116 protein-coding genes, 4 pseudogenes and 1 other annotated feature (1 of these 121 running past the window's edge) are annotated in these 115,343 nt (G+C 29.6%); of the genes and pseudogenes, 83 read left to right on the forward strand and 37 right to left on the reverse strand.

Going from position 1 to position 115,343, the window contains the following annotated elements:
- A pseudogene (locus JOD41_RS00005) lies at positions 1–603 on the forward strand (recombinase family protein); the annotation flags it as partial.
- 199 nt (positions 604–802) lie between these two features.
- Here JOD41_RS00005 and JOD41_RS00010 read toward each other — a convergent pair.
- The 5 genes and pseudogenes from JOD41_RS00010 to JOD41_RS09245 form a co-directional block, all read right to left on the reverse strand.
- Entirely contained in the window at positions 803–2,953 is a 2,151-nt protein-coding gene (locus JOD41_RS00010) for a heavy metal translocating P-type ATPase (protein WP_205051045.1), read from the reverse strand.
- 13 nt (positions 2,954–2,966) lie between these two features.
- A complete protein-coding gene (locus JOD41_RS00015; RefSeq protein ID WP_205051046.1) occupies positions 2,967–3,422 on the reverse strand; it encodes a CopY/TcrY family copper transport repressor in 456 nt (151 codons plus the stop codon).
- Positions 3,423–3,536: 114 nt separating this feature from the next.
- Positions 3,537–3,632: pseudogene (locus JOD41_RS00020) on the reverse strand (relaxase); the annotation flags it as partial.
- 47 nt (positions 3,633–3,679) lie between these two features.
- A pseudogene (locus JOD41_RS09115) lies at positions 3,680–4,479 on the reverse strand (IS256 family transposase).
- A gap of 92 nt (positions 4,480–4,571) precedes the next feature.
- Positions 4,572–4,700, reverse strand: coding sequence for an LDCC motif putative metal-binding protein (locus JOD41_RS09245; RefSeq protein ID WP_275587922.1), 129 nt, complete (start codon positions 4,698–4,700; stop codon positions 4,572–4,574).
- Positions 4,701–5,159: 459 nt separating this feature from the next.
- Between JOD41_RS09245 and JOD41_RS00030 the strand changes: the two genes are divergently transcribed.
- The 17 genes from JOD41_RS00030 (at position 5,160) to JOD41_RS00105 (ending at position 16,515) form a co-directional block, all read left to right on the forward strand.
- Positions 5,160–5,471: an ArsR/SmtB family transcription factor gene (locus tag JOD41_RS00030; protein WP_205051047.1), complete on the forward strand. Its 312-nt coding sequence runs from the start codon at positions 5,160–5,162 to the stop codon at positions 5,469–5,471.
- Positions 5,472–5,565: 94 nt separating this feature from the next.
- The gene (gene arsB / locus JOD41_RS00035; RefSeq protein WP_205051048.1) at positions 5,566–6,639 is read left to right on the forward strand and encodes an ACR3 family arsenite efflux transporter; all 1,074 of its coding nucleotides are present in this window, start codon (positions 5,566–5,568) and stop codon (positions 6,637–6,639) included.
- A 2-nt stretch (positions 6,640–6,641) separates the two neighbouring features.
- Complete coding sequence (locus JOD41_RS00040) at positions 6,642–7,637, forward strand: permease (protein ID WP_205051049.1); 996 nt, start codon at positions 6,642–6,644, stop codon at positions 7,635–7,637.
- Between the two features lie 85 nt (positions 7,638–7,722).
- Positions 7,723–8,124 carry a thioredoxin family protein gene (locus JOD41_RS00045; protein WP_205051050.1) on the forward strand — a complete coding sequence of 134 codons (402 nt, stop codon included), beginning with the start codon at positions 7,723–7,725 and terminating at the stop codon, positions 8,122–8,124.
- A 1-nt stretch (position 8,125) separates the two neighbouring features.
- Positions 8,126–8,548 carry an arsenate reductase ArsC gene (locus tag JOD41_RS00050; RefSeq protein ID WP_205051051.1) on the forward strand — a complete coding sequence of 141 codons (423 nt, stop codon included), beginning with the start codon at positions 8,126–8,128 and terminating at the stop codon, positions 8,546–8,548.
- Positions 8,549–9,044: 496 nt separating this feature from the next.
- Positions 9,045–9,551 carry a GNAT family N-acetyltransferase gene (locus JOD41_RS00055; protein ID WP_205051052.1) on the forward strand — a complete coding sequence of 169 codons (507 nt, stop codon included), beginning with the start codon at positions 9,045–9,047 and terminating at the stop codon, positions 9,549–9,551.
- A 145-nt stretch (positions 9,552–9,696) separates the two neighbouring features.
- Positions 9,697–9,828 (forward strand): hypothetical protein, encoded by a 132-nt coding sequence (locus JOD41_RS09250; protein WP_275587923.1) that lies wholly within the window; start codon positions 9,697–9,699, stop codon positions 9,826–9,828.
- Positions 9,829–9,953: 125 nt separating this feature from the next.
- Positions 9,954–10,202, forward strand: a complete 249-nt coding sequence (locus tag JOD41_RS00060) for a hypothetical protein (RefSeq protein ID WP_205051053.1) — start codon at positions 9,954–9,956, stop codon at positions 10,200–10,202.
- A gap of 21 nt (positions 10,203–10,223) precedes the next feature.
- Entirely contained in the window at positions 10,224–10,880 is a 657-nt protein-coding gene (locus JOD41_RS00065; protein WP_239540821.1) for an SIMPL domain-containing protein, read from the forward strand.
- Between the two features lie 238 nt (positions 10,881–11,118).
- On the forward strand, positions 11,119–11,793 hold the full coding sequence (locus tag JOD41_RS00070) for a DNA alkylation repair protein (protein ID WP_205051054.1): 675 nt from the start codon (positions 11,119–11,121) through the stop codon (positions 11,791–11,793).
- 132 nt (positions 11,794–11,925) lie between these two features.
- On the forward strand, positions 11,926–12,348 hold the full coding sequence (locus JOD41_RS00075) for a hypothetical protein (RefSeq protein WP_019124351.1): 423 nt from the start codon (positions 11,926–11,928) through the stop codon (positions 12,346–12,348).
- A gap of 157 nt (positions 12,349–12,505) precedes the next feature.
- The gene (locus tag JOD41_RS00080; protein ID WP_205051055.1) at positions 12,506–12,727 is read left to right on the forward strand and encodes a DUF3784 domain-containing protein; all 222 of its coding nucleotides are present in this window, start codon (positions 12,506–12,508) and stop codon (positions 12,725–12,727) included.
- 334 nt (positions 12,728–13,061) lie between these two features.
- Positions 13,062–13,670 (forward strand): class I SAM-dependent methyltransferase, encoded by a 609-nt coding sequence (locus JOD41_RS00085; RefSeq protein ID WP_205051056.1) that lies wholly within the window; start codon positions 13,062–13,064, stop codon positions 13,668–13,670.
- A gap of 201 nt (positions 13,671–13,871) precedes the next feature.
- Positions 13,872–14,498: a DUF6796 family protein gene (locus tag JOD41_RS00090; protein ID WP_205051057.1), complete on the forward strand. Its 627-nt coding sequence runs from the start codon at positions 13,872–13,874 to the stop codon at positions 14,496–14,498.
- Between the two features lie 19 nt (positions 14,499–14,517).
- Positions 14,518–15,342, forward strand: a complete 825-nt coding sequence (locus JOD41_RS00095; protein ID WP_205051058.1) for a class I SAM-dependent methyltransferase — start codon at positions 14,518–14,520, stop codon at positions 15,340–15,342.
- 52 nt (positions 15,343–15,394) lie between these two features.
- A complete protein-coding gene (locus JOD41_RS00100) occupies positions 15,395–16,021 on the forward strand; it encodes an L-2-amino-thiazoline-4-carboxylic acid hydrolase (protein WP_205051059.1) in 627 nt (208 codons plus the stop codon).
- A complete protein-coding gene (locus JOD41_RS00105; protein ID WP_205051060.1) occupies positions 16,018–16,515 on the forward strand; it encodes a methyltransferase family protein in 498 nt (165 codons plus the stop codon). The genes JOD41_RS00100 and JOD41_RS00105 overlap by 4 nt, the downstream gene beginning before the upstream one ends.
- Positions 16,516–16,569: 54 nt before the next feature.
- Here the strand turns inward: JOD41_RS00105 and JOD41_RS00110 are convergent, their stop codons facing one another.
- Both JOD41_RS00110 and JOD41_RS00115 read right to left on the reverse strand, forming a co-directional pair.
- The gene (locus JOD41_RS00110) at positions 16,570–17,040 is read right to left on the reverse strand and encodes a hypothetical protein (RefSeq protein WP_205051061.1); all 471 of its coding nucleotides are present in this window, start codon (positions 17,038–17,040) and stop codon (positions 16,570–16,572) included.
- 390 nt (positions 17,041–17,430) lie between these two features.
- Positions 17,431–18,438 (reverse strand): potassium channel family protein, encoded by a 1,008-nt coding sequence (locus JOD41_RS00115; RefSeq protein ID WP_205051062.1) that lies wholly within the window; start codon positions 18,436–18,438, stop codon positions 17,431–17,433.
- 206 nt (positions 18,439–18,644) lie between these two features.
- On the opposite strand from JOD41_RS00115, the gene JOD41_RS00120 reads away from it, so the two are divergent.
- The 6 genes and pseudogenes from JOD41_RS00120 (at position 18,645) to JOD41_RS00145 (ending at position 23,517) form a co-directional block, all read left to right on the forward strand.
- Positions 18,645–19,235, forward strand: coding sequence for a TetR/AcrR family transcriptional regulator (locus tag JOD41_RS00120; RefSeq protein ID WP_205051063.1), 591 nt, complete (start codon positions 18,645–18,647; stop codon positions 19,233–19,235).
- Between the two features lie 98 nt (positions 19,236–19,333).
- Positions 19,334–21,127, forward strand: a complete 1,794-nt coding sequence (locus tag JOD41_RS00125) for an oleate hydratase (RefSeq protein WP_205051064.1) — start codon at positions 19,334–19,336, stop codon at positions 21,125–21,127.
- Positions 21,128–21,314: 187 nt separating this feature from the next.
- Positions 21,315–21,626 carry a hypothetical protein gene (locus JOD41_RS00130; protein ID WP_205051065.1) on the forward strand — a complete coding sequence of 104 codons (312 nt, stop codon included), beginning with the start codon at positions 21,315–21,317 and terminating at the stop codon, positions 21,624–21,626.
- Positions 21,627–21,753: 127 nt separating this feature from the next.
- Positions 21,754–21,954 carry a hypothetical protein gene (locus JOD41_RS00135; protein ID WP_205051066.1) on the forward strand — a complete coding sequence of 67 codons (201 nt, stop codon included), beginning with the start codon at positions 21,754–21,756 and terminating at the stop codon, positions 21,952–21,954.
- A 74-nt stretch (positions 21,955–22,028) separates the two neighbouring features.
- Positions 22,029–22,139: pseudogene (locus JOD41_RS09310) on the forward strand (aminoglycoside 6'-N-acetyltransferase); the annotation flags it as partial.
- Positions 22,140–22,275: 136 nt separating this feature from the next.
- Complete coding sequence (locus tag JOD41_RS00145; RefSeq protein ID WP_205051067.1) at positions 22,276–23,517, forward strand: YkvI family membrane protein; 1,242 nt, start codon at positions 22,276–22,278, stop codon at positions 23,515–23,517.
- Positions 23,518–23,572: 55 nt separating this feature from the next.
- Here JOD41_RS00145 and JOD41_RS00150 read toward each other — a convergent pair whose 3' ends face one another.
- A complete protein-coding gene (locus tag JOD41_RS00150; RefSeq protein WP_205051068.1) occupies positions 23,573–25,060 on the reverse strand; it encodes a helicase HerA-like domain-containing protein in 1,488 nt (495 codons plus the stop codon).
- A 118-nt stretch (positions 25,061–25,178) separates the two neighbouring features.
- Between JOD41_RS00150 and JOD41_RS00155 the strand changes: the two genes are divergently transcribed.
- The 3 genes from JOD41_RS00155 (at position 25,179) to JOD41_RS00165 (ending at position 29,224) form a co-directional block, all read left to right on the forward strand.
- Positions 25,179–25,919 carry an AAA family ATPase gene (locus JOD41_RS00155; RefSeq protein WP_205051069.1) on the forward strand — a complete coding sequence of 247 codons (741 nt, stop codon included), beginning with the start codon at positions 25,179–25,181 and terminating at the stop codon, positions 25,917–25,919.
- 114 nt (positions 25,920–26,033) lie between these two features.
- Positions 26,034–26,846 (forward strand): CPBP family intramembrane glutamic endopeptidase, encoded by an 813-nt coding sequence (locus tag JOD41_RS00160; RefSeq protein WP_205051070.1) that lies wholly within the window; start codon positions 26,034–26,036, stop codon positions 26,844–26,846.
- 428 nt (positions 26,847–27,274) lie between these two features.
- Positions 27,275–29,224: a stalk domain-containing protein gene (locus tag JOD41_RS00165; RefSeq protein WP_205051071.1), complete on the forward strand. Its 1,950-nt coding sequence runs from the start codon at positions 27,275–27,277 to the stop codon at positions 29,222–29,224.
- Between the two features lie 85 nt (positions 29,225–29,309).
- Here JOD41_RS00165 and JOD41_RS00170 read toward each other — a convergent pair whose 3' ends face one another.
- From JOD41_RS00170 to JOD41_RS00185, 4 genes are all read right to left on the reverse strand, one after another.
- The gene (locus JOD41_RS00170; RefSeq protein ID WP_205051072.1) at positions 29,310–30,590 is read right to left on the reverse strand and encodes an O-acetylhomoserine aminocarboxypropyltransferase/cysteine synthase family protein; all 1,281 of its coding nucleotides are present in this window, start codon (positions 30,588–30,590) and stop codon (positions 29,310–29,312) included.
- A 102-nt stretch (positions 30,591–30,692) separates the two neighbouring features.
- Positions 30,693–30,934 (reverse strand) — a binding site (T-box leader).
- 59 nt (positions 30,935–30,993) lie between these two features.
- The gene (locus tag JOD41_RS00175; RefSeq protein ID WP_205051073.1) at positions 30,994–31,707 is read right to left on the reverse strand and encodes an ABC transporter permease; all 714 of its coding nucleotides are present in this window, start codon (positions 31,705–31,707) and stop codon (positions 30,994–30,996) included.
- A gap of 9 nt (positions 31,708–31,716) precedes the next feature.
- Positions 31,717–32,472 carry a hypothetical protein gene (locus JOD41_RS00180; protein WP_205051074.1) on the reverse strand — a complete coding sequence of 252 codons (756 nt, stop codon included), beginning with the start codon at positions 32,470–32,472 and terminating at the stop codon, positions 31,717–31,719.
- A gap of 4 nt (positions 32,473–32,476) precedes the next feature.
- Entirely contained in the window at positions 32,477–33,373 is an 897-nt protein-coding gene (locus JOD41_RS00185; protein WP_205051075.1) for an ABC transporter ATP-binding protein, read from the reverse strand.
- Between the two features lie 140 nt (positions 33,374–33,513).
- Between JOD41_RS00185 and JOD41_RS00190 the strand changes: the two genes are divergently transcribed.
- The 11 genes from JOD41_RS00190 to JOD41_RS00240 all read left to right on the forward strand — a co-directional run bounded on the left by JOD41_RS00190 (position 33,514) and on the right by JOD41_RS00240 (position 43,840).
- On the forward strand, positions 33,514–34,218 hold the full coding sequence (locus tag JOD41_RS00190) for a response regulator transcription factor (protein ID WP_205051076.1): 705 nt from the start codon (positions 33,514–33,516) through the stop codon (positions 34,216–34,218).
- A complete protein-coding gene (locus JOD41_RS00195) occupies positions 34,212–35,510 on the forward strand; it encodes a sensor histidine kinase (RefSeq protein ID WP_205051077.1) in 1,299 nt (432 codons plus the stop codon). The genes JOD41_RS00190 and JOD41_RS00195 overlap by 7 nt, the downstream gene beginning before the upstream one ends.
- Positions 35,511–35,618: 108 nt before the next feature.
- Positions 35,619–36,344, forward strand: coding sequence for a YebC/PmpR family DNA-binding transcriptional regulator (locus JOD41_RS00200; RefSeq protein ID WP_156701097.1), 726 nt, complete (start codon positions 35,619–35,621; stop codon positions 36,342–36,344).
- Positions 36,344–37,003 carry a deoxyribose-phosphate aldolase gene (gene deoC / locus JOD41_RS00205; RefSeq protein ID WP_205051078.1) on the forward strand — a complete coding sequence of 220 codons (660 nt, stop codon included), beginning with the start codon at positions 36,344–36,346 and terminating at the stop codon, positions 37,001–37,003. Before JOD41_RS00200 ends, deoC begins: the two co-directional genes overlap by 1 nt.
- Positions 37,000–37,758, forward strand: a complete 759-nt coding sequence (lgt, locus tag JOD41_RS00210) for a prolipoprotein diacylglyceryl transferase (protein WP_205051079.1) — start codon at positions 37,000–37,002, stop codon at positions 37,756–37,758. The genes deoC and lgt overlap by 4 nt, the downstream gene beginning before the upstream one ends.
- Positions 37,759–37,797: 39 nt before the next feature.
- Positions 37,798–38,409 (forward strand): epoxyqueuosine reductase QueH, encoded by a 612-nt coding sequence (locus JOD41_RS00215; protein WP_205051080.1) that lies wholly within the window; start codon positions 37,798–37,800, stop codon positions 38,407–38,409.
- A complete protein-coding gene (locus tag JOD41_RS00220) occupies positions 38,406–39,581 on the forward strand; it encodes a CapA family protein (protein ID WP_205051081.1) in 1,176 nt (391 codons plus the stop codon). The genes JOD41_RS00215 and JOD41_RS00220 overlap by 4 nt, the downstream gene beginning before the upstream one ends.
- Complete coding sequence (locus JOD41_RS00225; RefSeq protein WP_205051082.1) at positions 39,578–40,267, forward strand: tRNA1(Val) (adenine(37)-N6)-methyltransferase; 690 nt, start codon at positions 39,578–39,580, stop codon at positions 40,265–40,267. Before JOD41_RS00220 ends, JOD41_RS00225 begins: the two co-directional genes overlap by 4 nt.
- Positions 40,264–41,058 (forward strand): 16S rRNA (cytidine(1402)-2'-O)-methyltransferase, encoded by a 795-nt coding sequence (gene rsmI / locus JOD41_RS00230; protein ID WP_205051083.1) that lies wholly within the window; start codon positions 40,264–40,266, stop codon positions 41,056–41,058. Before JOD41_RS00225 ends, rsmI begins: the two co-directional genes overlap by 4 nt.
- A complete protein-coding gene (locus JOD41_RS00235; protein WP_205051084.1) occupies positions 41,055–41,999 on the forward strand; it encodes a DNA double-strand break repair nuclease NurA in 945 nt (314 codons plus the stop codon). The genes rsmI and JOD41_RS00235 overlap by 4 nt, the downstream gene beginning before the upstream one ends.
- A gap of 8 nt (positions 42,000–42,007) precedes the next feature.
- On the forward strand, positions 42,008–43,840 hold the full coding sequence (locus JOD41_RS00240; RefSeq protein ID WP_205051085.1) for an ATP-binding protein: 1,833 nt from the start codon (positions 42,008–42,010) through the stop codon (positions 43,838–43,840).
- Positions 43,841–43,877: 37 nt separating this feature from the next.
- Here the strand turns inward: JOD41_RS00240 and JOD41_RS00245 are convergent, their stop codons facing one another.
- Both JOD41_RS00245 and JOD41_RS00250 read right to left on the reverse strand, forming a co-directional pair.
- Positions 43,878–44,174, reverse strand: coding sequence for a GIY-YIG nuclease family protein (locus JOD41_RS00245; protein ID WP_205051086.1), 297 nt, complete (start codon positions 44,172–44,174; stop codon positions 43,878–43,880).
- On the reverse strand, positions 44,167–44,784 hold the full coding sequence (locus tag JOD41_RS00250) for a RecX family transcriptional regulator (protein WP_205051087.1): 618 nt from the start codon (positions 44,782–44,784) through the stop codon (positions 44,167–44,169). Before JOD41_RS00250 ends, JOD41_RS00245 begins: the two co-directional genes overlap by 8 nt.
- Before the next feature lie 126 nt (positions 44,785–44,910).
- On the opposite strand from JOD41_RS00250, the gene JOD41_RS00255 reads away from it, so the two are divergent.
- The 42 genes from JOD41_RS00255 to JOD41_RS00460 all read left to right on the forward strand — a co-directional run bounded on the left by JOD41_RS00255 (position 44,911) and on the right by JOD41_RS00460 (position 87,090).
- Positions 44,911–45,351, forward strand: a complete 441-nt coding sequence (locus tag JOD41_RS00255) for an FHA domain-containing protein (protein ID WP_205051088.1) — start codon at positions 44,911–44,913, stop codon at positions 45,349–45,351.
- Between the two features lie 4 nt (positions 45,352–45,355).
- On the forward strand, positions 45,356–46,621 hold the full coding sequence (locus tag JOD41_RS00260; protein WP_205051089.1) for an FtsW/RodA/SpoVE family cell cycle protein: 1,266 nt from the start codon (positions 45,356–45,358) through the stop codon (positions 46,619–46,621).
- Positions 46,614–48,056 (forward strand): peptidoglycan D,D-transpeptidase FtsI family protein, encoded by a 1,443-nt coding sequence (locus JOD41_RS00265; RefSeq protein ID WP_205051090.1) that lies wholly within the window; start codon positions 46,614–46,616, stop codon positions 48,054–48,056. The genes JOD41_RS00260 and JOD41_RS00265 overlap by 8 nt, the downstream gene beginning before the upstream one ends.
- Positions 48,057–48,060: 4 nt before the next feature.
- Positions 48,061–48,762: a 2-C-methyl-D-erythritol 4-phosphate cytidylyltransferase gene (gene ispD / locus JOD41_RS00270; protein WP_205051091.1), complete on the forward strand. Its 702-nt coding sequence runs from the start codon at positions 48,061–48,063 to the stop codon at positions 48,760–48,762.
- Positions 48,759–49,235, forward strand: coding sequence for a 2-C-methyl-D-erythritol 2,4-cyclodiphosphate synthase (gene ispF, locus JOD41_RS00275; RefSeq protein WP_205051092.1), 477 nt, complete (start codon positions 48,759–48,761; stop codon positions 49,233–49,235). Before ispD ends, ispF begins: the two co-directional genes overlap by 4 nt.
- A 4-nt stretch (positions 49,236–49,239) precedes the next feature.
- Entirely contained in the window at positions 49,240–49,893 is a 654-nt protein-coding gene (fsa, locus tag JOD41_RS00280) for a fructose-6-phosphate aldolase (protein ID WP_205051093.1), read from the forward strand.
- A gap of 1 nt (position 49,894) precedes the next feature.
- Positions 49,895–50,860: a class II fructose-bisphosphatase gene (gene glpX, locus JOD41_RS00285; RefSeq protein WP_205051094.1), complete on the forward strand. Its 966-nt coding sequence runs from the start codon at positions 49,895–49,897 to the stop codon at positions 50,858–50,860.
- A gap of 7 nt (positions 50,861–50,867) precedes the next feature.
- Positions 50,868–52,298 (forward strand): transcription termination factor Rho, encoded by a 1,431-nt coding sequence (rho, locus tag JOD41_RS00290; RefSeq protein ID WP_205051095.1) that lies wholly within the window; start codon positions 50,868–50,870, stop codon positions 52,296–52,298.
- A gap of 139 nt (positions 52,299–52,437) precedes the next feature.
- Positions 52,438–52,641: a 50S ribosomal protein L31 gene (gene rpmE, locus JOD41_RS00295; RefSeq protein ID WP_005956574.1), complete on the forward strand. Its 204-nt coding sequence runs from the start codon at positions 52,438–52,440 to the stop codon at positions 52,639–52,641.
- A 42-nt stretch (positions 52,642–52,683) separates the two neighbouring features.
- A complete protein-coding gene (gene prmC / locus JOD41_RS00300; protein ID WP_205051096.1) occupies positions 52,684–53,520 on the forward strand; it encodes a peptide chain release factor N(5)-glutamine methyltransferase in 837 nt (278 codons plus the stop codon).
- 8 nt (positions 53,521–53,528) lie between these two features.
- Complete coding sequence (gene prfA, locus JOD41_RS00305) at positions 53,529–54,596, forward strand: peptide chain release factor 1 (RefSeq protein WP_205051097.1); 1,068 nt, start codon at positions 53,529–53,531, stop codon at positions 54,594–54,596.
- 111 nt (positions 54,597–54,707) lie between these two features.
- Positions 54,708–55,250, forward strand: a complete 543-nt coding sequence (locus tag JOD41_RS00310; RefSeq protein ID WP_205051098.1) for a rubrerythrin family protein — start codon at positions 54,708–54,710, stop codon at positions 55,248–55,250.
- Positions 55,251–55,529: 279 nt separating this feature from the next.
- Positions 55,530–56,318 (forward strand): 30S ribosomal protein S2, encoded by a 789-nt coding sequence (gene rpsB, locus JOD41_RS00315; protein WP_205051099.1) that lies wholly within the window; start codon positions 55,530–55,532, stop codon positions 56,316–56,318.
- Positions 56,319–56,390: 72 nt separating this feature from the next.
- Positions 56,391–57,035, forward strand: a complete 645-nt coding sequence (tsf, locus tag JOD41_RS00320) for a translation elongation factor Ts (RefSeq protein WP_205051100.1) — start codon at positions 56,391–56,393, stop codon at positions 57,033–57,035.
- A gap of 16 nt (positions 57,036–57,051) precedes the next feature.
- Entirely contained in the window at positions 57,052–57,756 is a 705-nt protein-coding gene (gene pyrH / locus JOD41_RS00325) for a UMP kinase (RefSeq protein WP_156701052.1), read from the forward strand.
- A 9-nt stretch (positions 57,757–57,765) separates the two neighbouring features.
- Entirely contained in the window at positions 57,766–58,323 is a 558-nt protein-coding gene (frr, locus tag JOD41_RS00330; RefSeq protein ID WP_205051101.1) for a ribosome recycling factor, read from the forward strand.
- Between the two features lie 45 nt (positions 58,324–58,368).
- Complete coding sequence (locus JOD41_RS00335) at positions 58,369–59,094, forward strand: isoprenyl transferase (RefSeq protein ID WP_205051102.1); 726 nt, start codon at positions 58,369–58,371, stop codon at positions 59,092–59,094.
- A 2-nt stretch (positions 59,095–59,096) separates the two neighbouring features.
- Complete coding sequence (locus JOD41_RS00340; RefSeq protein WP_205051103.1) at positions 59,097–59,879, forward strand: phosphatidate cytidylyltransferase; 783 nt, start codon at positions 59,097–59,099, stop codon at positions 59,877–59,879.
- A gap of 9 nt (positions 59,880–59,888) precedes the next feature.
- Positions 59,889–60,899: an RIP metalloprotease RseP gene (gene rseP / locus JOD41_RS00345; RefSeq protein ID WP_205051104.1), complete on the forward strand. Its 1,011-nt coding sequence runs from the start codon at positions 59,889–59,891 to the stop codon at positions 60,897–60,899.
- On the forward strand, positions 60,896–61,951 hold the full coding sequence (ispG, locus tag JOD41_RS00350; protein ID WP_205051105.1) for a flavodoxin-dependent (E)-4-hydroxy-3-methylbut-2-enyl-diphosphate synthase: 1,056 nt from the start codon (positions 60,896–60,898) through the stop codon (positions 61,949–61,951). Before rseP ends, ispG begins: the two co-directional genes overlap by 4 nt.
- A gap of 4 nt (positions 61,952–61,955) precedes the next feature.
- Complete coding sequence (locus JOD41_RS00355) at positions 61,956–66,197, forward strand: PolC-type DNA polymerase III (RefSeq protein WP_205051106.1); 4,242 nt, start codon at positions 61,956–61,958, stop codon at positions 66,195–66,197.
- A 129-nt stretch (positions 66,198–66,326) separates the two neighbouring features.
- Complete coding sequence (locus tag JOD41_RS00360) at positions 66,327–66,788, forward strand: ribosome maturation factor RimP (RefSeq protein WP_205051107.1); 462 nt, start codon at positions 66,327–66,329, stop codon at positions 66,786–66,788.
- A 12-nt stretch (positions 66,789–66,800) separates the two neighbouring features.
- On the forward strand, positions 66,801–68,042 hold the full coding sequence (gene nusA, locus JOD41_RS00365; protein ID WP_205051108.1) for a transcription termination factor NusA: 1,242 nt from the start codon (positions 66,801–66,803) through the stop codon (positions 68,040–68,042).
- Positions 68,043–68,069: 27 nt separating this feature from the next.
- Positions 68,070–68,333, forward strand: a complete 264-nt coding sequence (rnpM, locus tag JOD41_RS00370; RefSeq protein ID WP_205051109.1) for an RNase P modulator RnpM — start codon at positions 68,070–68,072, stop codon at positions 68,331–68,333.
- Positions 68,334–68,357: 24 nt separating this feature from the next.
- On the forward strand, positions 68,358–70,661 hold the full coding sequence (gene infB / locus JOD41_RS00375; RefSeq protein ID WP_205051110.1) for a translation initiation factor IF-2: 2,304 nt from the start codon (positions 68,358–68,360) through the stop codon (positions 70,659–70,661).
- Positions 70,661–71,014 (forward strand): 30S ribosome-binding factor RbfA, encoded by a 354-nt coding sequence (gene rbfA, locus JOD41_RS00380; RefSeq protein ID WP_156701031.1) that lies wholly within the window; start codon positions 70,661–70,663, stop codon positions 71,012–71,014. Before infB ends, rbfA begins: the two co-directional genes overlap by 1 nt.
- The gene (locus tag JOD41_RS00385; RefSeq protein WP_205051111.1) at positions 71,007–71,981 is read left to right on the forward strand and encodes a DHH family phosphoesterase; all 975 of its coding nucleotides are present in this window, start codon (positions 71,007–71,009) and stop codon (positions 71,979–71,981) included. Before rbfA ends, JOD41_RS00385 begins: the two co-directional genes overlap by 8 nt.
- On the forward strand, positions 71,978–72,868 hold the full coding sequence (gene truB / locus JOD41_RS00390; protein ID WP_239540824.1) for a tRNA pseudouridine(55) synthase TruB: 891 nt from the start codon (positions 71,978–71,980) through the stop codon (positions 72,866–72,868). Before JOD41_RS00385 ends, truB begins: the two co-directional genes overlap by 4 nt.
- Positions 72,865–73,773: a bifunctional riboflavin kinase/FAD synthetase gene (locus JOD41_RS00395; RefSeq protein WP_205051112.1), complete on the forward strand. Its 909-nt coding sequence runs from the start codon at positions 72,865–72,867 to the stop codon at positions 73,771–73,773. Before truB ends, JOD41_RS00395 begins: the two co-directional genes overlap by 4 nt.
- Before the next feature lie 113 nt (positions 73,774–73,886).
- Positions 73,887–74,153, forward strand: coding sequence for a 30S ribosomal protein S15 (gene rpsO / locus JOD41_RS00400; protein WP_075658746.1), 267 nt, complete (start codon positions 73,887–73,889; stop codon positions 74,151–74,153).
- A 43-nt stretch (positions 74,154–74,196) separates the two neighbouring features.
- Entirely contained in the window at positions 74,197–76,305 is a 2,109-nt protein-coding gene (locus JOD41_RS00405; protein WP_205051113.1) for a polyribonucleotide nucleotidyltransferase, read from the forward strand.
- 56 nt (positions 76,306–76,361) lie between these two features.
- Positions 76,362–76,793, forward strand: a complete 432-nt coding sequence (dut, locus tag JOD41_RS00410) for a dUTP diphosphatase (protein WP_205051114.1) — start codon at positions 76,362–76,364, stop codon at positions 76,791–76,793.
- 38 nt (positions 76,794–76,831) lie between these two features.
- Positions 76,832–79,195 carry an FtsK/SpoIIIE family DNA translocase gene (locus JOD41_RS00415; RefSeq protein WP_205051115.1) on the forward strand — a complete coding sequence of 788 codons (2,364 nt, stop codon included), beginning with the start codon at positions 76,832–76,834 and terminating at the stop codon, positions 79,193–79,195.
- Positions 79,188–80,504, forward strand: coding sequence for a 30S ribosomal protein S12 methylthiotransferase RimO (gene rimO, locus JOD41_RS00420; RefSeq protein WP_205051116.1), 1,317 nt, complete (start codon positions 79,188–79,190; stop codon positions 80,502–80,504). The genes JOD41_RS00415 and rimO overlap by 8 nt, the downstream gene beginning before the upstream one ends.
- A complete protein-coding gene (pgsA, locus tag JOD41_RS00425; RefSeq protein ID WP_205051117.1) occupies positions 80,501–81,034 on the forward strand; it encodes a CDP-diacylglycerol--glycerol-3-phosphate 3-phosphatidyltransferase in 534 nt (177 codons plus the stop codon). Before rimO ends, pgsA begins: the two co-directional genes overlap by 4 nt.
- Positions 81,035–81,042: 8 nt before the next feature.
- Complete coding sequence (locus JOD41_RS00430; protein WP_205051118.1) at positions 81,043–82,278, forward strand: competence/damage-inducible protein A; 1,236 nt, start codon at positions 81,043–81,045, stop codon at positions 82,276–82,278.
- Positions 82,279–82,280: 2 nt separating this feature from the next.
- Entirely contained in the window at positions 82,281–83,351 is a 1,071-nt protein-coding gene (recA, locus tag JOD41_RS00435; RefSeq protein ID WP_205051119.1) for a recombinase RecA, read from the forward strand.
- 11 nt (positions 83,352–83,362) lie between these two features.
- On the forward strand, positions 83,363–84,340 hold the full coding sequence (locus tag JOD41_RS00440) for a metallophosphoesterase family protein (RefSeq protein WP_205051120.1): 978 nt from the start codon (positions 83,363–83,365) through the stop codon (positions 84,338–84,340).
- Positions 84,337–85,788 carry an AAA family ATPase gene (locus JOD41_RS00445; protein ID WP_205051121.1) on the forward strand — a complete coding sequence of 484 codons (1,452 nt, stop codon included), beginning with the start codon at positions 84,337–84,339 and terminating at the stop codon, positions 85,786–85,788. Before JOD41_RS00440 ends, JOD41_RS00445 begins: the two co-directional genes overlap by 4 nt.
- A complete protein-coding gene (locus tag JOD41_RS00450; RefSeq protein ID WP_205051122.1) occupies positions 85,789–86,022 on the forward strand; it encodes a hypothetical protein in 234 nt (77 codons plus the stop codon).
- A gap of 4 nt (positions 86,023–86,026) precedes the next feature.
- Entirely contained in the window at positions 86,027–86,677 is a 651-nt protein-coding gene (locus JOD41_RS00455) for an AAA family ATPase (protein ID WP_205051123.1), read from the forward strand.
- Positions 86,678–86,772: 95 nt separating this feature from the next.
- Positions 86,773–87,090 carry a YerC/YecD family TrpR-related protein gene (locus JOD41_RS00460; protein WP_019107153.1) on the forward strand — a complete coding sequence of 106 codons (318 nt, stop codon included), beginning with the start codon at positions 86,773–86,775 and terminating at the stop codon, positions 87,088–87,090.
- Positions 87,091–87,108: 18 nt separating this feature from the next.
- On the opposite strand, the gene JOD41_RS00465 is transcribed toward JOD41_RS00460, so the two are convergent.
- From JOD41_RS00465 to JOD41_RS00485, 5 genes are all read right to left on the reverse strand, one after another.
- Complete coding sequence (locus tag JOD41_RS00465) at positions 87,109–88,824, reverse strand: Rqc2 family fibronectin-binding protein (RefSeq protein ID WP_205051124.1); 1,716 nt, start codon at positions 88,822–88,824, stop codon at positions 87,109–87,111.
- 692 nt (positions 88,825–89,516) lie between these two features.
- A complete protein-coding gene (locus JOD41_RS00470) occupies positions 89,517–90,140 on the reverse strand; it encodes a copper amine oxidase N-terminal domain-containing protein (protein WP_205051125.1) in 624 nt (207 codons plus the stop codon).
- Between the two features lie 32 nt (positions 90,141–90,172).
- Positions 90,173–91,138 carry a tyrosine recombinase XerC gene (locus JOD41_RS00475; RefSeq protein WP_205051126.1) on the reverse strand — a complete coding sequence of 322 codons (966 nt, stop codon included), beginning with the start codon at positions 91,136–91,138 and terminating at the stop codon, positions 90,173–90,175.
- A 49-nt stretch (positions 91,139–91,187) separates the two neighbouring features.
- On the reverse strand, positions 91,188–92,720 hold the full coding sequence (gene rny / locus JOD41_RS00480) for a ribonuclease Y (RefSeq protein ID WP_205051127.1): 1,533 nt from the start codon (positions 92,718–92,720) through the stop codon (positions 91,188–91,190).
- A gap of 127 nt (positions 92,721–92,847) precedes the next feature.
- The gene (locus tag JOD41_RS00485; protein WP_205051128.1) at positions 92,848–93,144 is read right to left on the reverse strand and encodes a LysM peptidoglycan-binding domain-containing protein; all 297 of its coding nucleotides are present in this window, start codon (positions 93,142–93,144) and stop codon (positions 92,848–92,850) included.
- A 195-nt stretch (positions 93,145–93,339) separates the two neighbouring features.
- Between JOD41_RS00485 and lexA the strand changes: the two genes are divergently transcribed.
- A complete protein-coding gene (lexA, locus tag JOD41_RS00490) occupies positions 93,340–93,960 on the forward strand; it encodes a transcriptional repressor LexA (protein WP_205051129.1) in 621 nt (206 codons plus the stop codon).
- Between the two features lie 192 nt (positions 93,961–94,152).
- Here the strand turns inward: lexA and JOD41_RS00495 are convergent, their stop codons facing one another.
- The 15 genes from JOD41_RS00495 to der form a co-directional block, all read right to left on the reverse strand.
- Positions 94,153–95,439, reverse strand: coding sequence for a methionine gamma-lyase family protein (locus JOD41_RS00495; RefSeq protein ID WP_205051130.1), 1,287 nt, complete (start codon positions 95,437–95,439; stop codon positions 94,153–94,155).
- Positions 95,440–95,447: 8 nt separating this feature from the next.
- Positions 95,448–96,356 (reverse strand): tRNA (adenosine(37)-N6)-dimethylallyltransferase MiaA, encoded by a 909-nt coding sequence (miaA, locus tag JOD41_RS00500; protein ID WP_205051131.1) that lies wholly within the window; start codon positions 96,354–96,356, stop codon positions 95,448–95,450.
- A complete protein-coding gene (gene mutL / locus JOD41_RS00505; RefSeq protein ID WP_205051132.1) occupies positions 96,357–98,216 on the reverse strand; it encodes a DNA mismatch repair endonuclease MutL in 1,860 nt (619 codons plus the stop codon).
- Positions 98,216–100,834: a DNA mismatch repair protein MutS gene (gene mutS / locus JOD41_RS00510; protein WP_420825470.1), complete on the reverse strand. Its 2,619-nt coding sequence runs from the start codon at positions 100,832–100,834 to the stop codon at positions 98,216–98,218. The genes mutL and mutS overlap by 1 nt, the downstream gene beginning before the upstream one ends.
- On the reverse strand, positions 100,815–102,212 hold the full coding sequence (gene miaB, locus JOD41_RS00515; protein ID WP_205051134.1) for a tRNA (N6-isopentenyl adenosine(37)-C2)-methylthiotransferase MiaB: 1,398 nt from the start codon (positions 102,210–102,212) through the stop codon (positions 100,815–100,817). The genes mutS and miaB overlap by 20 nt, the downstream gene beginning before the upstream one ends.
- An 80-nt stretch (positions 102,213–102,292) precedes the next feature.
- Positions 102,293–103,669 (reverse strand): NAD(P)/FAD-dependent oxidoreductase, encoded by a 1,377-nt coding sequence (locus JOD41_RS00520; RefSeq protein WP_205051135.1) that lies wholly within the window; start codon positions 103,667–103,669, stop codon positions 102,293–102,295.
- A gap of 1 nt (position 103,670) precedes the next feature.
- The gene (locus JOD41_RS00525; protein WP_205051136.1) at positions 103,671–104,573 is read right to left on the reverse strand and encodes an RluA family pseudouridine synthase; all 903 of its coding nucleotides are present in this window, start codon (positions 104,571–104,573) and stop codon (positions 103,671–103,673) included.
- Between the two features lie 3 nt (positions 104,574–104,576).
- The gene (gene lspA, locus JOD41_RS00530; protein ID WP_205051137.1) at positions 104,577–105,032 is read right to left on the reverse strand and encodes a signal peptidase II; all 456 of its coding nucleotides are present in this window, start codon (positions 105,030–105,032) and stop codon (positions 104,577–104,579) included.
- Between the two features lie 9 nt (positions 105,033–105,041).
- A complete protein-coding gene (locus JOD41_RS00535) occupies positions 105,042–105,824 on the reverse strand; it encodes a YlmH family RNA-binding protein (RefSeq protein ID WP_205051138.1) in 783 nt (260 codons plus the stop codon).
- Entirely contained in the window at positions 105,818–106,267 is a 450-nt protein-coding gene (locus JOD41_RS00540) for a cell division protein SepF (RefSeq protein WP_205051139.1), read from the reverse strand. Before JOD41_RS00540 ends, JOD41_RS00535 begins: the two co-directional genes overlap by 7 nt.
- A 9-nt stretch (positions 106,268–106,276) precedes the next feature.
- On the reverse strand, positions 106,277–106,987 hold the full coding sequence (locus tag JOD41_RS00545; RefSeq protein ID WP_205051140.1) for a YggS family pyridoxal phosphate-dependent enzyme: 711 nt from the start codon (positions 106,985–106,987) through the stop codon (positions 106,277–106,279).
- A gap of 9 nt (positions 106,988–106,996) precedes the next feature.
- Entirely contained in the window at positions 106,997–108,244 is a 1,248-nt protein-coding gene (locus tag JOD41_RS00550; protein WP_205051141.1) for a biotin/lipoyl attachment domain-containing protein, read from the reverse strand.
- Between the two features lie 51 nt (positions 108,245–108,295).
- Positions 108,296–109,303 (reverse strand): NAD(P)H-dependent glycerol-3-phosphate dehydrogenase, encoded by a 1,008-nt coding sequence (locus JOD41_RS00555; RefSeq protein ID WP_205051142.1) that lies wholly within the window; start codon positions 109,301–109,303, stop codon positions 108,296–108,298.
- Positions 109,300–109,890: a glycerol-3-phosphate 1-O-acyltransferase PlsY gene (gene plsY, locus JOD41_RS00560; RefSeq protein WP_205051143.1), complete on the reverse strand. Its 591-nt coding sequence runs from the start codon at positions 109,888–109,890 to the stop codon at positions 109,300–109,302. The genes JOD41_RS00555 and plsY overlap by 4 nt, the downstream gene beginning before the upstream one ends.
- A complete protein-coding gene (der, locus tag JOD41_RS00565) occupies positions 109,887–111,227 on the reverse strand; it encodes a ribosome biogenesis GTPase Der (protein ID WP_156700962.1) in 1,341 nt (446 codons plus the stop codon). Before der ends, plsY begins: the two co-directional genes overlap by 4 nt.
- Before the next feature lie 108 nt (positions 111,228–111,335).
- Here der and JOD41_RS00570 point away from each other — a divergent pair, with 108 nt between their 5' ends.
- Positions 111,336–112,115 carry a threonine/serine exporter family protein gene (locus JOD41_RS00570; RefSeq protein ID WP_205051144.1) on the forward strand — a complete coding sequence of 260 codons (780 nt, stop codon included), beginning with the start codon at positions 111,336–111,338 and terminating at the stop codon, positions 112,113–112,115.
- The gene (locus JOD41_RS00575) at positions 112,112–112,573 is read left to right on the forward strand and encodes a threonine/serine exporter family protein (protein WP_205051145.1); all 462 of its coding nucleotides are present in this window, start codon (positions 112,112–112,114) and stop codon (positions 112,571–112,573) included. Before JOD41_RS00570 ends, JOD41_RS00575 begins: the two co-directional genes overlap by 4 nt.
- Positions 112,574–112,601: 28 nt before the next feature.
- Here JOD41_RS00575 and JOD41_RS00580 read toward each other — a convergent pair whose 3' ends face one another.
- The 3 genes in view from JOD41_RS00580 to JOD41_RS00590 are tightly spaced (at most 19 nt apart) and all read right to left on the reverse strand, a layout consistent with a single transcriptional unit that may run on beyond the window.
- Positions 112,602–113,753, reverse strand: coding sequence for a TraB/GumN family protein (locus tag JOD41_RS00580; RefSeq protein WP_205051146.1), 1,152 nt, complete (start codon positions 113,751–113,753; stop codon positions 112,602–112,604).
- A gap of 19 nt (positions 113,754–113,772) precedes the next feature.
- Positions 113,773–114,747 (reverse strand): hypothetical protein, encoded by a 975-nt coding sequence (locus JOD41_RS00585; RefSeq protein WP_205051147.1) that lies wholly within the window; start codon positions 114,745–114,747, stop codon positions 113,773–113,775.
- Positions 114,734–115,343: the 3' portion of a hypothetical protein gene (locus JOD41_RS00590; protein ID WP_205051148.1), read on the reverse strand. 215 nt of this gene lie beyond the right edge of the window; the window shows 610 of its 825 coding nt (coding positions 216–825); its start codon lies off the right edge, out of view; its stop codon occupies positions 114,734–114,736. The genes JOD41_RS00585 and JOD41_RS00590 overlap by 14 nt, the downstream gene beginning before the upstream one ends.

The following is a 115,343-nucleotide window of genomic DNA, read 5'->3' on the forward strand; positions in this document are numbered from 1 at the left end:
CATGCAGATTCAACAATAATAGATGACTTTTTAAAGATTGTTGAAGAAGAAATAAATGATGAGACTTTGGTCAAAGATTTGAAAAAGTTAGAAAACCAATTAAACAGAATCATTAGTCAAGAAAGAAAGTTAGTTGATCTTCATTTGGAAGATAGTATAGACGAAGAAGTTTATGCTAAAAAGTATAAAAAACTAACAAAACAAAAAGAAGAATTACTTGATGAAAAGAAAACATTGGAACTAACGATAAAAGATGAAGACTCTATTAAAGAAAGATTAAAGCAATTTAAAAAGGTCTTAGAAAATAAAGAAATTATAGAGGAATTTAACAGAACAGTATTTGAAAGCATAGTTGATAAAGTCGTGGTTGGAAGAATTGACAAAGACGGAACAGTCCATCCATATGACTTAACATTCTATTTCAAAACAGGGGTTAAAGATAGTCAAGATTCAAATAATTTTAAAGATAAAAGAAAAAATGCCAAAGACAATGATATTGATAAATTGTGCTCCTGCAAGAATGACGAGGATAAAAAATTATGTTCCCAAGCAAAAGACAACGCATGTGGAGACGGTGGTATTATTGTCAAGAAAATAGAATAACAAGTTATAAAACTGTCGAAATAGGTGGCTTTTAGGATTTTAAAAGAAATCAGTTCTATAATAAATTAAAAATCGTGTTGGTAGAAAAATCGTCTACTTCTACCAACACGATTTTACAAAGAGCTTTTACTTACATCTCTTTTTCTCCTGTAAAACTATTGTATCTTGATACTTTAAGGAGTTTCAATCATTCAATCTGTTAATCGTTATTTTTTGGATCTAAACTTAATAAAATAGCATTAATGGCGACGATGACTGTTGATACAGACATTAGAATTGCTCCTAATGCTGGGCTTAATGTGATACCAATAGGAGCCAAAATTCCTGCAGCTAGAGGGATAGCTATAAAGTTATAACCGGCTCCCCAAAAGAGATTTTGTTTCATTTTACGAGTTGTTTTGTGTGCTAATTCAATGAATGATTCAATATCTCCTGGATCAGATTGAGTCAAGATGACATCAGCTGAATCCAACGCCACTTGAGTTCCTGCACCGACCGCTATTCCAACATCTGCCAAGGCAAGAGAAGGGGCATCATTGACACCGTCACCTACCATGATAACTTTTTTTCCTTCTTCTTTAAGTGCTTTTACCAATTCATACTTGTCTTGTGGAGATTGATTTGATCTATATTCAATCCCTAAATCTTCTGCCGCGCCTTGAGCCGCTTTTTCATTATCACCTGTTGCCATAATTGGCTCTATATTGTTCTTTTTAAGAACATTAATTAACTCTTTGCTCGTTGGTTTTAATTCATCCCCTAAAGCTACAGCACCAATAGCATCATCGTTTTCTACTAAGACACTAAGAGTTGCTCCTTTTGGAATATCAATATCCAAATTACGTCCGTATGCTTTTTGGCTGATTAATTGGTAATTATGGCCCTTGGCTTTGCCTTCTACGCCAGCACCGGAAATCACATCAATCGAATCAAAAGATACTGGACTTATACCTTGCTGCTTAGCGAAACTAATAATTGATTGAGCAATCGGGTGGCTAGATCCTCCTTCAATACCTGCCAGTAAGGCAATGATTTCCTCTTTCTTATATTTGTTATTAAAAAGTTCAACGTCTAATACTTTAAACTCACCAGTTGTTAAAGTACCCGTTTTATCTAAAATCATCACATCTGCATCTTGAGCTATTTCTAAGGCTTGGCGGTCTTTTACTAGTAAGCCACGGCTAGCTCCTAAGCTTGTGCTACGGGCGGTTACCAATGGAATAGCCAGACCCAAAGCGTGAGGACAAGCTATAACTAATGTTGTGATAGCAAATTTTACTGCCGTTGGGATGTCCGCTATAAGCGTCCATACTACAAAAGCTATTAGTGCGACAATGACCGCAATATAGAAGAGCCATCCTGCAACCTTTTGAGCAATATTTTCTGCTCTGGAAGGCTGACTTTGAGCTTGGCTGATTAAATTCTGAACTTGAGAGATGAAGGATTGATCACCTGTCTCATTCACTTTAATATAAAGAACCCCTTCTCCATTTGTTGAGCCTCCGATTACTTCATCGCCAGGACCTTTTTTCACTGCTTTTGATTCTCCAGTCAAAAGAGCTTCATTTACACGTGATTCGCCACGCTCGATAGTTCCGTCTGCTGGCACATTTTCTCCAGCTTGAACTCGAATTAAATCACCTACCTTTAAGTCAGCAACTGGTCGTGTTTCTATTGAATCGTCATCTAATACTACATGAGCATCTTTTGGTACTAGCTTAGCCAGTTCTTCTTGTGCATCTCCTGCTTCTCCAATAGCTTTCATCTCAATCCAGTGACCTAATAACATGATTAATAGTAATGAAGCAAATTCAAAGAAAAAGTCCATAATTTGTTCACCTGTTACGTAGCTTGCTATTACAGTATAAATACTATATAAATATGAAACACTTAAACCTAAAGAAACGAGAGCCATCATTCCAGGTTCTTTTTGTTTAAATTCGTCAACTGCCCCTTGATAGAATGGACGTCCACCATAAATAATTAATATAGTAGATAAAATAGCTACTACAATATCAGAATATGGAAAAGTAAACTGGAATGGTAGGTCAAACCCAGCCATAGGGGATAAGAGCATAATAATGATTCCTAGTGGCAATGATTTTAAGAAAAGTTCCTTAAAGTTTCCGTGATGATGGTGGTCATGCCCACTGTGCCCGCTGTGATCATGACCACTGTGCCCGCTGTGATCATGACCACTGTGCCCGCTGTGATCATGCCCAGCATGATGGTCGTGATGTTGATCCTTATGGTCTCCATGTTCTTCCGTGCTTATGTGCTCATGTTTTGAATGATCCATGTCGCCATGATTATGGTGACTGTGGGATAAATGTTTGTTGTTATTGTCCATTTTAAATTCCTCCTTATTCTTCATGATGATGTAAATGACATTCGCATTGTCCTTCTGGACAATTGCAATCCACTTCTTCTACTGCGAAAGATTTTTTCATCTCTAATATTTTTTCTAGTCGATCTATATCATCGAAGCTTAAAACATGATCTTCAATGATGCTTCCTATTACATTTCCGACTTTCTTATTGCAAATACGGTTAAAAATATCTTCTGCATAATCTCTTACGGCTTCTTTCTCTTCAATATTGGCAGTGTAAATAAACTTTCTACCTTCTTGCTCTGTATTTAGTACGCCTTTTCCAACTAATCGACCTAAGATCGTTTTGATAGTGGATTGTGTCCAGTCCATTTTTTCTTGCAATACGGAAATCACTTTTTTACTAGTTACTCGATCATTTGCCCAAACTACACGCATGACTTCCCATTCTGCATCTGTGATATAAGTATTATATACTATTGCATCCATTTTCTTTCCCTCCTTTCCGTTTACAATTGTAGATTTAATACTTAAAATAAGTTTACTCTTGTAAACTTATCTTGTCAAGTCTTTTTAATAAATGTAAGCAACGCTTATAGCTTTTTATCTCTCCACTTCTATCCCATAATAATTTTCATAGTTTTTCCTATACTGAACAAGGTCAGAAAATTGTTCTTTATTTAAAGAATACTCTTGCATAAAGGCTCATTGAATTAGGGATTTTAGAAAACTGATTTAGAGAGTCTTTAGGTGGCAAGTAGAAAGGCTATGAGTTTAATGCTCATATCCATTTTTGCGGGTCTGTAAATAATTTTGTGTATCAACCTAAATCCTGATAGATTGTCTGTTGAGAATATTAATACATCTTCTAGTCCTCTTTCTCTTAGACCATTTAATACTAAAAGCCAGTATTTGCTTGATTCGTTTTCTCCAACCCATAGTCCTAGTATTTCTTTAAATCCTTCTAGGTTGTAGCCTAGGGCAATGTAGACTGCTTTTTTGACTACTATATTGTTTTCTCTTACGTGGTAGTGTATAGCGTCTAAAAAGAACATTGGATAGATTTTTTTCTAGTGGTCTATTTGCCACTCTTCTATGGTTGGTAGTATTTTGTTGGTTATTTTACTTACCATCGTTTCTGATATGCCAAATCCATAAATATCTTTGATGTGACTTGATATGTCTCTTGTTGTCATTCCTTTGCCATACATTGATATTATCTGATTTTCTATGTTTGATATGTCTTTTTCATATTTTCTTAATGCTTGTGGCTCGAAGGTACCTTCTCTATCTCTTGGTATGTTTAAATCTATATTTCCATATGATGATCTAACTGTTTTTTACTTGTACCGTTTCTTGTATTTAAGAATAGTGGTTTTTCTACATATTCATAGTCTAAATGCTCATCTAATTCTGCTTTTAAAAGTTTTTTCATTGTATCGCCTAGAAGGTCTTTTAGAGCTTCTTGAATATCTTGTGCGCTTTGAGGCTGATATTCTTCAATTAACATTTTTGCTTCTTTTTGTTTATGGTCTTTTTTTGGCATAAAAATTCCTCCTGATTAGTTTTTACTTACCCTAATCAGGAGGTTTCTATACACAAAATTTTACACAGTCTCCGCCATGGTCATTTTTTTCTTTATTTATATTCTCTTTTGTTCATTGAACAACAATCTAATCTTTCATTTCCAAAAGATTTTTTATTTTCTTTTGCTAGATTTTCCAAGAATTTTTTCCACCTATTTTTTATTGATTCAAAGATTTTCATATTTTACCTCCTCGGGTAATTATTTGTAAATTTTCTACAATAATAAATAATAATTATACCAAAAAAAATTATTTTTTCAATTTTTTATATCCCTTTTTTCTATCCCATAATTAAAGACATGTGGAGACTGTAGTATTAATGTCAAGAAATTTAGTTGATAGGCTATAATTCTGTTGAAATAGTTGGCTTTTAGGATCTTTATAAAAAATCTTAAAGGACTAATTTTTTGCTTTAAATTTTATTTGGAGGGAAGAGTACATTTATAAATTATTGTAGAGTCTCCATACATTGTGGATATTTTAGGTGGAGTGTACAGAGAGAATTCAAATTTGCAGATATAAATGAGTTGAGCTAGTAAGAAAAAACAATAAGAATTATGTTAAGAGAAGAAAGAAAAACACATTGACTACTTTCTATATGATTTGTATAATTTTATATGAAAAGATGAAGGAGGTTTACATGAAGAATAAATATATAGAGATATCAAAAAAACTAAAAGTTTTGAGCGATCCAAAACGATTAGAAATTATAGATATGTTATCTTGCAATGAGCTTTGTGCTTGTGAGATATTAGAGAAATTCGATATAACACAACCAACACTGTCTAATGATATGAAAAGATTAGAGGATGCAAATCTAGTTATCAGCAGAAGAGAAGGAAAAAACATATATTACATTGCCAATAAGAAGATTCTGAAGGAGATGCAATCCGACTTAAAGGAAATATTTGATAGCGGAGAGGAATGTATTTGTCACACTTGGAATAAATAATTTTTCTGCACTACGCATAGAAACATTTGAATGTATCTATGCTAAAATAGATAGAAGAACTATGGAAAAAAATAAGAATAGAGGTAGGAGAACTATGGAAAAAAATAAGAATGAAGGAATTAATGTATTTCAAAAATATCTGAGCTTATGGGTATTATTTTGCATGATTGTAGGAGTGCTTATAGGAAAATATATACCTATAATCCCATCTGCCTTAGGTAAAATGCAAATTGCAGGTATATCTGTGCCTATAGCAATATTAATTTGGATTATGATTTATCCAATGATGATGAAAGTAGATTTTCAAAGTATAAAAAGAGTTAGAGAAAATCCAAAAGGCTTATTTGTAACATGGGCTGTTAATTGGCTAATAAAACCATTTACTATGTTTGGAATATCTTATTTGTTTTTCTTTATTATATTTAAAAATATAATTCCTAATGATTTGGCCAATGATTATTTAGCGGGGGCTGTTTTGCTGGGAGCTGCGCCATGCACTGCTATGGTTTTTGTGTGGTCGACTCTCACAAAGGGGGACCCTGCTTACACTGTGGTTCAAGTAGCCACAAATGATTTAATTATTTTACTTGCTTTTGTACCTATCGTGAAGTTTTTATTAGGTGTATCTAATGTTGTAGTACCATATAGCACATTATTTGCTAGTGTGTTTTTATTTGTTGCTATTCCATTATTAGGAGGTGTCATCACAAGGAAAATTGTAATTGATAAAAGAGGAAAGGATTATTTTGAAAAAGAATTTTTAAGTAAATTTGACGGAATGACAATAGTTGGACTACTATTGACCCTAATAATTATATTTTCTTCACAAGCAAATGTAATTTTAGAAAACCCATTTCATATTTTATTGATAGCTATTCCACTTACCATTCAAACACTACTAATTTTTACTATAGCCTATGGCTTAAGCAAAAAAGTAGCTTTACCCTTTGAAATAGCTGCACCAGCAGGCATGATTGGAGCTTCAAATTTCTTTGAATTATCTGTAGCTGTTGCAATAGCAATATTTGGGATAGATTCACCAGTTGCATTAGCTTGTACTGTAGGTGTTCTGACTGAAGTACCAGTTATGTTGTTCTTAGTAAATATTGCTAATAATACAAAGCACTGGTTTTTAGTAAATAAGGAATCTAAAGTTTACGGAGGTTAGAGATGTGGAGTTTTATTCAAGATCAAATTCTAGGAATGAAATGGCTCAATGAATTGATAGGGGAAGTATTAACAAATCTTGGCCTTGTTATGACTTCAAAACTTGGAGGAAGCTTACAATTTTTCATCTATGATGTTATAAAAATTACAATATTACTTTGCGTGTTGATTTTTATAATTTCTTATATTCAAAGCTATTTCCCACCTGAAAGAAGTAAAAAAATTCTGGGACGTTTTGATGGATTAGGGGCAAATATCATATCTGCTTTACTAGGCACCGTAACACCTTTTTGTTCATGCTCTTCAATCCCAATATTCATGGGCTTTACAAGTGCCGGCTTGCCTATTGGAGTGAGTTTTTCATTTTTAATATCGTCTCCAATGGTTGATTTGGGTAGCCTTGTTTTACTTATGAGTATCTTTGGAGCCAAAATAGCTCTAGCATATGTAGTCTTCGGACTAATTATTGCTGTAATCGGTGGTAGCCTCATCGAAAAAATGCATATGGAAAGATATGTAGAAGATTTTATAAAAAATGCAAGTCAAGTTGATATTAGCTCTCCAAGCTTAACATTAAAAGACAGGGTTGATTTTTCTAAAACTCAAGTTAGTGACACTTTCAAAAAAGTTTTCCCTTATATTTTAGTAGGTGTGGGCATAGGGTCATTGATACACAATTTGATTCCTCAAACTTGGGTAGAAAATATCTTAGGAAGCAAGAATCCATTTGGAGTAGTTTTGGCAACTATAGTCGGAGTACCAATGTATGCTGATATTTTTGGAACGATACCAATAGCAGAAGCCCTATTGTCAAAAGGTGCTCAACTAGGAACTGTCTTATCTTTTATGATGGCAGTAACAACACTAAGCCTACCATCACTGATTATGTTAAAAAAAGCAGTTAAACCAAAGCTTTTATTTCTATTCATAGGAATTTGTATTTTTGGGATAATTGCTGTAGGATATTTATTTAACATTTTTAGACCTATTTTAATTTAATGGGCAACTAAAATGAAAGTATTAAGTAGAAAGTAAAAAATATATGCTCTTGTGAAAACAACAGGTGTGGATTAAGGAGGAAAAAATGAGATTATTTGGTAAAAAAGAAAAAAGAGATAAAGATTGTACTTGTGGAGGCAATTGCCAACCTGTTAATAAGAAGGAAGTTAAAGAAACAAGTTGCTGTGATGTAAATTTCTCGCCAGAGAATATAGAAAAAGCAGGAGAAAAGAAAAAAGAGAAGGGCATAAAGATACTAGGCTCTGGTTGCTCAAAATGTCTTGCTTTAGAAAAATCAGCAAGGGAAGCCCTCGCTGAACTTAATGTTGAAGAAAATATAGACCATATTACAGACTTTTCTCAAATCGCAAGTTATGGAGTTATGTCTACTCCGGCATTAGTTGTAAAGGGCAAAGTTGTATCCTATGGCAAAGTTTTAAACAAGGATGAAGTGAAAGAATTATTAGAAGAGAATGGTATAAATTAAAATGAGAAAAGCAAAAGTTGCATTTATATGTGTGCATAATAGCTGTAGGAGCCAAATTGCAGAAGCCTTAGGGAAAAAATATGCTTCAGATGTCTTTGAATCCTATTCAGCTGGAACCCAAATAAAAGATAAAATAAATCAAGATGCTGTCAGATTAATGAAAGATATATACAATATTGATATGGAGAAAACTCAATATTCAAAGCTGATTTCTGACCTGCCAGATATTGATATATCAATTACTATGGGATGTGATGTAGTTTGTCCGATTGTAGAAAATCAATATACAGAGGACTGGAATTTAGAAGATCCAACAGGTCAAGATGATGAGTTTTTTAGGGGAATTATATCTAAAATAGAAAAAAATATTAAGGATTTAAGCCTTAGAATTAAGAAAAAAGAAATTAGTTTGAATGAAAAATAGAAGTTGATTTTTGAATAAAGCAATAATTATTTTTAATAGCTATAATTCCTATCTGCTAGAGACTTATAATTAAGCAATTAGTGGACATATTCCCACATACACGGATTTTGAAAATTTGTTAGTTTTATAAGTAACGGCCACTCAAGTCAAGTTGAAGTCCTAACCCTATTGGTACGAGATTCGCACAGAGAATCGAAGTAGCGATAGAGGTAAGTCTCATGCCAAGAATATCCAAGAAAAGCGACTAATAAGGGAGCTTTGATTGGCAAGATTCGACGGCTGAGGCTATTGTGTTGATGTCAAGAAAATAGAATAAATCCTAAAAAAAAGCAGGTGAACTATGACTTATGGAAAACAAGGATATATTCTGATAACAGAAGCTAATAATTTATTATCGATTTATTCATTAATAAATTAGAAAAGAATGTTACAGCTTATTTAAGTTATAAGTAATGTACATTACATTGAAAAAGGCATTTATATTATAGGAGAACATATGAAATTAATTAGACCAAATAGGAAGTATATCCAAAGCTATATAGAAGCAATTGAAGAAGATGAAATTTTCAGACCTCATGTAGAAAGGATTTTTAACAACCCTGAGACAATTATAGAACGTTCTTATAATTTTGAACATGGTATAAATTTGCCGATAAATTATGTTAGAGCCACTACATTTTGGTTGATAGATAATGAAAAATTTATTGGTGAAATTAGTATTAGGCATGAATTAAATTCTTTTTTAAATAACTATGGTGGTAACATAGGATATGAAATTAGACAGTCTGAATGTATGAAGGGCTATGGATCAAAAATGCTCTCTATGGCACTTATGTATTGCAAAGAGACTTTGAACCTTCGCAAGGTTTTAATTACATGTGATGATGACAATATCGGATCAATAAAAGTTATAGAAAATAATGGTGGAATTTTGGAAAATAAAGTGAAAAATAGATTATCAAGAGGGAATGTTACAACAAGAAGATATTGGATTAATATATAGGAAAAAATATTAATTTAATTTGCACAATATTTAAACTAATAAGTATTTTGTAATGGTGTAAGAAATAACCTACATTTAAAGATTCTCAAAGGAGCTTATATCTTATACCAACTAAGAAGATTAGTATAAAAAAAGGGAAAATACAATGGTAAATTGTAAGATTTTAACAAGTAAAGAAGAACTTGGGTCGATTGTCAAAAAAGTTTTCTATGAAGCTAAAGATAAGGAAGCTTATAAGACGATAACTATAAAAATTAATGAAGAATTAAAAAACTAGACTCCACAAATTTTGCTTTTGAACTCTATATAAATCCAAACTTTGAAAAGACTCTTCTCATTGAGAAATCATCAGAAGAAGGTCTAGTAAACTTTTATGACAAAACCCTTTATAAAAAGGGAACTATGAATGGACTGTTTGCGTCTATTGGTACAAATGATGAAAAAGCCTTTTTCCCAGCTTTAAATATTTATCATGAAAATGGAAAGGTTCTTGTCCAATATGAATTTTCAGAAGGCAGTTTAAAGAACCTTGACTCCACATTCAAGGGAGGGGTACTATATTCTTATAGGACTTATTGCGTGGTAGATAGATATGACTCGCAATATACTGTCAGTGGATTTTTGATTTTTCCATTCAATTTTTTAAATTAAATATAAAATTTAGGAGGAATTATGAAAACAATTAGAGTAACTGGAATTGGAAGTGTGTCTGTTAAGCCGGACACCACTAGTCTAAGAATAACTTTTGGAGGAATTTACAAAGACTACGAAGAAACTGTGAGACAGTCTGCAGAAAAAACTAAGATTTTAAGAGAAGCCATAGAAAAGTCTGGGCTCCCTGGCGAAGCTCTAAAGACCAAGGATTTTTCAATAGAGTCAGAATACGAAAGCTACAGAGATTACAATAATGATTACAAGAAAAGATTTCTTGGATACAAATTTTACCATAGGACACAGATTCAGTTTCCAAAGGACAATAAAATGCTAGGCCGTATTCTCTACGAACTGTTCCTATGTTCTGTTAAGGTTGAATTTTCAATTGACTACACTGTTAAGGACAAAGACGCAGTGAAGAAAGAAGTTATTAAACGTGCGGTGGAAAATTCCAGAGAAAAGGCAGGGATTATGGCAATAGCTGCAGGAGTTAGCTTGGGAGAAGTGCAATCAATAGATTATTCTTGGGGAGAAATAGATATAAGAACATCTCCAGTTGATAAGTTAGAAGTGAGAAAATCATATGCCTTGGAACCATCCTATGACATTGATATAGAACCAGATGACATAGACTTAACAGATACAGTGACAATGGTATGGGAAATAAAACAGTAGGTGAATAAGCTTCGCTTAAAGATTTAAAATAGCAAAACTTTTAAATAAACTAAAGAAATTATAAGAGTTATGAAATCCAAAAGTTGATGTTAAAATAAAGTTCTAGTATCAGGCTTATCTAAAGAAATGCTAGTGTATAGGAAGCATTACCTGGTAAAAAATAGGGCGAAGACTATAGTACTTATGACTAAGATCCATGGTATAGCGACAAATTAGAATTGTATGGAGAGTGAAAGAAATGAATATCAAAGAAGAATTATTGGCATTGCAGGATATTTCATACGCTGATTTTCAAGCGAAATTGATACCAAATATTCCGAGATACCTATTTATAGGGGTCAGAGTTCCAGAGCTCAGAAAGCTTGCTAAAAAAGTTATTGAGGATCCGGAAACATCTAAATTTCTAAAGGATCTACCTCATAAATACTATGATGAAAATATGCTTCACGGACTCATCATCTCTGAAATTAAAAACTATGATGCCTGCCTTGTGGCAGTTGATGAATTTCTGCCTTATGTAGATAATTGGGCTGTTTGCGATATTATGTCTCCCAAGATTTTCAAGAAGAATAAAGAAGCACTTTTGGAAAAAATTAAAGAATGGACCGCATCTGAAAAGACCTATACTTGCCGCTTTGGAATTGAGATGCTGATGTCTCATTTTCTTGATGATGATTTTAAGGCTGAGTATTTGGAAATAGCTCTTTCTGTTAAAAGTGAAGACTATTATGTTCAAATGATGGTTGCCTGGTTCTTTGCAACAGCATTGGCAAAAGAGTGGGATGCGACCATAAAATATATTGAAGATCATCGCCTAGATAGGTGGACTCACAATAAAGCAATACAAAAAGCGCGTGATAGTAGGCGCATTACACCGAAAGAAAAAGAATATTTAAAGTCCCTTAAAGTATGACGGATTTCAACTGATAGTGAACTTTGACTTGCATATCGTATGGTTCTATTGATTGCAAAAATTTGGAGTTAGATGAGAATAACTTTTAATTAACTTAGCAGTAGAAATAAGAATGTGAGGCCTTATGATAAAATGAAAAAAGCAATAAAATTAATAATAACAATTATTTCAATAATTGCCATGTATTTTGCATTTGATTACTTTTCTGTTACAAGTCCAAAGCGTGTAAAATTTCATCAATTAGATGAATTTAGACAAGAAGTATTGGAGAACTATAATGTTTCTGAGATAGATATGTATTTTTCTAGGCCAAGTCTTTTTATAGAAATCAACTCAGAAGAGAAACTAACTAATGAAATTAGAAATGAGATTATTGAAAAATTAAAACCAATAATTAACAAAACAAATATGGATATAATTTCAGAGAAATATTGGGGCAAAGATACATCACTTTTCTACGTACGTATTTACTTTAATGAAATAAAAGAGAATACAAAAATAAAATATTTAGAAATAGAACTTTCTCAAAGCAAAGATTATAAAGATTGGAATTAGTCAAATATTGGTACTTGGTATAGATTTTTTAGATTTAGTCGGAATTTTAAATATGTGGAGAAAAAAAGGGAATTCAAAAAGTTAGTAAACTACAATTTGCTCTTTGAGAAATTATAAAAATATTTGTTTGCATACGAAATTTTAATAGAGGTGTTTAATGATTTTACTAATGATAATACTTTTAGTAGTGGGAGTCGCTTTTACTACATTTGGTTATTTTATTTATTTTAAAGAAAAATATAATTTGATTAATGGCTTTGAATCGGATTATAAATCTGGAAGAAAATCAGAAACCTATGCTAAAAAGGTTGGTTTAGTAGAGTTTATGATTGGAATCATCCTTGTTGTAGTTGGGTTTTGCATGTTCATAATTAAATAATAACTCCTAATTTTGTTTATCTGTTATTTTTAAGGATGCATCTCCTTATTCCAATGAAAGAAAGGAACAGGCAAACAGAATTAGTTTTTACATACTTAGTGAGCAGTCTATTAATTTAGAGCCTATTGCATTGACGGCAAATAAACATAATAAAGGCTAATGGCTTTTAGGATTTTAGAAAATCTTAGAAGTCATTATTTTTGTGCAAAATAATTTGTGAAGAAATTTAAACATTATATTTTTTAAATATATTCCTCTCTAGTAAAAATTTTAAATCTAATAGAAGCTAAGGTGATATAATACCAATGATAATTAGTATCAAGGGGAGGAGTAAATGCTTAAGAGTTTTTTTGAGAATTTTAGAAAGCCCAAAGACAATTTTGGCGGCAGATTTATGTTAAAAAGCATGAATAGAGGTCACGAGAAACTAGCAAGCTGGGGAAGGTCTTACATAAATATTGATAAAAATCATACTATCCTAGATTTGGGCTGCGGTGGTGGACGGAACATAGAATATTTTTTAACTAAAGCTGATAAGGTTTATGGTCTTGATCACTCAGAGACAAGCGTAAAAATGGCAAGTGAAATAAATAAAAAAGCTATAGACACTGGAAGATGTCAAATATTGGTAGGAGATGTAAAGAACCTTCCCTTTGAAGACGAAACCATAGATATTGTCACAGCTTTTGAAACTATTTACTTTTGGAATGACATAGAAGAATGCTTTAAAGAAATTTATCGCGTCTTAAAAGAAGGCGGACAGTTTTTAATATGCAACGAAGTTTCCTCTAAAGAAAGAAGAGATGTAAAAAAAATATTGAAGATAATAAATTTTGAAGTTTACAAAGCTGAGGACTTGACAAAAATGCTAAGAGGATTGGGCTTTACTTGCCAATATTATTTAGACAGTAAAAAACAAATGGTAGTTATTGCTAAAAAATAAGATAAAGAAAGGCAAAGGATAAAAATAAAATATCACAGTATTTATTTCAATTTATTTAAGTATCCTATTAAAAATTCTCGCTGGAAAAACACGAAGATGACTATGTCCTAGAAATAATGAAAAAGTAAAATAATTTATCGAAAATTACTAGTAAATCAAACTTATAATTGATTTTATCTAAGAGAAAGAAGGTGTTTAGCTGTGACTTTATATAAGAGTATATTGATAGGTCTCTTGGGTTCATTCTTGATGTTTTTAGGAGACATGACCCTATATTATGATTCTGATGATTACGATGGCAAGGATACTATAAATAAAATTATTGGCATAATGAAAAATGTTAGCATAAAAAGATTATACCTTGGTGGTCTTTTAGGTCCAATATGTGCCTTTATATATTGCATTGGATTTTATCATATTGTTTTGGCAACACAAGAAAAGTATTTAAATCTCGCTTGGTTTGTATTTTTAATAAATATTTTTGGCATGATATTAGGGGGAACTTATCACATTCAATGTGCCTACTTAGGTCTTTTATCAAGGCACGAAAATAAGGGAGCGCTTGATGAATTTTTAAAATTTTTAAAATTTCAAGCAAAAATAGTTTTTGGAATTATGGCTATAGCAAACATAGCCCTAGCATTGTTAATTTTATTTGGGTTAACAGTATTTCCAAAATGGCAAGCCTTATTTACACCTATATTTCTTTTGATTCTCACTCCTCTTGCTGAGAGATTGCCAAAGGGACTACATATGATCATTCGAGGAGGCTGGTTTAACTTAATATATTTTATTTACTATTTTTCTTTATTTATTAGTTTTAGTTAAAAATTTTAGGAGAAAACTTATGAAACCTTTATATTTTTTTAATGACAAAACAAAACCTGATTATAGAAACTGGCTTCCTAAAAGATTGTTGAAGGCTAAGATTATTGAAAGTCTAGTATGTCTTATTTTATTCATCTTATTTGGCGCAAGTGATCTTATTCTTCAAGGAAGGCAAAGGATCATCTGGGGAATTATCCTAGGGATAGGATGCCTTATACTCCTATTAATAACTGTCTGGGTTAGCTTCTTATATAGGAGTTTTGATTACAATGGAAAAAGAAAGCTTGCCAAAATAATTATAGAAAAGACTGCCGACTATGTAAAAATTCCAGATGGAGGCATAGGACTTGACGTTGGCTGCGGCAGTGGAGCTCTTACAATAGCCTGTGCGAAGAAAAATCCAAAAGCGAATATGGTTGGCTGTGACATATGGAGTGGTTCATATAAAAGTGAATTTTCTAAAGAACTCTGTGAAAATAATGCAAAATTAGAGGGAATAGAAAATGTGAGCTTTGAAGAAGGAAATGCAGCGAATCTTCCTTTTGAAGATGAAAGTTTTGATGTAGTAACAAGCAACTATGTTTATCACAATATAAGAGGAAAAAATAAACAAAGACTTTTACTAGAAACATTTCGTGTACTTAAAAAAGGTGGAGTTTTTGTTATTCATGATTTGATGAGTAAGTCAAGATATGGTGATATGAATAAATTTATGGAAAAGCTTAAAAAAGATGGCTACGAAGATGTGCAATTAATTGATACAACAAAGGGTCTTTTTATGGATCATAAAGAAGCTTTATTGTTAGGACTTTACGGCTCAACTCTTATTATTGGGAGAAAATAAAATAGTATAGAAATTAGTATAAAAATTTTAGAAAATTAATGAGGTATGCAAGATGAAATACAAAGGTTTTTATTACTTATTATTTAAAGGCCCAATGAAGAAAGTTCTTATAGAAAAGTATGATAAAGCATATGCATCAGAAATTATTAAAAAGAGCAAAAAAATTTATCGAAAATTAATAGAAGAGGCAGATGATATCGGCAATGACAATCCCATGGCATACAATGAGATGTTCGCCCTTGTATTTGTTGCTCCATATATAGCAAGTGAGAAAAAAATTCCACCGGAGACCATTCAGGAAATGATGCGTCGCTCTCTTTATTCTGTAAAATGGTTTTTTTCCTTGACTAATCTCAATACTAAGATGGGGAAAAAAGCCAATAAGAAAAATATTCTTAAGTATTACAAGTGGTATACAGAGGAAAAAGAAAAGCTCTATCCAACGTCCTTTAAGGTTGATTTTGAAGGTCAACCTTATGAGGGTGCTTGTTATTATAGGATTACACGTTGTCCCATTTGTGCTTACACAAATAAGCTGGGGGTAGATGAATTAATGCCTCTATTTTGTGAACTTGATGAGCTTATGATAAGTCTTCAACATGGAGTACTTCACAGAAAAAATACCATAGCAAAAGGAGCAGATTGTTGCGATTATTTTATCACAGGTGATAAAGAATGAAATCAAAAGAATTTAAAATGCCTGCTTTTGGAGTTGGACCATTATATGTCATAATTTGTTTAATACTTACAATAGGAGGGATATGCCTTCGTCTCAAAGGATACCTATATCAAGGAGAACTAAGTAAAGGGAAAATAATTTTTATTATGGTGGGAACTCTCTTAATATTATTTGGCATATATTTATGGGTGCAAGCAGTTATAGTTGAGAAAATAAATAAAAAAGTTAAAGAGAAGAAGTTAATAAAAAGTGGAGTTTATAGCATAGTAAGAAATCCTGTTTATTCAGCCTTTATATTTATATTCACAGGCATTTTACTTCTTACAGCAAACTTATATTTATTAATACTGCCTTTTGTATTTTGGTTTTTCTTAACAATATTAATGAAAAACACAGAAGAAAAATGGTTAAAAAATGAATTTGGAAAAGAATATGAAATATATTTAAAGGAAGTGAATAGAGTAATACCTTGGTTTAGAAGAAAAAGTAATTAATTTTAAATAGCAGCTACATATGTAGCTGTTATTTTTTGCAATTTTTTGGAATGATTAATCGTAAGGAATAATATAGGATGGGTCTCTGAGAATTTTTTTAAGTTCTTCAAAAAGAAAAGGCAAAAATTCTGTGTAGGCTTTTCCTCCAGCGGGATAAAAAATATTTCCTATTTTAGTTAAGGATTGTAAACCTGATTGGCTTAATTCAACTATTAAACTTATTAAAACAGGGATAAAGGGCAATAGGGCTAAGACTAAAAAGTGAACAAAGTGGGCTCTTGCTTTTTCTTTATCTTTTTTCCAAAAGTAAAATAAAGTGAAGAAGAGCAAGTACCAAAAGTGAAAAAATCCTCCTATTAAGCCTATAATTGAAAGCAGAATAAAGAAAATTCGAAAAGGCCACTGATAAGCTGGACCTTGAAAAAACATAGCCAAGGCAGAGTTAAGGGGACTGATTAAAAATAGAAAAATTCCTATTTTAACCAGCCTAAAATATTTTATTTGAGAAAATTTTATTTTATTCATAGATAGCTCCTTGGATTATTAAAAACTTGGGTCAAGCCCAAGTTATTCAATATAGACCTTGATTCATCAAAGGCAAGTGAATGTAGTGTAGAAACTATGACAGTAGCACTTTAAAAGTTCTTGAATCAGAGTCTTATTGTAAACAATAACTATGATTTTAGTAATAGGAATGTTTTATTTGGAAAATTAAAGATAAGACTATTGACATTACCCTGAGTCAAGAAGAGTTAATATCACAATTCAAAAATATTGACTAAATACATATGAAACTAGCTAATATCAGCAAAGGATGTAAAAAACAAAGCCCTAAATTATTGTTACTCTTTAATAAATTTTCCTCCTAATATGCTGAATAAAATATTTATATTTATGAAATAAAAGAAGTTTATTTTATTTCATCTCATCTCCTAAATTTCTAAGCTTATCCACTTGTTCTTCTCGTCCAAGAATAATTAGTATATCTCCAATTTTAAAAGTGTAATCCACTGGAGGATTAAAAAGAAGTTTCCCATCATCAATCTTTTTTATTGCAAGAACAGTGAGACCAGTTTTTCTTGGAATTTCTGCTTCGACTAATGTTTTATTTTCTAAATAAGAACCTTTTTTAACAATTACTTCTTCTAAATCAAGTTCTACGTCGCCCATTCTCGTAACAACATCTAAAAAAGAAATTATATTTGGTTTTATCATAAGTGATGCCATTCTATTGCCTGATATTTCTACAGCAGACAAAGTTTTATTTGCTCCAACTTTTAATAATTTTTCACTTCCAGATTTAGTGATGGCATTTGCTATAATATAAATTTTTTCATTTAGATTTCTTGCTGTAAGAACAGTTACAATATTATCTACTTCTGTATCAAGAGCTGCAATAAGACCTTTAGCTTTTTCAACTCCAGCATGTTTTAATACATTTTCTTCAGTGGAATGACCTTCCACAACTAAAATATTGTGATGGCTATAGTCATCAAGGTCCTCACGATTGTCAGTTATGACAACAAAATTTAAATTATCATCTAAAAATTTATTTATAATTACTTCTGCTAATTCTCCAGAGCCACATATTATATAGTGATCATTTAAAGCTGAAATTTTTCTCTCCATTTTGTTTCCCTTCCATAAATCAGAAACTTTGCCTTCAACAAACATAGCTACAATTGTTGTAAAGGCATATCCAACTATACCTACACCTAAAAAAATCATACATATTGAAAATATTTCAGACCAATTACTTGTTGTGCCAACTTCTCCAAAACCAACGGTGGATATAGTTATGACAGTCATATATAAAGCATCAACAAAGCCTACATCTAATAAAATCATATATCCCACAGTGCCTATAATAAGCAAAAGTGAAAATGCATATAAAATAAATTTAAGTTTTCTTCTTTCCTCCATAAGCCTCTCCTTATAAGAGAGATTATAGCATACTTTAATAGAAAAAACTATTAGTTTGAATTTTATTAGTTATTATTTTAGTGGAAATTTTATTTAAAATATGAAATTGTAAAGTTTAAAAATTTATTTCTCTCTTTCTCCATTTTAATATTTCATAAATTGGGAAAGTATATAATAAAGAACTTTATTTTAGGAAGGGGTCTTATATGGCGAAAAATTATACTAAAGACTTGATACGAAAAGAATTTATTAAGCTTTTAAATAAAAAGAAGTTACATAATATTACTGTTACTGAATTGGCTAAAGAGTGTAACATCGAAAGAAAAACTTTTTATTATCACTATGAAAATTTGACTGAGTTGGTAAAGGAAATCTTTGACGAAGAACTTGATAGAGTAATTGAAGAATTTAATGAGACTTTATCCTGGGAAGAAAGTTTTATTTTAGTAGCTAAATTTATATTAGACAATAAAAAAGTTGTAAAGCACATGTATGAATCTGATTATAAAATTGACTTAGAAAAATATATTTTTTCTATAGCTGGTGAGATAATGAGAAAATATGTCATTCGAGCTGCCAAGAATACTAAGGCGCAAGAAGCTGATATAAAACTTATTGCTTATTTTTATCAATGTGCTCTCAGTTCATCTTTAATCCAATGGGTGGCCACTGACATGAAGACAGATCCTAAGGTAGTTACGCGTAGATTAGGAGAGTTAATGGACGGGAATATATTAGAGTCTTTAAAACGCAGTGAAAATTTAGAAAAACTTACCCAATCTTTTGAAATTGAGTAAAAATAACCCAGAAATTCTCTTTTGGTAGATGATACTTTATCAAAATAATGGTATAATGAATATAGAAGGAAGATAAAGAACTATATAAGGAGGATGTTATGGAACTTAAAACTCATGATAAAAGACTTAAATTAACTAATGGAGATTTTCAAAGATTAGTTAAGGCGAGAAAACCAGAAGGTATTGAAGAAAAATCTGCATATCTAGTTGGAACAGGAATTGCAGCACTTACTGCAGCTTGCTTTTTAATTAGAGATGCTCACATGGAAGGTAAAAAAATTACTTTCTTAGAACAATTAGATATTCCTGGTGGTTCACTTGACGGTGAATACATGGATACTAGAGGATATGTTGCTCGTGGTGGTAGAGAAACTGGGGCTCACTTCGAATGTCTATGGGATATTTGGAGTTCTATCCCAAGCTTAGAAGACCCAGAAATGAGTGTTTTAGATGATTATTTTTATACAAACTATGATGATCCAAACTATAGTAATTGCCGTATAACTCATAAACAAGGTGAACGTTATGATAATGGTAAATTTAATCTTACACAAGATCAAGTTAAAGAAATAGCTGAACTTACTATGACTCAAGATGAAATTCTTGAAGACAAAGCTATTGAAGATGTGTTCTCAGATGGACTTTTAAATTCTGACTTCTGGACACTTTGGAGATCGATGTTTGCCTTTGAAAATTGGCACTCTGCTCTAGAAATGAAATTATATTTAAATCGTTTCATTCACCATGTTGGCGGACTTACAAATTTATCTGCTCTAAGATTTACAAGATACGATCAATACAATTCAATTGTAAAGCCAATGGTTAAATATCTTGAAAACCATGGATGTAAATTCCAATACAATATTAAAGTAACAGATGTAGATTTTGATATTTCTGAAAACAGAAAGGTTGCTACAAAAATAATAGCTGAAGATAAGGATGGCAATGACAAATCAATTGACTTAACAGAAAATGATTTATTATTTATTACAAATGGATCCATGACAGAAAATTCTTCTTATGGTGATGACAATACTCCAGCAGAACTTTCAGAAGAACAAAGTGGTTGCTGGGAAATGTGGAAAAACATTGCTAAAAAATCTGATGATTTTGGTAACCCTGAAGTATTCTGTTCTGATGTAGAGAAAAGTAATTGGGAATCATGTACAGTAACTTGCCATGATGATTCTGTTCCAAAATATATTGAAAAAATCACAAAGAGAAGCCCTTATGGTGGAAAAACTGTAACTGGAGGTATAGTAACTTGTGTTGATTCAAGTTGGTTAATGTCTTGGACAATAAATAGACAAGGACAATATCCAGAACAACCTGAAAATGATGTATGTGTTTGGGTTTATGGTTTATTTACAGATGTTGAAGGCGACTACATTAAAAAGAAAATGAGAGATTGTACAGGTAAAGAAATTACAAAAGAATGGTTATATCATATTGGAGTTCCTGTAAATGAAATTGATGCACTTGCAGAAACTTGTACAGCTGTACCAGTTATGATGCCTTACATTACAGCTCAATTTATGCCTAGAAAATTTGGCGATAGACCTCTAGTTGTGCCAAAGGGTGGAGTAAACTTTGCCTTCTTAGGACAATTTGCAGAAACTCTTGACGATCCAGGTAGAGATACAGTATTTACAACAGAATATTCTGGAAGAACAGCTATGGAAGCAGTTTATGTACTTTGTGGCGTAGAAAAAGCTGTTCCTGAAGTTTTTGCATCAAGATATGATTTAAGATACCTTCTAAACGGAATGGTAGCACTATCAGATGGCAAAAAACCTGAACTTCCACTTAGCCCACTACAAAAAATTAAACTTGCTAAGCGTATTAAGGGTACAGATATTGAAGAAATGTTAAAAGAATTTAATATTATTTAATTTATTATTAGATTTTTAAAGATAAATTTGGGACGGTTACAATCGTCCCTTTTTTAATATTATATAGTGGAAAATCCTATTAAAAAATCTTAAAAGCTTATTTATGTGCAAAATAATATATAATTAAATTAATAAGGTAAGATGGGTAATTAAATTAATAAATAAAATTATGAAATAGGAGGTTAATATGGACTTAAAAGATTATTCTGATAAAGACCAAGAAGAAATTAAAAAGGGAGCACCTGTGGCAGAAATTGATGATAAAGAGGCAGCTGAAAAAATTTTAGCCTTAGTTCCAGATGAATGGATAAAGAAAATTCCTTTTTTTGTTAGAAAACATTCAACAACTAAGACAATCGAAAGAATTGCTAAGGAACATCCAGATCTTTATGCTGTGGCAAAAAAATCTGGAGAATTGACTGAAAAGGAAAGAGAAGAACTTAGAGAAATTATCACAGATATTTTTCGACAAAAAATGGAAAAGCATAATATAGAATAATTTATTTCATGCAAACATTATAAAAATATTTTTGTAATGTTGCTTTTTATTTTATAGCTAATAATATAATTGGAGATAAGAAATGATACTTTAAGCAAAAGAAAAAGGCGCAGAAATATTAGCAGAAATGGCTACAAAAATCTGGGGAAATGACAAAATATCTGAATTAACTGAAGAATTTATGGAAATTGCCAAGGATGAAAATAGCACTTGTTTTATAAAATTTATTGATGAAAAAGCCCTTGCCTTTTCCAATGTAGCTTTAAGACATGATTATGTTGCGGGGAAGAGATATCTCCTGTTGGCTATCTTGAAGATATTTATTTGAAAGAAAATTATTGAAAAAAAGGTTATGCGAGAGAGCTTGTAGAGGTTTGTGAAAAGTGGGCTAGAGAAAAAAATTGCAAAGAATTTGCTAGTGACTGTCTTTTAGAAAATACAGATAGCCTAAAATTTCATCTTGCAATTGGTTTTATCGAAGTAAATAGGATTATTTGTTTTAAAAAAATTTAATCTAATATTATTTTAGCAAGGACTATCCTTGCTTTTTTATTTTATAAAAAATAGTAAAATTGTAAAATTTTGTAATATACTTATATTATGGTAAAATATATGGGTTAATAAATTATTTAGAGATTAAGGAGAATTTATGAATAAAAAAACTTTTAGCATAATACTTGCTTATGTAGGTGTACTTACTGGAGCTGGGCTCGCCAGCGGACAAGAAATTATGCAATATTTTATATCCTTTGGAAAATCAGGACTTTTTGGATTAATAGGCATTGGACTCTTGCACATTTTTGTAGGTGGAATAATTTTACAAATGGGCAGTCACTTTATAGCAGAAAGTCACATTGATGTATTGGAAGAAGTTTCAAAAAAATCTGTAACAAAACTTATGGACTTTTCTTTGATATTAAACTGCTTTTTAATGGGATTTGTAATGATAGCAGGAGCAGGTTCAAACCTAAATCAACAATTTGGACTTGCACCATGGGTAGGGTCTCTCATTTGCACAATTTTAATTATTGTAATAGGAATGCTTGATTTTGACAAAGTAACTAGAGTTATTGGTGCCTTTACACCACTTGTTTTGATTTTTACATTAATTGGTGCTGTTTATACAATTGTAAAAGCAAATCCAGATTTTTTAGCTTTAGATGCTTTAGGCAAAACTCTAGACTCCTCTCTTCCAAATATTTTTATTTCCACAATAAATTATTTTGGACTTTGTATGATATCAAGTATATCCATGGCATTTGTCCTTGGAGGAAGTAAAACAGACTCATCAGAAGCAAGATTTGGAGGCATGTTTGGTGGGGGACTTGTTGCAATATTAACTGGTCTTGTTGGTATTACACTTTTTCTTGCACTTCCAGATGTAAAAGATGCAGACATTCCTATGCAAATAGTTTTAAATAATGTGCATCCTTATCTTGGACTTGCCATGTCTTTTATAATTTTTGGCATGATATTTAATACAGCAATTTCTCTATTTTATTCAGCAGCAAAAAGACTTTCAAACACAGGCTCTAAGTTTAAGAGAAATTTAGTTTTATTTACTCTTCTTGGCTTTGGACTATCCTTTTTAGGCTTTAAAAAATTAATGGCAATCTTATATCCAATTCTTGGATTTTTAGGTCTTGCTTTAATAATAATTTTAATAGTTGCCTGGGTTAAAGAGAGAGATGCAATTAAGTCGGAAAATAAAAAGAGAGACAAGATAAGTGATCTCACTAGAAAAAAATTAGATGATGACGAAGACTTTACTAGAAAAGACAAAGAAAAGCTTGAAAAACTTGCAGAAGCATCGATTATTGATAATAAAAAAATTAAAGAAGCAGTAAAAGAAGAAGTAGAAGAAGAGTTAGAAGAAGAAAATAAGAACTAAAAATAAGACTGGTTGATAAAATTATCTGCCAGTCTTTTTTAACATCTTAATTAAATTATCTTCTCTTTTTCATAGATCCTAGAATACCTCTTGCAATTTCACGACCAATACTTCTTGTAATTGTTCCTAGCATTGAGTCAATACCTTTATCAATATAGGATTTTTGTTTGCGAGAAGACTTTCTTTCTTTTTCCAATTCCTTTTCACGGTTTTCCATTTCTTTACGCTTTTCTTCTTCTATCTTTTCTCTTTCTTCTGCAATTTTTTCATTTTCAATTCTTTTAATCAAAACTTCATAAGCAGATTCTCTATCCACAGAGTTTTTATATTTTGAATAAAGATTTGAAGATTCTACTAAATTTCTGTATTCAGAATCATTTAAAGTAGCAAAAGAAGAATGTGGTGGAAGAATAAGAGCTTTATCTGCAAGAGTTGGTGCACCACTTTCATCGGCAAAGGAAACTATTGCTTCTCCAGTTCTAAGATTTATAATTTCTTCTTTTAAATCCATTGAGTCATCTTGTCTAAAAGTATTGGCAACAGCATTTATTGCCTTTAATTCCTTTGGAGAATAGGCTCTAAGTTGATGAACAATTCTATTAGATAGTTGTGAAGAAACTTCTTCAGGCACATCAAGTGGATTTTGCGTAATAAAGAAGACGCCAACGCCTTTACTTCTTACAAGTCTTACAACTTGAATTATTTTATCCTTTAAAATACTTGGTGTATTGTTAAAAAGTAAATGAGCTTCGTCAAAGAAAAACACAAGCTTAGGTTTTTCTAAATCGCCAACTTCTGGGAAATTTTCATAAATTTCTGATAAAAGATAAAGAAGTAGCATTGAATATAAAAGTGGTTTGGAAATTAATTTACTAGCATTTAAAATATTTACAATACCCCTGCCAGATGCATCAGTTCTCACTAAATCATTGATATCAATGGCAGGCTCGCCAAAAAATAAATCTCCACCAGCATCTTCAATAAATAATAATTTTCTTGAAATTGCAGAAAGACTTTGGCTTGCAACATTACCATAATTTTTGCTGATTTCATCTCTATTGTCATTTACAAAATTTATAACTTGCTTTAAATCTTTTAAGTCAATTAATAAAAGACCTTCACTGTCAGCAACTTTAAAAATAATATTTAAAACTCCCATTTGTGTGTCGTTTAAGTCTAATATTTTAGAGAGCATTAGTGGTCCCATTTCAGAAACTGTAACTCTAAGAGGAATTCCCTTTTCTCCATAGACATCCCACATGTTTACTGGATAATTTTTAAATTCAAAATTAGAGATGCCTAATTCATTAAGTCTTTCTTGTAACTTGTCATTTATTTCTCCAGGCTTAGAAATATTTGCAAGGTCGCCCTTGACATCAGCGAGAATAGTTGGCACTCCAGCATCAGATAGCCCTTCAGTTAAAACCTTAAGCGTTACAGTTTTACCAGTACCAGTGGCACCGCTTATTAGTCCATGTCGATTCACTTTATTTAAAAGAATACTATTTTCAGATTTTCCCTTTCCAATTAAAATTTTGTCCATGAGAACCCCCTTTATTATGAAAGTTATTAGCTATCTTTATTATAGCAAAGATTACAAAAGTTCACATAAAATAAATTTGAAAAATGTTATAATAAATTAAAAGATTAAGAGGGATTTTATGGAATATATAAAAAAAATTTATGGAGTAAATATAGAAGACCTACCAGGGGATTCATATCTTAGAGAAATTCCCTTTCTAAAAAATTTTAAAGGCATGGAAATAGATAGTCCTGTAACTTTTTTTGTGGGCGAAAATGGAACAGGTAAGTCAACACTTCTTGAAGCCTTGGCAGTAAGACTTGGATTTAATGCAGAGGGCGGTTCAAAAAATTTTAATTTTGCCACAAGAGAAACTCATTCACCCCTTGGAGAGATTCTAGAAATTGGAAGAGGACCAGGCAAGGAGAGGGATGGATTTTTCCTCAGAGCAGAATCCTTTTACAATCTTGCATCAGAAGTTGATAACTTAGCAGGAGGTGGATCCTCAGATTTTTATGATTTTTATGATTCATACGGCGGCAAGTCTCTTCATTTTCAATCCCATGGAGAGAGTTTTAGGTCTTTGATCTTAAATAGATTTAGGGGCAGTGGAATATACCTACTAGACGAACCAGAGTCAGCCCTTTCACCAACATCAGTAATGTCCCTCTTGTGCATAATCCATGAACTTGAAAAAGAAGATTCACAATTCTTTATAGCAACTCACTCGCCAATACTCCTTGCTTATCCTCATGCGAAAATTTTTGAATTTTCTGAAAGTGGCATAGAGGAGAAGACCTATAAAGAAACAGAAGCCTATAGCATCACAAAAACATTTTTAGATAATCCAGAAAAAATGATAGACTTATTGTTTAGATAATAGGAAGCAAGTTAAATAATAAGAATATTTTCAAGCATTTTTAATATTATAAAACAATAAAAGTATATTAATTATTATTGCTGTTGACATTTTTTATAAAGGGAGGAATTTATTATGATGATTAAAACTATTTTTGTGAGTGTAATTTCCAGTTTTATTTTTTATTTTTCTAGTTTAATATACCAATTAATAAGCTTAAAAGTATTTCCAAATTTTACTATTGAAGATACTAATTATTTACTTTTTTTTAGTTTTATAAAAGCTTTGTCTTTTATATTGTTGCTTTTATTATTTTTTAAAATCAAAAATATTAGTTTTTTAAAGAATAAAAACAATGATTACTTACTTAGCAATATTAATAATATGTTTAAATACGGAAGCATAATCTTTTTTATTCTTTTTATAATTTTCCTTGTAATTATAAAATGCAATATGAATTTTTTTGATAGTATGATTTACTCAAATGATGCTATAAATATTAATAATTTTGATAACTATACCATGAAAATTTTAATTATTGTTCTTTTAAATGTTATTCTTGAAGAATTTTATTTTAGATTTACTTTAGTGAAAGTATTAGAAGAAAAATACAGTGAGAAAGTTATCGCATTAATTAGTGCATTTTCTTTTGGATTTATTCATTCTGTAGATATTCTTTCAATAATAAGTGCTACAATAATTGGATATTTTTTAGCTGTAACCTTTTTAAAAACAAAGAGATTAGTCTATTCAATTTTTCTTCACTATATAATTAATGTGGACTCAATTATAACTTTGCCAATAATAAAATTATTTGATCCACAAGAAAAATTGGGCGAAAATTGGATGTTTTTATCTTTTTTAATTATGTTTACAATTTTTTTTGCGATGTACATATTAACAAAAATAGTAGAAAAAAGTTCTATTACAAGGAAGCAAAATGTATGATTATAAAATCTTAGAAACTAGGGAAATTATAAAGTAAGAAAGGACTATGTTATTAACTTATTATAGAGGCAAAAATAAACCTAAGTAGAGGATTACTGGCACTCATGTTTATTATTTTACTAGAAAATGGAAGTAAGACAAAAAACACAGCTGTACATTAAATTTTTAGAAATTTTTTTACAAAGTCAAAGAAATGTTTATTTTTTGTTTATGAAAAATATTTTTTATTTACCCTAAAGTAAGCTTGTGGTAATATTTTTGTGGTATCTTTACATTTAGTTAAATATTTTTAAATATTATATGTTTTAGTAAATTTAAGATAAAGTAGTAGGCAATTTATTTTAATTTTTTATTTCATTTAATATTTCTTATGAGATTTTCTCATTAAAAATTTTTGTAAGATACTAACTTAAAATATGGAGGAAAATATGAAAAAAGTTGTAGCGACTACTATGGCGACTTTATTATTTGGGCTTTCATTTCCGGCTAAGTCCTTTGCTTTACCAAATAATACAGAAGAATTAGAGTCCAAGATTGTTGAAGATTTTAATGTAAAAAAATACAGTGAAAAAATTATTGATAAAGATCCCAATTTAAACTTGGCAGAAGAAAACAAGGGACAGAATCCCAATCAAAGTCAAAGCCTTGCAGAAAGAATTGGAAAAAATAAATTAATTTCAGTTGAAATTTCTCTTTGGCAAGGAGACCCAATCAATTGGAAAGATGGGGTTAAGTTAGAAACTTCTGTAAATGATCCTGAGCTTAGAAGAGCCTTTGATGAGGCGAAATTTGAAGGCGACGGAAGAAATTCTAATAACCAGAGAACTTCAGGTGAGGAAGGAAAGATAAAAGTAACTTTTTCTGATAATTCATTTATTGAAGTTTTAGAACATAAGCTTTATGTTTTCCCACATGTAACTGCTTCAACTTATGCAAACACACCAAAGGATGCAGTAACAACAACTTTCTTCTTAGGAGAAGGAAGTAAAGTTAAAAGCGGTTTAAATGAACAAGTGGGTAATGGAGAACATCCTATTCCATTACAAACATATAAGATAAAACCAGGTACAAATATTCATGACTTCCAGCTGCCAACTAATAAGAATATTTTTGATAATATTTCTGCCATGCCAGCTGATGATTCTTACTCTGATCTTAAATGGGAACCAGAAAACTATATTGTTAGTGAAAATAATAAGTTCTTTACTGCAAGGGCGATCAAGTCATTTAAAATAAGTTTTGAGTTTAATGGTTATGATTCTGATAAGGGTAATAGTGATATAAATTCTTTACCTAAAGAATTAAAAGATAAATTGCCAAGTAAGATTAAGGTTAAAAAAGGAGAAGCTTATGAACCAACTAAACCAGAAAACTTCGTTGAGACTATAAAAGATAATGCTGGTGAAGTTATTAAGGTTTATGAGTGGACTTTTGCTGGTTGGAATCCAACAAAATTTTTAAAAGTAGAAAAAGATGAAAAAGTTTCTGGCACTTGGAAGAGAAAACAAGCAGCATCTCTTAAACCTACAGTTGATAAAGTGACTGAAGGGGATAAAGTTATTAAGGGTCAAGGTGTTGCTGGTTCAGCTATAAAAATAAAGCTTAGAGATAAAATAGTTGAAGTTAATGTTTCTAATAACGGAAAATGGGAAGCTAAATTAGAAAAGGAAGTAAAGAAGGGCGATAATATTTATTTTACTCAAGTTGAAAAGGGTAAAAAAGAGTCTATTCAAATAGATTTAACTGTTGCTAAAAAGAAAAATAACAAACCAACACCAAAACCAAACCCTAATCCTAATCCTAATCCAAAACCTACGCCAAACCCACTTCCAACGCCAAGACCTGATTATAGATTACAAAATTTAAAGAGAAATAACTTTGACAGGACTAGAGCATATAAAGTAAATACTTATGTAGCGAAGAAAATATTGGTAAAAAATAAAAAAGATATGCCAGTAAAATATGTTATAAACTTAAATAATACTCAGTATGATTTTGTTAAGGATGGCGTAACTCAAAAGAGAATGCTTGATGTAATGCCAACAATAAAAAATGACAGACTAATGCTGCCACTTAGAAGTCTTGCTGAAATGATTGGCGCAAAAGTTGAATGGGATCCTACTACTAGAATTGCAACTTTTATAAATAATTCTTTAGTTGCAAAAATTCAAATTGATGGCGATGAAATTGTCTTGTCTAATGGAAAAGTTATAAAAATGGATTCAAAACCTTTAAATATTAATGGAAGAATTTTAGTTTCTGTTTCTAATGTAGGAAAGGTATTTGGACTTACAAATGGAAATACAAAGGACGGCATTGACCAAGATATTGAATGGGATGATGCCAATAAGACAGTTACAATTAATTTAAAAAAATAAATTTTGGTAAAAAGAAAATTAAAGTGAAAAGAACTTGGCAAAAAACCAAGTTCTTTTTGTATTTAAAATGGTGATGATAAAAAATTTAAATAGCTTCTAGTGCTTGTTTGATGTCTTCTATAATATCTTCTGCATCTTCAATGCCAACACTTAATCTTATTAAATCGGAACTAATGCCAGCATGCAAAAGTTCTTCGTCATTCATTTGTCTGTGAGTTGTTGAAGCAGGGTGAAGGACACAAGTTCTTGCGTCAGCAACATGTGTTACAACGGCTGCAAGTTTTAAAGAATCCATGAATTTTGTTGCAGCATTTCTTCCGCCTTTTACTCCAAAGGCAATTACTCCACAGGATCCATCTGGTAGATATTTTTGTGCTAGTTCATGTTGTGAATCCTTTTCTAGGGCAGAAAAGCTTACCCAAGAAATTTTGTCATTATTTTCTAAATATTTTGCAACTGCAAGGGCATTTTCATAATGTCTAGGCATTCTCAAATGTAGGGTTTCAAGTCCAAGTCCTAAATAAAATGAATTTTGAGGTGAAGGAATACTTCCTAGGTCTCTCATTAAAGTTGTAGTCATTTTTGTGATGTAAGCACCCTTGCCAAAAGTTTCAGTGTAAACTACGCCATGATAAGTTTCATCTGGTTCAGTTAGTCCAGGAAATTTGTCTTTGTGTTTAGACCAGTCAAAGTTTCCAGAGTCAATAACAGCTCCCCCAACAGAATTTGCCAATCCATTCATGTACTTTGTTGTTGAGTGAGTTACAATGTCTGCACCCCATTCAATTGGTCTTAAAAATATTGGTGTAGGGAAGGTATTATCAACTACAAGTGGTACTCCATGATCGTGAGCAGCTTTAGCAAAAGTTTCAATATCTAAAACTTTTAGTGATGGATTAGAAAGAGTTTCTCCAAATACAACTTTTGTGTTTTCTTTAAATTCTTTGTTTAAATCTTCTAGTGAAATTGCTGGGTCTACAAAAGTTGATTCAATTCCAAGGTCATTCATTGTGTGAGCAATTAAGTTATAAGTTCCTCCGTAAATTGCAGATGAAGAGATTACATGATCTCCTGCTTTTAAAATATTTAAAAGTGCATAGAAGTTAGCAGCTTGACCTGATGATGTTAAAATTCCTGCAACGCCACCTTCTAGTGCTGCAATTTTTTTAGCAACTGCATCATTTGTTGGGTTTGCAAGTCTAGTGTAGAAGTAACCTGCTTCCTTTAAGTCAAAAAGATTACCCATTTGTTCAGATGAATCGTATTTAAAAGTTGTTGATTGAATAATTGGCAAAACTCTTGGTTCACCATTTTTTGGTTCATAACCAGCTTGTACACATAATGTTCCTAAATTTTTCTTTGTCATTTTGTCCTCCATAAATTATAAATAAATTTGTCGGCAGCTCAAAGGATTAAAAATAAATTCTGATAAGCTAAAGCTTTTATAAAATAAAAAAAGCTCTCGTCCATAAAGGACGAAAGCTATGCTTCGTGTTACCACCTTTTTTCATTATTTTATCACTAAAATAACCTCATAGAGTACCAACATACTCCGAACGCTATAACAGGCGTACCTGTCGCAGTCTAAACAAAAGTCTCGGTGCGATGACTCCAAGGCCATGTTCCAAAGTAACTCTTTTGATTTCTTTCACCAAATGAAATCTCTCTGTGAAAAGTTTTACAATGTACTCTCCTCTTCAAAGTCTATGATGGAATTATAAATTGATAAAAATCTTTTGTCAAGTAAAAATATAATATTTATTTTTTATTTATTCATATTTTAAAAATTTATTAGACAAAATTGTAAATAGACTTGTTTCAAGTAAAGAAAATACAAGCATTTTAATGCCCTCAAATTTATTTATTACTTCAAAATGATTTGTAGTTATAGCAAGTTTACTTGAAGCTATAATATTTTGAAATAGTGGAAATATATTCTGTGCCACAAGACCAAAACCAAAAATTGAAATTAATACTGAAATAAGAACTATTAAGCCAAGAGATTTTAATTTTAAGCTTAAAAAATTCATTAAAGCTATAAGTGGTATAGAGGATAAAATACTTATGCCAATATAGTAAAAGTATATGCCTAATTTTTCCACAGTAAATCCACAGATAAATTTTCCAATTAATATAAATAAACTTATAAAATAAATTTGAGTCAGGCTTATTATTATAAAGGCGATAATGGATTTTGCTATTATAAAATTAATATTTTTTAGGGGACTAGTCCTAATTAATTTTAAGCCAGCCTTATGTTCTACTGACCATAGGCTTGAGACTATAATTGAAATAAGAGGTATTATAAAAAACATAAAGTAAAACAGTGATGTCTGAGTCCAAAGACTTTGCCATTGATTTTTTAAAACTTCTCGATTTAACAAATAATTTATGACACCAAAAATATTTGCCAGTAGGGGAATTATTAATACCGTTGTTAAGAGTGAAAATAATTTTAATTTTTTTAATTCGATTTTTAACATTTAGACCTCCTAAACTTCTTTAGATAGAGTAAATTTATTAATTTTTAAAATATAAATAAGGGCAAGGAAAATATATAATAAACTGATTAATAAACTTAGATAATTTATATTATTTAGAGTTTGCCTAAAAATATCTCCTTCTTTTACATAATTTATATTTAAGATAGTGGCGAAAAGTCCAAAGGGATTTATTTGCGATAAAACTTTTGATGTGAGCATAGTAATTATTCCAGACATTGCTCCAACAATTGAAAAGAAAAGGGAGAAGTAAATCTTTTTACTTTTAATTTCAATTATTGTGAAGATCAATAGCATTGAAATGTTAATTGATAGAGTTGTTAAAAAGTAAATTATTATTCTTTTTATTATCTCCACATCTAACTCAAAGTTTATATTTTTACTTGCTAAAAATATTATTATCAACCATTCAATAATCTGGATTAATAAAATTTTTAAGGACAAAGTTTTAATTTTATTTAATAATATTTTTTGAACTTTTAAGCCAAGACTTATTTGCATTTGCCACATATTATTCTTCTCTTCAATCTCAATTACTTTTTTTACTAGGGATGATAGGGCTATGGGATTAAAAAATAGGGAGATTGCTAAATAAGAATCTAATATCCTTGCAAGCGGATATTTATTAACTTGAAAGTCTTTTGTCTTAAAGGCTATTAGGATAGAAAATAAATGTATGGCAAATAAAATTAAAATTGTGAAATTTAATTTTAAGCCCTTATTCTTTTTTATTTCTAAATTTTTCATGATTTCACCTAACACTTGTCTCTTGAATAAATAATTTTTCAAGACTTTCTTTTCTTTTTTCTACTCTATAAATATCAACTGTATTTACGAGGATTTTTATTATTTTTGCAACTTCTTGCTCACTTTTATTTCCTAAAACTAAATATTCATCAAGAATATTTTCTTGAGGGAGATCAAGTATTTTTGAAGCCCAAATATTATTTGAAGTCTTTAAAATAATTACAGGTGGATGGAGCTCCCTGTATTCTTTTAAAGAACCACTGTAAGTCAAAACTCCATTTTTTAAAATACCTATGTGACTTGAAATTTTTTCAATCTCATCTAGGATATGAGAGGAGATTAAAATACTTGTATTTGAATTTTTTACAATATTTTTAAATAAATCTCTCATTTCTTCAATGCCATAGGGATCAAGTCCATTAATAGGTTCATCTAAGATTAAAAATTTTGGATTACCAATAAGAGCTATGGCTATACCCAGTCTCTGCTTCATGCCAAGAGAAAAATTTCTAACTTTTTTGTCTTTATGCTTTTTTAATCCCACTTTATTTAAAACATCCTCTATGTTTTCTTTTTTTATATTTTTCATATCACAAATAAGGTCTAAATTGTCATAGGCAGTGAGATGGTCATAAAAGGATGGATTTTCAATTAAGGAACCTAAATTTTTATTTGTTTCTTTTTGATTTTTTGCATTAATTTCCTTTCCATATAAACTTATGCTGCCAGAATCTTTTTTAACAAGACCTAGAATTGATTTCATAAGAGTGGACTTTCCAGCACCATTGGGACCTATAAGTCCAAAAATACTCCCTTCTTCAATTTCTAAATTAATATTTTTTAATACTAAATTTTTATCATAGGATTTGCTAAGATTTTCAATTTTTAAAATATTCGTCATGATATTCTCCCTTCTTAATTTCTAAAATTCATTATAAATATGGACAATAACAGAGAGATTTTATGTAGATTACTTTTACATAACATTTTAAAAATTCAAATTTTTATGTGATAAAATTATCTTAAAGGAGAAAGAAATGAATGAATATTTTTAGAGATGCAAGACTTTTATTAGTTGACGATGAAGCTTATTTGATAAATAGCATGTATAAATTCTTAAAAAACAAGGGCTATGACAATGTTATGACAGCAAAAAATATTAAAGAAGCAAGCTTTAAACTTAATAATAATAAGGTTGATTTAATGATATTAGATATAATGCTTCCTGATGGTAGTGGTTTTGAATTATTGAAAGAACTTAGAAAGAAGTCTAACTTACCTGTAATTATTTTATCAGCCTTAAGCGGAATTGATGACAAAAAGGAAGGATTCGACTTAGAAGTTGATGATTATATTGTGAAACCTTTTTTGCCTGAAGATTTGTTATGGAGAATTGAGGCAGTCTTAAGAAGGACCTATCAAAATAAAAACGATAAAATTACCTTATTAGGTGGGATTGTCTTTGATAGGGAAAGGGCAATTTTAATAAAGAATAAGGAAGAAATACAATTAACGGCAAAACAATATAAAATATTAGATTATCTTGCTCTTAATATTAATAAAATTGTCTCAATAGATCAAATTCTTGATAAGTGTTGGGAGGAGAGTTTTGGCTACGAAAACACGCTTATTACACATATTTATAGGTTAAGGGACAAACTTGAAAAAGATCCATCAAATCCTAAAATACTTATAACAGTAAAGGGCTTAGGCTATAAACTTCTTGGAGAGAATAAAGAATGCTAAATTATTTTTTAAAAAAATTAAAGAAATTTACCTTATTTTTTTTAATTTTATTAATTTTAATGATTTCAAGCTTAATTGGAATTTTTTATACTAGTTTTAAGTACTCCAAAAAATATATAACTCCAAATAAGGCGTATGAATTTTTAGAAGAGAATAAGTCTGATGACATTTATTTTACTAAGGAAAATATGGACTTTTTAGGGGAAAAGAATATATGGGCTATAAGAATTGATAAAAATGGAGAAGTGATTGAAAGCTTTAACAAGCCTCATGAAGTTAAAAATAAATTTGAAATAAGTGATATTGTAAGATTTACTAGATATTACTTAAATGATTATCCTGTCTTTACATATGTGGTAAAAGATGGAATTTTAGTCTTAGCTTATCCAAAGAATTCTTTAGATAAGTTTCCTTCTAATTACTATAATTTTGCTTTGTTAAAAGTAGATTTTATTATCTTTTTAATAAGTATTTTCTTATTTCTTCTAATAGTCTTTATATATTATCTTTATGAAGTTAAAAGTATTTTTAAAAAATTAAACCCTCTTCAAATAGCTATTAATAATGTTTTTGATGAAGACTATGAAAAACTTCAAGAAAAAGGAGAGTTAAAAGAAATTTCTAAAACTATTAATGAGGCAAATAAAAAATTTATCAGCATTAAAAAAAGTCAATCTAGCTGGCTTAGAGGCATTAGTCACGATATTAGAACTCCTCTCACAAAGATTTCCTGGGGGATGGAAGGCCTTAAAACAAGAGAAAACTTAGATGAAATCGAAAAAATTGAAAATCAAATTATAAAGATAAGTAAAATTATAGAGGACTTAAATTTGACCAATAGTCTTGAAAACCTAAGTGATAAGCATTTTGAATATGGGGATCCAATTTCTGTTGTAAGAAAATTAATTGTAAATAGTTTAAATGAAAATCCAAGTAGAAATCTTATTTTTGAAAATAGTGTAAATAGAGAAATAAAAATTAAAATGGACGACCATTTATTTTATAGGATGCTGGAAAATATTTTAAATAATAGCATTAAATATGGTAAGGGAAAAATTTATATAAATTATGAAAATTTAGATAATAACTTAATTATATCCATTAAAAATGAGGGAAGTCCTATTGAAGAAAGTGTTATAAATAGATTAAGTGAAGAAAATCTATCTGATGTTTATACCCATGGAATGGGCTTATTTGTGTCAAAACAAATTTGCAAACTTCATAAGGGGAAAATGGAAGTTAAAAATCTATCTCCAGGTGTAATAGTTTCCTTTAATTTTGATACAAAATAAAAAGCACAAGAATCTGCTACTTATGTCCATACTATTGACGATTTGTTAAAGTATGTAATATAATAATCAATATGCTAAAAATAGCGATTTATATAGAAAGGTGATTAAATGTCAGGACATTCTAAATGGAATAATATTAAAAATAAAAAAGGTAAAGAAGATGCAAAGAAAGGCAAGATTTTTACTAAACTTGCTAGACAAATAACTGTTGCTGCTAAAGAAGGTGGACTTGATCCAGATTATAATCCATCTCTTAAGGTTGCCATAGATAAGGCTAAGGCTGAAAATATGCCTAACGACAATATTGATAGGGCAATTGCAAAAGCTGGCGGCGGAGATAATGACGATAATTTTGAAGAAATTGTATACGAAGGTTATGGTCCAGGTGGAGTTGCTGTTATGGTAAGTTGCTTGACAGACAATAGAAATAGAACTGCACCAGATGTAAGACATTTATTTGACAAGTATGCTGGAAACCTTGGACAACCTGGTTGCGTATCTTTTATGTTTGACAAAAAGGGTTCTCTTGGAGTTTTAAAAGAAGGACTTGATGAGGATGAATTTACTTTAACTGCAATTGATGCTGGTGCTGAAGATGTAATTGACAGGGGAGAGGCCTTTGAAATTATTACAGCTCCTGAAGATTATATTGAAGTTAGAAAAGCTTTAGAAGATCAAGGACATTCTTTTATTGAATCTGAAATAACTTACATTCCTCAAACTACAACTGAACTTACGGATGAAGAAGATATTAAAAATATGGATAAGTTAATTGATGCCTTAGATGATAATGATGATGTAACTGATGTCTACACTTCATGGGAGAGAGATTAATGGAAATTAATAGAATTATTGACCATACTCTTTTAAAGCCTGAGGCAAGTGAAGAGCAAATTGAAAAAATTGTTAAGGAAGCAATTGAATATAATTTCTTTTCAGTTTGTGTAAATCCAACTTGGGTAAAAAAATGCTCTGAAATGTTAAAGAATAGTGGAGTAAAAGTTTGTACTGTAATTGGTTTTCCTCTTGGAGCAAATACAAAAGAAACTAAAGCCTTTGAAACTAAAAATGCTATCGAAAATGGCGCAGATGAAATTGATATGGTTATTAACATTGGCTACATGAAATCAAAAAAATTTCATGAAGTTGAAGATGAAATTGCTGAGCTTGCAAAAATTTGCCACGACAAGGGTGCTATTTTAAAAGTAATTTTAGAAAACTGTCTTTTAACTAAGGATGAAATCAAAAAAGCTTGCCAACTTGCTGATAAAGCAGGAGCTGATTTTGTAAAAACTTCTACTGGTTTTTCTACTTCTGGAGCTGATGCAGAAGATGTTAAATTAATGAAAGAATCAATTTCAGACAGAATGAAAGTTAAAGCAAGCGGTGGAATTAGAGATTATAAAAAAGCAATGGAAATGGTAAATAATGGAGCAGATAGACTTGGAGTTTCAGCTGGTCTTGCAATTTATAAGGAGAGCAAATCATTATGAGAATTAATCCCGTTGCCTTTACAATTTTTGGAATAGAAGTAAAATGGTACGGAATTTTAATAGCCCTTGGGGTCTTTTTAGCTATTTTTTTCACAGAAAAAATGGCAGAGAAGAAAAATTATACTGAGGGTCTTTATAAAGATATTTCTACAGATGTCTCTCTCTTTGCAGTTTTAATCGGTGTTCTTGGAGCAAGGCTTTATTATGTCATTTTTGAGTGGGAATATTATAGTCAGCACTTAGATGAAATTTTTGCCATAAGAAATGGCGGTCTTGCCATTTATGGAGGCATTATAGCTGGCGGATTAACTATTTATTTTTTCTGTAGGAAGAAAAAAGTAAACTTTTGGACTCTCCTTGACTGCATAGCACCAGGACTTGCCCTTGCGCAAGCTATTGGCAGATGGGGAAATTATATTAATGGAGAAGCTCATGGTGGTCCTACAAATGTCCCTTGGGCAATTCTTGTAAACGGAGAAAGAGTTCATCCAACATTTTTTTACGAATCAATTGTAAATTTTTCTATATTTTTGTTTTTGTATTTTTATCTTTCAAAAAAGCAAAAATTTGATGGAGAGCTTATTTCTTTTTACATGATAGTGTATGGAATTGCAAGATTTTTTATTGAAGGAATGAGAACTGATTCCCTTTATATTGGTGCTTTTAGGGTATCTCAACTTGTGAGCCTTGGCATTATAATTTTTGGTATGGCAATAAGACTAATTGCTAAAAGTAGACAAAAGAATATAAAATAATTTGGACTAGGTAACTAGTCTAATTTTTTAGGTGATATTTTGAATAAAATCAATTACAATTTGGAAATGGAAAAAGTTTTAAAAAAAATTAATAAAGAAGAAAAACCTAGACTACTTTTGCATTCTTGTTGTGGTCCTTGTTCTTCTGCAATTTTGGAAAGAATAAGTGATTATTTTGATCTTGATATATTTTATTACAACCCAAATATTGATAGCGAAAATGAATTTTACAGAAGATCAGATGAACAAATTAAACTTGTTGAAGACTTGGAGCTTGATGATAAAATTGATGTGAAAGTTATAAAATACAAGCACGAAGAATTTTTATCTTATATTAAAGGTTTCGAAAAATATGAAGAAGGCGGAGCAAGATGTTTTAGGTGTTATAGACAAAGATTAGAAAAAACAGCAAGGTATGCACAAGAAAATAATTATGATTACTTTACTACAACACTTTCAATTTCACCACACAAGGATTCACAAATTTTAAATAGACTAGGAAAATTTCTTGCAGAAAAATACAAGGTTAACTATTTATTTTCAGATTTTAAAAAGAAAAATGGCTTTAAAAGATCAGTTGAACTAACTGATAAATTTAATATGTATAGGCAAAGCTATTGTGGCTGCGAATTTAGCAGAGGTGAAGATTGAAAAACATAAAAAATATTTTCATTATTACTGTAATTTTTATTTTGACATTGGGACTTTATCTTTCCTATACTATGAATTTTGATTTTAGCAATCATGAAAATAAAATAGGAGAAGCTAAAAAATTAAAAACTGAAGAAATAAAAAAGGATGACAAGTCAGAAGTAAAAATCCTTGCCATGGGGGATATGATTTTTCATCAACCCATAGTTAAAAATTATAGAAGTAATGACTCTTATGACTTTACTCCAATTTTTAATAACATATCTTCTGATATAAATGAAGCAGACCTTGCTATTGCAAACTTTGAAGGTTCTGTAAATTCAAATAGAAAATTATCCGGTTTTCCTCTTTTTAATTTTCCAAAGGAAACAATTTATTCCTTAAAAAACATTGGATTCGACCTTCTTTCAACGGCAAATAATCACGCCCTTGATACAGGACTTGATGGTATAGCTGAAACTATTAGTCACATAAATGAAAGCGGCATGAAAAACTTTGGCACTCTTGCAGAAGATGGCGACAAGGGAATAATTGTTGAAAAAAATGGAATAAAAATTGGACTGATTTCCTTTACAGACACTTTAAATGGCATGGACTCCTTGATGAGAGGTAAAGAGTATTCAGTAAATACCTTTGCTCAAGATGTGAAGTCCGACATTCAAAATTTAAAGGACAATTCAGATATTGTAATTGTTTATCCTCATTGGGGAAATGAATACCAATTAGTCCCAAATGATAGGCAGATTTATTTAAAGACCATGTTGCAAGAAGCTGGTGCCGATATTATTCTTGGATCTCATCCTCATGTACTTCAAAAATATGAAGTTGAAGATAAAAATAATAAAAAATATTTTACAATTTTTTCCATGGGAAATGCCCTTTCAAACCAAAGAGTTGAAAATTTAAAAAAATCTGGCGTTGATACAGGTGCGCTAATAAAATTAGTCATTGAAAAAGACAATATTAGTGGTGAAACAAAACTTAAAGAATATGGAGTTTATCCAACTTATGTCAATAGATATAGGGCTAATGGAAAATTAAATTATGATTTAGTAAAGTTAGGAGACCTAATGCCAGGTGGTAAGCTTGATGATGTAACTACAAAGGAATTGAAAGCTAAAGCAGATAAAAAATATAAGGAAGCTTTAAAAGTTTTGAAGGGTGAAATATGAAATTAGATGAAGTTCCAGGAACTAATTATAAAATTTTTCAAGATGATAATGAGTTTAAATACACAAGTGATGCATTGATTTTATCTTCCTTTGTAAAAAGTGGTAAAAAAGCATTGGATCTTGGTTGTGGTAATGGAATTTTATCTCTAAGAATTTGCAATAGATTTGATGAAGTTCATGCAGTAGATAAAAATAAAAATGTTTTGGAATCCTTTAAAAAATCTATTACTTTTAACAAGTTAGAAGATAAAATATATTTGTTAGAAGAAAATATTTTTGATTTGAAAAAATTTTTTCCAACAAATTATTTTGATGCACTTGTTTTTAATCCACCTTATTACGATTATGAAAATATAAAATTTAACACCATAGAAGCTAAACATTTTTTTGAAATAGAAAAAAGCCTTTACCTAGTAAATTATCTTCTCAAAAATTCTGGAAGTCTTTATATAATTTATCCAACTTATAGACTAGCAGAATTAATTTTTAAAATAAATAATGCAGGGTTAAGGGTAAAAAATATAATAAATATTCATGGGAATATAAATAAAGAGGCAAAATCATCTATTATTATTGCAAAGAAGCAGGCGAATTTTGGCAATGATTTTAGAGATTTTTACATAAGAGATGGACTAGATTATACAGACGAGATGAAAAAAGTTTATAGAAACGAGGTGATACTGTGATTTATTTTTGCCCAACACCTATTGGGAATTTAGGCGACATAACCCTAAGGACAATTGAAATTTTAAAGTCAGTGGATATAATTTTTGCTGAAGATAAAAGAGTTACAGTAAAACTTTTAAATCACTATGAAATAAAGGCGGAGCTTAGAACTTATCACAAGTTTAATGAAACTGAAATGTCTGAGAAAATTATTGAAAATATAAAGGACAAGGACATTGCCCTTGTAACTGATGCTGGAATGCCTGGAATATCTGACCCTGGTGCTATTCTAGTAAGAAAATTAATTGAAGAAAATATAGATTTTAGAGTTTTACCTGGTCCCAATGCAGCTCTTACAGCCTTAGTTTTATCTGGTCTTGACACAGATCACTTCCTCTTCTATGGCTTTACATCAAATAAATCTTCTGCAAGAAAAAAGGAATTTGAATCTTTAAAAGATTTAAAATTTACTCTTATTTTTTACGAAGCACCTCATAGGATTAAAGACTTTTTAAGAGACCTATATGAAGTTTTTGGCGAGAGAAAAATTTCTATTTCCAGAGAAATTACAAAGGTATTTGAAGAAACTATTAGATCTACTAATTCTAAAATAGTAGAAAAAGAAATTACAGAAAAGGGTGAATTTGTAATTTGTTTAGAAGGAAAGACTGAGGAAGAGACCTACGACATAAGAAAACTTTTGGAAGAAGAATTAAAAAAGGGAATGAAAAAATCTCAAGCTGTAAAAGAAATTTCAAAAAAATATAATATTCCAAAGAATGATGTTTACAAGGAGAGTTTGGATTTATGATAAATTTAAATGAACTTGAAGGACAAATTAAAAATATAAATCTAAATTTAAAGGACAAGTATGATTTTGTTTTTAAATTAAATAATGAGGATTTTAGAAATAAAATTAATAGTGAAGTTGGAAAAATTATAAAATTAAAGAAATTTAATAAGAATGAAATTTCAAAATATAAAAGAACAGTTGGGGTTGATGGCTCAAACAATAGGTCTGGTGGAGCCTTTCCACACTTTATAGAAATTTTTCAAGGCCTTGCCAAGTCAACTGATGGTAAGGAAGTTTACAAAACTAAGGTATATACACCAACTTTAAATTCTCTTTTTGATGAACAAAATTTATCACAAAAACTTTTGGCTACAATAGAAATTGAAACTGCCCTAGAGTACATTGATAGATACGATTTTGATTACTTGATGATGGACGGTGGATTTATTAGATATAAAATAAACTGCCTTGATTTATTTAAAGAACTTCGTGATAAATGTGAAATGAAAAATATAATTTTATTTGGTGTAATAAAGGACATAAAGACAAATGTCATATCAAGAAGTCTTGAAATTGACGAGTCTATTTACGACAGAGAAATTTTATTTAACAGATTAAAAACTGGAGAAGCTATTTTAATAAAAAATGAAATCAATAAAAAATTTATTAAAGATGGAATGGGCGAGGGATTTTCTTCTGCCTTTATGAGAACTTCCAAGTTTCCAGGAGCAGTTGGAGTGGATATTTTAGATACACAAGAGGAATATCTTGAAGAAATTTGTAATTTAATTTATTCACTTACGCCTTTGTCATCAAGAGGAGTGCCTCTTTGGCTTGATATTGTTGATAAGGATGTAAAAATTACAGATGATATTTTAAAAATGCTTTTAGAAGAGTATTTAGATAGAGATGTTTATGAAAGATTTTTTATTTCTGAAAGAGATAAAAGAACTTTATAGGAGGAAAAATGAAAGTACTTGGAGTTACTACTACAAGAGAAGTATATATTGGTTCAAAGGAGAAAAACTTTCGAAACAATGAATTTTTAATAGTTGAAGATCCAGTTCAAGGAGATATTATTGGAGAAGTTGTAGATTCAAAGACTTTTAACAGATTTATTCCTCTTGATATTGGGGGAGATTTTATTGACAGCGATGTATTATCTTCTCTTGGATCTATGGGTTATGATGTTGGCGATGAAACAGTTTATGTGGCAAAGCTAAGATTTTTTGAGGAGCTACTTTATCCACCTCTTACTGGAAGTGATTTGAGAGCGCCAGATTTTAAGGAAATTAAAAATTTATTAATAGACACTAAGCCAAATAATTCTTTGATTCTTGGCTCTATAAAAAATACAGATAATATTGCTGAGGGCATGGATGATATTTATAAAAATCTCTTCAGTACTTTTGAAAACAATGAATACTTAAAGCAAAGGGAGCTTCCTTACTTATTTGACTACAAATCCATGCATCAATATCCTCACATAGGAGTTTTTGGTGGATCTGGTTCTGGAAAGTCCTTTGGACTAAGAGTTGTATTAGAGGAATTAATGGAAATGGGAGTGCCTGCAATAGTAATGGACCCCCATTATGAAATGGATTTTTCTAATAATTCTGAAATTTCTGATAAAAATTATTCTGATAAGTTTAAGTGTCTTGAAATTGGTATGCATACAGGAATAAAATTTCAAGAACTACAAAAAAGAGATTTAAAAAATCTTTTAAATGCAGCATCACCTCTAACAGATTCTATGAAAAATGTTATAGATGTAATGTTAGCCAAGGGTTCGAGTTTTGAGTCTTTTAAAAATAAACTAGATATGCTTTTAGAAGGGCAAGAAATTGGTTCAAGAGATAAAATAATAGCTGAAATTGCTGCAGAGCCAGACATAAATAAAAAAAATAGGCTAGAAGATGTTCTTGATATTTACGAAAGATATGACAAAACTTGCAATTCAATGAGTGTGCGTGGAGTTTTGTGGAGGCTTATAAATCTTCAAAACGAAGGAATTTTCTCTCATAATATTGACGAACTTTTAGATTTATTAAAGAGAAGAAAATTAGTAGTCCTTCAAGGTTCAACGAGAATGATAAATGTATTTTCAACTTATCTTTTGGCAAAATTATATTATCTAAGAAAAGAATATAGAGATGAGCTTTACAGAAATAATTCAAAGGTAGATTATTTTCCTCCTTTCGTAATAATTACAGACGAAGCCCATAATTTTGCACCAAAGGGATTTGACACTCCATCAAAAAGTATTTTGCGTGAAATTTCTCAAGAGGGAAGAAAGTACGGAGTATTTTTAATTCTTGCAACGCAAAGACCAACGCTTTTAGATGAGACAATTACTGCTCAGCTAAACACAAAATTAATTTTTAGAACTGTAAGGGCATCTGACATTGATACTATAAAAGAGGAAACAGACCTTTCAATAGATGAGACAAAGAGACTTCCTTATTTAAGTTCAGGCGATGTATTTATATCATCAGCAAAAAAAGGAAGAACATCTTTTGTTAGAATTAGGGCAGCTAATACAGTTTCACCACACACAGAAAATCCTTTTGATGAACTTGAAGGCCATGAAAATGAAGAATTTGAAAAGTTTTTTATAGACATAAAGGATTTACTTCCAATAGATGCGTCAAACTTAAATACCGTTCTTATAAATTACAATAAAAAATCTGGAGAAAATTTATCCTACGACGACTTAAAAAATAACTTAGAAGAATTATGTCAAAGAGATTTTATAGAAAAAGAAGATAATTTTTTGACAGTAATGTATAAAATAAAATAAATAAAAACTGACTCTATAAAAAAATTAGAGTCAGTTTTTATTTTTCAGTCTTTTTTAAAAGATATTCATCATACAAGTCTTGAAGAGATAAATTTTTATTGATTAGTTTTATCTTATTTCCACGACTTAAGGTTTTTATAAAATATTCCTTTTTCAGGGCGTCAGATTTATCTATACATTTTTCAGAAAATATCATTTTAACAGGAAGTCTTGATGCAGTATATTTTGATGCTATACCTTTATTATGAGATTTTAATCTTTTCTCTAAGTTATTGGTGTAACCGGTGTAAAGACTCCCGTCACTGCACTTTAAAATATATACAAAGCTAGACATTTGAACTTTCTCCAAGATAATCTTTTACAGTGAAATTTATAATTTCAAATTCAAAGCCGCGTCCCTGCAAATATTTTTTTGCAGAATTTATTTTTTTAAGGTCACTTTCGTCTTTATCTAATTTGTTACTGATAAGATCTATTGCATTAAGGTATTCTTTTTCATAGTCGTAATCTTTCATAATTTTTTCTATTATTTCATTTTTAATTCCCTTAGATCTTAACATATAAATAATTTTAATTTTTCCATATTTTTTTATATTCATTGCATCATTTAAGTATCGCCTTGCATAATCTTCGTCATTTAAATATTTTTTTTCATTTAAAATTGGGAGAACAGTGTCAATAATTTCGCCACTAATTTTATTTTTATATAAGTAGTCAATAAGCTGCTTTTCTGTTTTATTTCTTTGCAAAAATTTATAAGAAAGCAAAAGGGCATTTGATTTTTCATCTTCAAATTTTAATTTTTCAATAATTTCATCATCAACTTCTTGACCCTTATAAAGTCCAAATTCAATAAGTGTCTCTTCAGAAATTTCGATTTCTTCAGAATTATCAAAGAGGATATGAAATTTTTTCTTTTCAAAACTTATTTTTGATATAATCATTTTATCACCAAATTAATTTTATCATAAAATTAAAAAAATCCCCAATTCGACTAAATTAACTAATTGTGGAAAAATAAAAACAAAAAGTATATAATTATATAGAGTTTAAGACAAAAGAGGTGCAATATGTTTGAATTAATCTCGCAAGTGTTGAGATATGTTTTTATAATCTTAATTTATCTTTTTATTTTTAGTATTTTAAGACTAATGTATCTTGATGTTAAAAGCATGACAAATAGAGGAGACTCTCTTGACGATGCTTATTTAAAAGTAGTAAATAGACTTGATTCATTGAACTTCAAAATGCAGGAGTATTATGTCATAGATGGAGACATAAGTCTGGGTAGAAGTTCAAGAAACGACATAGTTATAAAAGATAAATTTGTTAGTAAAAACCATTTAAAAATTCACGATGATAATGAAGCTTATTATATTGAGGATTTAGGTTCTGCCAATGGAACTTTTTTAAATGGTGCAAAAATTAATCCTAATGAGTTAATTGAACTTCAAAACAATGACAAAATTGGCGTTGGCTTTATTCAATTTATTTTTGTAGATAAAAGGTGAAAAAGTGTTAGATAATATTTTAAAACAACGAAAACCTAGAAATCTTCTCTTGATTTTTGAAATTCTAAGTATTTTATTGTTATTTTCTTACAACAATAACAATGTTGATAGATACATAGTGATTTTATTTTTAGGTTTGATTTTAATTGTATATATTTCAAATTTAGTTCTTGGAAAAGTATCTTCAGGAGATAATTATATATTTTTAATAGTATCAATGCTTTTAAGCCTTGGAATTATAACCATATATAGGTTATCGCCTAAACTAGGGCTTAGACAACTGATTTGGGTTTTGGCAGGCATATTGGTTTTCTATTTAACTTATTTTGTAATTAGAGCAATGAGAAGACTTGAATATATGACAGGTCTTTATCTCGGGCTTTCAATTTTATTTTTCTTACTAACTATTATTCTTGCTCCAGATAAATATGGCGCAAAGAACTGGATAGAAATTTCTGAAGGAATTACAATCCAATTGTCTGAATTTACTAAAATTTTAGTTATATTTTTAATTGCTTCTTTTTATACAACTTTCCAAACAAGACTAAAAAAATTAAATTATAAGTACACTTCATATTACTTGATGGGAGTAATATATATTTTTGTGGGCTTTTTATTTATTCAACGAGACTTGGGAACTGCTGCTATATTTGTTGCTATTTACACACTTATTCAATACATTTATGATGAAGATAGAAAATCTATTGCAGTAAATATTGGCTTAATGTTATTTGGTTCTGTAGTAGGATATTTCCTATTCTCTCATGTGAGAAATAGAGTTGATATATGGCTTAATCCATGGACAGCAGATAAAGTTGTAAATAGTGCAAGGCAAATTGTACAATCACTTTTTGGAATAAGCGAAGGAGGATTCTTTGGTCAAGGAATTGGTCTTGGTTATCCAAAACAAATTACCCTTGCTCATTCTGATGTTATTTTTTCTGCAATTTGTGAAGAAATGGGAATACTAACTGGAATAGGAATAATTATGCTCTACATGCTTTTAGTTTATAGGGCTATAAAGATTGCATTAAATCAAGAATATTTATTTTATAGAATTCTTGCCCTTGCAGTTGCAATTTTATTTACGGTACAAGCTTTCTTAAATATTGGTGGAGTTATAAAACTAATACCAATGACTGGACTTACTCTTCCATTTATTTCTTATGGAGGAAGTTCAATGATTTCTAGTTTTGTATCATTGGGAATACTTCAAGTTACCAGTGAAGATTTATCATACAAATACGATAGAGGTACAGACAATGAATAGTAAAGATAATAAGAGAATTTTAGTTTTACTTGTTTTTTTAATAATGCTACTTGTTGCTCCAATAATTTATTTGACCTATTTCACAGTTTTTAAAGCTGGAGATATAATTAATCATCCAGCAAATAGGAGAAGTGAACTTAGAGAAAATTCTGTAAAGAGAGGAACTTTTTACGATAGAAATCACGAGGTTCTTGCTTATTCAAATGGTGAAAAATATAATTACCACAGAATTTATAATCAGCCTGTTATTTACTCTCACATAATAGGATATTCTGACAAAATTGTAGATAAATATGGTCTTGAAAAAGAATTAAATAATTATCTTGTTGGAAAAGAAGGCTCAAAAATTTTAAAAACTTTTAAATCCATAATAAATAAGAATTACGATCCCTACACTGGAGATGATGTAACTTTAACAACAGATACAGATCTTCAAGAAAAAACTAGATCTGTTTTGTCTTCTAAATCAAATAAAGGCTCTGTAGTAATTATGAATCCAAAAACTGGAGAAATTTTATCAATGGTTTCTCTTCCTGATTTTAATTCACAAAACATTGCAAAAGACATGCAGAGTATTAATGAGGCAAACAATGGAGCTTTATTTAATTCATCAACAAAGGGAAAATTTGCTCCTGGATCAGTTTTTAAAATAGTTACAACAACGGCTATTCTTGAATCTGGGATTTCACAAAAATATACAGACGAAGGTGTGGAAAAAATTGACAATGGTCGTGAATTTAAAAACGCTGGTAATAAAACTTATGGAAGAGTTGACCTTAAAAAGGCCTTTACAAACTCATTAAATACTTATTTTGTTAGAAAATCTGTAGACATGGGCATAGACATTATGTCTCAAGTTTCGGAAAAATATATGATAAATAAAAAAGTTGATTTTGAACTTCCACTAGAAACTTCAACATGGGATTATAAGAGAAGCGGTTTTGATAAAACTGCTCTTGGAGCTGCAGGAATTGGTCACGATACACTTCTTGTTACACCACTTGAAATGTGCATGGTGGCATCGACTATAGCAAATGATGGTGTAATGATGCAACCACATATTGTTAAAAGAATCGATTCTTCTGACGGAAAAAATGTTGTAAGAAATAGTCCAACTGTTTTAAGTGAAGTTACATCAGAAGAAAATGCAAAGCTAATTACAAAATACATGGTCAATGTTGTAAATAATGGCACTGGTACAGAAGCTTATATTCGCGGTATTAAAGTTGCAGGAAAAACTGGAACTGCACAATTAGATTTAAAAGAAGGAACAAATAATGCTTGGTTCATTGGTTTTGCTCCAGCAGATGATCCGAAAGTTGCAATCGCTGTTGTCATTCCTAATGTAAAGGATTATGGTTCCGAGGCTGCTGCTCCGATTGCTGGTGAACTTTTAAAGTACGCTGTAAATAATTTACAACTTGAAGAAGAGTGATTCCATGTTTAATAATAATTTTGTAACAGCCTTTGTTGCTGCAGCAGGAATGGGCAAAAGAATGAAAATGGGAATTAACAAACAGTTTCTTTCCATTGATGGGAAGCCAATTCTTGCTCATACTATTAAAAAGATTGAAAAATCAAAATATGTAGACTTTTTAGTTTTAATCGTCAAAAAAAGTGATATGCCTTATGTAAATGATATAATTGATAAATATAAAATCAATTTGAATTATAAAATAGTCTATGGTGGAAAAGAGAGGCAGGATTCTATAAATAACGGTATTTTAAATATGCCAAAGGAAACAGATATTGTACTCACTCACGACGGTGCAAGACCTTTTGTTTCTGTAGATAAAATTGATGAAGCTATAGAAAATGTAATGGAAACTGGTGCAACGGTTTTGGCTAATCCAGTTAAAGATACTATAAAAGTTTCCATGGATGGAGAAATAGTAGATTATACTCCTAATAGAAACAGACTTTGGCAAGTTCAAACACCTCAGGTTTTTAAAAAAGAAATTTTAATGAGGGCCTATGAACAAGCTTATTCTGAAGGCTATTATGGGACTGATGATTGTTCTTTAGTTGAGAAGACCGGAGTTAAAGTTAAATTAATTTATAACTCTTATGACAATATAAAAATTACGACAAGAGAAGATTTATCTATTGCAAATATACTTGTGAAGAAGGTGAATACATGAGAATAGGAATTGGATATGATGTCCATAAACTTGTGAGTGATAGAAAATTATTTATTGGTGGGATAGAAATTCCTTATGAAAAAGGTCTTTTAGGTCACTCTGATGCAGATGTACTTATTCATGCAATTATGGATTCAATTTTAGGAGCCCTTGCCCTTCGTGACATTGGCTATCATTTTCCAGATAATGACAATGAGTATAAGGATATTGATTCAAAAATTCTTCTTAAAAGAGTTTATGAAATTATGAAATCCAAAAACTACAAAATTGGAAATATTGACTCAGTTATTGCTTGCCAAGAGCCAAAAATGGCAGCTTATATTGATGATATGAGAAAAGTAATTGCAGAAATTTTAAATACAGATATAGAAAATATTTCTATAAAGGCAACTACAACGGAAAAGCTTGGCTTTGTTGGAAGAGGAGAGGGTATATCCTCAGAATCGATATGTTTACTTGAAAGGGATGATTAAATAGATGAAATTTTTTATTGACACTGCAAATATCGAAGAAATTCGAGAGATTAATTCTTGGGGTGTTCTTTCTGGCGTTACAACTAATCCGACTCTAATAGCAAAAAGTGGTGGAGTTTTTGAAGATGTAATAAAAGAAATAACAGAAATTGTAGATGGAGATATTTCAGCAGAAGTTATTTCAACTGATTTAGATGGAATGCTTAAAGAAGCAAGAGAGCTTGCTAAGATTTCAAAAAATATTGTAATAAAAATTCCCATGATTGAAGAGGGACTTAAAGCTGTAAGTATTTTAAGCAAAGAAGGCATAAGAACCAATGTTACTTTAGTTTTTTCACTATCACAAGCTGTTCTTGCAGCAAATGCAGGAGCTACTTTTGTTAGTCCTTTCATGGGAAGACTTGACGATATAGGTATGTCAGGAATACAATTAGTTGAGGAAATTTCAAAAGTATTTAAAAATTATAATTATGAATCTAAAATTATCGCAGCAAGCATAAGACATATCACTCATGTTGAGCTTGTTGCAAAAAGTGGCGCTGATATTGCCACTATTCCATACAAAATTTTTAAAGAAATGGTTAAACATAACTTGACAGATAGTGGACTAAAGAAATTTTTAGAAGATTTTAAAAGTGTAAAGACAAAGGAGAAATAAGATGGACAGAAATTTAGCATTAAACTTAGCAAGAGTAACAGAAGCAGCTGCACTTTCAGCAGGTAAATGGCTTGGAAAGGGCGACAAAAATGCAGCAGATGGCGCAGCAGTAGATGCCATGAGAAGAATGTTTGACACAGTTGACATTGATGGAACTGTTGTAATTGGTGAAGGAGAAATTGATGAAGCTCCTATGCTTTATATTGGGGAAAAAATTGGAACAAAAAATGGCGAAGAAGAAGTAGATATTGCCGTTGACCCAATTGACGGAACAAATTCTATTGCCAATGGCATGGATAATTCTATTGCAGTTTTAGCAGTTGCTCCAAAGGGATGCCTTTTAAATGCACCTGACATTTATATGGATAAAATTGCTTGTGGACCTAAGGCTAAGGGACTTATAAAATTAGATGATACTGCAACTGAAAATATAAAAAGAGTTGCAAAAGCACTTAATAAAAATATTGAAGATATTGTTGTAGCAGTTCTTGATAGACCTAGACATGAAGACTTAATTAAAGAAATTATTTCTATTGGTGCCAGAGTTAAAAAAGTTTCTGATGGCGATGTAGTTACAGCTATTGAAACTTGCTACGAAGATTCTGGAGTCGATCTTGTTATTGGTCGTGGTGGTGCTCCTGAAGGCGTAATTGCTGCAGCAGCTCTAAAGTGTTTAGGTGGAGATTTCCAAGGAAGACTTCATCCTACAGATGAAAAACAAGAACAAAGATGTAGAGACCTAGATTCTGACTTGAAAAAAGTTTATTCAATTGAAGATTTAGTAAAAGGCAACGAAGTTATCTTCTCAGTAACAGGAATTACTTCAGGAGAAATTCTTGAAGGTGTAAAATATTATGGAGATAATAAGGCAAAAACTGATACTCTAGTTTTAAGACTTCCAAGTGGAACTCAAAGATTTATTAAATCAATCCATTCTCTTGATTTAAAACCAGATTACGCTAAATAAATTTAAAATGAGTAACGACAATGAATTAAAAAATAAATCAATTGAAGATTTAAGGAGAATTTCAAAATCATTAGGTTTAAAAGATGCAGAAAATTATGAAATAGATGATTTGAAACACTATATAACAAGAGGAGAACTTCCAATAAAAAATTTAGAGGATAGGTCTTTAGATAAATTAAAGGTATCTGAACTTCGAGAAATTGCCAAGGAATGTGGAATAGAAAAATCCTACTCTTTAAAAAAAGAAGAATTAATTGAAAAAATTAATTCATCAAAAGAAAAGGAAAAAATAGAAAAATTAGATCTTTCTGAAAATGCTCAAGAAACATTAAAAAATTTAGAAGACAAGGATTATGTTAAGGGGATATTAGAGCTTCATCCAGACGGTTATGGATTTTTAAGACGAATTAATTATCTACCAAGTGAAGAAGATATTTATGTATCTCCATCACAAATAAGAAAATTTAGGCTTAGAAACGGAGACGAAATCCTTGGAATTAAATCTCCTCCTAAGGATGGAGAAAATTTTAATGCTTTATTATTTATTAAATCTGTAAATGGTAGGCATCCGTCAAAAATAATAAATAGACCTTATTTTGATAATTTGACTCCAATTTATCCAAAAAAGAAAATAAAATTAGAAACTAAGGATGAGGATGTTGCTATGAGAGTAATTGATTTGCTTTCACCAGTAGGTTTAGGTCAAAGGGGACTAATTGTTTCCCAACCTAAATCAGGAAAGACTACTCTTTTAAAAAAGATTTCTAAATCATTAAATACAAACTATCCTGACTTACATTTAATCGTACTTCTTGTAGACGAAAGGCCAGAAGAAGTTACAGATATGAAAAGATCTGTCAAGGGAGAAGTAGTCTACTCAACTTTTGATGAGAATCCTAAAAATCATACTAGAGTTGCTGAAATGGTAATAGATAGGGCGAAAAGATTAGTGGAAAATAAAAAAGATGTAGTTATACTTTTAGATTCTTTGACAAGACTTTCTCGAGCTTATAATTTAATTACACCTACAAGTGGTAAAACTCTTTCAGGTGGACTTGATCCATTGTCTCTTCACAAACCAAAAAGATTTTTTGGTGCGGCAAGAAATATTGAAGAGGGTGGTAGCTTAACTATCCTTGCCACTGCTCTTGTAGATACGGGTTCAAGAATGGACGATGTGATTTTTGAAGAATTCAAGGGTACTGGCAACATGGAGCTTCACCTAAACAGAAGCCTTTCAGAAAAGAGAATTTTCCCAGCAATTGATATTTTAAAATCAGGAACTAGGAAAGAAGAGTTCTTGTTAAATAAAGAAGAACTTGCCTTTAATTATGAATTTAGAAACAATTTAAATGAAGATAATATTGAAGATGTGACAGAAAATTTTATAGATAAACTTTCTAAAACTAAAAATAATAAGGAATTTTTAGAAAAATAATTATCTTTCTTGCTTCAAATGTTGATTTATAGCCTTATATATTGTATAATAATTAAGGTAATAAATATATTTGTATTACAATTAAATTTGTGTTATAATATAAAAATTGAGTTATAAAAAAGTTTAAGGGGGCTAAACAATGAAAAAAGGAATTCATCCAGATTATAAAGAAGCTACAGTAACTTGTGCTTGTGGCAATACTTTTAAAACAGGATCTGTTAAAGAAGATTTAAAAGTTGAAATTTGTTCAGCTTGTCATCCTTTCTTTACAGGAAAGCAAAAACTCTCTGATCATGGCGGAAGAATTGAAAAATTCAATAGCAGATACAAGAGAAATAAATGACAATGAGGTTAGCCTAGCTAACCTTTTTTATTACTTAAATTTATGAAGATAAAAGAAGCCCTAATAGAGGGAAGAGATTTTTTAAAAAACTTAGAATACACAGATCCAATTTATGAAACCAGAAAAATTTTAGCAGAAATTTTAAATAAAGATTTATCTTATTTAGTTTCTCATGACAATGAAAAATTAGAGGAAGCTATTAAAAATAAATATTTCGATATTTTAAAAAAGAGGCAAGAGGGTATTCCTCTACAATATATTTTGGGAAGAGAAGATTTTTACGGAAGGACTTTTGCTGTATTAGAAGGAGTTTTAATTCCTAGACAGGATACAGAAATTTCTGTTGAAGTGATTTTAAAAATCTTAAAAGAAAATAATATAAATAAAATGTTAGAAATTGGCTGCGGAACAGGAATAGTAAGTATCACAGTGGATCTTGAAAGCAAAAGAAAAATGGATATCACTGCTCTTGATATTAGTCCTTATGCAATTAAAAACACCACTATAAATAAAAAAAATTTGAAGTCAAACATTAAAATTTTGAAAAGTGATTTATTTGAAAAGGTGAGTGGAAAATTTGATTTAATTTATTCAAATCCACCTTATATAAAATCCAGTGAAATAGAAAATTTACAGTTAGAAGTGAAAGATCATGAACCAAGGCTTGCATTAGATGGTGGAATTGATGGACTTTATTTTTATAGAGAAATCATTAAAGAGGCTCCAAATTATTTAAATAATAATGGATTTTTAGTATTTGAAATAGGTTACGATGAGGCAGAAGATATTTCACTAATAATGGAAAAAAATTTTGATACTAAAATTTATAAAGACCTTAATAATCTGGATAGAGTAATAGTTGGACAATTAAAGATATAGGAGTAATTATGTACGAAAAACTTTCGGTTTTTGAAGATAGATTAAAAGAGCTTGAAAAAGATTTGAGCAATGTAGAAATTATTAATGATTCAAAGTTATACCAACAAAAGGCTATTGAACATGCTGAAATTGAGCCAATTGTTGCAAAATACAGAGAATATAAAGAAACTCTAAATTCTTTAAATGAAAATAAAGAGTTAATTAAAGAAAAATTAGATGATGAATTTAAAGACTTAGTTAGAGAAGAAATTAATGAAGGAACAAAAAATCTTGAATCTTTAGAAAATGATTTGAAGATTTTGCTTATTCCTAAAGACAAAAATGACAGTAAAAATGTAATGGTAGAAATTCGTGCAGGTGCCGGTGGTGATGAGGCAGCACTTTTTGCAGGAGTACTATATAGACAATATGTAAGATATGCTGAAAGAAAAGGATTTAAAGTAGAAACTATTTCTTCAAATGAAATTGGAATTGGCGGATTTAAAGAAATTGTATTTATGATTATAGGTAATGGAGCTTACTCAAGACTTAAATATGAATCTGGAGTTCACAGAGTTCAAAGGGTTCCAGAAACAGAAAGTGGAGGTAGAATTCACACATCTACGGCAACAGTTGCAGTTTTACCTGAAGCAGAAGATGTGGATATTGAAATTGATCCAACTGAAATAAAATTTGATGTTTTCCGTGCTTCAGGAAATGGTGGACAATGTGTAAATACAACTGATTCAGCAGTTAGACTTACTCACATTCCTACTGGAATTGTTATTTCTTGTCAAGATGAGAAATCACAACTTAGAAACAAAGAAAAAGCAATGAAATTACTTAGGTCAAAATTATATGATTTAAAACTTCAAGAGCAAAATGAAAAAGAATCTATGGAAAGATCTTCACAAATTGGTACAGGAGATAGGTCTGAAAGAATTAGGACTTATAATTACCCTCAAGGAAGAGTAACTGACCACAGAATTAATTTCACATCTCACAGAATTGACGCTATTAATGACGGAGATTTAGATGAAATAATTGATGCTTTGATAACAGATGATCAAACACAAAAAATTGAAAATATTGATTAAAAAATAAAAATTATATAATAGATTAATTTAGTGCATATGTTTGCTTTTTCATAAATGATAGTCTATAATATTAAATGTAGTTTTATTATTAAATATTATGGGGGTAATATTATGAATCAAATGACAAGTGACAATTTAAGATCAGCATTCGGTGGAGAATCTCAAGCTCGTACTAGATACAATATCTGGGGAGATGTAGCTGAAAAAGATGGCTTTAAAAATGTAAAGAGACTTTTTGATGCAACTTCTGATGCTGAAAAAATTCACGCAACACTTCACTTTAAGGCTCTTAAAGATGTATCTGGAGATTTTGCAGTAACTTCAATGGCAGGTTTTGGAATTAATAGTACATCTGATAACCTTGAAGCTGCAAAAAATGGTGAAATATTTGAATCAACTCAAATGTATCCATCATTTATCGCAGTTGCAGAAATGCAAGGAGAAAAAGAAGCTGTTAGAGCTATGAAATTTGCTTCAGCTGCAGAAAAAGTTCATGCTGAAAGATACCAAGAAGCAAAAGAAGCAGTTGACGCTGGGAAAGATCTTGATGTCGAAAAAATATATGTATGCCCAACTTGCGGATACATTACTTTTGAAGAAGAAGATAAATGTCCAATTTGTGGATGCCCAGGAAATAAATTCATGGAATATTAATTTATCTAAAAAAATCTCTCTTTATTAAGTAAAGAGAGATTTTTCATATAATGAGTCGGTTTTTACCGACTTTTTTGTTTTAAAATTAATTATAGTATAATCATTTTAGATTTAAATAAAAATCAAATATAAAGAAACAAATTATTGATAAATTCAGTTTACTATGTTATACTTTTATGCGGTAAGTAATACACACATTTTTTGATATTAAAGGAGTTGCCAATTTGGTCCCTTTAATAGATGATGAAAATGGAGGAAAAAAACACGGAGGTGGCTTAAATGTCAGTAATTTCAATGAAAAACTTATTAGAAGCCGGTGTTCATTTCGGACACCAAACTAGAAGATGGAACCCTAAGATGAAGAGATTTATATTTACCGAAAGAAATGGTATTTATATAATCGACCTTCAAAAAACTGTTAAAAAAATTGAAGAAGCTTATGATTTTGTAAGAGAAATTGCAGCAAATAATGGCGAAATTCTTTTTGTTGGTACTAAAAAACAAGCTCAAGATGCTATTGAAAAAGAAGCAGTAAAATGTGGAATGCCATACATCAATCAAAGATGGTTAGGTGGTCTTTTAACTAACTTCAAAACAATTAACAAGAGAATTGAAAGACTTTACAAACTTTTTGAAATGGAAGAAAATGGTACTTTTGATGTTCTTCCTAAAAAAGAAGTTGCTCAATTACTTCACGAAAGAGAAAAGCTTGAAAAATTCCTTGGTGGAATTAAAGAAATGAAGGGTATGCCTAAGGCTTTATTCGTAGTAGACCCTAAAAAAGAAAGAATCGCAGTTAAAGAAGCTCATATTTTAGGAATTCCTGTTATCGGTATAGTTGATACAAATTGCGATCCTGATGAACTTGATATTCCTATTCCAGGAAATGATGATGCAATTAGAGCAGTAAAACTTATTACTGAAACTATTGCAAATGCAGTTATTGAAGGAAAACAAGGCAGCCAAATTGAAGATAGCGATAATAACGATTATGATGAATCCGCTCAAGAAGTTTCTGAAGTAGTAATTGAAACTGTTGAGGATGAAAATTCAGCTATAGAAGAGTAAAGATATTTCGAGAGTTCTAAAGTAATCCTTTAAAACTCTCTTTTTTTAAAAATAAATAAGGAGTGAATTAAAATGGCAATTACAGCAGCATTAGTTAAAGAATTAAGAGAAAAATCTGGAGCAGGTATGATGGACTGCAAAAAGGCTTTAACAGAAACAAATGGTGATATGGATAAGGCAATAGATTTTCTAAGGGAAAAGGGTCTTGCATCTGTAGCAAAGAAATCTTCAAGAATTGCATCTGAAGGTTTAGTTGATTCTTACATTCACGGTGGAAGAATTGGTGTTCTTGTTGAAGTTAACTCTGAAACAGATTTTGTTGCAAAAAATGAAGAATTTAAATCTTTTGTAAGAGATATTGCAATGCAAGTTGCAGCAGTTGCTCCAAAATATGTAAGCCGTGAAGAAGTTCCAGCTGAAGAAGTAGAACATGAAAGAAAAGTTCTTACTGAACAAGCTAGAGGTGAAAATAAGCCAGAACACATTATTGAAAAAATGGTTGAAGGTAGACTTGAAAAATTCTATGAAGAAATTTGTCTACTTGATCAAAATTTTATTAAAGATCCAGATAAAAAAATTCAAGATATTTTAAATGATTTAATTGCAAAAATTGGTGAAAATATTAAAATCAGAAGATTTGTTAGATTTGAAGTTGGCGAAGGTCTTGAAAAGAGAGAAGAAGACTTTGCTGAAGAAGTAGCTAAACAAATAGGTTAACAAATTGGAGGAGTAAATGCCAAAATATAAGAGAATTGTTTTAAAACTCAGCGGAGAAGCCTTAGCAGGTTCAAATTCTGTGGGTATTGATATTAATTATGTCAATTTAATTGCGAAGCAAGTAAAGAAAATTTATGAATTAGGTGTTGAGACTGGTATTGTTGTTGGTGGCGGAAACTTTTGGAGAGGACGTGACGAAAACAATATTGATCGTGCTACATCTGATTATATGGGTATGTTAGGTACTGTGATGAACGCTTTGGCATTGCAGGACTCTTTAGAAAAATTAGGCGTTATTACTCGTGTACAAACTGCTATTGATATGAAGCAAGTAGCGGAACCTTATATTAGAAGACGTGCTATTAGGCATTTAGAAAAGGGACGCGTTGTTATATTTTCAGCTGGTGTTGGAAATCCTTATTTCTCAACTGATACTGCTGCTGCACTTAGGGCTGCAGAAATAGATGCTGATGTTATTTTACTTGCAAAAAAAGGCACTGATGGAATTTATGATTCTGATCCAAATATAAATTCAGATGCTAAAAAATATGACAATCTAAGTTATAGAGAAATCTTAAATAAAAATTTAAAAATAATGGATGGTACAGCAACTACATTATGCATGGATAACAATATTCCTTTAAGAGTATTTGGAATAGATGAAGAAGATGCAATGTATAAGGTTGTCTGTGGCGAAGATATTGGTACAATTGTAAAATAGGAGGATATTATGATATCTGATCTAAAAAATAACACTGAGTCTAGAATGAAAAAAACTGTAGAATCACTTACTGAATCATTACAGGCTATAAGAGCAGGACGTGCTAATACTACTTTACTTGATAAGATTCATGTTGATTATTATGGACAAAAAACTCCAGTTAATCAGGTTGCTAGTCTTTCTGCTCCAGAGCCAAGGCTTTTAACAATTCAACCTTGGGATGCAAATTTAATTCCTGAGATTGAAAAAGCAATCTTAAAATCTGATTTAGGAATAACTCCTTCAAACGATGGAAAGATTATTAGGCTTGTTATTCCTCAACTTACAGAAGAACGCAGAAGAGATCTTACAAAACTAGTAGGCAAATATGCTGAAGAAGCAAAAGTTTCTATTAGAAATGTAAGAAGAGACGCTATGGAAGAGATTAAGAAAGCTGAAAAATCTAAAGAGATTTCTGAAGATGACAAATCAACTTATGAAGAAGATATTCAAAAATTAACAGACAAGTTTATTAAAGAAGTCGACAAAGTAGCAGAAAACAAAGAAAAAGAACTTATGGAAATTTAATTTTTGGCCTTAGATTATTCTAAGGCTCTTTTTTTAAGGAGTTTTATGAATTATTATAACGAATTGGATTTAGAAAATATCCCAAATCATGTTGGGATAATAATGGATGGAAATGGAAGATGGGCAAAAAATAGAAATATGCCAAGAACCTTTGGGCACAAGGAAGGTACTAAAAGGGTTATTGAAATTGTTGAAGCTGCCTATAAAATTAACATTAAATCTTTGACTCTTTATGCTTTTTCTACAGAAAATTGGAAAAGACCAGAAGAAGAAATTTCAAAGCTTATGGATTTATTAGCCTTTTACATAAAAAGCCAATTGGAAAAAATCAAAAAAAATAATGTGAGAATTAAAGTTCTAGGAGATTATAGTATCTTTCCTGATAAAATTGTGAAACTAATTGATGATGCGTTGCAGGAAACAAAATCAAATGATAAAATGATATTAAATATTGGGCTAAATTATGGCGGTCAAAGTGAAATTGTTAGAGCTACTAAAAATATATGTAAAGATGTAATTGATGGAAAAATTGACATAAATGATATTGATACAGAAAGCTATAAAGAATATTTATACACTAAAGGTCAAGATGATCTTGATTTATTAATTAGACCAAGTGGAGAACTTAGAGTTTCTAATTTTTTACTTTATCAATTAGCCTATAGCGAATTTTATTTTTCAAATATTTTGTGGCCTGATTTTCATGAAAATGAATTTTACAAGGCTATATATGATTTTCAAAGACGCAATAGAAGGTATGGAGGACTTTAATTTTGACAGATTTACAAAAGAGAGTTACCACTGGAATAGTTGGTATTTTTTTAATAATTTTAATTTTTTATTTGGGACTAAATGCAATTAAAATTTCAATTTTTATTTTAACTCTTGAGGCTGTAAGAGAAATGTACAATGCCCTTTATAATAAGGGAATAAAATTATTTTTGCCAGTTTTATTTTTTGGTGCAATAATAACTTTTTTATGTACTTTTTTTGATAAAAATTTAATTTACTCTTTTGTTTTATTTTTTGTTGTTAATTCATGCCTTTTTGTACACTTAGATGAATATAACTTAAATAATTATGCTTGCACGACTTTTACTTATTTCTATGTTATTTTTTTACTTAATTTGCTAGGCAGTATTGATGATATATATCTAATTATTGCTTCTTTTATTATTTCTTTTTCAACTGATACTTTTGCTTATTTTGTGGGTTCTACCTTTGGAAAACATAAATTAATTGAAAGGGTAAGTCCAAATAAATCTGTTGAAGGTGCAATAGGTGGAACATTTTTTGCTCTAATTATTACGACTATTTATTTTGTAATGCTCAATAGATATAATCCAATATACAACATTAATGGACTTGTTATATTAATTATATTTTTATCATCAGTATCTGGTCAATTTGGAGATTTATTTGCATCTAAGATAAAAAGGTATACTGAAATAAAGGATTACGCACAAATTCTTCCAGGACATGGTGGAATATTAGATAGATTTGATAGTTTGATTTTTATTAGTCCCTTTATTTACATTTTATATAATCTTATTTAAGGAGGATAAATGATTACTTTAATAAGTTCTCTTGTAATTTTTCTATTAGTTGTAATGCTTCATGAATTTGGACATTTTACTGTAGCAAAATTGTCAGGGATAAAAGTAAATGAATTTTCTATAGGTATGGGTCCAAAACTTTTTCAAAAGAAAAAAGGAGAAACCTCTTATAGTTTAAGAGCCCTTCCTATTGGTGGTTATGTTGCCATGGAAGGAGAAGAAGAAAATTCTCATGATCCTAGGTCTTTTAATAATGCTACCATTTTAAAGAGAATGGCAGTTGTTATTGCTGGTGCTTTTATGAATTTCATATTAGCATTTTTTGCTTTTACAATAATTTTTTCTATAATTGGCTATGGTTCAAATGAAATTGACAAGGTAATTAAGGATTCTCCAGCAGAAATCTCAGGTTTAAAATCAGGCGATATAATAATAGAAATAGATAAAGTAAAAACCAAAGATATTTATGAAATTAATTCTCTTATTAAAAATAGAGAGGGTAAAGAAATTAATTTGAAAATAAATAGAGATGGCAAAAATTTAGACTTTAATTTAAAACCAAAGTATTCAGATGAAAATAAAATGTATTTAATTGGCATTACATCTAAATTAAAGCATTCTCTTTTTAAATCATTTCAACTTGGTGCAAAAAGGACTCTTGACATTTCTATTATGATTTTAAAAAGTTTAAAAATGATTGTTGATGGTTCTTTTAAAATGGAATATCTTTCAGGACCAGTTGGAGTTGTACAAATGATTGGTTCTGAATCTTCAAAGGGCTTTCTAAACTTTCTTCAAATTTTAGCCTTAATTTCTGTTAACCTAGGAGTATTTAATCTACTTCCAATTCCAGCTCTAGATGGAGGAAAATTTTTATTCTTGTTAATTGAAGCTGTAAAAGGAAATCCTATTAATCCAAAAATTGAACAAAAATTAACTATAATTGGGATGAGTATTTTACTAAGTTTAATGATTTATGTAACTATATTTAATGACATTGGAAGGTTGTTTAGTAAATGATAAATAGAAAAGAAACGAAAAAAATTTATGTTGGTAGTGTGCCTGTTGGAGGAGATTCTTTTATTTCTATCCAATCAATGACTAACACAAATACAAAGGATATAAAATCTACTGTTTCTCAAATAAAAAAATTAGAGAAGGCAGGTTGCGATATTATAAGAATGGCAGTAAATGATTTAGAAGATGCAGCTGCACTTAAAGAGATAAAAAAAGAAATCAAAATTCCAATTATATCTGATATTCAATTTGATTATAAATTAGCTCTTGCTGCTGCTGAAAATGAAAGTGATGCCATAAGATTAAATCCTGGAAATATTGGTGAATCTTGGAAAATAAAAGAAGTTACAGAAGCTTGTAAGTTTTATAATATTCCCATAAGAGTTGGTGTAAATTCAGGTTCAATAAAAGAAGAATTTTTAGATAAATTTAAAGGTGTCAATGCTTTTTCAATATGTTTTAGTGCCATGGAAGAAGTAGAAATTCTTGAAAAAAATAACTTTTTTGATATTGCAGTTTCTTTAAAAGCCTCCAACGTAAATTTGACTATAGAAAGCTATAGAAAATTTTCTGAAATGTCAAATTATCCACTACATCTTGGTGTAACGGAAGCAGGAACTCCAAAAAAGGGAATTATTAAATCGGCAATTGGAATAGGAACACTATTAGCTGAAGGAATAGGAGATACAATAAGAGTTTCTTTAACATCAGATCCAATTGATGAAGTTATTGCTGGAAAAGATATTCTAAAGGCTCTATACCTAAGAAGAAAGGGAATAGATTTAATTTCTTGCCCTACTTGTGCTAGAACAAAAGTTGATTTAATTGAAATTGTTAAAACAGTTGAAGACAGATTATATGAAATGAATAAGAATCTAAAAGTAGCCATAATGGGCTGTGCAGTAAATGGACCAGGTGAAGCCAGAGAAGCAGATATTGGCATAGCTTGTGGTAATGGTAACGGACTTATTTTTAAGAAAGGCGAAATTATAAAAAAAGTACCAGAAAATGAGCTTTTAAATGAACTTTTAAAAGAAATAGAAAAAATCGGGTGAAGCTTTGATTTTATTAAAAGATATTTTAAAAAAATTAAATATTACTTCTTTAGATATTTCAGATGATATTTGTATTGACTCCATTAAAAGAAATAAAAATAATAGAGAAGTTTTTTTTGTAATATTATCTGAAAAAGATCTTGAAGAAATTTTAAAGAAAAAAATAAAAGAGATTTTTTCAAAAAATTTAAAAGAATACAAAATTTACATTGATTTTAAATCATCTTCTCTTTATAAAAGTGAAGATGATTTGATTTGTGCAGAAATTTTAAAATATAATCCATCATCAAAAATTTGGATAGAAGATATTGAAATAAAAAAAGATAAAAATTTAATTGACATTAAACTTCCAACTGAAGAGGCTTATTACACTCTTACAAAAAATGGATTTGGAAAGTATTTAGAAAATGAGCTTAAAATTTTTGATTTCTATAAAATTAAATTTAACTTTGTAAAAGAATTAGTTGAAGAGGAAAATATAGAAACTTTTATATCTCAAATTGACGAAGCAGAGGAAGTTATCTCTTCAAAACATGAATTAGAATTAAAGACAAAAGTTGAAAATAAGGTAAAGGAAAATAAATCTAAAAAAATAAATAGCTATGGAAAAAAAGATATTGATAATGTTCAAAGGCTTATTGATGTAAATGTTAATTCTCAAAAAGTCACTGTAGAAGTGGATATATTTAATGTTGAGTCTCGTGAATTAAAAACAGGGAATTTCTTAGTTGCGATGTCTGTCACAGATTATACATCTTCAACTCTTGCAAAAATATTTCTAAAGCCAGAAAAAGTTGAAGAATTTTTAGATAATTTTAAAAAGGGAGATCATGTTTTAATTACTGGAAATGTAAATTATGATAACTTTTCAAGATGTGACACTATTATGATAAGATACATTGAAAAAAGAGATAAAATTATTAGAATGGATTTTTCAAACGAAAAGAGAGTTGAATTTAGAATACACTCAAAAATGTGCCAAATGTCTGGAGTAACTTCCTTTACTGATTTTGCAAAAAGAGCAAAGTTATGGGGTCATGATGCACTTGCTATATCTGATACTAATGATGTTCAGGGCTTTCCTGAAGCTATGGAGGCAGGAGAAACAACTGGACTAAAGATTTTATATGGCACTGACATAAATTTTGTAGATGATAGTGAAAAAATAGTAACAAATTATGATTCAAATAAAAATTATGATACCTATGTAGTCTTCGATATTGAAACTACTGGTCTATCTTCAAGAAATGATAAAATTACAGAAATTGGCGCCGTAAAAATTGTTGATGGGACAATTGTAGATAGATTTTCACAACTTATTAATCCTGAAAAAGAAATTCCACAAGTTGTAGTTGAGCTTACTGGTATTAGCAATGCTAAGGTAGAAAATGAACCAACTATAGAAGAAGTAATTCCAAAGTTTTACGATTTTTCAAGGGATTCTGTTTTAGTAGCTCACAATGCAAAATTTGATATTTCCTTTATAAGAAGAGAATATGCTAATAATAATTTAGAATTTAGTCACCCAATTTTAGATACACTAGTTTTGGCAAGAGCTATTATGACTGATATGAAGAGATTTAATTTGGGAACTCTATGTAAAAATCTAGGTGTTTCTCTTGTCGGTGCACATAGGGCAGTAAATGATGCTGAAGCTACAGCAGCTATGTTTATTAAATTAATCGAAAGATTCAAGAGAGAAAAAGAATTTAATTTTGATAACTTAAATAAAGAAATAATGAACATAGATTCTAAACGTTTATTCGAAAACTCCTTGCTAGTATTAGTAAGAAATGAAGTAGGGCTAAAAAATCTCTACAAATTAATTTCAGATTCCCACATGAAATATTATAATTTTAATCCAAAAGTCCCAAGAACTTTATTGGATAAGTATAGAGAAGGAATTTTAGTAGGATCTGGAAATGCTAGTTCTCCTCTTTTTGATGCAGTTTATAGAATGTGTCCAGATGATGAACTTTTAGAAATTGCAAAGTATTATGACTTTTTGGAAATTCAACCTGCAAGCGACAATGTAATGGCAATAGAAGATGGAAAATTTAGTGTAAATGACATAAGAGAAATAAATAAAAAGATTCTATGGCTTGGAGAAAAACTTGAAATTCCAGTTATTGCAGATACAGATACCTATTATTTGGAAGAGTCAGAAGATGTTCTGAGAAGAATTGTCTTAAACGGTAAGCCTGGAAGACCTGATCCAAGAGCTAGTAGAAAGCAAAAATTCTATTTTAAAACTACAGAAGAAATGCTAGAAGAATTTTCATATCTAGGAGAAGAAAAAGCTTATGAAGTGGTTGTTTCAAATACAAATAAATTGAAAAATGAAATAGATAGTATTAAACCAATACCAGATGGGAAATTTCCACCAGTAATAGAAGGTTCTGATGAAAGTCTTAGAGAAATAACATACAAAAAAGCTCATGATATTTATGGCGAAAATCTACCTCCTATAGTTGAAGAAAGATTGGAAAAGGAACTTAAATCTATAATTTCAAATGGATATTCTGTTCTTTATATAATTGCACAAAAACTTGTAAAGAAATCTAATGATGATGGATTTTTAGTAGGATCCAGAGGATCTGTTGGTTCATCTTTTGTTGCAACTATGTCTGGTATAACAGAAGTAAATCCTCTTCCACCACATTATATTTGTCCAAAGTGTAAATACTCTGAATTTACAAAGGACCTAAAATATGGTAGTGGTGTCGATATGCCAGATAAAATTTGCCCTAATTGTGGAAGTCCAATGAAAAAGGATGGTCACAATATACCTTTTGAAGTATTTTTGGGATTCTATGGAGATAAAGAGCCAGATATTGATTTAAACTTTGCAGGAGAATATCAACCACAAGCCCATAAATATACAGAAGAATTATTTGGTGAGGGTTATGTATTTAGAGCAGGAACTATTGGCAAAATAGCTGAAAAAACTGCTTATGGATATGTAAAAAAATATTTTGATGGAAAAAATATTTCTCCAATCGAAATAGATAGGTTAGCAAAAGCAATAACAGATGGTAAAAGAACAAGTGGACAACATCCAGGCGGCGTTATGATTGTTCCAAAAAGCAAAAGTATTTTTGACTTTACCCCAATTCAATATCCAGCAGATGACCCTACTTCAGGAGTAATAACTACGCATTTTGATTATAATTTTATTCATGGAAAAATTTTAAAACTTGATATACTTGGTCACGATGGTCCAACTATTATAAAAATGCTAGAAGATTTTACAGGACTTGATTCAAATAAAATTAGACTTGACGATGAGAAAACTTTATCTATTTTTAATAGTGCAGAAATTTTTAATATGGATGAGGAAATTTTTTCTTGCAATACAGGAACTCTTGGCATACCAGAATTTGGTACATCTTTTGTCATATCAATGCTTATGGAAACTAAACCAAAGAACTTTGCAGATTTAGTTAGAATTTCCGGGCTTTCACATGGCACTGATGTATGGATATCAAATGCACAAGAGCTTGTAGATTCAGGAAGGGCAGAACTTAAAGATGTAATTGCAACTAGAGAAGACATAATGGTTTATTTAATAAATGCAGGGGCTGAGAATAAAATGGCCTTTGATACCATGGAAAAGGTTAGAAAGGGAAAGGGACTTACTGAAGAACAAGAAAAAATAATGAACAACTTAGATCTTCCAGAATGGTATATTGATTCTTGTAAAAAAATTAAGTATATGTTCCCTAAAGCTCACGCTGTTGCATATGTAATGCTTTCTTTTAGGATTGCATACTATAAATTAAATTACCCTTTGGCTTTTTATGCTACATTTTTTACTATTAAATTAAATGATTTTAATGGAGAAAATATTATTGAGGGACCAAGTTTTTTAAAGAATAGATTAAAAATATTAAAGGAAGTTCAAAATCCAACTGCAAAAGATAAAGGCGAAATAAGAGTATCTGAAGTAGCACTTGAAATGTATGCAAGAGGTTTTGAATTTTTGCCAGCTGATTTATATAAGTCAAAGGCATCGAAATTTACTATAGAAGATGGCAAGGTTAGAATGCCTCTTAGAGCAATACCAGGTCTTGGAGAAAACTGTGCAAATAGTATTGAAGAAGAGGCTTTAAAAACAAAGTTCTTATCAGTAGAAGATTTTTCAAAAAGGACTAGAGCAGGAAATTCTGTTATTACAATTTTACAAAAAAATGGAATGTTAATTGATTTAGATGAGACAAATCAAATTTCCTTATTTAATTTTTAAGCTATAGCATTGAATAATTTTAGTTATATGTTGTAATTCTGCTATTTTATGTTATAATTTAATAAGAAAGATATTTTAGTGAAAAGAGTGGGTTAGCCCACTCTTTGTTTTTTAGTAGTGAGGTGTTAAGTGAATAATAAAGAATTGAGAAGAGAAATTTACCCACTAGCTGAAAAGGTAGCGGAAGAACTTGGCTACGAAGTTGTAGATATAGAATTTCAAAATGGATCAAAACATGATCTGCTATCTATTTTTATTTACAAAAAAGATGGTATTGATCTTGATGACTGTACTGAAATGAGTAGAAATCTAGAAAAGGAATTAGATAACATTGAGATTTTAAAGAATCCTTATTATTTGGAGATTTCTTCGCCAGGACTTGACAGACCTTTAAAAACAAAAGATGATTATAGAAGAAATATTGGAAATGAAGTAGATGTTAAACTTTATGCTCCAATTGATGGTAAAAAAGAATTTAGTTTTGTTTTAGACAGATACGATGATGAATTTGTTTATTGTAAAGTTGATGATGAGGAATTAAAAATTCCTATAAAGTCAATTGCATCTATGAAACAAACTATTAAGTTTTAAATGGAGGATTAAATGAACCAAGAGTTTATAGACGCTTTAAGTGAAATTGAAAAAGAAAAAGGGATTTCAAGAGAAATCATATTTGAAGCGTTGGAATCAGCTTTAGTTTCTAGTTATAGAAAAAACTATGGTACATCTCAAAATGTTATTGTAAATATGAATAGAGAAACTGGAGAAATCAAACTTTTTGCATCAAAAAATATTGTAGAAAATGTTGAAGATGATCAACTTGAAATTTCTCTAGATGAAGCAAAAAAAATTGACCCAAGTTATGAAGTCGGAGATATATATAATTTAGAAATTCATCCTAAAAATTTTGGAAGAATTGCTGCTCAAACTGCTAAACAAGTTGTTATCCAAAGAATAAAAGATGCTGAAAGAGATATTGTTTTCGACGAGTATGTTGAAAGGGAAAAGGAAATTATCACTGGAGTAGTTCAAAGAAAATCTTACAATAATGTCTATGTTGATTTAGGAACTACTGAAGCTGTTTTACCTTATAGCGAACAAATTAATGGCGAAAAATATGAACATGGTGATAGATACAAATTGTTGATACTATCTGTTGAAAAATCGACAAAAGGTCCACAAATAATACTTTCAAGATCACATCCTGATTTAATAAAAAGACTTTTTGAATTAGAAGTCCCAGAAGTAAGTGAAGGAATTGTTGAAATATATTCTATTTCAAGAGAAGCAGGGTCAAGAACAAAAATAGCAGTATTTTCAAGAGACCCTGAAGTAGATCCACTTGGAGCTTGCGTTGGTTATAAGGGTCAAAGAGTTAATGCTATTGTTGATGAAATCCACAATGAAAAAATTGATATTGTAATTTATGAAAAAGAAATTGATAAATTTATTGCAAACTCTTTAAGCCCATCAAAAGTTGAAAAAGTTTTTGTAAATGAAGCTGAAAAATCTGCATTAGCAATAGTGCCAGATTATCAATTATCACTAGCAATTGGTAAGGAAGGACAAAATGTTAGACTTGCAGCTAAACTAACTGGATGGAAAATCGATATTAAATCTCAGGAACAGTTTGAAGAATATCTTGAAGACAGAGGTATTACTGAAGAAGAATTGGCTGAAGAATTTGAAAATGCTAAAAAAGAAATACCTGAAGAAATAGAAAATTCTGAGGAATCAATTGAAATTAATGATTCAAATGTTGAAGTTAATGATGAAGATTTAATAGTAGAGGATTCTTCAGATGAAATTAAAGATACTGAAGAGATAGAAAAAAAGGAAAATTGAAAAATTCTTAATTTAACGGAGTGAAAAATGACTAAAATTAGGAAAATACCTATGCGTACATGCATAGGTTGTAGGGAACAAAGGGCAAAAAAAGATTTGATCAGAGTTGTCAAAAACAAAGAAAATGAGATCTTTATAGATAAAACGGGTAAGGCAAATGGAAGAGGAGCTTATTTATGCAATGACAAAAGTTGTTTAGAAAAAGCGATAAAGTCAAAGGCTCTAAACAGAGCATTTACAACAGAAATTAGTGAGGAAGTTTATGATAAGCTAATGAATTCTGTAGATTAAGCTTCTTTTGAGGAGGTGTTCAATTTGTCAAAGATAAGAGTGCACGCATTGGCAAAGGAAATTGGTATTACAAGTAAAGAATTAATTTTAAAATTAAATGAAATAGAGATACCTGTAAAAAATCACATGTCAACGCTAGAAAGTGCTGATGAAGAAAAAGTAAGAAAATTATACAAAAAAAACTCTTCTGAGAATGAATCTCCTGTAAAGAATGATAATTCTAAAAATAGTAGAGATAAAAAAAATAAAAAACAAGATGCCAATAATAATGGTAATAAAGAAAAACAAAATAAAGACAGCGTTAAAAAAAATAGAGATAACAAAGTAAATACTAATAAAAAGTCATTTGACAATGGTAAAGTAGAAAACCACAAACACAATAAAAGTTTTAAAAATAAAAAAGAAGAGTTTTTTGGAGAAGAAGATTTTAAAAACAATAGAAAAAAGAAATCCAAAAATAAAGATGATAAAAAGGAAATTAACAACTCCTACAATAGAGATTTAACAAAGAAAAAACCCAAGAAAAAAGTTAAATCAAGACATAAAACAGAGGAAGAAAATAAAGGGGATGATCCTATAACAGTGATTGCACCAATTACAGTTAAAGATTTTGCAGATCAACTTGGAGTATCTGTGTCAACAGTAATTACAAAATTAATAGGTCTTGGAGTAATGGCCAACCAAAATCAAAGTATTGATGAGGATACTTGCATTTTATTGGCAGATGAATTAGGAATTGGAATTGAAATTGAAGAACAAAAACTTGATAATTCCATTGAAGAAGAATATGGCCTATTAAAGAAAGACAAGGAAAGAGACTTAAAAACAAGACCACCAGTTGTAACAGTTATGGGTCACGTTGACCATGGTAAGACATCTCTTCTTGATTCAATAAAGAAAACTCATGTTACACAATCTGAAGCTGGGGGAATCACTCAACATATAGGTGCTTACACAGTAAATTTATCAGGAAAGAAAATAACTTTTTTAGATACTCCTGGTCACGAAGCTTTTACTTCAATGAGACTTAGAGGAGCTCAAACTACAGATATAGCAGTGCTTGTTGTTGCTGCAGATGATGGTGTAATGCCTCAAACTATAGAAGCTATTTCTCACGCAAGATCAGCTGAAGTCCCAATTATCGTAGCCATTACAAAAATTGATAAACCAGAAGCCAATCCTGAAAGAGTAAAGCAAGAGCTTATGAATGAAAATTTAGTAGCTGAAGAGTGGGACGGAGACACTATTGTTGTAGGCGTTTCTTCTAAAACTGGAGAAGGAATAGATGAACTTCTTGAAATGATTCTTTTAGTAGCAGAAATGAGAGAACTAAAGGCAAACCCTAACAGACGTGCTATCGGTACAATTATTGAAGCAAATCTTGACAAGGCAAAGGGACCTATGGCTACTATTCTTATTAAAAATGGTACTTTAAGATTTGGAGACTCAATAGTATCCGGAGTATGTTCTGGTAGAATTAGAGCAATGGAAGATGATAAGGGCAAAAAAGTTAAAAAAGCTGGTCCATCGATGCCAGTTGTAGTTCTTGGCCTTAACGAAGTTCCTAATGCAGGAGATACTATTTATGCAGTAAATGACGACAAAACTGCCAAGGCAATTGCTGATAAAAATTCAGAAATTTCAAGAGAAAAAAGGCTTAGTCAAACAACAAAGATTAGTCTTGATAATTTATTTGAAAAAATTTCTGAAGAAGATGTAAAAGAATTAAATATTGTTGTTAAAGCTGATGTTAAAGGATCTGTTGAAGCTTTAAATCAATCACTTTTAAAACTTTCTACAAATGAAGTTAAAATTTCAATAATTCACTCTGGTGTTGGCGGAATTAACGAATCTGACGTAACACTTGCCTCTGCATCTAATGCAATTGTAATAGGATTTAATGTAAGACCAAATATTAATGCTATAGAACTTGCTAAAGCTGAAGATGTTGAAATTAGAACTTATAGAGTAATTTACGAAATAATAAATGACATTGAACAAGCTGCTAAAGGTATGCTTGACCCAGATATTGTTGAAGAAATTCTTGGTAGATGTGAAATTAGACAAACATTTAAACTTCCTAACAACCAAATGGTTGCAGGTGTATATGTTTTAAATGGTAAGATTTTAAGAAATTCTAAAGTAAAAGTTTTGAGAGATGATGTCGTAATTCACGAAGGAGATATTGCATCACTTAAGAGATTTAAAGATGATGCAAAAGAACTTGCTAGCGGCTTTGAAGGTGGTCTTGTAATCGATGGCTTCAATGACATCAAAGAGGGAGACCTTCTTGAATCATTTATATTAAAGGAAGTTAAGAGAGCATAATGAATAATAAGAGAATTAATAGAATTTCTGAAGAAGTAAAAAGAACTATTTCAAATATTATCCAAAATGAATTAAAGGATCCGAGAATTCCATCTATAACAAGTATTTCACATGTAGATGTTACTAATGATTTATCTTTTGCCAAGGTATATGTTTCTGTACTTGGAAATGACTTTGATAGAGATGAAGCTGTTGAAGGTTTAAATTCCGCAAAGGGATTTATAAAAAAAGAGTTATCAAAAAAAGTTAAACTTAGAGCCATGCCTGAACTTATCTTTATTAAAGATGATTCTATAGAAAAGGCACTTGAACTTGATAAATTAATTGATGAGGTAAATCGTGGAAATGAATAATTTAATAGAACTTTCCTCAACTTTTAAAAAATTAATTGATGAAAGTGAAATTATAGCAGTTGCTTCTCATTTAAATCCAGATGGAGATAACTTAGGCTCAGTTACAGCGATGGTTGGTATGTTAAATAAACTTGGAAAAGATGTAGTCTTTATTTTAGATGACAAAATTCCAAAATCTTTTAAATTTTTGCCAAACTTGTCCTTTGCAAAGGCTCCTAATGAATTACAAAATGATTTTGATTTATTTATTGCCTTAGATTCATCTGATGAAAATAGAATGGGCGATAATATAAAAAAAGTCTTTGAAGCATCAAAGAAAACTGTAAATATTGATCATCATTTTAGCAACACAAATTACGCTGATTTAAATATAGTTGACTTTAAATCTCCAGCAACTTGTGAAGTCCTTGCAAGGATTTTTGAAACTTTGAATTTAGAACTAAGTAAAGAAATTGCAACTTCACTATTTACTGGACTTTCAACTGATACAGGCTCCTTTAAATATAGCTCTGTATCTTCAAGTACATTTTTAACTGCATCAAATTTATTTAAATACGATGTTGATATTGATGAAGTTACAGTGAATGTCTATCAAAGTAGAAGTAGAGAAAAGACAGATTTATTAATTAGAGCAATGAATTCAATAGAATACTTTCATGACAATAAAATTGCCCTTGTTTTTGTTACAAAAGATGACATGGAAAAATCAAAGGCAGAAAAATCTGATGCAGATGGAATTGTTGAATTTGTAAGAGATATTGACACAGTTGAACTTGCAATTTTATTAAAAGAAAAAGATGACTGCATAAGACTTTCCCTTAGATCTAAGTCAAATATTGACTGCACAAAGATTGCTTCAAAATTTAATGGCGGAGGTCATGTTAGAGCATCTGGAGGAACAATAAATCATACTGATTTAATTAAAGCTAAAGAAGACATTATTAAAGTAGCTGAAGAACAATTATGATGGACGGACTTTTAATTTTTGACAAAGAAAAGGGAATTACTTCTCACGATTTAGTTTATAAAGTTAGGAAAAAATTAGGAATAAAAAAAGTAGGTCACACTGGCACACTTGACCCAATGGCAACAGGTGTGCTAGTGATTTCCATAGGAAAGGGCACTAAGACAAGTGATTATATTTTATCAAGTGATAAGGTATATGAGGCAAAAATAAAACTTGGAGTCCTAACTGATAGCTATGATATAACTGGAAAAATTTTGGAGGAAGAAGATGTATGTTTTACTGATGAAGATATTAAAGATACTTTAATTAAATTCACTGGTAAAATTTCTCAAAGACCTCCAATTTATTCTGCCCTAAAAGTTAATGGAAAAAAACTTTATGAATATGCAAGAGAAGGTAAAGATGTCGAAATAAAAAAAAGAGATGTTGAAATTTATAAAATTGAACTTTTAGATTTTAATGGAAAAGACGAATTTACAATTTTAACTAAGGTATCAAAGGGAACATATATTAGATCTCTTGCAAATGACCTTGGAAGATCTCTTGGAACTTTTGGAACCCTAACTGAGCTTAGACGAATTAGGACTGGGTCTTTTAAAATTGAAGACGCCATAAAAGTTTCTGATTTTGAAAAATTAAGCCTAGATGAAATAAAAGAAAAAATTTTACCTATGGATTTAGCACTCATGAATTTTAAAAGAATTGATATTCCAAAAAGTTTTTGTGAAAAATTTATTATGGGACAATTTTATAAGTTAAAAGAAAAATTAAATGATGAAAATTATAGAGTTTACTCAGAAAATAAATTTTTGGGAATTGGTGAATTAAAGAAAAAAGATGGAGAGTTTTTTCTCAAAATGAAGAAGAATTTAATAGGTGATTTATGAAAATAATTGAAATTGACTTAAATTATAAAGCTAAAGAAGAATCAGTTATAGCCCTTGGAAATTTTGACGGCGTCCACAGAGGACATATTGAATTAATAAAAAAAGCTATTGAAAATGCAAAAAAATTGAATATTAAGTCAAGTCTTTTGCTTTTTAATGAGCACACAGATAATCTTGTAAAAGTTGGGAAAAAAGATATTATAACAACTAATAAGACAAAATTTGAAATTTTAGAAAATTTAGGCGTAGATATAATTTACCTGATAAATTTTACAAAAGAATTTATGTCCTACAGTCCTATTAAATTTTTAGATGATTTTTTAGCAAAAAATTTAAAAATAAAAGGAGTAGTAGTGGGTTATGATTACACCTACGGATATAAAAAATCTGGAAATATTGAATTTTTAAGAGAAAATAAAAGTTTATTTGAAACTGTTGAAATAATTGAGCAAATTTCTTATAAAGGCGAAAAAATTTCTTCTTCATTGATTAGAAAATTAATTGAAAATGGTAAAATAAAGGAAGCAAATTTTTTACTTTCAAGACCTTATAAACTTATTGGAGAAATTATTCATGCAAAAGGCTTGGGCAAGAAAATGGGCTATCCAACGGCAAATTTAAGACTAATTGATAATTTTGTTATACCAAAATTTGGAGTATACGACACCGACATTATAATTAAGGGTAAAAAATATAAGGCATCTACAAATATTGGGACTAATCCTACTGTTGAACATGATGGAATTAAAATAGAAGCACATATTTTAGATTTTTATGAGGATATTTATGGTGAAATTGTAGAGCTTGAACTATTAGATTTTGTTAGACCTGAATTAAAGTTTAATAGTGTAGAAGAATTGTTTGAACAAATTGCAAAAGATGTTTTAGTTACAAGAAATAGATAACTTTACATTTATTGCATTTCGTGGTAATATATAAAAGGTTAAATAGCTATTCTCAGTTGGACGCTCCTCGACGCCTACTTTGATTAGCTCTATTAAAAATTTAGGAGGAAAATATGTTAGAACCAAATATTAAAAAGATTATTATTGACGAATTTAAAACTCATGAAGGTGACACAGGTTCACCAGAAGTACAAATTGCAATTCTTACTAGAAGAATTAACGATTTAAATGAACACTTGAGAATTCACAAGAAAGACCACCACTCAAGAAGAGGACTTCTTAAAATGGTTGGTAAAAGAAGAAACTTATTAAGATATTTAAAAAATAGTGATATAGAAAGATATCGTACACTTATTAAAAAACTACAAATAAGAGGATAATAGGAGCGGTAATTCCGCTCTTTCTTATTAGAAGGAGGAAATAATGGAAAAAACTTATACTATGGATCTTGCAGGCTCACAGTTAAAAGTTACAATTGGAAAAGTTGCAGAACAAGCTAATGGAGCTTGTTTAGTTCAATATGGAGACACTGTCGTTCTTGTTACTGCAACATCTTCATCTAAACCAAGAGAGGGAATCGACTTCTTTCCTCTAAGTGTTGATTATGAAGAAAAGATGTATGCTGTTGGGAAAATTCCTGGTGGATTTATTAAAAGAGAAGGAAGACCAAGTGAAAAAGCTACACTTTCTGCTAGATTAATAGACAGACCTCTAAGACCTCTTTTTCCTGAAGGATATAGAAATGATGTTCATATTGTAGCTACTGTTTTAAGTGTTGACCAAGATCATTCGCCAGAAATTGTAGCTATGATTGGTTCTTCTATTGCTCTTTCTATTTCTGACATTCCTTTTGATGGACCTACTGGTTCCGTTGAAGTTGGCTTTATTGATGGTAAATATATTATAAATCCTAATGAAGAAGAGAGAAATAACTCTAGAATAAATCTTTCACTTGCTGGAACTGAATCTGCTATTATGATGGTAGAAGCAGGTGCACAAGAAGTAAGCGAAGCTGAAATGTTAGAAGCAATTTTAGAAGGACATGAAGTTATAAAAGAAATTTGTAAGTTTACTAACGAAATTACTTCAGAAATTGGAAAAGAAAAAGCTGAATATGAAGTATTTAAGGCTGATGAAGAAATTGTTTCTCAAGTTAAAGAATATGGCAAAGATTTATTAGTTGATGCAATTAGACAAAAAGATAAAATTGTAAGAGTTGAAAAAACTGAAGCAGCAAAAGAAGACATTAGAGAACATTTTAAAGACTTAATGGAAGAAAATGCAAAAGACGTTGAGGCTGCTTTAGAAGAAATAGAAGTAACTGAAGTTAGACGTGGAATTCTTGAAGATGAAAGAAGACCTGACGATAGAAAATTAACTGAAATTAGACCTCTTTCTTCAGAAGTTGGAGTTCTACCAAGAACTCATGGTTCGGGACTATTCACTAGAGGACAAACTCAAGTACTTTCTATTGCAACATTAGGAGCAATTTCTGAAGAACAAGTTATTGATGGACTTGGAGATGACAAGCCAAAAAGATATATTCACCACTATAATTTCCCTGGATTTTGTGTTGGAGATACTAAACCATCAAGATCACCAGGAAGGCGTGAAATTGGCCATGGTGCTTTAGCTGAAAGAGCTCTTATTCCAGTAATACCTGATAGCGAAACTTTCCCATACACAATAAGAGTTGTATCTGAAGTATTATCATCTAATGGATCTTCTTCTCAAGCATCAATTTGTGGATCTACGTTAGCACTAATGGATGCTGGTGTTCCAATTAAGGCTCCAGTAGCTGGTATTGCCATGGGTCTTATTGAAGAAAATGGTGTAATTAAAATTTTAACTGACATTCAAGGTCTTGAAGATCACTTTGGAGATATGGACTTTAAGGTAGCAGGTACTAGAGAAGGTATCACTGCTATACAAATGGATATAAAAGTTGAAGGAATTAAAAAAGAAATTCTTGAAGTTGCCCTTGAAAGAGCAAAAGTTGCAAGATTTGAAATACTTGATCATCTAGAAACTACTATTGAAAAACCAAGAGCTGAACTCTCTAAATACGCTCCAATAATTCACATGATTTCTATTGATTCAGAAAGAATTGGTGAAGTTATAGGTGCCGGTGGAAAGATAATTAATAAAATTATTGAACAAACTGGCGTTAAAATAGATATTGATGATGACGGAAGAATTTCTATACTTTCTGATAATGATGCAAAAGCAAAAGAAGCAATTTCTATAATAGAAGATATAGTAAAAGAAATTGAAATAGGAGAAGTTTATACTGGAAAGGTTAAGAAAATAGTAAAATTTGGAGCCTTTGTAGAAATTAAAAAGGGAACTGAAGGACTTCTTCATATTTCAGAAATTGCTCACGAAAGAACTAATAATGTTGAAGATGTTCTAAAAGTTGGCGACACAGTTGAAGTTAAGGTAATTGATATTGCTGAAGACACTGGTAAAATTTCACTTTCAAGAAAAGCTCTTATAAAGAGAGAAGACAACAAGAAAGAGCAAGATAAATAAATAAAAATTTAGTCGCATTAAGATTTATTTTAATGCGATTTTTTAAAGGGGAAATTATGAAATTAAAAATTATAAATAAAAGCAAGCATCCACTTCCTAAATATGAGACAGCTGGTTCATCAGGAATGGATCTTAGAGCTAATCTCGATGAAGATTTAGTTTTAAAATCACTTGATAGAGTTTTAGTTCCAACTGGATTATTTCTTGAGTTTGACAAAGGCTATGAAGCACAAGTTAGAGCTAGATCGGGACTTGCACTAAAAAAAGGTTTAGGTCTTCCTAATGGAATTGGAACAATTGATTCTGATTATAGAGGTGAATTAAAAATAATTCTAATAAATATGAGTAATGATGAAGTTGTAATAAAAGATGGCGACAGAATTGCACAGATTGTATTTATGAAAATTGAAACTCCGGAAATTGTTGAAGTTGAAGAGATAAGTAATACTGAAAGAAGCGATGGAGGCTTTGGTCATACTGGTGTTTAAGAGCACAAATTGTTATAATATTATTGAGGTGCAAGCTCTTGATAAAAAATAAAAAAAACAATAAAAAAAATTCAAATAAAAAGAATATTCAAAAAAGAAAAAAGTCAGCTTCTGAAATTTCTTCTGGAAAAGAAATTATGGGTCTTTTCTTAATTGTAATTGGAATAGTATTTTTCATTTCACTTTATAGTCAGAAAATGGGATTAATTGGCACATTAATTTATAAATTATTTTCAGTTGTTGCAGGATCTGCAAACTTTTTAATTCCACTTCTACTTATTTTTTGGGGAATTCTTTATAATATACAAGCAACAAAATATCACATGAGACGATATATAATATGTTCTCTTGTAATATTTTTGTGTATTTTAGTTTTTCTCGATGGCTCTAAGGAAATGGATATGACCTTAATCGAAAGGATTATTAAGTCAACTGAGTACTTGGATATTACGAGAAGCGGTGGCATAATTGGAGCTATTTTTGGTTTTTTCTCATATAAACTTTTGGGCTCTCTTGGAACATATTTGGTACTTGGATTAATTATAGTAGCTTCAATTTATTTTATGCTTAAAGTTAATATTGACCAGATAATTATGTTTTCTGAAGATATAGGTGAATATTTTGAAGATAAAAAGAAAGACTTTGAAATAAAAAAATCTGAGAGAAAATTAAAACAAGAAGAAAAAGAAAAGAAAAAAATTCAAAGAGAAAATTTAAAGAAAGAAAAAATTGAACTAAAAAAATCGGAAGAAGAAAAAGCAGTTGAAGTTGAAAACTTTGGAGAAAATTTAGTTATAAAGGATTATTCTGACGAAAATATTAAAGAAGAGTCTAAAGAAATTATTAATGACGAAAATAAAAATATAGAAGAAAATAATGTTAGTGATTCTTCATTAATTGATAGTGAAGAAAATGTTGTAGATACAATTAGAGATGACATTGAAAATAAAAATAAAGAAGAATATATTTACACTTATCCAGACATTGCTCTTTTAGATAGACTTAAATCTAAGGGCGGATTTTCTAAAGATGAAGTAATAGAAAAAGGCAGAATAATAGAAAATACTATGAGAAATTTTGGTATCGAATCTAAAGTTGTTGCCATAAATCGTGGACCTGTTATTACATCTTATGAATTAAAGCCTGCACCTGGAATTAAATTATCTAGAATTGTTGGACTTAGTGATAATATTTCAATGGCTTTAGCTAGCTCTGATCTACGTATCGAAGCTCCAATTCCTGGAAAAACTGTTGTTGGAATCGAAGTTCCTAATAAAGAAAAGGATGCAGTTGGACTAAAAGAATTAATAGATTCTAATGAGTTTAAAACCATTAATTCCGATATACCATTAACTCTTGGTAAAGATGTTGAAGGAAATATTTTAATTTCTGGTATGGAAGATATGCCTCATCTACTAATTGCAGGAGCAACTGGATCTGGTAAATCTGTTTGCATTAATTCAATCATTACAAGTATTATTTATAAATCATCTCCTAAGGATGTAAAACTTATGCTGATTGATCCAAAAGTTGTGGAACTAAGTGTCTATAATGGCATACCTCATCTTTTGATTGATGTAGTTACTAATCCAAAAAAGGCTGCTTTTGCATTAAATTGGGCTGTTGATGAAATGGAAAAAAGGTACCTTGCCTTTGCAGAAAATCATGTTAGGGATCTTAAAGGCTACAACAAAAAAATGGTAGAAGAGGGAAGAGAAGACGAAAAACTTCCTAAGATTTTGATTATTGTAGACGAACTTGCAGACCTTATGATGGTAGCATCAAAGGAAATTGAAGAATATATAGCTAGACTTGCACAAAAGGCAAGGGCTGCTGGAATGCATTTGATTTTAGCAACACAGAGACCTTCTGTTGATGTCATTACTGGAACTATAAAGGCAAACATACCTTCAAGAATTGCCTTTGCTGTAGCGTCTTCTGTGGACTCTAGAACAATTCTTGATATGGGTGGTGCAGAAAAACTTCTTGGAAAAGGAGATATGTTATTCTATCCAAGTAAATATCCAAAACCAAAGAGAATTCAAGGAGCTTTCATAGGCGATAATGAAGTTGAAAGAGTAGTTGACTTTGTTAAAAATAATAATGAAACAAAAAATCATGTTGAATCAAAAATTGAACAGGCAATAAAAGATAAAAAGGTTAAAATAGATAACGAAAAAGATCCACTTTTTAAGGATGCAGTTGAACTTGTTATAAATGATGAACAAGCTTCAATTTCTTACATCCAAAGAAAGTTAAAAGTAGGTTATTCAAGAGCTGGAAGAATTGTAGATCAAATGGAAGAGATGGGTATTATTGGACCTCATGAAGGTTCTAAGCCTAGAAAACTTTTAAAAACTAAGGAAGAAATAGATATAATTTTAGGTGATGAAGATGAATAATGTGCATATAGTTACTCTGGGCTGCTCAAAAAATGAAGTAGACTCATCTATGATGTACTCACTTTTAAATAAAGATAAATATAAAATGGTAGATGATGCAAGTGAGGCAGATATTCTAATTGTAAACACTTGTGGATTTATTGATGCTGCTAAGGAAGAGTCAATTGACACTATATTAGAATCAGTTGAATATAAAAACAAAGGAAAATGTAAAAAAGTTTTACTTTCAGGATGCCTTGCACAAAGATATCCTGAGGAACTTTTAAAAGAAATTCCTGAAATTGATGGAATAATAGGTACTGGAAATATTAATTATATAAATGAGCTCTTAGACAGAAGTATGGCTGGGGATTTATTTGTAAAGACTGATAATTTAAATTCAGCTTACATTGAAGGAATAAAAAAAGAAACAGTTAATAAAACTGAATTTGTAAAAATTTCTGAAGGCTGTAATAACAACTGCTCTTATTGCATTATTCCATCGCTTCGTGGCAAAAATAGATCAAGGAAAATTGAAGATATATATTCTGAAGTTGAATATCTTGTAAAAAATGGTGCGAGAGAAATTATTTTAATTGCACAAAACACCACTGATTATGGAATTGATTTGTACTCAAAATATTCTTTGGCAAAGTTAATTAAAGAAATTTCAAAAATAGAAGATTTAAAGTGGATTCGCGTTTTATATTTATATCCAGATCATTTTACAGATGAATTAATAGAAGAATTTAGAACTAACGATAAATTAGTAAAATATGTGGATATGCCTCTTCAACACATATCTGACAATGTTTTAAAGAGTATGAACAGAAAAACTAGCAAAAGTCATATTATAAAAACTCTTAAAAATTTACGAAAAGCCATTCCAGAAATTGTTATTAGAACAACTTTTATTGTTGGTTTTCCTGGAGAAAATGAAGAAGATTTTAAAGATCTTGTAGACTTTATAGAAGATATTAAATTTGATAAGCTTGGAGTTTTTGAATACTCAAGAGAAGATGGAACAAAAGCATCTATTTTAGATAATCAAATTCCCTATGAAGTGAAAAAAAGAAGAAAGGATGAAATTATGGAAATCCAAAGTGAAATTTCTAGCGAAATCCTTTCAAAAAATTTAGGTAAAACTTTAGAAGTATTACTTGAGGAAAAAATTGACGAAAATAATTATGTAGGAAGAACTTATATGGATGCTCCAGAAATTGATGGAGTAACATATATTGAATCTTCTAAAAATTTAGAAGTTGGAGATTTTGTTAAAGTTAAAGTTATTGATACTTTAGATTATGATTTAGTAGGTGAAGCTATATGAACACTCCAAATAAATTGACTCTTATGCGAACTCTCATGGTTCCTATTTTTGTATTATGTATGTATATGGATTTTAATAATTCGAGAATAGTTGCAACTATAATATTTGCAATTGCTTCTTTTACTGATTTTTTAGATGGTTATCTTGCAAGAAGGGATAATTTAGTGACAAATTTTGGAAAATTTGCCGACCCCCTTGCAGATAAAATTTTAGTATGCTCAGCTATGATTATGCTAGTTAGCTCTGGGGAAATGCCAGCATGGGGTGTTATAATAATTATTGCTAGAGAATTTACTATTACTGGATTTAGAATTATTGCTGCTTCTGAAAATATTACAATTGCAGCCAGTCCTCTAGGAAAGTTTAAAACAGTTACACAGCTTATTTCTAATATTTTACTTTTAACTGGGTTATCAAATCTTAGACCTATTGGCATGGGAATATTTTATTTAGCTGTTGTATTTACTGTAATTTCAGGTGCAGATTATTTAATAAAAAATAAAAAAGTTCTTGATTTAGAAAATATTTAAGGAGAAATATGAAAGCTAGCATTTTGACAGTTGGGAAAGAAATTTTAATAGGTTCAATTACAAATACTAATTCAAAATATATTTCTGAAAAATTAACAGATATTGGAATTGAGGTAAATAGACAGGTTTCTGTAGATGATGACTTAGAGGAAATTGTAAAGGAATTAGATTATTCTACAAAAGCTTCTGATTTAATTATTATTAGTGGTGGGCTAGGACCCACTAATGATGACATAACAAGAGATGCTGTTGCTAAGTTTTTAAACAGAAAAATTTATATTGATGAAGCTGAAAAGGGAAAGATGATTGACAGGTTCACAAGGCTTGGCAGGAACATGACTCCAAATAATTTAAAACAAGTTATGTTAATAGAAGGTTCAGAAAAAATAGAGAACATGTGGGGAGTAGCTCTTGGTGAGTCAATTGAATTTGATGGTAAGAGAATAATTCTTCTTCCAGGTCCACCAAATGAGATGGAACCAATGCTTGATTATTATTTTGCCAATAAATCATTTACTAATGAAAATATAATGGTAAAATCCATAGACATTATTGGTCTTGGTGAATCAGTAATAGAAGATAGAATTAGAAAAATGACCTTTGAAGATGATTCTGTTAGTATAAATACTTTCGCGCATGGAACATATACTGAAGTAAAAATAATAGGCAAGAGTTCAAAAAAAGATGAACTGGAATTTTCTATAGAAAAAGTTGTTAAGTCCTTATATGCTGAATTTAACACTCATGTCTATTCAGAAAATAATGATGATGTTGCTGATGAAATTGTTAGAATTCTAAAAAATAATAACTTAAAAATTTCCTTTGCAGAATCCATTACTGGTGGCATGCTTAGCTCTTCAATAACAGATATTAGTGGAGCGTCAAAGGTTATGGAAACTTCCTTTGTAACTTATTCTAACGATTCAAAAAATAAAAATTTGAAGGTTTCTAAGAATACTTTAGATGAATTTGGAGCTATTAGTGAAAACACAGCATATGAGATGGCAAAGGGCATTAAGGAAAAATCCAATGCTAACATTGGCGTTTCTACAACTGGAGAAGCAGGTCCTAATTCATCTGAAACTGAAGTAGGAAATGTCTACACTTGCATTTATTTTACAGATGAGAATTATTATACTAAGCATTATTTCTTTAGTGGAGATAGGAATAAAATAAGAAGAAGCACTGTCAACAGAGTATTGTCTCAAATACTTTTTGTACTTAGAAAAAATTTTAAGGAGTAATTATGAAAGATAGTAAATTAAGCAAAGAAAAACAAGAAGCTCTTCACAATGTTTTGTCAAAAATTGAAAAGCAATATGGTGAAGGATCAGTAATGGTATTAGGAGACGATGTTAAGCTTGATATTGATTCAATTCCTACTGGCTCACTTGCACTTGATATTGCTCTTGGAATTGGTGGAATACCTAAGGGTAGAATTATTGAAATTTATGGTCCTGAATCTTCAGGAAAGACTACACTAGCACTTCATATGTTAGCAGAAGCTCAAAAGATAGGTGGAACTGGTGCCTTTGTAGATGCAGAACATGCTCTTGATCCAGGTTATGCAAAAAACCTTGGAGTAGATATAGAAAATCTGATTATTTCTCAACCAGATACAGGAGAACAAGCTCTTGAAATAACTGAAGCTTTAGTTAGATCTAATGCTGTTGACTTAATTATTATTGATTCAGTTGCAGCACTTGTTCCAAAAGCAGAAATAGATGGAGAAATGGGAGCAGCTCAAATTGGTCTTCAAGCAAGACTTATGTCACAAGCTCTTAGAAAACTTACTGGTGCTATAAATAAGTCTAAGTGTACAGTTGTATTTATTAATCAACTTAGAGAAAAAGTTGGCATCATGTTTGGTAACCCTGAAACAACAACTGGTGGTAGAGCACTTAAATTTTATTCTTCAGTAAGACTAGATATTAGAAGGTCAGAAATCATTAAAAAGGGCGATGAAATGATTGGAAACAGAGTTAGGGTAAAAGTTGTTAAGAACAAGATTGCTCCTCCATTTAAACAAGCTGAATTTGACATAATGTATGGAAAGGGAATTTCTAGTGTTGGTAATATTCTTGATGTAGCAGCAGAAGCCGACATTGTTAAAAAAGCAGGCTCTTGGTATTCTTATGATGAAGAAAAACTTGGTCAAGGTAGAGAAAATGCAAAAGAATTTTTAGAAGGAAATCCTGAACTATTAAAGGAAATTGAACATAAAGTAAGACTTCACTATAATTTAATACCGGAAAATGAAGTGGACGCAGAAGATAAAGATACAAAATCTGATAATTTTTTAGAAGAAGATAAATAGGTTGTGATTTTTTGAAATTACTCTATTTAACAGATACCCACATCAGAGGCACAAACCCAAAAAATAGAATTGATGACTACCAACAGACTTTGAAGGAAAAATTAATAGAAGTTTCAAATATTATAAAGGAAGAAAATATTGATTATGTACTACATGGTGGAGACCTCTTTGACAGACCAGATGTTTCTGTAAGTATAGTCTCTGATTTTGCAAAAATTTTTCAAAGTTTTGGAGTTCCCATATATATAATTAGTGGCAATCATGATATTTTTGGTCACAATCCTGATACTCTTGATAGAACAATGCTTGGCCTCTTATGTAATTTAGGTGTCATGAATTTAGTCAATTATAAAAAAATTATTTTAGAAAAAGATATTAGAGTTGAGCTTACTGGTGCTCCCTATGTATATTCTATGGACGAAGCTTCAAACAGGGAAAATTATATTGTAGATGAAGTGGATAATACTTGTAAGTATTCTATTCATATGACTCACGGTTTTTTAATTGATAAACCATTTTTAAAAGAAGTTCCTCATACCTTAATAGATGATATAAGAAGTACAAAGGCAGATATTACTTTAGCAGGTCACTATCATTTTGGTTTTAAGACAGTTAAACTAGACGAAAAATATTTTGTAAACCCTGGAGCATTAATTAGAATCTCAAATTCAAAAGCTGAAATAAGTAGAAAGCCAAAGGTAAATATAATAACTTTAGATGATGAAATAAAAATTGAAGATAGATTTTTAAAGTGTGCTAAATCAGGTGAAGAAGTCTTAGATAGGTCTGAAATGGAAAGGCATCAATTTAAGGGCATTAAGCTTGCTGAATTTAAAGAAAGTATTGATGCAACAAGTAACTATAAAAGTTTAGATATTTTTGAATTACTATTAAAAATATCTAAAAGTGAAAATATTTCTGAAGATGTAAAAAAGGAAGCTTTAAGAAGAGTTGAAGAAGCTCAAATAAATGGAGTTAGATACTCATGATTTATATAAAAAAAGTTGAACTTCATAACTTTCAGTCTCATGAATACACTGAGATGGAATTTGACCGAGGACTTAATGTGATCCTTGGCAATTCTGATGTAGGAAAAACTGCAATTTTGAGAGCTATAAAGTGGGCTCTTTACAATGAACCTAAGGGCGATTATTTTATTAGACAAGGAGAGAAAGATGTCTCTTGTAAAGTGACATTTTCCAATGGAGTTATTGTTGAAAGATTAAAAACTCCATCAAAAAATTCATATTTCCTTGTAGATGCTTCAGGAAACGAAATGAGATTTGAGGGATTTGGAATAGATGTGCCAAAGGAAATTACTGATGTAACTAATATGTATAAGGTTCCTCTGGATAATTCCAACAACAAAACTATTTTAAATATAGCAGAGCAATTAGATGGTCCTTTTTTATTAAATGAGCAAGCGTCACTTAGGGCTTCTGCAATTGGAAGATTAATTGGCGTAAATTATGTAGATGACGCTCTTAGAACTGTTGTTAGAGATAACAAGAGAACTAATCAAGAAATTGTTGAATTAATAAAAAATAGGGACGACCTCAAAGAGCAATTAGATGGATTTTCCTATATAAAAGAATATAAAGAAAAGTATGACAAAATTACTAATATAAGAAATAAAATAAAAAAATCACAGGATAAACTAGAATTATGCTCTAAACTAAAAGAAAATTTTTATAAAAATAAATGTGAGCTAGAAGAAATTTCTGCTTTACTTGAAAAATTTAAAAATTTAAATACAGTTGAAATAATAATCCCAAATTTAGAGAGTTTTATTTTAAAGAAAGATAATTTTGAAAATTATTTGAACAAAATTATAAAAACTAATAATGAGATAAATTTAATTATTAATAATTTAGAGAAACTAAAACATCTAGATGAAATATCATTAAAAGCTTCACAAATTAGTGAATATAAAAATAATTTATCTATTTATGAAAATTTAGATAATAAATACAAGAAAAACTTAAAAGAACTTTCAGACGTTAAGGATGATTTAAAAAATTATAAAAACAATGTAGAAATTCAAAACATTGCTGAAAAATTACAAGGTAATTTAACATTTTATTCAAAAGTTTCCCAATACAAAGATAATTTAAGTAAAATTAATTCAAAGCTTTCTTTAGGTAATGATTACATAAAAAACTTTTTTAATAACGATAAAATTGATTTTATTTCAAAAACTATTGAAGATAAAACTAAAATTTTAAAAGAAATATCTTATGTTGAGGATAAATTTAGAAATATTTCTAATGAAATTTCTGTTATAAATGATAAATTAAAAAATATAGATGAAGATATTAAGGGCTACACTGTATCTTATGAAAAGACTATTCTTGACATGAGAGTATGTCCTTTTTGCTACAGTAAAATCGATAATGAGTCAATTGAACACATTAAGTACCACTTGAGGAATGATTAAATGAATTACGAAGAAAATTTAAAGAATTTAAAGGATCAACTAGACAGATTAAAAAACATGAAATATAAATCTGAAGCTAGACTTGAACAGCTAAACTCACAAAAAAAAGAAATTCTTACTGAAATTGAAAAACTTGGCATAAAACCAGAAGACCTTGAAAACGAAATTTCCAATTTAAAAATTGAAATTGAAAAACTTTTTGACGAAGCTAATAATTTAATGCCTAGGTTGTGATTTTTTGGATTTAAAAGAACTTGATATAAAATTAAATAAACTAAATAACAAAATATTAAGCGATGAAGGTAAAATTGAGATATTATCAGATCAATTAGAAAAAACCGAAAAAGTTTTAAAGGATAAGGAAAAATACATTGATGTTTTAACAAAGGTCGCACTTTTATTTCAAAAAACTTCTGAATTTGCAAGAGAACAATCAAAGAGACAAATTGAAGATACTGTCACAAAATGTCTTCAATTTATTTTTGAAACTGATATTGAATTTATAATTGAGCTTTCAGAATCAAGATCTGTACCAATTGCTGAATTTTTTGTACAAAGCAATTATCCTGAGGGATACAGCGTAAAAACCAAGCCTGAGATTGCTAGAGGTGGGGGAGTTGTTGATATTATTTCATTGGCACTTAGAATTGCCTTCTTACAACTAAATCAGCCAAAACTTTCTGGACCACTTATTCTTGACGAACCTGGAAAACATGTAAGCAATGATTATGTTTTTAATTTGGGCGAATTTCTTAAAAAGTCATCAAATTTATTTGACAGACAAATAATTATGGTAACTCATAATCCTCATCTTTCTCAAATTTGCGATAAAGCCTTTCAGGTTGTAAATAAAAAAGGTGTTAGTCAAGTAAGTGTATACAATCAGTAATTTTTTCTTGACTTTAGCAAACAAAATTGTTACTATATTAATGAAAATATAGATTGTTTTTATATTATACTATTGTTTAAAGTCAGGAGGATACAATGATTTACGACTCAAAAATAAAGAGCAAGGATGTAGATGGATTATTTGAAGCCATATTACTTTTAGAAAATTTAGAAGAATGCTACAGATTCTTTGAAGATATTTGCACAGTTAAAGAGTTGCAAGCAATTGCACAAAGATTACAAGTTGTAAAACTACTTGTTAAGAATAAAACATATCACGAAATTGAAAGCGAAACAGGAGCTTCAACTGCTACAATATCAAGAATCAACAGATCTTTAAATTATGGAGCTGATGGCTATAAATTAGTTTTAACAAGATTGAATATAATAGATGAAGATGAAGAAAAAGAATAAGGTTGACCTTATTCTTTTTTAAATGTTTACATTTATTGTTTTATAATTTGTATAATTTACTAGCCCTGGTTTATTTGCTGGATGTCTTTTAACATTAGCTTTAAAGGTATAATCAACGGGAATATTTTGGGATTTTGAAAGAGAACTGTATTTTGCAGCGACTTTAGCAGCTCTAAGAAGTGCATTGTTTGTAAAATCTCTGTTATCATTTTTTAAAATCACATGAGAACCTGGAGCATCCTTAACATGAAACCAAAGGTCATTTTTTTTGGCTTTTTTGTGAGTTAAATAATCATTTTGTCTATTATTTTTTCCTACAAAAATATCAAAACCTTCTTCAGTTTTTATTTTAATGTAATTTTCGTCAGAATCTTTTTTCTTTTTTATTTTTTTCTTTTTCTTTTTTAAATATCCTTCTTTTTCCAATTCTTCATAAATATCATCAATTTCATTAGGAGATTCAGCTAAATCGATGTTAAGTAAAATTGATTCTAAATAAGAAATTTCTGATTTCCCAATTTCAATTTGTTCAGTCAAAAATATTGCTGCGTTCTTTAATTTAGAATACTTTTTATAATACTTTGAAGCATTTGATGGTCCATCTAATGTAGGATCCAATGGAATTTTTATTTCTTCCATTTCATTATAAAAATTTTCAACAGTAACTGAATTAGCACCCTTTTCAATTTTATAAAAATTTGAGGATATTAAATCGGCATAAATCTTAAATTTTTCACGATTTAAAGCTGTATTTAATTCATTTGCCTGGTTTGAAAGCTTTCTTTTTATTTTATCAATATGTTTTCTAACTGATTTTTTCAATTCCTTGGACTTTGATCCCAAACTATCTCGTAAAAACTTTGAATTATAATATTCTTCAAGAAGGGAAGAGATAGATTTGACTTTTACTTTTTCATCTTCTCCAAGTTCATTTAAATTTATGGAATAAAAGTCCTTAAATAATCCATCTCTATAAATTTTTATTGGTTCAAATTTATTTTCTCTTATATTTTTAAAAATTTCTAAAAAATTTTCCTCAAGATCATTAATTTCACTTTCATTTAATGAAGATACATTCTTCTTAAAGTCAATATTAGTTCTATACTCAATTTCTCTACACATTTGTGGACTGATGCCAGTAAATTCTTTTAAAAAGAAAGATTTTAAATTCACATTTTTCTCAGAATTTTTTATGATTTCAGATAATGAATTTAATTCACATGGATTTAATCCCTGCGATATATCCTCTTCATTATAAATTAAACCAGGAAGAATTTCTCTAACACTTGATAAGTTAAAGTTAATTCTTTTAAGGGAATCAATAATTTTTTTGTTATCCTCATCAATTAAAATAACATTTGAATGCTTTCCCATAAGCTCAATTATAAGGGACTTCTTACTGTATTCACCAAGTTCATCTAAAGACTTAACCATTATTTTAATTATTCTATCCATCTTATATTGACTAACTTCTAAAATTTGATTATTTTCCAAATGCTTTCTTAAAAGCATACAAAAGGCTGGAGGATTTTGTAGAGTCTCAAAGTTTTCATCACTAAAATAAATTCTAGGACTTCCAGATATGGATATAAAGAGTTTTTCCTTTTGACCTCGAGCTCTAATATTAATTAAAAGATCATTTTTATTTTGGTATATTTTATCAATTCTACCTTCTTTTATTCGATTATTTATCTCATAAACTAAATTTTTTACAACTGTTCCGTCTAAAGACATTTTATCACCTGAAAATAATTATAACATATTTTATAAATTATAATATTTCTCAATTACTAGAACATATGTACAGAACAAATGTATTATTTTATTAGATTAAATATGTTGTTTAATTAAAGAAAATTTATTTAATTTAAAAGGGACTATATCTATAAAATTTGCAATAAAAGTTTGATGGATTTTCATAATAATTAAATTTAAATACAAATTGTAATAATATTACTTAAAAAACTAATTTTATATATAATAGTAAGAAAAAATAAAAAATTATTAAAATTTTAGACATATAAAAGTATTAGGAGAAATTAAAAAGCTCATAGAACTGATTTAGAGAGATCATAATTTAATAAAAAAAGATGCTTTATTAAACTCTTCAGAATAATTAGGAAAAATTATAATAAATAAAAGGAACAAGAAATTTAAAACATAATTCTATTTAAAAGAGATATTAAAAATAGATGTAAGCTTGTTATTTAATTCAATATGAAGTTAAATGTAAAAAAAAGAAAAACAATACACAAAAATAGTCACAAAATTATTATTTTGTGACTATTTTTTTCTCTTAAGTTTTAAATTTTTCTCTACCCTAAATATTAATATTAAAAATAATGATAAAAATTAATGTTATATATATTTAAAATAATAGAATTTATTATGAATTTTTCCCTTTTATATAAATTATTTAAAATTTATTAAAAAATAGAAATCGATTCATTTTTCTTTTGATCTTTATCATCAAGAGATTTAGTTTGATCAAAAGATTTGTTATTTTCTTTATTTATTTCCTTTTGCTTATCATCTTCTCCATAATTATATTTTTTTCCCTTAGTTTTAAATTGTCCTGATATATATACTGAATTATCTTTCCAATCAACACTAAGTCCTAGAGTTTCAGATATAAATCTTATAGGCACATAAGTTCTACCATCATATAGTATAGCTGGAGAATCTAGCTCGATAATTGATTCGTTTCCAGCCTTATTAACTTTTGCTTTAGTTGAATTAATATCAAGTTCTACTAAAACATCTATGGCACCTATTAGAACTCCTCTAGTGTTATTTTCATTTCTTTCATAAAAATTAATTTGAGCTCCCAAATTTTCAGAAATATATCTAATTGGAACCATAACCCTATTAGTTTTCTTATCAAAATAAGCTCTTCCCATTTCTTGCGGTATTGTTTGAACAGCATCATTTATAAAAATATCAATATTTTTATCAGAAGCATCCTTTGGTAATTTTCCAGCTGCAAAAACAGATGTACTTAAAACCATAGTCATTAATCCAAGAACTGCAATTTTTTTTAATTTCTTCATAATTTCTCCTTTAATATAAGTGTTTTAAAATTTTAGTCCTCTTCTCTTACTTTTGAAAGAGGATTAGATTCTACTAATTTTTTTAGTGATTTTTTATTTACATGAGTGTAAATTTCTGTAGTATTAACAGATTCATGTCCCAATATTTCTTGTAAAGACCTTATATCTGCATTTCCATATTGATAAAGTAGTGTTGCCGCAGTATGTCTAAGTTTGTGAACAGAATATTTATTTGTATCAAGTCCAGAATTTTTCATATGCTTTTCTATCATGTGTTGAATTGATCTGTTGCTCATTCTTTGCTCTCTCATAGATAGAAATAGGGCGTCATCTTTTATTTGAGGACGAAGTTTTAAATATTCATTTATAGCATAAACAGAAGCCTCATTTAGATAGATAGTTCTTTCTTTATTACCCTTTCCTATTACCTTTAGAGTGTTATCATCCTTCAAATGAGAAATATTTATAGCAGAAAGCTCAGAAAGCCTCATACCGCAGTTTAAAAATAAAGTTACAATAGCATAATCTCTTTTTTTATAAAGTGCTTTTATTTTTGATTTCTCTATAGTTTTTAAAAGATTTAAACTTTGGTCAAGAGTTAGATAAACTGGTAAAGTCTTTTCAATTTTAGGCATATCTATATCTATAATTGGGTTTTTCTTAATTACCTCTATTTTAGCATATAAATAATTGTAAAAACTTCTAACTGATGAAATTTTTCTAAATTTTGATCTATTAGAAATTTTTCTTTCCCTTTCTAAAAAAGCATTATAGGCATATATATCTTGTTTTGTTACACTTTCTAATACCTCAGGGCTTATATCTTCGATAGCAATATCGTTAAAATCAATAGATTCATCAACTAAGTTTTTTCTTTTTTTTATAAATCTTACAAAAACTCTTAAATCATAGTAATATTCTTTGACTGTATTATCAGAAGAACCCTTTGTTGATTTCATATAATCTAAGAAATCATCAACTAAATTTGAACTTATCAATCTATCACCTCTCATAAAAATAAAAACCTGACAAAAGTCAGGTTTTTAATTATTTAGCGTATTCAACTGCTCTAGTTTCTCTTATGACATTAACTTTAATTTGTCCAGGGAAATCTAATTCAGCTTCTATTCTCTTAACAACATCTCTTGCAGTAATAGTAATTTCTGCTTCAGATATTTTTTCAGGTTTTACTATTATACGAATTTCACGCCCAGCTTGAACTGCATAAGACTTTTCAATTCCCTCAAATTCATTAGCGATTTCTTCAAGTTTTTCAAGTCTTTGAATATATGATTCAACTGTTTCGCGTCTTGCACCAGGTCTTGCAGCAGAAATAGCATCTGCAGCTTGAACTAAAACTGATTCTACACAATTTGGCTCAACATCCCCATGATGAGACTGGATTGCATTTATTACAAATTCAGATTCGTGATACTTTCTAGCAATTTCAACTCCAATATCAACATGTGGAGCATCAAGATTTCTATCTACAGATTTTCCTATATCGTGTAGTAGTCCACCTCTCTTTGCAAGTTTAACGTCTGCTCCAATTTCACCAGCTAATATTCCTGCAATTTCAGCCACTTCAACTGAATGTTTAAGGTTGTTTTGTCCATAACTTGTTCTATATTTAAGTCTTCCCAAATATTTAATAATTTCTGGATGAAGTCCATGAACACCAGCATCATAAGCTGCTTGTTCACCAGATTCTTTGATTATAGTTTCAACTTCAGCTCTAGCCTTTTCTACAGTTTCTTCAATCTTAGTTGGATGAATTCTGCCGTCATTTACAAGTTTTTCTAAAGCTACTCTTGCTATCTCTCTTCTTATTGGATCAAAACAAGATAATACTACAGCTTCAGGAGTATCATCAATAATTAAATCTACTCCAGTGATTGATTCAATAGCTCTAATATTTCTACCTTCTCTACCTATAATTCTCCCCTTCATTTCATCATTTGGAAGATTTACAACAGCAACAGTAGACTCTGCAACTTGATCTGCAGCACATCTTTGGATAGCTTGTGCAATTACATTTCTAGCATATTTTCCGGATTCTTCTTTGATTCTATTTTCATTTTCTTTGATAATAAGTGCTGATTCATTAGTGATTTCTTTTTTTAATTCATTTAAAAGAATTTCCTTACCTTCATCTTTAGTAAGACCGGCAACTTTTTGCAGCTCTTCTTCTCTCTTTTTAATAAGTTCTTCAGCTTGATCTTCTTTTTCTCTAAGACCTTCTAATTTCTTAGTAAGTTTTTCGTCTTTATGTTCAACTTGAGCAGACTTCTTGTCTAAAAGCTTTTCCTTAGATAAAACACGGTCTTCCATTTCTTTAATTTCAGCCCTTCTAATCTTAGCTTCATTTTCTTGCTCAGATCTTAGTTTTTGAATTTCTTCTTTAGCTTCAACAAGTAAAACTTTCTTTTGAGTTTGAGCTTGGTTCTCGGCATCGTAAATCATCTTTTTTGATAATTCCTCAGCATTTTTAAGTTTACCTTCAGAAATATATCTTCTAACAGCATAGCCAATTGCCACACCAATAATACCCATAATAATAGTTAAAGTATTAAAATCCATTCATACACACCTCCTATTTAGTTTTCATGTTTCAAATTTTACAATCATTTTCAGGCATAAGCCTTAAAATAATTGTATATCTTTTAAAAGCATAAGTCAAACATTAAAGTAAGTGTTTCAATGCCATCTAATTACTTTTATTAATAGGTATAGCTAATTTATAACCTGATTTTATATCGTAGGATGTAATACTATTTAGTTTTTCAATATCCATTATAAATTTCATTTTATTCTTATATTCATAATTTTCTGAAATTGACCATAGGGTGTCACCCTTTTTTACAGTATACACTACGATTCTTAATTCTTTATCCTCTATTAATTTAGTATCATCAAAATTTTTTATTATTAAGCCAGAGTTAAAAATAAATATTAAAAATAAAAATAAGAAAACTTTTGGCTTATTAATAATAATTCTTTTCATAAAATCACCTCATATAAATTTGTTCGAAAATAGTTTAAACACCTGTAGTAAACAAGCGTATCAAATATTAGTTCTAAACATATGTTACAACTAAGGTTCTATTATGTCAAGTAAATAATACACTTATTTAAACTTTCGTTTGAAATACTTGTTTTAATGTGCTATTATTAATATAGAAAAATTTGGAGGTAACCTATGTACGAAGATCTAAACCAAAGAGAGCTTGAAATTTTATTTTTTATTAAAAGATTTATTGAATCTAAGTCTTACCCACCCACTGTCCGTGAAATCTGTTCTGGATGTAATATTAAATCTACATCAACAGTTTATTACGCACTTGAAAAATTGGAAACTACCAATTATATTAGAAAAGACGCTTCCAAAACTAGAGCCCTTGAAATTGTTCCCCAAGATGACGACATACTAATGCTGAAAAAAAAGACCGTAGATGTTCCAATTCTTGGTAGAGTTACAGCAGGTGCTCCTATTTTAGCCGTACAAAATATCGAAGATACTATGCCACTTCCTGTTGATTTTGTCTCAAATAAAGAACTTTTCATCCTAAAAGTTAAGGGAGAAAGTATGATCAATGCAGGAATTTGTGACGGAGACTATGTAATTATTGAAAAGGCAAATTCTGCCAGAAATGGTGAAAAAGTTTTAGCTTTAATTGACGAAGAAGCTACTATAAAAACTTTTTATAAAGAAAAGGACAGATATAGACTTCAACCTGAAAATGATAATATGGACCCTTTTTACTTTGACAAAGTCGATATATTGGGAAAAATTGTTGGACTTTACAGAAAAATGAACTAAAAAATAACCTTACTGCTTATAAACAGTAAGGTTATTTTAGTTAAACTAAATTTTAATAAGGAATTAAGAATTCTTTTATAAGGGATATATATATCCCTTATTTTTTCATAAAAAACTAAATTCAATTTCAAACTTTTATCTATTTGTCTTTTAAATTTTTGGTTATTTCCAAAAAAAGACAATTTAAACCTCTTAAATGTTAATTAGATTTTCTTTATCAAGGGCATTTAAGAGATGTATTAGGGCAAACTTAATGTGATAGTAAGAGAGACCTCCTTGGAAGTATACATAATAAGGCTCTCTCATTGGTCCATCTGCTGAAAGCTCTATAGATGAGCCCTCTATAAAATCCCCTGCTGCCATTATTACCTTGTCATCATATCCTGGCATGTCCCACGGCATAGGAGTGAATTCTGAGTCAACTGGAGAAGAAAATTGAATGTATTTGCAAAATGTCTCTAAAATTTCTGGTTTTTTTAGTTCAATTGCCGTAACAATATCACTTCTTGGTTCGTCGCTTGATGGAATTGTTTTAAATCCCAATTCTTCAAAACATTTTGAGAAAAGCATAGATCCTTTTATTGCATCTTCAACAATTTTTGGTGACATAAAAAGCCCTTGTAGGATTTGTCTTGTCATGCCAAAAGTAAGTCCACAGTCCTTTCCTATTCCTGGCGCTGTAAGAATATTTGCAGCTCTATTAATTAGTTCAGACTTGCCTACAATATAGCCTCCAGTGTAAGATATTCCGCCTCCTGGATTTTTTATAAGTGAACCTGCCATAATATCAATTCCAAGCTCACTTGGCTCTATTAGTTCTGTGAATTCACCATAACAGTTGTCCACAAAAATTTTTATATTTTGATTTATCCTCTTAACTTCATCAATAGCTGCCTTTAGTTCAGAAATTGTAAAGGCCCTTCTATTTGAATATCCAGTTGACCTTTGCATTATTACAAGAGAAGTATTTTCTCTAATATAATTTTTTATGCTTTTTACATCAATTTTGCTGTCAATTAGGGGAACTTCAGAATAATCATATCCAGAATTAATTAATGAATCAGGATTATCTCCCCTTAATCCAATAACTTTTTGAAGTGTGTCATAGGGAGTTGAAGTAACAGATAAAAAGTGATCTCCTGGCTTTAAAACAGACTTAATTGCCAGTGTAATGGCATGAGTTCCTGATACAATATTTGACCTTACAAGACTATCTTCTGTTTTAAAAATTCTGGTGTAGATGCTTTCTACCTTGTCTCTTCCAATATCTCCATAGCCATATCCTGTAGTCCAGTTAAAATCAGTTGACTTTAGCCCTTCTTCTTGCATGGCTTTTAAAATCTTAACTTGATTATACTGTGCAATGTCACTAAATTCCTGGAATCTATCTTTTAAAGTTTCTTCATTTTTATTTACAAAATCAATTATTTTTTTATCAATATTATATTCTTCTTCAAATAATTTATCATATATTGTCATCTTTTCTCCTAAACTAATCTACTGTCAATATAATTTTCTATATCAGATAATATTCTATCTGATTCTCTGTCAAACCACTTTATTCTATCATCTCTTCTAAACCAAGTAAGCTGTCTCTTTGCATAGTGCCTTGAATTTTTCTTTATTAAATCTACCATTTCATCAAAATCTATATCGCCATCTAAATATGAAATTACTTCTTTATATCCAATGGCTTTAAGTGATTGAGAGTTTTTGTCTAGTCCTTCATCTAAAAGATTTTTCACTTCATCAACTAGACCTAAATCAACCATTTTATCTACTCTTTGGTTTATTTTTTCATAGAGTTTTGCCCTATCCATATTAAGTCCAAGGTAGATTAAATTGTAATCTTTATTTTCCTCACGAAAATTGTCGCCCTTTTTATTGCCACTTTTTAAAATTTCTAAGGCTCTTATAATTCTCTGCCCATTATTTTTGTGAATTTTTTCTGCAAGTCTTTTATCTTTTTCTTTAAGTTTTTCATAAAGAAATTCACTTCCCTCTTTTTCTAAAATCTCTCTAAGCTCATCTCTATACTCATAATCTGGCTTAGTCTCAGTAAAATCTAAGTTATAGACAAGAGAATTGATGTAAAGGCCCGTTCCTCCAACTAAAAAAGGAAGTCTATCTCTATTATTTATGTCTTTAATAATTTTTTTTGCAGAATTTTTAAAATCAGCTACAGTAAAATTATCTGAAGGTTCAACTATATCAATCATGTAATGAGGAATGCTTGTTTCTGTTAAGTCAATTTTTGCAGTGCCAATATTTAATTTTTTATAAATTTGCATGGAGTCACAAGAAATTATCTCGCCTTTATATTTTTTTGCAAGTTCAAGGGAAAGTTCTGTCTTTCCAATTCCAGTTGGTCCTGTTATTATTATTAAATTTTCCATTTATTCCCTCAAAAATAATTTTGATATAGTGTGCTTTGATACTTCAACAACAGTTGGTCTTCCATGAGGACAAGTATATGGATTTTCACAATTTTTTAAATCTCTAATAAGTGATTCTATTTCAATATCAGAAAGGTCGTCTCCAGCCTTAACAGATGCCTTGCAGGCTTTTTTCATTATTTTATATAAATCAGCCTCATAATTTGATGAAATCTCTTTGTCGAGAGAATCAATAATGTCTCTTATAAAATTGACATAAGTTGGCATGCCAAAAATCATAGGCACTTCTCTTAAAACTACAGAATTGTCTCCAAAGTCTTCAATTTTAAAGCCAAGCCTTGTAAATAAGTCTAAATAATTTAAAATTTTGTCATATTCATTTTGGTTTAGCTCTATTATTTCTGGTTTTAGTAAAATTTGTGAAGTGATTTCACTCTTTAAATACATGTGTAAAAACTTCTCATAGTTTACTCTTTCGTGGGCTGCATGTTGATCTACTATAAAAGTAATGTCCTCTCTTTGATTTTCTAAGAGAATGTAAGTCTTAAAGAGAACGCCTGCGATTCTTGTATTTAAAAGTTTTTCATCTATATGGTTTTTTTCGCTGTTAAATAAAAAGTTGTCATCTTCATATTCTTCAGTGAAAATTTTTTCTTCTTCTGGATTTATATCTTCTTTTAAGCTTTCTTTATATAAAACAGCATCTTCGTTAAAGGTATTCTTTAAAGAATCTTCACTCCTATCATTTTCTATATCCCAAAGGCTCTTTAAGTTTGTATCTCTTTCTTGTACTTCAGGTTCAATAGATTCTTCTTCAAATATGTCAAAGACACTAATATTTTCCTTTTTATCTTCTATTTCAATTTTTCTAATGCTTCTGTTTGGGTAAATTACTTCTTCTACTATTTCAGCTAAAAGAGCACACAATATATTTTCATTGGATATTTTTATTTCATTCTTTTTTGGATGAATATTTACATCAATTAATTTTGGATTAATATCAATGTATAAAACAAAAACAGGATATCTATTTAGTGGAATTAGCGAGTGATAATTTTTTTCTATTGCTCTTGATAGGTTGATGTTTCTTATAAATCTGCCATTTACAAAAATATACTGGCTGTCCCTATTTGATCTGAAAAGTTTATTGTCGGAAAAAAATCCCCTTATTTTATAATTTTCAGATTCAAAAGAACCTTCATTTAATGAAGATGCAATTTCTGAACCTAAAATACTAAAAATTCTGTTAATGGGGTCCTTGTCGCTTCCTGTATTTAAAATAATTTTCCCATCTCTTATTAGAGTGAATTTGATATTATTGTTACTTAGGGCAATTTTTTGCACAATGTCAATTATATTATTTATCTCAGTTAAATCTTTACGCAAAAATTTTTTCCTAACTGGAGTGTTATAAAAGACATCGCTAATGACAAAAGTAGTTCCCCTTGGCATACCAACTTTATTTTTCTTTATTATTTTTCCATTTTCAATTAAGAGAGAATTTCCAGAAAGGTCTTCTTCTCTCTTGGTCATAAGTTTTATTTTTGAAATATTTGAAATACTTGCAAGAGCTTCCCCACGAAATCCTAAAGTTCTAATTTTTTCCAGGTCTTCAATTTTTTCTAGCTTTGATGTGGAGTGGCGAAGAAAGGCAACTTCAAGGTCCTCTTCAGAAAAACCTAATCCATTGTCTGAAACTTTAATAAAATCGGTACTTTCCCCTCTTATTTCTATAAGAATATCATCTGCACCAGCATCTATAGAATTTTCCACTAATTCCTTTACTATTGAGGCTGAATTTTCAATTATTTCTCCTGCAGCTATTTTTGAAATAGTTGCTTCATCTAAAAGTCTAATCATTATAACTCCTTAGATTTATTTACAATTTCATTTAATAAATTAAAAGCTTCCATGGGACTTATTTCAAGAATATTAATTTCCTTTAATTTTTCTATAAAACTTAAAATCTCAGGATTATTCTTATCTTCTCTAATATATTCCTTATTTAAATCAATGCTAATATCTTCATTTTCTTTTTCGATTACATATAAAACTTCTTTAGCTCTATTAATTATAGTATCCTCAATACCTGCAAGCTTAGCAACATCAATGCCATAGGAATTATTAGTAAAACCCCTTATAATTTTTCTTAGGAAAATTATTTCATCATCTTGTCTATCAACTGCAATAGTTAAATTTTCCACTGAATCATATTTTTTTTCAAGATGGACAAGTTCGTGGTAATGGGTTGCGAAAAGGGTTTTTGCTTTTATATTTTCTGCGATGTATTCGATAATCGCATTAGCTATGGCTAGACCGTCGAAAGTACTAGTTCCCCTACCTACTTCATCTAAAATAAGTAAGGATTTTGGTGTTGCATTCTCAATTATATCTGCAACCTCTTGCATTTCAACCATAAAAGTAGATTGCCCTTTGGAAAGATTGTCACTTGCACCAATTCTCGTAAAGATTCTATCAACAAGAGAAATATTTGCACTATCACATGGCACAAATGATCCTATATGAGCCATAATTGTTATTAAAGCAACTTGTCTCATATAGGTTGACTTACCTGCCATATTTGGACCAGTAATTAAGTGTATCATATGGTTTTTAGTATCAATGAAAGTGTCATTAGGTACAAAAAAGTCATCCTTCATATAAGTTTCAACTATTGGATGTCTTCCGTTTTTTATATCAATAAAACTTTCTTCATTAAATTTCGGTCTTACATAATTATTTAAATTAGCCACTTTTGCAAGTGATAATAATGAATCTAAATTTGAAAGTTTATCGGCTAAGATTTGGATTCTATATATTTCACCTGCAATAAAATCCTTTAAAGAACTATATATTTCAGCTTGTAAAGTTAAAGCTCTTTCCTTAGATCCAAGTAACTTTCCCTCCATGTCTTTTAGTTCAATAGAAAAAAATCTTTCTGATCCCACTAAAGTTTGTTTTCTGATGTAATCATCTGGCACCTCATCTAAAAAAGATTTAGTAACCTCAATAAAATATCCAAGAATTTTATTATGTTTAACCTTTAATTTTTTTATACCAGTTCTTTCTCTCTCTTTTTCTTCAAAATCTAATAGCCAATTTTTCCCTTCAGTGGCAATTTCAAAGAGTTCATCTAAGTCTTCTGAATAACCTTTTTTTATTATTCTATTTTCTTCTATTACAACAGGAGGATTTTCGATTAAAAGGGTTTCTATTTTTTCATAAATATCACTTAAATCTATAATTTCCCTTGCCATAGAATTTAAATAATCATTTTTATAATTTTCTAAAATTTCTTTTATTTTCTTTGCATTTATAATAGTATTCTTAATAGAATAAATTTCGCGAGGATTTATACTTCCATTAGATATTTTTACAACAAGCCTTTCAATGTCATAGACTTCCTTTAAGAGTTTTTCCAATTTGTCTTGTAATAGTAAATCTTTTGTGAATGCTTCGATTAAATTTTGTCTCTCATAAATTTTACTTAAATTTACCAGTGGACTTTCTACCCATTTTTTTAGCTTACGAGAACCCATAGAAGTGCTGCACTTGTCTAAAACATCTAAAAGAGATCCCTTTTTAGTAAAAGTGTTTAAGCCCTTAACAACTTCTAGTGTCCTCTTTGAGTTTTCGTCAAGTATTAAATAATCAAAATTATTATAAAGTTTAATATTATTTATATGCTTTAAATTTATTTTTTGTGTAATTACTAAATATTGTAAAATCTTTTTTAAAGACGTGTAATCAGAAATATTATTTGTTGACAAGAAATTTTTTAAATTATTTTTAAAATTTTCACTAAAATATTCTCCAAGATCTCTTAATAAATTAATTTCTTTTAAATTATCAGAAATATAAGGATTTAGAAAGATATTATCTTTTTTTAGTTTATCCTTAAAAATAGAAGTGATTTCATCATTTAGCAAAACTTCATTTGGACTAATTCTATCAATTTCATCTTTCAGGAAATTATATAATTCGTTCTTTGATATAAAAGTTTTTTCTGTAAAATAAAATTCTCCTGTTGAATAATCAGAATAAGTTAAATTTAAAGAATAGCCGTGAATAAAAATTGAAAGAAGATAATTATTTAAGTCACTCTTTAAATATTCTGTGTCTGTAAAAGTTCCTGGAGTAATAATTTGTGTTACTTCTCTTTTTACAATACCCTTGGCTAACTTTGGATCCTCCATTTGGTCACAAATAGCTACTTTGTAGCCTTTATTAATTAGTTTTGAAATATAACTTGATGCTACATGATAAGGCACCCCACACATAGGGGCTTTTTCCTCTAGACCAGCATCTCTTTTTGTAAGAGTTATTTCAAGTTCTCTTGAAGCAAGTAGTGCATCATCAAAAAACATTTCATAAAAATCGCCAAGCCTAAAAAATAAAATTGCGTCTGGATTCTCATCCTTTACAGCAAGATATTGCTGCATCATAGGAGTTAATTTTTCACGATTCAATTTTTTCACCCACTAGAGAAAAACTATTTGCATCTTTAACTTTAACTTTTAAAATTTTTCCAATATCACTTTTATTTCCCTTAAAATTTATTAATTTAAATTCATCAGTTCTTCCACTTACATTGGATTCATCTTTTTTTGAAAAATCTTCAACAAGAACATCTACATCTCTTCCTATGAAAGCTTTATTTTTCCTTTCTTGAATTGGATATAAAATATCTAATAGTCTCTCAAATCTCTCATGTTTTACTTTATCAGGAACTTGATCCATCCTTGCAGCAGGAGTGTTTTCCCTCATGGAATATATAAAAGTAAAAGCTGTATCGTATTCAACTTTTTTAACTAAATCTAAAGTGTCTAAAAAATCTTCTTCACTTTCACCAGGAAAACCAACCATAATGTCAGTAGAAAGTGCAATATTTGGATTTACGTTTTTTACCTTGTCAATTTTTCTTAGATAATCTTCCTTTGTATATTTTCTATTCATCATTTTTAAAACTCTTGATGAACCAGCTTGAACTGGGAGGTGAAGGAAATTGCAAAGTTTATCTAAGTTTTTAAAAGAATAAATTAATTCATCAGAAATATCCTTTGGATGAGATGTCATAAATCTTATTCTCTCAATTCCATTAATAGCATTAATTTCTTCAAGAAGATTAGCTAAAGAAAACTTGTCATCAAAAGTTTTTCCATAAGAATTTACATTTTGACCAAGAAGAGTTACTTCCTTTGTTCCATTTTTTGCAAGTTCTTCAATTTCTCTAATTATTTCATGGGGCCTTCTGCTAGTTTCTCTTCCTCTTGTATAAGGAACAATGCAATAGGAACAAAAATTATTGCAGCCATACATTATATTCACATAAGATTTAAAATTATAGAGTCTATTTGCACCTAAAGCATCGTCTATGCTAAGTGGATTATCTTCTATGTCCATGGCAAGTTTTTTGCCATCATAAGAAGATTTTAAAAGTTCTGGCAATTTCCAAATGTTATTTGTTCCAAAAATAATATCAACATTGGGGAATTTTTCTATTACATAATTTCTTGATTCTTCTCTTTGCATCATGCAGCCACAAACAGCAACTTTTATATTTTTTTTCTTAGATTTTAAGTTTTTCAAATTTCCAAGTTGACCATAGACCTTGTCCTCTGCTGAATGTCTTACAGAGCAAGTATTTAGAATTATTAAGTCTGCATCTTCCACTTCATTTACAAAATCATAGCCCATTTTTTCAAGGAGCCAAGTTATTTTTTCAGAGTCGTGCTCATTCATTTGACAACCATGAGTAATTACAAGGGCTTTTTTTTCATCTATATTTTCTTTTATATTTCTAATGTACTCATTTACATTATTATTTATATCATTAATTAGTTCTTTATTTTCCATTTACATCCTCATTTCATATCTTTATATTATAACTGAAAATTAGGCTACTTATCAAGAAAAGAGTATGCATACACATACTCTTAAGACATAATACTATTTAAATATCTAGCAACATAAACTCCGCAGGCAGATGCTTGAGAAAGCGAATGAGTTGCACCGCCACCATCACCAACAACGAAAAGACCATCAACTGAAGTTTCAAAGTTTGAATCAGTTTCAACTCTTGAATTATAAAATTTAACTTCAACGCCATATAAAAGTGTATCGTCATTTGCAGTTCCTGGTGCAATTTTATCTAAGGCATAAATCATCTCTATTATAGAGTCAAGTTGTCTTTTTGGAATTACAAGGGACAAATCTCCCGGTGTTGCCTTTAGAGTTGGCTCAGTAAAACATTTAAGCATTCTTCTCTTATCAGATCTTCTTCCTTTTACTAAATCTCCAAATCTTTGCAAGAGAACGCCACCGCCAAGCATATTGCTAAGTTTTGCTATTGACTCCCCATATTCATTAGAATCTTTAAAGGGTTCTGTAAAAGTATTGCTAACTAAAAGAGCAAAGTTTGTGTTATCAGATTGAAGCTTAGGATCAGCATAAGAATGTCCATTAACTGTTATAATGCCATTAGTATTTTCAGCTACTACTTGTCCATAAGGATTCATACAAAAAGTCCTTACAAGGTCATTGTAGCCCTTAGTTTGGTAAACTATCTTTGACTCATAAACTGCATCTGTTATGTGTTTAAATACATCTGCAGGAAGTTCAACTCTAACTCCAATATCTACCTGGTTTGAAAATAAATTTATATTAAATTTTTTGCAAACTTCTGAAATCCATTTAGAACCACTTCTTCCTGAAGCAAGGACTAATTTGTCACAATAAAAAGTTTCGCCCTTGTCAGTAGTAAGTTTAAAGTCTTCATTCTTTTCAACATCAACAATAGTTGTGTTAAAAATTATTTCAACCTTATCCTTAGTCCACTCATAAATTTTTTCTAAGATTTTTACATTTCTATCTGTTCCAAAATGTCTAACCTTGGCATCAAGCAAATGAAGATCGTGTTTTAAAGCAAGAGTTTTTAAATTTGAAGCACTTGTTTCATAAAGCTTTGAATTCCCACCGTCAAATCTACATAAAACAGAGTCAACATACTCCATTAATTCAATTGATTCTTCTTTTCCTAGATAGTCATGCATTTGACCGCCAAAATTAGTAGTAATATTATATTTTCCATCAGATAAAGTGCCTGCTCCACCATAACCATTCATAATATTGCATGGTTTACAGCCAATACAACTTTCAACTCGTCCTGTTTTTATTGGACATTGTCTTTTATAAATTGTATTGCCCTTGTCTATTACCAATACTTTTAAATCTGAATTTAATTTTTTAAACTCGTAAGAAGCAAAGACGCCACTTGCACCTGAACCAACTATTATTACATTATATTTATTCAAATTATTTCTCCTCACTAAATAAACTTATAAAATCATTGAATCTATTTGGGAAATTATCAGTAATTTCAAGTTCCTCACCACTAATTGGGTGAATAAATTTAAGTTTATAAGCGTGTAAAAGTTGCTTATTAATTTTAAATTTGTTTTTTATGCCGTAGGTCTCATCACCTACTACTGGATGATTCACATAAGACAAATGTACCCTTATTTGATGAGTTCTACCAGTATGTAAAGTAACATCTAAAAGGGTAAATTTATCAAAATTTTTTAAAACATGAAAACTTGTACAAGCCATTTTTGAATTTTCTTGAATTACTTTCATTTTTATTCTATTGTTTGGATCTCTACCAATGGGTGCATTAACATCAAAGTCCTCAAATATATTTCCATGGACGATAGCCAAATAATGTTTTTCAATATCTCGATTTTTAAACATTTCTACCAATCTATAATAGGCTTCATCTTTTTTTGCAATAATCATAAGACCAGAAGTATCCTTATCAAGCCTATGTACTATGCCAGGTCTATCCTCATCTATTGGGTTAGAAAGATTTTTAAATTTATAAAGTAGACCATTAACGAGAGTACCACTTTTATTTCCTGCACCAGGATGAACTACTAGTTCCTGAGGCTTCGATATTATTGCAAGATATTCATCTTCATAAACTACATCAAAATCTATATTCTCAGGAATGAGTTTTTCTTCATCTTCATAGGAAACTGTAATAATATCCTTTTCTTTTAAGCTATATCCTGCCTTTACGATTTTTCCATTTATTAAAATATTTCCAGATTCAATATGTTTTTTTATTTGCGATCTATTTATTTCTAGTTTTTGATCTAAAAACTTATCAAGTCTAGTATCAGCATCAAGAATATTTACTACAAAAGTATTGTTATACATATATCACCTTTTATTATCGTGAAGAACTATTCCAATAGAAATTAAAATTGTTCCTATTACAATAAACATATCGGCAAAATTAAAAATTGCAAAATCATGACCAAAGAACCTCATACTAATAAAGTCAACAACATAGTGAAGTCTAATTCTATCTATGAAGTTTCCAATAGTCCCTCCAATTAATAAACTGAAACTAACTAAATAAATAAAGGGAACCTTATTATAGTTTTTAACTAAAAATATAATTAAAACTAATAAAACTATAACAGTTATAATTGCAAATAGATATCTAAATCCTTGTAAAATTCCAAAAGCTGCACCTCTATTCTCTATATAATAGAGCCTCAAAAAATTATCAATTAATACAATTGGATTTTCATTTGCAATATTTGCAACCACCAAATATTTTGTAAACTGATCTATAATTATTAAAATAATGCTAAAAATAGCAACAAACATAATAACTCCTTATTTATTTAATCTCACTATAATAACAAAATTGCCTTTTTTAGTGCTTCCTTCTACATCAAAAATTCTAAATCTTCCATATTTTCTAAGGGAAACCAAATCTCCCTTTTCAAGTTCAAAATGGGATCTAGTTTCTTTGGCAAAATTTACTTTTACAAGTCCTACATCTATCATCTTTTTAACCTTTGATCTTGAAAGATTAAAAACCTTGGAAATTAAATTATCTAATCTAAAAGAAGAAACAATAATTTTTTTGTATTCATATTCTTTCTTTGGTAAATCTGTAATATTATATTCACGACTAAGAATTATATTGTACTTAGAAATTTTTGTGAGATTTATTTCTATAAAATTTGCAATTTCTCTTTTAACAAAAAAATAAGTGTATTTTTCTCCAATTAAAATATCACCTATTTTTTTTCTGTCTATACTAAGACCTAAAATAGATCCAAGTACATCGCCATGTTTAATTTTTTCATTAGATTCAAATTTGAATAAGACAATATCATCTGCATCATTTTCATATTTATAACTAGGAAAAATATATATGATTGAAGACTCACTGTCATCATATCCCCCATGAACTTCATAGGAAATATCATCTTTAAATCTATTTAAAATGGAAACAGATAAATTAATCTCATGAGGATTTAAAAAATCTGTTGACTCAGTAATGTGACTTTTCATTACAGATTCAATCTTGTCAATAACTTTCCTTATTGCAGTCCTTTCCTCAGGTCTATTAATATGATTAATTAAATCTATCCTATTTAAATTTACCAAGGAAACATTCCATTGTTTTTAAGTTGCTCTTTTAATCCATCAATTTCTACATTGTTTGGTGCTAAAATAAAAATATCTTTGTTAACTTTTTGCATTTTTCCGTCAAGTGCATAAAGAGCTCCACTTACAAAATCAAAAATTTGCCTTTTAACATCAACATCAAGTTGTTCAAAATTAAGAACTACAGCTTTAAAATCTCTTAAATCATCTACTATTAGTGGTGATTCATCATAAGAAAGTGGTTCGTGAACTGTAATTACCATATTACTAGCTGATACTCTTGGTTTAGCTTTAGTATGAGTAACAGTCTTTTGATTATAAGTAGGTTCTACAACCTCTGTTTCCTTTACATCATTTTCGAATTCTTCATCGAAATCTTCATATTCATATTCATCTGCAAAACCAAAGATTTTCTTTAGTTTGTCCATAGTTTTTTCTGCCATAATATCCTCCTAATTATAATTTCTATTTCCAAATAATTTAGAACCAACTCTTATCATATTAGAGCCTTCTTCTATTGCCAATTTAAAATCATGGCTCATACCCATTGATAAATATTTCATCTCAACTCTTTCATAATTTTTGGATGCAATATTTTCAAACATAATATTCATCTTTTCAAATAACTTTCTTAGCAAAGTTTCATCAGTACTATTTGGAGCAATAGCCATTAGACCTTTTATATTAATATTTTCATAATCTAAAAGCTCATAAATAAAATCTTCAGTATCTTCATATTTTATTCCTGATTTAGTATCTTCATTTCCAATATTTATTTGAACAAGACAATTTACTTTCATATCATCATTAGATGCCCTTTTATTAATTTCCTTAGCTAATTTAATTCTATCAAGTGATTGAATTAATTCAACTTTGTCATAAATATATTTTACTTTATTAGTCTGTAAATTGCCAATTAAATGAAAATTTATTTTATTATTTTTTAGTTTTTCTTCAATTTCACTATCTTCAATTTTTGAGAGAAGTTCTTGAACCTTGTTTTCTCCAAAATCTATAAGACCAAGTTTATTAAAATTTTTAATCATTTCAACTGGATGGGTCTTTGATACAGCTATGAGTTTTACATCCCTTTTAAAATGAGAATTACTCTTAGCAATTTCAATATCTTCGTAAAGTCTCTTTAAATTGTCTTCCAAGTTCAAAATATCACCTCAGTTTAATATCCTAGACTCATCAACAGTTTTCGGATTTATTACTATTGCGTCATTTACAGTTACTGTCTTATAGCTTTTATCACCAACACTTATAACAGATTGTTTATTTCCTTTATTAATAAATACATTATCATTGGATTGATTGATAATATCTACAGGAACAAATTTGACCAAGCCTTTAATTTCTTGAACATAAACTCCAACTAAGTTATCCCTCTCTATGAGAGTTGATTTTGGAATCTCGAATCCTTTAGTTTTATTTACTATAATTTTTCCATCATGAATTCTATTAGAATACATATTTTCAAAATATCTGTCTAAGCTAACAATTATAACTGCATGATTATTATCTTTATTAATCTTTTCAACTATGCCATAAATGTCTTCAATTTCTGGGATTTGAATTTTAACAGAATCTCCAATATTGTAGTTTGAAATTTGTGAAACATTATTTATAGTGCAGGCAAGCTTCCAATTTAAATTATTAACAATTTTAAAAAGTGGATCACCATTTTTTACCTTAGTTTCCATTTCCAAACTTTTAAAATTGTAATTTTTATTTAAGTATTTATAAGTAAACTTATCTAAGTTATCTTTTTTAAAATAATCTTCATTGCCATCTATTTTATAAGTAACTATACCACTAAATTCTGCTAGATATGAAAAATTATATTTTGAAATTTTTTCTTCTAAGTCTTTTTCTTTAAATGCAAGAGCCTCTTCTGATAATTCAAGATATTCTTTTAGCTCTGCCTCATTAATGTTTTCCTTTGAAGCTTCATCAGAGGAATTTATATCAAAATATACCCCAGGATAATTTTTATTTTTAATTTGTTCTTGAAGATTTTTTGTGAAGCTCAATACATTTTCTTTCTCAACAGGTTCTATACCTCTTTTTATTTTTATAGCTGCCTTAACTTTATTTAGCTCATCTTTTAAAGAAGACACATCTTCCATTAAATTTAAATTTGCAACATCAAATCCAGCTGGAACTTTTTGTCCCTCACTGGCATGAAATACTACAACTCCATCTCCCTTAGAAAAATAAGCTTTCTCATCAAAGAGATTATAAATCTTTGTATCAATGTCTTTTTCAAAAGTGGTTAAAGTTGGAAAAATTGTTTTATAATTATTTACTCTATTTCCTCTTATTAATTTTGCAAAAAACATAATTAAAATTATAAAAATTAAAATAGCAAGAATCCTTCTCTTAAAAAATTTATCTTTTTTAAAAAAACTGTTCAAAAAACCACCTATTCATCAAATAATTATATCACAAACTCCTGCAATATGTTATTATTCGAAGAAGATTTGCTCTATTTCATCTTTATTTTTTCTAGTCATTAAATCATACACAGCTTTATTAGGATCATAACCCTCATATAAAACTTGATAAAGTGCATTTGTTATTGGCATTTCAATGTTTTTTAGTTTAGAAAGTTTATATGAAGATTTAACAGTTTTTATACCTTCAACTACTTGACCTACTTCTTTGCAGGCTTCTTCCATTGATTTACCATTTCCAATTAAAATACCCGCTCTTCTATTTCTTGAGTGCATACTTGTACAAGTTACTATTAAGTCGCCAATTCCGGAAAGTCCGTTGAAAGTGTGAGGATTAGCTCCAAGTGCAATTCCGAGTTTACTCATTTCATAAATTCCACGAGTCATAAGAGCTGCCTTTGAGTTATCTCCATAGCCAAGGCCATCATTCATTCCAGCAGCAAGAGCAATAATATTTTTTAAAGCTCCACCCATTTCTACTCCAATTAAGTCTGGATTAGTGTAAATTCTAAAAATTGAAGTTGAAAATTCATGTTGAATTATTTCTGCAGCTTTCATGTCTAAGGAAGACGCTACAACTGTAGTTGGGATGTCACATCCAACTTCTTCAGCATGAGATGGTCCAGATAGTGCCACAAAAGGATTATCCTTTAAAATTTCTGATGAAATTTCTGAAATCCTATCTAAAGTTTCAACTTCAATACCCTTTGATAAGTTAACTATTATTGTATCTTTTGAAATCTTATCTTTAATTTTTTCTAGAATTCCTCTTGTGCTAGATGTTGGCACTGCAATTACAAATACATCAATATCTTTTAATACGCTATCCAAATCATCAGTTAGATTTATTTCTTTTTCAAATTTTGCTCCTGGAAGATATTTTGTATTTTCTTTATTTTTCTTTATATCATCAATTACAGACTTATTTCTAATGTAGAAATTTACCTTATGACCTTTATTTGACAAAAGCCTAGCAATGGCAGTACCCCAACTACCACCACCACACAGTGTAATATTCATTTCTTACCTCCTACTTTATTTTCATTTCCAGCCATTATTCTCTTTATATTATCTTTATGCCTTATAATTCCTATTAAGGCAATAAAGTTAACTAAAATTATATTATAAGTAGTTAGCTCTGACATAAAAGTGTAGACAATAATAATTGAAATAAAAAATAAAATTGAACCAACAGAAACCATTTTTGTGATAAATGTTCCTAGCACCCATACAATATAGCATATTAAAGTAAGAGGAAAATTAAATAGAGCCAAGGCACCTAAAGTTGTTGCAACTCCTTTTCCCCCTCTAAAATTCATGTAAAAGGGAAAGTCGTGACCAAATACAGCTGCAAGTATTCCCAATGGAACTAAGTTTAGTCCAAAAAGCTTTCCAATAATAAAAGTTACTGCTACTCCCTTTAAAAAATCGATTATAAAGGTAATAACTCCAGCTTTTTTACCGAGAACTCTCATTGCATTTGTTGTGCCAGCATTACCTGATCCATATTTTCTAATATCTTTATCTAAAAATAATTTTCCAATAATATAAGAACCGGAAATAGTCCCAATAAAATAAGATATTACGATTACTAAGATATATTTCATCTTTTAGGACCCTTATCAGCTCTTGGACTAACTCTATTTTTAAGTTCTAAAATTATTGGAGTTCCATCAAAGGAATAAGTATCCCTAATTTGATTTTCAATATATCTAAGATATGAAAAATGGAATAATTCTTTATCATTTACTGACAAGAGAAATTTAGGTGGTCTAACACTTACTTGAGAACCATAATATAATTTTCCTCTCTTACCCTTGTCTGATGGCGGTTGATTCATTAAAACTGCTCTATTTAAAATATCATTTAATACGCCAGTTTGAATTCTATGATTGTAATTATTATTTACAACTTCTATTAAATCCAAAAACTCATTTACTCTTTGACCAGTTTTTGCAGAAATAAAAATTATTGGGGCATATAACACAAAAGGAAGCTCATTTCTTATTTCCTTCTCAAAATTTTTCATTGTCTTTGTATCTTTTTCAAGAGCATCCCATTTATTTACAGCAATAATTATAGCCTTGTTATTGTCATGAGCATAACCAACAATTTTAGAATCTTGTTCAGTTACCCCTTCAAGCGCATCAATCATTAGTACACAGACATTTGATCTTTCAATTGCTGTAAGAGTTCTTATTACAGAATATCTTTCAACGCCTGGAATAATTTTTTTCTTTTTCCTTAAACCAGCAGTATCTACAAAAATATATTCATTATCTTTATATTTTATTAAAGAGTCAATTGAATCTCTAGTAGTACCGGGGATATTAGTAACAATAGATCTATTTTCTCCAGTTAAATAATTAAGTAGAGAAGATTTTCCAACATTAGGCTTACCTATTAAAGTAACTCTAATTTGATCATCATCTTCTATTTCATCAACTGGACTTAAATCACTTACAACTTCGTCAAGTAAATCTCCTACACCAGTACCTTGTTCAGCGCTTATTCCAATAGGTTCGCCTAAGCCCAATTCATAAAAATCAAAAATATTATTCTTTGTTATTTTTGAATCGTATTTATTTACTGCTAAGACAACCTTAGTTTTAGTTTTTCTTAGAAATTGTGAAATTTCTACATCTGTTGGATTTAATCCTTCAGCGCCATCTACTAAAAATATTACAACATCAGATGTTTCTAATGCCATGTCGATTTGTGCCTTAATGCTAGACATAAAAATATCTTCATCTTTTAGATCTAGTCCACCAGTATCTACTAGTAAAAATTTATAATTAAGCCAAGATGCAGGTTGATAAATTCTATCTCTAGTTACACCTGGAGTATCTTCAGTTATTGAAACTTTTCTTCCTACAATTTTGTTAAATAAAGTAGATTTGCCTACATTTGGTCTGCCAATTATTGAAACTATGGGCATTTCCATATAATCACCCCTATCTTAGTAATTATAACAAATTAAATTATTAGATTCAATTTACTATTTACAATTGAGAATAAAAAAACTCCATAGTATAATTAGCTTGGTGATAAAATGGCTAAAGTTTTAAATAATATAAAAGATGCCAAAGATTTAATGAATCTATCATTATTTACAGGGGCATTATTAATTCAAAATGGAGCTGAATCTTATAGAGCTGAAGACACTATTGAAAGAATTTGTAAATCTGTTTCAAATATTTCTAATGTGGCTGCCTATGCCCTACCTTCTGCAATATTTATTTCAATTGAATTTGAAGGGGAAACTCTTAGTAATTTTAGAAAAATAACAATTTCAGATACAAATTTATATAAAATCGACTGTGTAAATTCTTTTTCAAGAGAATTTGTCTCAAGAGATCTTTCAATAAAAGAAGCTTATGATAAACTTTTTGAAATTGATGGATCAGAAGAGAGCCCAAAGAAAGTTTATTTTTCAGGAGGAATTGCCTCTTCCTTTTTTACAGTTTTATTTGGCGGAGACTTAAAGGACTTCGCTGCAAGTTTTATTATTGGAATTTTAATTCCCATAGTTCTTGAAAAACTAAGCTATTTTAAACTTTCTTTTTTTATAAATAATATTATTTGTGCCTTTATTACATCTGTTTTAGCAATTATTTGCGTTCATTTTGGATTTGGATCTAACATTGATAATGTAATTATTGGGGTTATAATGCTACTTGTTCCTGGGGTTGCTATTACAAACTCAGTAAGAGATATTATGAGTGGAGAATTTATAACTGGGGCAATTACTATGATTAAGGCCTTCTTTATTGCCCTTGCCATTGCCTTTGGTGTTGGTGTAGGATTAAAAGTTATGAGGTTTATATTATGAAAATTCTTCAACAATTTTTCTTATCAGCTTTTGCAACTTATGGCTTTACAGTTTTTTTTAAGCTTCCAAAAAATGTAAGAATTATAACATCATGCCTAAGCGGTTTTATATGGATAATATATGAAATTTTCTATGATTTTAGCAGTAACTACATGATTTCTTACTTAATATCTTCTTTTTTAATTGGCATTTTTTCTGAAAGTTTTGCAATTAGGTTTAAAAAACCAGCTACAGTTTTTACGCTGCCCTGTTTAGTTCCACTTGTTCCAGGAGCTGGAATGTATTATATAATGTATTATTTCATAGAATCAAATTATGTTTTTATGCGTGAACAAGTCATTAAAACTACTTTAACAACATCTGCACTTGCTCTAGGTATAGTTTTATCTCAAGGTTTAGTTAGGATAATAAAAGAATCTATAAGAAATATTAAGGCAAATAAAAAAGGTAATGGATAATTTTTTCCATTACCTTAATTTTTTTATATTAAAATAAACTTTGAATTATTTTACTTCCAGCAATAATTGTTCCAATAGATGAGCCAATATTTGCCAGTATTACAACTAAAAGAGCTTTCAAAAATTTATTATGGATCCAAGATTTTATATTAAAAATATCATCAGGGATATTATTCACATCTTCAACTGTAGGTTTTTTTAAACTTGCTTCTACTAGACCAGCAAACCAACCACAAGCTAGCATTGGATTTATAGATGTAAAAGGAGCAGCAACGAAAGCTGTCAAAACACTTAGTGGATGAGGAAGACATAGCGCTGTTAAAAGAGCTGCTAAGATTGAATTGAATAAAAACCATGATTTTATTTGATCCATGCCTGTATTCAAACTTTGCTTAAATCCAAGTCCAATTAAAACTACAATTAAAATTGGAATTAACCAAGGAAGGACCTTACCAGTAAAGGATTTTGGAGGAATTTCATTTAATTCATGAACATTTTGCTCCTTAAAAACTTCTTCTTCAACTCCCGGGGTATGTGCGGCACCAAGAATTGCAATAACTTTTTCACCTGGTGCATTTTTTATATTGAAAGCTAGATACTTATCTCTTTCATGCAATAGAGTTGCTGCTATTTGAGGATAATCCTTTCCCATATCTTCAATTGCTAGTTCAAGATTATCTCTTTCAATTAGTTTTTGTAAGTCTTCTTCTGAAACATCCTCATCATCGTCCATGGCCATTAAAGAAAAAAATAATTTAATTTTTTCAAAAAATCCCATTTTTCTCCAGATTCTCATAAATGTTGTTTGGATACTTCTATCAGCAAGTACTAAATTAATTCCCAATTCTTCAGAAGCTTTCATGCCTTCAATCATTTCTTGACCAGGTTTTGTCTTTAATTTCTTTGCAATATTTCTTTGATATGATGAAAGAATTAAATTTGCAATTAAAAGCGTCACCTTTTTCTGTTTAATTATGTCAATAATATTTGTGTTCTTCCAAGCATCGGGGTTTTTTAAATTTTTATACCTTTGCTCATCAAGTTCAATGCAAATTGAATCAGGCTTTTCCTCTTCAATAGTTTCTCTAACTAATTTGGCACTTTCTTGAGATACATGCGCTGTAGGAATTAAAATTATTTCCTTGCCCTGATAATCTAATCTAATTAATTTATCCTTCATTTCTCTCCTATTATAAGATTTATTCTTTCTCCTCTGTCAAAGTATAAGCATCTCCACTTATTCTATTGTAGTAAGTTACACTTGTTTTATTCTTTTCATTTTCTTCGCTCATAATTGTATCTTCTAAAATATTAAGTTTATTTACACCATTTTCTGATATTATTTTAAAATCCCCTAAATAATTAACAGATGAATTTAAAATATCAATGCAAAGAGCATTTAGCACTTTAAAATTATTATCTTCTTTCTTTTCACTAGGCTTAAGGCCATCTAAAGTACTAGATTTATCTGATCTAAGTATTTTAATATTTTCCTTATCGCCATAGATATTTTCATAAATAGAAAAGAAATCTTCCTCTTCTTTTAAAATATTTTCCTTTTCTTCCTTTAGCTTTGAAATTTTAGAAGTATCATTTAACAAAATGGATTTTAACATATAATTATCACCATTTATTAAATAATCAATTATTCCAAGATTCTCATAGGCCTTTAGATTGTGTTTACTAATATTTCGATTTAAGTCAAAATTATAATAGGAATTTAAGATAAATTGAATCATAGTTAAATTTGATTTTACATCATCTTCCGTCAAGTTATCCTCAATAAAATTTCCCTTTAAAGTCTTATAATTATTAACTTTTCTAATGTCAGTATTATAAAATTCATTAAAGTTATTTTTTCTAAATAAAATTAAAGATTCACTAATTTCCTTATTCATACTATCAATTTCTGAAGTCTTTTCTTTAATTATGTCAAACTTATTTATTTCGCTATTTATTACATCTAATTTTGACTTCTTACTATTATTTTCCTGACTTAAGATTTTTAGTTTTTCGTCAGCCTTATTTTTTTTCTCTATAAGAGAAGAGTTTTCTCTTGATAAATTAAAGTATGATGATCCAATTTCTTTTAAATTGGAAAAACCAAAGAAGGAAAAAACTACACTTAGAACAATAAAGATAAAAGACAATATTATTTTTTTATTTTTGTTCATCTTTATCACTCTTTTCCAAAGCTTTTAAAATGCCTAGATTTTTATAGTATGATGTTATTTTATCTTCAATAAAATTATTCAAATAAATTAGATTTTCAGAATTTAACTTACCTGTTTTATAGCCTTTTCTTTCTATTTCCTTATAAATAAACATAAGATTATTTAGGTCTGCATAAATTTCTGATAAAGATGATTTTTCATTATTTATATAAGAATAAATATTTGAAGTGTAAATTGAAGCATAAAAAACTAAAGTATTTAGTTCCTTAGAGCTTTTATTTAATTTCAAAATTGTTTTGGCAAATCCATCAGATTCTTCAACAAAAGATTTAATATTTAATTCATTATAAATATTTTTGTGCTTATCTAAATTAGACTCACCATAAAGTTCTAAAAAATCATTAACTGATTTTTCATATCCTTCTTTTTCATATATATTAGACTCAAAGTAAGCACTATAGGCTTTTAATCTATCCTTTATTTCTGATATTATGGCTTTATTTTTATTTAAATAATCTTCTCTAATTTTTTTTATTTCATCAGATTTATTTGATTCAAATTGATAGCCATATTTTTCATAAAAATCTTGAGATTTT

The organism is Peptoniphilus gorbachii (assembly GCF_016908115.1).
Lineage (GTDB): Bacteria > Bacillota > Clostridia > Tissierellales > Peptoniphilaceae > Peptoniphilus_A > Peptoniphilus_A gorbachii.

Excerpts from the sequence above, each read along its gene's own strand:
- JOD41_RS00010 (WP_205051045.1), bottom strand. The coding sequence starts at position 2,953 with ATGGACAATAACAACAAACATTTATCCCACAGTCACCATAATCATGGC.
- JOD41_RS00015 (WP_205051046.1), bottom strand. The coding sequence starts at position 3,422 with ATGGATGCAATAGTATATAATACTTATATCACAGATGCAGAATGGGAA.
- JOD41_RS09245 (WP_275587922.1), bottom strand. The coding sequence starts at position 4,700 with ATGAAAATCTTTGAATCAATAAAAAATAGGTGGAAAAAATTCTTGGAA.
- JOD41_RS00030 (WP_205051047.1), top strand. The coding sequence starts at position 5,160 with ATGAAGAATAAATATATAGAGATATCAAAAAAACTAAAAGTTTTGAGC.
- arsB (WP_205051048.1), top strand. The coding sequence starts at position 5,566 with ATGGAAAAAAATAAGAATGAAGGAATTAATGTATTTCAAAAATATCTG.
- JOD41_RS00040 (WP_205051049.1), top strand. The coding sequence starts at position 6,642 with ATGTGGAGTTTTATTCAAGATCAAATTCTAGGAATGAAATGGCTCAAT.
- JOD41_RS00045 (WP_205051050.1), top strand. The coding sequence starts at position 7,723 with ATGAGATTATTTGGTAAAAAAGAAAAAAGAGATAAAGATTGTACTTGT.
- JOD41_RS00050 (WP_205051051.1), top strand. The coding sequence starts at position 8,126 with ATGAGAAAAGCAAAAGTTGCATTTATATGTGTGCATAATAGCTGTAGG.
- JOD41_RS00055 (WP_205051052.1), top strand. The coding sequence starts at position 9,045 with ATGAAATTAATTAGACCAAATAGGAAGTATATCCAAAGCTATATAGAA.
- JOD41_RS09250 (WP_275587923.1), top strand. The coding sequence starts at position 9,697 with ATGGTAAATTGTAAGATTTTAACAAGTAAAGAAGAACTTGGGTCGATT.
- JOD41_RS00060 (WP_205051053.1), top strand. The coding sequence starts at position 9,954 with ATGAATGGACTGTTTGCGTCTATTGGTACAAATGATGAAAAAGCCTTT.
- JOD41_RS00065 (WP_239540821.1), top strand. The coding sequence starts at position 10,224 with ATGAAAACAATTAGAGTAACTGGAATTGGAAGTGTGTCTGTTAAGCCG.
- JOD41_RS00070 (WP_205051054.1), top strand. The coding sequence starts at position 11,119 with ATGAATATCAAAGAAGAATTATTGGCATTGCAGGATATTTCATACGCT.
- JOD41_RS00075 (WP_019124351.1), top strand. The coding sequence starts at position 11,926 with ATGAAAAAAGCAATAAAATTAATAATAACAATTATTTCAATAATTGCC.
- JOD41_RS00080 (WP_205051055.1), top strand. The coding sequence starts at position 12,506 with ATGATTTTACTAATGATAATACTTTTAGTAGTGGGAGTCGCTTTTACT.
- JOD41_RS00085 (WP_205051056.1), top strand. The coding sequence starts at position 13,062 with ATGCTTAAGAGTTTTTTTGAGAATTTTAGAAAGCCCAAAGACAATTTT.
- JOD41_RS00095 (WP_205051058.1), top strand. The coding sequence starts at position 14,518 with ATGAAACCTTTATATTTTTTTAATGACAAAACAAAACCTGATTATAGA.
- JOD41_RS00100 (WP_205051059.1), top strand. The coding sequence starts at position 15,395 with ATGAAATACAAAGGTTTTTATTACTTATTATTTAAAGGCCCAATGAAG.
- JOD41_RS00105 (WP_205051060.1), top strand. The coding sequence starts at position 16,018 with ATGAAATCAAAAGAATTTAAAATGCCTGCTTTTGGAGTTGGACCATTA.
- JOD41_RS00110 (WP_205051061.1), bottom strand. The coding sequence starts at position 17,040 with ATGAATAAAATAAAATTTTCTCAAATAAAATATTTTAGGCTGGTTAAA.
- JOD41_RS00115 (WP_205051062.1), bottom strand. The coding sequence starts at position 18,438 with ATGGAGGAAAGAAGAAAACTTAAATTTATTTTATATGCATTTTCACTT.
- JOD41_RS00120 (WP_205051063.1), top strand. The coding sequence starts at position 18,645 with ATGGCGAAAAATTATACTAAAGACTTGATACGAAAAGAATTTATTAAG.
- JOD41_RS00125 (WP_205051064.1), top strand. The coding sequence starts at position 19,334 with ATGGAACTTAAAACTCATGATAAAAGACTTAAATTAACTAATGGAGAT.
- JOD41_RS00130 (WP_205051065.1), top strand. The coding sequence starts at position 21,315 with ATGGACTTAAAAGATTATTCTGATAAAGACCAAGAAGAAATTAAAAAG.
- JOD41_RS00135 (WP_205051066.1), top strand. The coding sequence starts at position 21,754 with ATGGCTACAAAAATCTGGGGAAATGACAAAATATCTGAATTAACTGAA.
- JOD41_RS00145 (WP_205051067.1), top strand. The coding sequence starts at position 22,276 with ATGAATAAAAAAACTTTTAGCATAATACTTGCTTATGTAGGTGTACTT.
- JOD41_RS00150 (WP_205051068.1), bottom strand. The coding sequence starts at position 25,060 with ATGGACAAAATTTTAATTGGAAAGGGAAAATCTGAAAATAGTATTCTT.
- JOD41_RS00155 (WP_205051069.1), top strand. The coding sequence starts at position 25,179 with ATGGAATATATAAAAAAAATTTATGGAGTAAATATAGAAGACCTACCA.
- JOD41_RS00160 (WP_205051070.1), top strand. The coding sequence starts at position 26,034 with ATGATGATTAAAACTATTTTTGTGAGTGTAATTTCCAGTTTTATTTTT.
- JOD41_RS00165 (WP_205051071.1), top strand. The coding sequence starts at position 27,275 with ATGAAAAAAGTTGTAGCGACTACTATGGCGACTTTATTATTTGGGCTT.
- JOD41_RS00170 (WP_205051072.1), bottom strand. The coding sequence starts at position 30,590 with ATGACAAAGAAAAATTTAGGAACATTATGTGTACAAGCTGGTTATGAA.
- JOD41_RS00175 (WP_205051073.1), bottom strand. The coding sequence starts at position 31,707 with ATGTTAAAAATCGAATTAAAAAAATTAAAATTATTTTCACTCTTAACA.
- JOD41_RS00180 (WP_205051074.1), bottom strand. The coding sequence starts at position 32,472 with ATGAAAAATTTAGAAATAAAAAAGAATAAGGGCTTAAAATTAAATTTC.
- JOD41_RS00185 (WP_205051075.1), bottom strand. The coding sequence starts at position 33,373 with ATGACGAATATTTTAAAAATTGAAAATCTTAGCAAATCCTATGATAAA.
- JOD41_RS00190 (WP_205051076.1), top strand. The coding sequence starts at position 33,514 with ATGAATATTTTTAGAGATGCAAGACTTTTATTAGTTGACGATGAAGCT.
- JOD41_RS00195 (WP_205051077.1), top strand. The coding sequence starts at position 34,212 with ATGCTAAATTATTTTTTAAAAAAATTAAAGAAATTTACCTTATTTTTT.
- JOD41_RS00200 (WP_156701097.1), top strand. The coding sequence starts at position 35,619 with ATGTCAGGACATTCTAAATGGAATAATATTAAAAATAAAAAAGGTAAA.
- deoC (WP_205051078.1), top strand. The coding sequence starts at position 36,344 with ATGGAAATTAATAGAATTATTGACCATACTCTTTTAAAGCCTGAGGCA.
- lgt (WP_205051079.1), top strand. The coding sequence starts at position 37,000 with ATGAGAATTAATCCCGTTGCCTTTACAATTTTTGGAATAGAAGTAAAA.
- JOD41_RS00225 (WP_205051082.1), top strand. The coding sequence starts at position 39,578 with ATGAAATTAGATGAAGTTCCAGGAACTAATTATAAAATTTTTCAAGAT.
- JOD41_RS00235 (WP_205051084.1), top strand. The coding sequence starts at position 41,055 with ATGATAAATTTAAATGAACTTGAAGGACAAATTAAAAATATAAATCTA.
- JOD41_RS00240 (WP_205051085.1), top strand. The coding sequence starts at position 42,008 with ATGAAAGTACTTGGAGTTACTACTACAAGAGAAGTATATATTGGTTCA.
- JOD41_RS00245 (WP_205051086.1), bottom strand. The coding sequence starts at position 44,174 with ATGTCTAGCTTTGTATATATTTTAAAGTGCAGTGACGGGAGTCTTTAC.
- JOD41_RS00250 (WP_205051087.1), bottom strand. The coding sequence starts at position 44,784 with ATGATTATATCAAAAATAAGTTTTGAAAAGAAAAAATTTCATATCCTC.
- JOD41_RS00255 (WP_205051088.1), top strand. The coding sequence starts at position 44,911 with ATGTTTGAATTAATCTCGCAAGTGTTGAGATATGTTTTTATAATCTTA.
- JOD41_RS00265 (WP_205051090.1), top strand. The coding sequence starts at position 46,614 with ATGAATAGTAAAGATAATAAGAGAATTTTAGTTTTACTTGTTTTTTTA.
- ispD (WP_205051091.1), top strand. The coding sequence starts at position 48,061 with ATGTTTAATAATAATTTTGTAACAGCCTTTGTTGCTGCAGCAGGAATG.
- ispF (WP_205051092.1), top strand. The coding sequence starts at position 48,759 with ATGAGAATAGGAATTGGATATGATGTCCATAAACTTGTGAGTGATAGA.
- fsa (WP_205051093.1), top strand. The coding sequence starts at position 49,240 with ATGAAATTTTTTATTGACACTGCAAATATCGAAGAAATTCGAGAGATT.
- glpX (WP_205051094.1), top strand. The coding sequence starts at position 49,895 with ATGGACAGAAATTTAGCATTAAACTTAGCAAGAGTAACAGAAGCAGCT.
- rho (WP_205051095.1), top strand. The coding sequence starts at position 50,868 with ATGAGTAACGACAATGAATTAAAAAATAAATCAATTGAAGATTTAAGG.
- rpmE (WP_005956574.1), top strand. The coding sequence starts at position 52,438 with ATGAAAAAAGGAATTCATCCAGATTATAAAGAAGCTACAGTAACTTGT.
- prmC (WP_205051096.1), top strand. The coding sequence starts at position 52,684 with ATGAAGATAAAAGAAGCCCTAATAGAGGGAAGAGATTTTTTAAAAAAC.
- prfA (WP_205051097.1), top strand. The coding sequence starts at position 53,529 with ATGTACGAAAAACTTTCGGTTTTTGAAGATAGATTAAAAGAGCTTGAA.
- JOD41_RS00310 (WP_205051098.1), top strand. The coding sequence starts at position 54,708 with ATGAATCAAATGACAAGTGACAATTTAAGATCAGCATTCGGTGGAGAA.
- rpsB (WP_205051099.1), top strand. The coding sequence starts at position 55,530 with ATGTCAGTAATTTCAATGAAAAACTTATTAGAAGCCGGTGTTCATTTC.
- tsf (WP_205051100.1), top strand. The coding sequence starts at position 56,391 with ATGGCAATTACAGCAGCATTAGTTAAAGAATTAAGAGAAAAATCTGGA.
- pyrH (WP_156701052.1), top strand. The coding sequence starts at position 57,052 with ATGCCAAAATATAAGAGAATTGTTTTAAAACTCAGCGGAGAAGCCTTA.
- frr (WP_205051101.1), top strand. The coding sequence starts at position 57,766 with ATGATATCTGATCTAAAAAATAACACTGAGTCTAGAATGAAAAAAACT.
- JOD41_RS00335 (WP_205051102.1), top strand. The coding sequence starts at position 58,369 with ATGAATTATTATAACGAATTGGATTTAGAAAATATCCCAAATCATGTT.
- rseP (WP_205051104.1), top strand. The coding sequence starts at position 59,889 with ATGATTACTTTAATAAGTTCTCTTGTAATTTTTCTATTAGTTGTAATG.
- ispG (WP_205051105.1), top strand. The coding sequence starts at position 60,896 with ATGATAAATAGAAAAGAAACGAAAAAAATTTATGTTGGTAGTGTGCCT.
- nusA (WP_205051108.1), top strand. The coding sequence starts at position 66,801 with ATGAACCAAGAGTTTATAGACGCTTTAAGTGAAATTGAAAAAGAAAAA.
- rnpM (WP_205051109.1), top strand. The coding sequence starts at position 68,070 with ATGACTAAAATTAGGAAAATACCTATGCGTACATGCATAGGTTGTAGG.
- rbfA (WP_156701031.1), top strand. The coding sequence starts at position 70,661 with ATGAATAATAAGAGAATTAATAGAATTTCTGAAGAAGTAAAAAGAACT.
- JOD41_RS00385 (WP_205051111.1), top strand. The coding sequence starts at position 71,007 with ATGAATAATTTAATAGAACTTTCCTCAACTTTTAAAAAATTAATTGAT.
- truB (WP_239540824.1), top strand. The coding sequence starts at position 71,978 with ATGATGGACGGACTTTTAATTTTTGACAAAGAAAAGGGAATTACTTCT.
- JOD41_RS00395 (WP_205051112.1), top strand. The coding sequence starts at position 72,865 with ATGAAAATAATTGAAATTGACTTAAATTATAAAGCTAAAGAAGAATCA.
- rpsO (WP_075658746.1), top strand. The coding sequence starts at position 73,887 with ATGTTAGAACCAAATATTAAAAAGATTATTATTGACGAATTTAAAACT.
- JOD41_RS00405 (WP_205051113.1), top strand. The coding sequence starts at position 74,197 with ATGGAAAAAACTTATACTATGGATCTTGCAGGCTCACAGTTAAAAGTT.
- dut (WP_205051114.1), top strand. The coding sequence starts at position 76,362 with ATGAAATTAAAAATTATAAATAAAAGCAAGCATCCACTTCCTAAATAT.
- rimO (WP_205051116.1), top strand. The coding sequence starts at position 79,188 with ATGAATAATGTGCATATAGTTACTCTGGGCTGCTCAAAAAATGAAGTA.
- pgsA (WP_205051117.1), top strand. The coding sequence starts at position 80,501 with ATGAACACTCCAAATAAATTGACTCTTATGCGAACTCTCATGGTTCCT.
- JOD41_RS00430 (WP_205051118.1), top strand. The coding sequence starts at position 81,043 with ATGAAAGCTAGCATTTTGACAGTTGGGAAAGAAATTTTAATAGGTTCA.
- recA (WP_205051119.1), top strand. The coding sequence starts at position 82,281 with ATGAAAGATAGTAAATTAAGCAAAGAAAAACAAGAAGCTCTTCACAAT.
- JOD41_RS00445 (WP_205051121.1), top strand. The coding sequence starts at position 84,337 with ATGATTTATATAAAAAAAGTTGAACTTCATAACTTTCAGTCTCATGAA.
- JOD41_RS00450 (WP_205051122.1), top strand. The coding sequence starts at position 85,789 with ATGAATTACGAAGAAAATTTAAAGAATTTAAAGGATCAACTAGACAGA.
- JOD41_RS00460 (WP_019107153.1), top strand. The coding sequence starts at position 86,773 with ATGATTTACGACTCAAAAATAAAGAGCAAGGATGTAGATGGATTATTT.
- JOD41_RS00465 (WP_205051124.1), bottom strand. The coding sequence starts at position 88,824 with ATGTCTTTAGACGGAACAGTTGTAAAAAATTTAGTTTATGAGATAAAT.
- JOD41_RS00470 (WP_205051125.1), bottom strand. The coding sequence starts at position 90,140 with ATGAAGAAATTAAAAAAAATTGCAGTTCTTGGATTAATGACTATGGTT.
- rny (WP_205051127.1), bottom strand. The coding sequence starts at position 92,720 with ATGGATTTTAATACTTTAACTATTATTATGGGTATTATTGGTGTGGCA.
- JOD41_RS00485 (WP_205051128.1), bottom strand. The coding sequence starts at position 93,144 with ATGAAAAGAATTATTATTAATAAGCCAAAAGTTTTCTTATTTTTATTT.
- lexA (WP_205051129.1), top strand. The coding sequence starts at position 93,340 with ATGTACGAAGATCTAAACCAAAGAGAGCTTGAAATTTTATTTTTTATT.
- JOD41_RS00495 (WP_205051130.1), bottom strand. The coding sequence starts at position 95,439 with ATGACAATATATGATAAATTATTTGAAGAAGAATATAATATTGATAAA.
- miaA (WP_205051131.1), bottom strand. The coding sequence starts at position 96,356 with ATGGAAAATTTAATAATAATAACAGGACCAACTGGAATTGGAAAGACA.
- mutL (WP_205051132.1), bottom strand. The coding sequence starts at position 98,216 with ATGATTAGACTTTTAGATGAAGCAACTATTTCAAAAATAGCTGCAGGA.
- miaB (WP_205051134.1), bottom strand. The coding sequence starts at position 102,212 with ATGGAAAATAAAGAACTAATTAATGATATAAATAATAATGTAAATGAG.
- JOD41_RS00525 (WP_205051136.1), bottom strand. The coding sequence starts at position 104,573 with ATGTATAACAATACTTTTGTAGTAAATATTCTTGATGCTGATACTAGA.
- lspA (WP_205051137.1), bottom strand. The coding sequence starts at position 105,032 with ATGTTTGTTGCTATTTTTAGCATTATTTTAATAATTATAGATCAGTTT.
- JOD41_RS00540 (WP_205051139.1), bottom strand. The coding sequence starts at position 106,267 with ATGGCAGAAAAAACTATGGACAAACTAAAGAAAATCTTTGGTTTTGCA.
- JOD41_RS00555 (WP_205051142.1), bottom strand. The coding sequence starts at position 109,303 with ATGAATATTACACTGTGTGGTGGTGGTAGTTGGGGTACTGCCATTGCT.
- plsY (WP_205051143.1), bottom strand. The coding sequence starts at position 109,890 with ATGAAATATATCTTAGTAATCGTAATATCTTATTTTATTGGGACTATT.
- der (WP_156700962.1), bottom strand. The coding sequence starts at position 111,227 with ATGGAAATGCCCATAGTTTCAATAATTGGCAGACCAAATGTAGGCAAA.
- JOD41_RS00570 (WP_205051144.1), top strand. The coding sequence starts at position 111,336 with ATGGCTAAAGTTTTAAATAATATAAAAGATGCCAAAGATTTAATGAAT.
- JOD41_RS00575 (WP_205051145.1), top strand. The coding sequence starts at position 112,112 with ATGAAAATTCTTCAACAATTTTTCTTATCAGCTTTTGCAACTTATGGC.
- JOD41_RS00580 (WP_205051146.1), bottom strand. The coding sequence starts at position 113,753 with ATGAAGGATAAATTAATTAGATTAGATTATCAGGGCAAGGAAATAATT.
- JOD41_RS00585 (WP_205051147.1), bottom strand. The coding sequence starts at position 114,747 with ATGAACAAAAATAAAAAAATAATATTGTCTTTTATCTTTATTGTTCTA.